Source organism: Streptomyces sp. NPDC043896 (assembly GCF_056435605.1).
The window spans coordinates 56,614-169,446 of the sequence record NZ_JBWKEE010000009.1 but is presented as its reverse complement, the minus strand read 5'-3'; the positions used below and the strand labels follow the sequence as shown (position 1 = coordinate 169,446).

The window sequence follows — 112,833 nt, the reverse complement described above, 5'->3', positions numbered from 1 at the left end:
CCGCTCCACCCACCAGGCCTTTCGGCCCCCGCCCCCGGACTTTCTCCCGGGGCGCCCTATCCACTGACGGAGGTATTGTCAAGAGGTCAAGCCAGGCCAATCGGATCGATCAGATCTTCACTGCATGGGACGGAGAGCACGCGTGACGCGCAGCGTGTACGTGACCGGTATCGAGCGTGGAGACGGCCGGCAGGTCGTCGAACTGGGGATCATGGAGCTCCTGACCCGGCAGACCGGCCGGGTCGGGGTCTACCGGCCCCTGCTGCACGACGGGCCGGACCGGCTCTTCGAGCTCCTCAGGGCCCGCTACCGGATCGAGCAGGACGCCGCCTCGGCGTACGGCATGGAGTACCACGAGGCCTCCGTCGTCCTGGCCGAGAAGGGCACGGACGAGCTGGTCTCCCGGCTGGTCGACCGCTACCACCGGGTGGCCCGCGACTACGAGGTCATGCTGGTGCTCGGCACCGACTACGCCGACACCAACCTCCCCGACGAGCTGGCGCTGAACGCCCGCCTCGCCAACGAGCTCGGCGCGGTCGTCGTCCCCGTCGTCGGCGGCACCAAGCACCCCGCCGACGCCGTCCGGGCCGAGGCCCGCAACGCCCACCGGGCCTACGAGAGCCTGGGCTGCCACGTGGTGGCGATGGTCGTCAACCGGGTGGCCCCCGAGGACCGCGACCTCATAGCCGAGCGGCTCGCCGCCCGCCTCCCCGTGCCCTGCTACGTCCTGCCCGACGACAAGAACCTGTCCGCCCCGACCGTCGCCCAGATCACCCGGGCGCTCGACGGCGAGGTGCTGCTGGGCGACGACGCCGGGCTCGCCCGCGACGCCGTGGACTTCGTGTTCGGCGGGGCCATGCTGCCGAACTTCCTGAACGCCCTGACCCCCGGCTGCCTGGTCGTCACCCCCGGGGACCGCGCCGACCTGGTCGTGGGAGCGCTCGCCGCGCACGCCTCGGGCACCCCGCCGATCGCGGGTGTGCTGCTGACCCTGAACGAGCGCCCGTCCGCGGACGTCCTCACCCTGGCCTCGAAGCTCGCCCCCGGCACCCCGGTGGTCTCGGTGGCCGGCAACAGCTTCCCGACGGCCGCCGAACTCTTCTCGCTGCAGAGCCGGCTGAACTCCGCGACCCCGCGCAAGCTGGAGACCGCGCTCGGCCTCTTCGAGCGGCACGTGGACACCGCCGAGCTGCGCGGGCTGCTGTCCGTCGCCCGCTCGGAGCGCGTCACGCCGATGATGTTCGAGCACGAGCTGCTGGAGCGGGCCCGCTCCGAGCGGCGCCGCGTGGTGCTCCCGGAGGGCACCGAGGAGCGCGTGCTGCGCGCCGCGGACGTGGTGCTGCGCCGGGGAGTGTGCGACCTGACGCTGCTCGGCGAGGAGCAGGCGATCCTGAAGAAGGCCGGCGACCTGGGCGTCGACATCTCGGGCGCGCAGCTGATCGACCCGGCGGCCTCCCCCCTGCGGGAACGTTTCGCCGAGTACTACGCCAAGGTCCGCGCGCACAAGGGCATGACCGTCGAGCTGGCCCACGACGTGGTGACCGACGTCAACTACTTCGGCACCCTGATGGTCCAGGAGGGCCTGGCCGACGGCATGGTGTCGGGCTCGGTGCACTCCACGGCCGCCACCATCCGCCCCGCCTTCGAGATCATCAAGACCAAGCCCGAGGCCTCGATCGTCTCCTCGGTCTTCTTCATGTGCCTGGCCGACCAGGTCCTCGTGTACGGCGACTGCGCGGTCAACCCGGACCCGGACGCCGAGCAGCTCGCGGACATCGCCGTCCAGTCGGCCGCCACCGCCGCCGCCTTCGGGGTCGAGCCGCGGATCGCGATGCTCTCGTACTCGACGGGCACCTCGGGCTCGGGGGCGGACGTGGAGAAGGTCCGCAAGGCGACCGAGACCGTCCGCCAGCAGCGCCCCGACCTGCTCATCGAGGGGCCGATCCAGTACGACGCCGCCGTGGAGCCCTCGGTCGCCGCGACCAAGCTGCCCGGCTCCGAGGTGGCCGGCCGGGCGAGCGTGCTGATCTTCCCGGACCTGAACACGGGCAACAACACGTACAAGGCGGTGCAGCGTTCGGCCGGTGCCGTCGCGGTCGGCCCGGTGCTCCAGGGCCTGCGCAAGCCGGTCAACGACCTCTCGCGCGGGGCACTGGTCCAGGACATCGTCACCACCGTGGCGATCACCGCGATCCAGGCGCAGTCCCAGCCCCTGCCCGGCAGCACCCCCTAGTCCCGGCACCCCCTCACCCCACGCCCCCACCCGAAGGAAAGACCCCTCACCGTGACCGCAACGCGCGTACTCGTCCTCAACTCCGGCTCCTCGTCGGTGAAGTACCAGCTGCTCGACATGGCCGACCGCTCCCGCCTCGCCGCCGGCCTGGTGGAGCGCATCGGCGAGGAGACCTCCCGCCTCGCGCACGAGCCGCTCACCGGAGCGGGCGCGGGGGGCGGCACGCGCGAGCGGCTCGGCCCGATCGCGGACCACGGCGCCGCCCTGCGGGCGGTCGCGGCGGAGCTGGCGGCCGACGGCCTGGGCCTGGACTCCCCCGAGCTCGCGGCGGTGGGCCACCGGGTGGTGCACGGCGGGACCCGGTTCACCCGGCCGACGGTCGTCGACGACGAGGTGCTGGCGGAGATCCGCAGCCTGATCCCGCTGGCCCCGCTGCACAACCCGGCGAACGTGACCGGCATCGAGGTGGCGCGCGAGCTGCGCCCGGACCTGCCGCAGGTGGCCGTCTTCGACACCGCGTTCCACTCGACGATGCCGGAGCACGTGGCCCGGTACGCGATCGACGCGGCGACCGCCGACAAGTACGCCATCCGGCGGTACGGCTTCCACGGCACCTCCCACGCCTACGTCTCGCGCACGGCGGCCGCACTGCTGGGCCGGGCGGTGGAGGACGTGAACGTGATCGTGCTGCACCTGGGCAACGGTGCCTCGGCCTCGGCCGTGCGGGGCGGGGTCTGCGTGGAGACGTCCATGGGCCTGACCCCGCTGGAGGGCCTGGTCATGGGGACCCGTTCGGGAGACCTCGACCCGGCGGTCGTCTTCCACCTGGCGCGGGTGGGCGGGCTGTCCGTCGACGAGATCGACTCGCTGCTCAACAAGAAGAGCGGTCTGCTGGGTCTGTGCGGCGACAACGACATGCGCGAGGTGACGCGGCGCGCGGGCGAGGGCGACGAGGCGGCGGGCCTCGCGCTGGCGTCCTACGTCCACCGGCTGAAGAAGTACATCGGCGCGTACACGGCGGTCCTGGGGCGCGTGGACGCGGTGGTGTTCACGGCGGGCGTCGGCGAGAACGCCTCGGCCGTGCGGGAGGCCGCGATCGCCGGGCTGGAGGAGCTGGGCCTCGCGCTGGACCTGGAGGCGAACGCCGTGCGCTCCCCGGAGCCCCGGCTGATCTCCCCGGACTACGCGCGGGTGGCGGTGGCCGTGGTCCCGACCGATGAGGAGCTGGAGATCGCCTCCCAGGCGTACGCGCTGGTTACCCGGTAGTCACTTGGACTTTCCGCCAGACGGAATATTCCGCTACGAAACAAACGGATAGGATCCGCTTCATGCGCCGTTCCAAAATCGTCTGCACGCTGGGCCCCGCCGTCGACTCGTATGAGCAGCTGAAAGCACTCATCGAGGCAGGTATGAACGTGGCCCGATTCAACTTCAGCCACGGATCCCAGGCAGAACACCAGGAGCGGTACGACCGCGTCCGGAAGGTCTCCGAGGACACCGGGCGCGCGGTCGGCGTCCTCGCCGACCTCCAGGGCCCCAAGATCCGTCTCGAGACCTTCGCCGAGGGTCCCGTCGAGCTGGTGCGCGGTGACGAGTTCACCATCACCACCGAGGACGTCCCGGGCGACAAGTCCATCTGCGGCACCACCTACAAGGGCCTCCCGGGCGACGTCGCCAAGGGTGACCAGGTCCTGATCAACGACGGCAACGTCGAGCTCCGGGTGACCGAGGTCGACGGCCCCCGGGTCAAGACCATCGTCATCGAGGGCGGTGTCATCTCCGACCACAAGGGCATCAACCTGCCCGGCGCGGCCGTGAACGTCCCCGCCCTGTCGGAGAAGGACGTCGACGACCTGCGCTTCGCCCTGCGGATGGGCTGCGACATGGTCGCGCTGTCCTTCGTCCGCGACGCCAACGACGTCAAGGACGTCCACCGCGTCATGGACGAGGAGGGCCGCCGGGTCCCCGTCATCGCCAAGGTGGAGAAGCCCCAGGCCGTCGAGAACATGGAGGCCGTCGTCGCGGCCTTCGACGCGGTCATGGTGGCCCGCGGCGACCTGGCCGTCGAGTACCCGCTCGAAAAGGTCCCGATGGTCCAGAAGCGGCTCATCGAGATGTGCCGCCGCAACGCCAAGCCGGTGATCGTCGCGACCCAGATGATGGAGTCGATGATCACCAACTCCCGCCCGACCCGCGCCGAGGCGTCCGACGTCGCCAACGCCATCCTCGACGGCGCCGACGCGGTCATGCTGTCCGCCGAGTCCTCGGTGGGCGCCTACCCGATCGAGACCGTCAAGACGATGTCGAAGATCGTCACGGCGGCCGAGGAGGAGCTCCTCTCCAAGGGCCTCCAGCCGCTGGTCCAGGGCAAGAAGCCGCGCACCCAGGGCGGCTCCGTCGCCCGCGCGGCCTGCGAGATCGCGGACTTCCTCGACGGGAAGGCCCTGGTCGCCTTCACCCAGTCCGGCGACACGGCCCGCCGCCTGTCGCGCTACCGCGCCACGCAGCCGATCCTGGCGTTCACGACGGACGTGAACACCCGCAACCAGCTCACGCTGAGCTGGGGCGTCGAGTCCGCCATCGTCCCGCACGCCGACAGCACGGACGCGATGGTCGACCTGGTGGACGCGGAGGTGCTGAAGCTCCAGCGCTTCAACCCCGGCGACACCATGATCATCACGGCCGGCTCGCCCCCCGGCGTCCCGGGCACGACCAACATGGTCCGCGTCCACCACCTGGGCGGCGGCACCCCCGCCTGACGGCCCGACCGCCCGACCGCTTGACCGCTTGACCGCTTGACTCTGCCGCACAGAGACCGAGGGCGGCGCCCCGATCCCCCGACAGGGACCGGGGTGCCGCCCTCGGTGCTTTCCCGTGGTGAGAGGTGCTACTCCGCCGGGCCGACGTAGTTCTTCAGGCCCGGGACCGTGAGGTTGCCGCCGAACTGGGCGGCCTGGACGACCTTGACGTTCGTGAAGAACGCGAAGGGGACGTTCAGGGGCGGCGGGGTGTTCGGGGTGAACTCGACCGGGATGAGCCCGAAGAGGTTGCCCTTGAGGCTTTCCGTGTACATCGTCACCTTCGCGTCCCGGATCGTGGACGTCGAGCCCGGACGCGACTTCAGGTGGGCGACGTTGGAGCCCTTGCCGACGGTCTGGTACAGGTCCTTGATGTCCAGGGAGTCCGCCGTGAACTTCAGGACCTTCTTGACCTTGCCGCCCGCCGTCTTCACCTCCACGATGCCCTCGTAGTCGAGGCCGTAGAGGGTCAGCAGCGAGCTGTCCAGGTACCAGGGCTCGTCCGGGAGCAGCGGGATCCCCGGCTCCGGCTTGGCGTTGGCGAAGGCCTCCGCGTCGAAGGTCGGGCAGGGGAAGGGCTGCTTCCCGTCCGGGTCCGTCGTCGCCGACGCCGAGGGGGACGGGCTGGGCGATGCCCCGTCCTTCTCCGCGTCCTCGGGCGTCTTGCCCGTCTCGTCCTTCGGCTTGGCGACCGTGTCCTTGACGCTCTGCGGGAGTTCCTCGACCTTCGCCCCGGCCTTCTTCGCGGCGTCGCGGATCGCGTCCGCAGCCGGGTCGGCGGTCCTGGTGGTGCTCGGTGTGGGCGCGGGCGCCGGGGTGGCCGGCTTCTTCGCGTCCTGGAGGGGCTTGCCGAGGCCGTCCACGAGGTCCTTGAGCGCGTCGCCGACGCCCAGCGGGTCCAGCGGGTTCGCCGGCCTGGCGGACGGGGCCGACGCCGAGGGGGACGGCGAGGTGCTCGGCTTCGGGGTCTGGGGCTGCTTGGCGGACGGGGAGGCCGAGGGGCTGGCCGCCGGCTTCGGGGCCTTGCTCGCGCCGGGGGACGGGCTCGCACCGGGTGAGGCGGAGGCCGAGGGGGACGGCGAGGTGGACGCGGACGTCGACGGCGTCGGCGAGGGCGACTTCGTGGGCTCGTCCGAGCGGGTCACGCACGGGCCGGGCGCGAAGGGGATGTCCTTGTCGTCGGCCAGCGCCATCTTCGGGGCGATGCCCATCCCGACGAGGACGGCCGTCGGCATCGCCGCGAGCGCCATCGTCTTGCCGACGGGTATCTGGATCTTGTTCAGCAGCGACTTCCTGGGCGCCGCGTGGCGCGGGCCCCTTCTCACGCGGGGCTCGGCACCGGAGGCCACGCCCCGCTGCGTCTCGTCACCCGGCACTGTTCCTCCCGCCATCGGCGTGGGCAGTCGTCTCGGTCGCGTACGCCGTCTCCGTGTCACGGGGGCCCGGAATGCCGTGGAACGGGTCCGCGGGCTGTGCTTCGGCGGCCTCGGCCGGCTTCTCCTCCGCCGGGACGCCCGGAGCCCAGGCCAGCGCGAGGCAGCCGCCGATCAGCGAGGCGAGGAAGCCGATGAAGAAGCCTCCGAGATTGGACACCGGGATGGACACCAGGGCGAGCAGGATCGCGGCGACCCCGGCGAAGACGCGGATGCCCTGCTGGAACCAGAGGGCGATGCCCAGGGTGATCAACAGCACGCCGATGATGAGCGAGCCGGACCCGGCCGTCGTCGCCATCGCGAGGGTGATGTTGCCCAGCCGGACGTCCGCGTACGGAAAGTAGGCGATCGGCACACCACCGAGGGCCGTGAACAGACCGGCCCAGAAGGGGCGACTGCCTCGCCAGTCACGGAACTGGTGGTACACGACGGTGAACCAGTGGTCGTCTGCGGCGCGAACCTGGGACTCGGGGTTCATGGACAACAGCTCCCTGGAAACGGTGGTACGGAGAACTCTGTGGAGCCGGGCGGGCGCACGACGGCCGCTGCCGCCACCCGCCCGCCCGGTCACGTCACAGCGCTGAAGCGGCTTACTTCTCGTCCTGGTAGCACGGCTCGTTGCCGCTGATCAGGCGCAGCTTGAGGTCGGGCAGCGTGAAGGTACCCGCCGTCGTCGCCCAGGCCTTCTGGCGCACCTTCGTCAGCGTGGCCGTCTTGGCGCGCTGCGAGAAGAGCGCGCCGTCCGCCACCGTGCCGGGAACGGGCTTGGTGGTGTGGCTGGGGTCGCCCACCGCGACACCGATGTCGAGCTGGTCGAACTTGGCGTCGGCGTCCAGCTCGGCCACGTCGAGGTAGAGGTTCGTCGCCTCGGCCGGCCTGCCCTTGTTGCCCGTGCGCAGCTGCATGGTGATGGCACCGAGACCGGGCACCGGGGTGACCAGCGACTGGCACATGTTGGTGATCTTGGCCGAGCTGAAGCCGGAGATCGTGACCGGGTGCTTGCTGACCTTCTCCTCGTCGCCGATCGTCTTGCCTTCGGCGACGCTGCCGTACTGGATCAGGTCATGGCCGACGAGTTCGTCGGCCGACACCTTGAAGTCCTGGCCCGAGACGCTGAAGGACGCCGCGAGGGCACCCTGCGCCAGACCCACACCGACTGCGGCGGTGGCCGCGATGCTCGGGACCATGACGAGCGCGAAGCGCTTCCATCTGGTTCCGCCACGAACCTGAGAACTCATCTTGTTCCTCCTTCTCGGACGTACATCTCCGGTCCGGGCCGGGGGGCCCGTCCCGGGATGGGAGAAGTGCTACGTCCTCGGGAAGGAGCGCAGGCGGCCGAGCCGCGGCGCAGCCGCGTCCGATACACCGGCGTTCACCCCCGAGCGACAACCACTGGGCCACGCGTTCGCGCAACCTGGAGGACAGGCCCTGCCGGTGTGGCAGAGACCCCCCTGTCCACGGCCGGTGCCACTGTCACCGGCCGGCCCGGTGGGGACCCTCCGCCGCGGTTCCGGATATGCGGCTCTGCGGGAAGGACCGAGCGTCGCCGATCGTGGTCCATTCACGGCCGGGGCACAAGAGGGTTCGTTACCGGTGGGTAACGGGTGGGTAACCGGAGTCTCGCCCGGCGCCGTCAGGCGGCCACACAGGGTGTCACCCTGGGCCACGACAGAAGGGATGAAGAGTGAACCAACCGGACAGTTCACGGGGTTCGATTTACTGCGAGTAACAGCAGCCGCGACTGCCAAGTTTTGGCAAAACGCGGCTGCTGTTTATCTTCGTGTCAACAGATCGCCGACAGCGGCACACGCCACCGGAGTACGGCTAGAACAGCACCCGCGCCAGCGCCGTACGCGCCGCCGTGACCCTCGGGTCGTCCGCGCCGATCACCTCGAACAGCTCCAGCAGCCGCACCCGTACGGCGTCCCGGTCGTCACCGAACGTCACCCGTACGGTGTCCACCAGGCGCCCGAAGGCGTCCGCCACGTGTCCGCCCGCCAGGTCCAGGTCGGCCGCGGCCATCTGCGCGGCCGGGTCCTTCGGGTTGGCGGCGGCCTCGGCGCGCACCGTCTGCGGGTCCATGTGCTGCACCCGGGACAGCAGCTCGGCCTGGGCCAGGCCCAGCTTCGCCTCGGTGTTGGCCGGGTCGTCGGACAGTACGTTCTTGTACGCCTGCACGGCGCCGCCCAGGTCACCCGCGTCCAGCGCGGCGACCGCCGCCTCCAGCAGCGCGTCGTACGGACCGGCCGGCACCTCGGCGGGGGCCGCCGGGGCGCCCTCGGCGCCGGGGTCGACCTGGAGGCCGATGAGGCCGAAGCGCTCCTCGGCGACCTGCACCAGCTGGGCGAGGGTCTCGCGGATCTGCTGCTCGGGCGCCACGCCCTGGAACAGCGGCAGCACCTGGCCCGCGACCACGGCGAAGACGGCCGGGATGCCCTGGATGCCGAATTGCTGCATCAGCATCTGGTTGGCGTCGACGTCGATCTTCGCGAGGACGAAGCGGCCGTTCGCCTCGACGGCGAGGCGCTCCAGCAGCGGGCCGAGCTGCTTGCAGGGCTCGCACCATTCGGCCCAGAAGTCGAGGACGACCGGGACCTCGTTGGACAGCTGGAGTACGTCACGCTCGAAGCCGGCCTCGGCTACGTCGATGACGAGGGCGGACGGCGGTACGGCGCCGCCGGGCGCGCTGCCCGCGCCGCCGCCGGCCTGCCGGGCCGCGTCCTTGCGCGCCTGCTCGGCCTTGGCCTTGGCCTCGCCGGCCGCCTTCACAGCGGCGAGGTCGACGACGCCGCTCATGGACATGTTTCTGGGCTGCATGCGTACATCCTCCCCCCTGTGCGCGCGCCGGCGAAAAGGATCCCGAAAGATCGTCCTGCGTTGTGCGTTGTCCGGCGCCGGGTCCCCACCTGGCGCCAGTAGCTCGGCGTGGTTGTCGCTCTTACGCTACGAGCCGTAGCGTAACTCCCCCGGAGCCCGCGCGCCCCGTGATCTGAACCACAGCGGAGGGCCTCCCGCCGGTTCCGCTACCGGCGGGTATGGTCTCGGCCATGCGCAACCCGAGCCCCGGCGCCAGCTCTCGCCACGGCCGCACCGGCCGCCCCCGCAGCGCGGCCGCGGACGCCGCGATCCTGGCGGCGACCCGGGACGCGCTGGTGGAGCTGGGCTGGTCGAAGCTGACCATGGGGGACGTCTCGGCACGCGCCGGGGTCGCGAAGACCACCCTCTACCGGCGCTGGGCGGGCAAGAACGAGCTGGTCGTGGACGCCGTCGCGGAGCTGTTCGACGAGCTGGAGCTCCCGGACCGCGGTTCGCTGGAGGCCGACGTCGAGGACGTGGTGCTCCAGTTCGCCCGGCTGCTGCGGCGCCCGGAGGCCCATACGGCCCTGATGGCGGTGGTCGCGGAGTCCACCCGGGACGAGGCGCTGCGGGAGCGGATCCGGTCGGCGATCGTGGACCGGCAGAAACGTCTCGTCGTACTGGGCCGCGAACGGGCCCAGGCCCGGGGCGAACTCCCGGCCGAGGAGGACGTGTCCCAGGCCGCCCGCACCACGGACCTGATCTTCGACGTGATCGCCGGCACCGTGGTGCACCGGGCACTGGTGAGCTGCGAGCCGGTGGACGAGCTGTGGGCGGCGTCCTTCACCGCCCTCCTGATGCACGGCCTCCAGGGCGCGGCCCGCCCCTGAGCCGGCCCCGCGGACGGGAACGGGACGGCCGGCCGCGCCGCCGCGAGGGCGGCGCGGCCGGCCGTTCCACGTGCGCGCGCCCGGGTCAGAAGCCGGCCGGCTCCGTGTAGACGCCCCACTCGTCGCGCAGGACGTTGCAGATCTCGCCGAGCGTGGCCTCGGCGCGCACCGCGTCCAGCATGGCGGGGATCATGTTCGAGCCGTCGCGGGCGGCGTCCAGCATCGCCTTGAGCGAGGCCGTCACCTTGGCGTCGTCGCGGCGCTCCTTGCGCGCGGCGAGGACGCGGACCTGCTCGCGCTCCACCTCGTGGCTGACCCGGAGGATCTCCAGGTCGCCGGTGACGGAGCCGTGGTGGACGTTGACGCCGACGACCCGCTTGTCGCCCTTCTCCAGGGAGCGCTGGTACTGGAAGGCCGACTCGGCGATCTCGCCGGTGAACCAGCCGTCCTCGATGCCGCGCAGGATGCCGGAGGTGATCGGGCCGATGGGGTGGCGGCCGTCCGGGTGGGCGCGCAGGCCGCGCTCCTTGATCTGCTCGAAGATCTTCTCGGCGTCGGCCTCGATGCGGTCGGTGAGCTGCTCGACGTACCAGGAGCCGCCCAGCGGGTCGGCCACGTTGGCGACGCCGGTCTCCTCCATCAGCACCTGCTGCGTGCGCAGCGCGATCTCCGCGGCCTGCTCGCTGGGCAGGGCGAGGGTCTCGTCGAGGGCGTTGGTGTGCAGGGAGTTGGTGCCGCCGAGGACGGCCGCGAGGGCCTCGACGGCGGTGCGCACGACGTTGTTGTACGGCTGCTGCGCGGTGAGGGAGACGCCGGCGGTCTGGGTGTGGAAGCGCAGCCACATGGCCTTGTCGGACTTCGCCCCGTAGACCTCCTTCATCCAGCGGGCCCAGATGCGGCGGGCGGCGCGGAACTTGGCGATCTCCTCGAAGAAGTCGAGGTGCGCGTCGAAGAAGAAGGAGAGGCCGGAGGCGAAGTGGTCGACGTCCAGGCCGCGGGAGAGGCCGAGTTCCACGTAGCCGAAGCCGTCGGCCAGGGTGTAGGCGAGCTCCTGCGCGGCCGTCGCCCCGGCCTCGCGGATGTGGTAGCCGGAGACGGAGAGCGGCTTGTAGGCGGGGATGCCGTTCGCGCAGTACTCCATGAGGTCGCCGATGAGGCGCAGGTGCGGCTCGGGTTCGAAGAGCCACTCCTTCTGGGCGATGTACTCCTTGAAGATGTCGGTCTGGAGCGTGCCGTTGAGCACGGCCGGGTCGACGCCCTGGCGCTCGGCGGCGACCAGGTACATGCAGAAGGCGGGGACGGCGGGGCCGCTGATGGTCATCGACGTGGTGACGTCGCCGAGCGGGATGTCCTTGAAGAGGACCTCCATGTCGGCGGCGGAGTCGATGGCGACGCCGCAGTGGCCGACCTCGCCGAGCGAGCGCGGGTCGTCGGAGTCGCGGCCCATCAGGGTCGGCATGTCGAAGGCGACGGAGAGCCCGCCGCCGCCGGCGGCCAGGATCATCTTGTAGCGCTCGTTGGTCTGCTCGGCGTTGCCGAAGCCGGCGAACTGGCGGATGGTCCAGGTGCGGCCCCGGTAGCCGGTGGCGTGCAGGCCGCGGGTGAAGGGGTACTCCCCCGGCCAGCCGATGCGCTCGAACCCCTCGTAGGCGTCGCCGGGGCGGGGCCCGTAGACGGGGTCGACGTCATCTCCGGAGAGCGTCGTGAAATCGGCCTCGCGCTTGCGGGCCTTGTCATACCGGGCCTGCCAGCGGCGGCGGCCCTCCTCGATGGCGTCAGCGTCCATACCCACGAATTTACTAGGACGTCCTAGTAAATGTCGATGGCAAACCCCCGGGGAGTCTCCCGGGGGTGTCCGGCTCCGGCCGGGCGCGAGGCCCGCTCAGGCCTTCGCGGTCGCCAGACCGTCGCTGATCAGCGGCTCGACCTCGGCGCGGATGCCGCGCTCGACGAAGAAGGCGGCCAGCGGGATGGTCCCCGACACCAGCACCCACAGCAGTTTGCCGAAGGACCACTTGGCCTTGGAGCCCAGGTCGAAGGCGAAGACCAGGTAGATCATGAAGAGCACGCCGTGGGCCTGCGAGACCGCGAAGGTCAGGCCGGCGCCGGTGTCGAAGCCGTACTTCGCCACCATGCAGGCGCAGAGGATCAGGAGCATGACCGCGGTCACGTAGGCCATGACGCGGTAGCGGGTCAGCACGCTTCGTTTCATGCCGACGAGCCTAACCGTCCGTTTTGCTCGATCTTGACGCGGCCCCGGCTCCGGGGCCGCCGTCAGTTCTCCTCGAAGTCGGCGGCGGCCACGCGCAGCGGGCGGAGCAGCGCGAAGATCTCCCCGCACTCCTCGGCGTCGTACACGCCGAGGCCGAAGTCGACCGCCATCAGGTCCTTCGTCGCCGCCTCGACGACCTCGCGGCCCTTCGCCGTGATCGAGGCGAGGGTGCCTCGGCCGTCCTGCGGGTTGGGGCGCTTGTCGACCAGCCCGGACTTCACCAGCCGGTCGACGGTGTTCGTCACCGAGGTCGGGTGGACCATCAGGCGCTCGCCGATCTTCGACATCGGCAGTTCGCCGGCCTGGGAGAAGGTGAGCAGCACGAGCGCCTCGTACCGCGCGAAGGTCAGCCCGTACGGCTTCACCACCGCGTCGACCTCGGCGAGCAGGATCTGGTGCGCGCGCATGATCGAGGTGATCGCCGCCATGGACGGCACGGGCCCCCAGCGCTGCCGCCAGAGCTCGTCGGCGCGGGCGATGGGGTCGAAGGGAAGGCTGAGCGGCTTGGGCATCCACCAGACCCTACCGGGCGGTCATTTGACGGCGAGCCCCGTCTCATTCCTCGACCGCCGGACCTCGGCGAGGAGCAGCAGGACCACCATCGTGCCGAGCACTCCGGCGCCGGTGACCACGACGTGCGCCGGGAGGAACTCGGCGGCCGCTCCGGCGAGGGCCATGCCGATGCCCTGGAAGGTCATCAGACCGGTACTGAGCAGGGTCATCGCCCGTCCGCGCAGCTCCTCGGGGAGGGCGTCGAGGTACATCCGGTCGAGCCCGAGCGTGTAGGCGTGCGCCAGCCCGGCCGCGAGCAGCGCCGCCAGGGCCACGGCCGGCCCGGGCCGGAACGCGAACAGCAGCAGCGGAAGCAGGGCGGCGGCGGCGAGCGGGGCCGTGATCCGCGAACGCGTTCGGGCGGTGAGCGCGGACCCGGCCCAGAGTTCCCCCGCCACGGTGCCGACGGGCAGCGCGCACATCAGCACCCCGAGGGTGACGGTCCCGGCGCCGATCCCCTCCGTGTACGGGGCCAGCAGTGCCTCCGGCACGACGGCGAAGGCCGGCGGCAGCCAGCACAGCAGGGTCAGCGCCCGCAGCCGGCGCCCGCCGAGTACGGCGCGCAGCCCGCCGAGCGGGGACGCCCGTACGGCGGAGGCGCCCCCGGCGGGCCGGGCCCGGGTGCCCAGGCGCAGCAGCAGCGCGGAGGAGAGGAACCCGGCGGCGGTCAGCGCGAGCGCCGCGCGCGGGGAGACGGCGGCCAGCAGCAGGCCGCCGAGGCCGAAGCCGGTGAGCTGCGCGCTCTGCGCGACCATGCGCAGCAGCGACCGGCCGAGCACGAAGGCCTCCCCGGTGCCGAGGAGGTCGGCGAGGGAGGCGCTGCGGGCACCCTGGAAGAGGGGGGCGACGAAGGCCATGGCGCAGCGCAGTACGAGGATCCCGGCGACGGGCGTCCCCGGCCAGACCATGGCGGCGGCGCAGCCGGCGCAGAGCAGGTCGCACCCGACGAGCACCCGGCGGGCGGGGTACCGGTCGGCGAGCGGGGCGAGGAGGGTGCCGCCGAGGGCGTACGGGAGGAAGCCGAGGGCGAAGGTGAGGGCGCTCATCAGCGGGGAGCCGGTGGCGCGGTAGACGAGGACGGTGAGGGAGATCTCGGCGACGACGACACCGAGCAGGGACAGCAGGTGCGCGGCGAAGACGGCGCGGAACTCGCGCACGCGGAACACGGGGCGGTAGCCGGTCCGGGGGGTGGTGGTCGTTTCTTCATCGGTGGACACGGCCCGAACCCTGGCGTGACTAGGCTGGCGGCCCCAGGGATTCGTCCCTGTCCGAATCTTCCGGGGAACGGGGGCCGCGTGGGGTTCCACTACCGGTTCGGGCCGGCCGACCTGCTCCGGTGCCGGTTCGCGATCTCCCCGCTCTGGGAGACCCAGGAGGCCGTACGGGTCCTGCTGCGCCCGCACCGGCAGGCGTACCACCTGCCCTGGCTGACCCGGGTCCGGTCCGCCGCGGCCGGCCTGGACCTGCGCCCGCTGTGGCTGCTGATGCCGAGGAAGGGGCACAACCCGGACCTGCTGAGCCCGCCGCCGGCCGGCCCGGACGTCACCTTCGGGGAGGAGCTGGCCCGGGTGCGGGCGGCGGCCGGTGACCCGGAGGCCGCGCGCGCGGACCTGCGACGGGCGCTGGTCTGCACCCCGGGGGCGGTGGACGGCGACATCGGGCGGCGGATGCTGGCGGACCCCGCGCGGGCGGTCGGGGAGCTGGCCGATCTGTACGAGCGGGCCTGGGAGCTGCTGATCGCCCCGCACTGGACCCGGCTGCGGGCCCTGCTGGAGGCGGACGTGCTGTTCCACTCCCGCCGGCTGGCGGCGGGCGGGCTCCAGGCGCTCCTCGACGGGCTCCACCCGGACCTGCGCTGGTACGGGGAGGAGCAGACCCTGACCATCGAGCGCCCGGCCCACCACGACCGCGAACTCGGCGGGCAGGGGCTGCTGCTGATGCCGAGCGCGTTCGTCTGGCCTGAGGTGGTGGGCGGCTTCGACCCGCCGTGGCAGCCGGCGCTGGTGTACCCGGCCCGGGGCGTCGGCGCGCTGTGGACGGCCGCGGCCGGGCCGGCACCGCGGGCGCTGGCGGGGCTGCTGGGGCGGGCCCGGGCGGAGGTGCTGTGCGCGCTGCACGAGCCCGCCTCGACGACGGCGCTCGCGCACCGGCTGGGCCTGGCGCCCTCTACGGTGTCCGCGCACCTGAAGGCCCTGCGGGCGGCGGGACTCCTGCTCCCCTTCCGCCGGGGCCACCAGGTCCTGTACGAACGCACCCCGCTGGGCATCGCCCTGGCCTCGGGCTCCGCCGGCTGATCCCCGGGGCCGGGGTGCGGGCGCGGCAGCACCGTGTCGCCGGCCCGGCCGGCACGGGAAGGCGGGACGGGGAGCGGCTCCGCGCAGCGGCCCCCGCCCCGCCGGGCGGCCGTCAGCCCCGCGTGCCCCGCCGGAGGCCGTGGCGGACGGCCCGCTGCGTGAGCGGCCCGAGCCCCTCCAGGACTCCGGCCAGCGCGGCCAGCTGCTCCAGGGCGTCGAGCGCCCGCCCGGCGCCCTGCGGGTCCACCCCCTCGTACAGCTCGATGCCGACGAACGACGCGGCCGTGGCCCGCGCCAGCCCCGCCGGGTCGGCGAAGCCGGCCAGCGGGGTCGCCGCCAGCAGCCGCGTCAGCACCGCCTCCAGCTCCTCGATCCACAGGCCGAGCCCGGCCGCCGTCGCCTCCGCCAGCGCCGGTGAGCTCTGACCTGCCGCCAGCAGCTGCCCGAGCATGGCCACGTACCCGGCGGCCCGCTCCTCGGCGTGCATCTCGCGGGCGAACTCCAGCAGCTCGGTGAGGCTGGCGACCCCGCCGAGCCGGTCGCGGTGGCGTTCGACCCGCTGTGCGGCGCCGTACCGGCAGGCGGCGGCGAGCAGTTCGTCCACGGAGCCGAAGTGGTAGAAGATCAGCCCCTGCCCCACCCCGGCGGTGGCCGCGATCGTCCGGGCGGAGGCCTTGGCGATGCCCTGCTCGACGAGGGTGCGCAGGGCCCCTTCGAGGAGCTTCTGCTTCGTCGCCGCGCTCACGCCCGGACCTCCTCGCGGACGGGCCGCAGGTCGCCGCGGACCCCGTACGTGCCGGCGTCGACGTACTCGGCGGTGAAGGAGCCCTCGTACCCGAAGAGGGGCCCGAAGCGTCGGTTGACCACCCGCACCCGGATCCGGAACCGCCCGGTGGCGTCGTCGAAGGACTCGCGCACCTCGGCGTCACCGCCGATCAGTCCGGGCACCCGGACGTCGACGGGGCCCTCGCGGAAGCGGTGCTCGCCGGAGCGGATGAGCAGGGAGCCGTCGGGCTCGGCGCTCATGTGCAGGTCGCTGGCGAGGTGCTGGTGGGTGCCCAGGTAGTCGAGGACGCAGTCGCGTTCGGGGCTGTGGACCATCGTGGCGTCGAAGCGGCGCGGCCCGTCGGGCAGCCGGAAGGTGCGGACGAAGGTGACGGTCTCCCGGCCGAAGGAGTCGAGGTAGGGGAGGTTCTCGATGACGAAGGGGACGTCGCGCCCCTCGCGCGGCACCAGGATGTTGCGGGTTCCGCCGAGCCGGAGGAAGGGCTTCACGAAGCTGCGCCCGTGCCATATCCGGTCCATGGTGCCCCGGCCGACGCAGCCCTCCCCGCTCGCCAGTCCGACGGAGAAGCGGCGCTGGATCTGCGGGTGCAGCCGGTCGAACTCGGCGCCCATGTGGGCGCGGAAGATGGAGGTCACGACGGCTCCAGGGTGGTCAGCAGGCGGGGGGCGGGGGCGGCGGTGCGGCCGGGCGGGGTGCGCAGGCAGCGGCGGGCGGCCGGGGTGCCGGGCAGCGGCGGCAGCAGCAGCGCGGCGGCGAGGACGGGCAGGGCGGCGGCGAGCGGCGCGTACGCGAGGACGGCCGCGCAGAGCAGGGCCCGCAGGGCGGTCTCCCCGAGGGCCCGGGCGAGCGCGCGGCCGGGCGGGGTCCCGCGTTCGCACCACAGGCGCAGCCGGTCGAAGGACCAGGCGGTGCCCCAGCCCATGAGCGGACGGAACACCAGCCGGTCGGCGAGGGCTCCGAAGCGGCCCCAGCGCGGCCGGTAGTCGTAGCCGGTGAGGAAGCGGATCCCGTCGGGGCCGGGGACGTAGCGCCAGTAGCCGCTGCCCTCGGCCAGCAGGGACAGCGGGTGGTCCGAGGCGAAGCGCAGGGCCGAGACCCGGGTGCCGTCGGGCCGGTGGCGTTCGCCGGCGGAGATCCCGGTGCCGGCGACGGAGAGGAAGGGCAGGACGCGGGTCGCGTAGCGGAAGCGCTGGGGCTCGCCCTCGGCGCGCGGCAGGTGGTCGATGGAGGTGAACCGCAGGTCCCAGCGCTGGTGCTGGGCCGGGTCCTGGCTGCGCTCCCAGAGCTCGTCCATGCCGGTGCGGATCACCGTCTCGACGTACAGGCCCACGTCCCACCCCGTTCCTCTTTTTGAGCGGTCGCTCAAACGGGACGGTAGCCCGTTTTGAGCGACCGCTCAACGGTGAGACGGGTCACACGGAGTGCGTCGCGGCACGCGAAAGCGCCCCCTGCCGGAGGGCGGGGGGCGCTTTCGGGAAAGACCGCGGCGGGCGGGTCAGCTCTCGGCGAGGTGCCGTTCCACCGTCTCGACCTTGGAGGTGATGCCGTCGGTGACGCCGGGCCGGATGTCGGCCTTGAGGATGAAGGAGACGCGGGGTGCCCGCTCCTCGACGGCGGCCACGGCGCGGCGCACCACGTCCATGACCTCGTCCCACTCACCCTCGACGGTGGTGAACATGGCGTCCGTGCGGTTCGGCAGCCCGGACTCGCGTACGACGCGGACCGCGTCGGCCACGTACTCGCCGACCTCTTCGCCGACCCCCAGCGGGGTCACCGAGAACGCGACGATCACGCCTGGGCCGCCTGGCGCGCGCGGGCCGCGACGACGCTGTCGGCCTCGTCGCGCTTGAGGAGCTTGTCGCCGTAGAGGCCGCCGAAGGGCAGCAGCGCGAGGACGAAGAACAGGGCGACCTTCTTGACCGGCCACTTCGCCTTGTTCCAGACGTCCAGCAGGAAGATCGCGTAGATGACGAAGAGGATCCCGTGCAGGATGCCCAGCGGCATCATGAGGAAGTCGATGTCCGATACCCGGCTCAGCAGCGAGCCGAAGATCAGCAGGGCCGGGAACGACAGCGCCTCCGGGACGGAGATGAGGCGCAGCCGGTGCAGGGCGGAAGCGGTCTTGATGTCCACGTGGAACCTTCGGGGCCGGGTACCTGGGGTCGCCCCGGACGGGGTCCGGGGCGAAAGGGTCCGTTCCAGTGTCTCAGCCGCCCTCCGCGATCTTCCCTCGGGGCCCCGGATCCCCCGAAGCCCGGCGATTGTGGCGGATATCGTCCTGCGGGCCCTGTTCGCCCCCGCCCGCTGCCGATACCTTCATCCCCGTGGCTCAGTTCAGACTGCAAGGCAGCAAGGTGCTCGCCGTCGACCTGACCGGTGACGCCGTGAAAGCGAAGAACGGCGCGATGGTCGCGTACGACGGCCAGATGGCCTTCAAGAAGATGACCGGCGGAGGCGAAGGCCTCCGCGGAATGGTGACCCGCCGGCTGACCGGCGAACAGATGACGGTGATGGAGGTCCAGGGGCACGGCACGTGCTACTTCGCCGACCGGGCGAGCGAGATCAACCTCGTGAACCTGCGCGGCGAGAAGCTCTACGTCGAGTCCAGCAACCTGCTGTGCACCGACGCCGGGCTGCGCACCGGCACGACCTTCACCGGTCTGCGCGGCGCCACGACGGGCAACGGGCTCTTCACGACGACCGTCGAGGGGTCCGGCCAGGCGGCGATCATGTCCGACGGCCCGGCGGTGGTGCTGCGCGTCAGCGCGCAGTACCCGCTCTCGGTCGACCCGGGCGCCTACATCGCGCACACCGGCAACCTCCAGCAGTCCTTCCAGTCGGGGGTCAACTTCCGCACCCTGATCGGCGAGGGTTCGGGCGAGGCGTTCCAGATCCGCTTCGAGGGCGAGGGCCTGGTGTACGTCCAGCCCAGCGAGCGCAACACCGTGGGGGGTGACGTCTGATGCCGTTCCGCGAGATCAACTCGAAGATGGTCGAGGCCCAGGTGGTCCCCGGCCAGAAGATGTACAGCCAGCGCGGGGCGATGCTCGCCTACCGGGGCGAGGTCTCCTTCACCCCGAGCATCACCGGCGGCCAGGGCGGCGTCATGGGCATGATCGGGCGCCGGGTGGCGAACGAGCAGACCCCGCTGATGACGGTCGAGGGCAGCGGCACCGTGATGTTCGGCCACGGCGGCCACCACATCCAGGTGATCAGCCTCCAGGGCGAGACCCTGTACGTCGAGGCCGACCGGCTGCTCGCCTTCGACGGCACCCTCCAGCAGGGCACGATGTTCATGGGCTCGCAGGGCGGGGTCATGGGCATGGTGCGCGGCCAGGTGACCGGACAGGGCCTGTTCACCACCACCCTCAAGGGCCACGGCGCGGTCGCCGTGATGGCCCACGGCGGAGTCATCGAGCTCCCCATCACCCCGAACCGGCCGGTCCACGTCGACCCGCAGGCGTACGTGGCCCACCACGGGGACGTCAGGAACAAGCTCTCCACCGCGCTCGGCTGGCGGGACATGGTGGGGCGCGGCTCGGGCGAGGCGTTCCAGCTGGAGCTCTCCGGCCAGGGCGCCGTCTACGTACAGGCCTCCGAGGAGAAGCTGTGAACTTTGGCCCCGTGAACCCGGGCCCCGGCGGCCCGACGGTGTTCGACCCGCACAGCCTGCCCTCCGACGACAACGTGAACGCGTACACCTTCTGCGTGGAGCTCAAGGGGAGCCAGTGGTTCCTGCAGAAGGGCAAGATGATCGCCTACTACGGGCGCATCGAGTTCAACGGGATCGGCAACGGCCGCTTCGAGCGGCTGCTGCGCACCAGCTTCCACTCGCCGCTGCACGCCAGTGACTGGGTGGTGGCCGAGGGCCAGGGCAAGATGCTGCTGGCCGACCGCGCCTTCGACGTGAACTCGTACGACCTGGAGGACGGCAACCTGACCATCCGGTCGGGGAACCTGCTGGCGTACCAGCCCTCGCTGGCCCTGAAGCAGTCGATCGTCCCGGGATTCCTGACCCTGATCGGAACCGGGAAGTTCGTGGCGGCGTCCAACGGACCGGTGGTCTTCATGGAGCCGCCGCTGCGCGTGGACCCGCAGGCGCTGGTGGGGTGGGCGGACTGCCCCTCCCCCTGCCACCACTACGACCACGGCTACATGTCGGGCGTGATGGGCGGACTGCGCTCGCTGACCGGCATCGGCGGCACCTCGGGCGAGGAGCACCAGTTCGAGTTCGTCGGCGCGGGTACGGTCCTGCTGCAGTCGACCGAGCTGCTGATGGCGGAGCACTCGGTGGGCGCGGTGGGCGCCGGGGCGGCCACGGGCAACGCCCAGGGCGTTCCGGGGGCCGGCCAGGGTCCGCTGGGGCAGCTCGGCGTACCCCGGATGCCGGGGCAGCTGGGCGACCTCCAGCGGCGCTTCGGGCTGTGAGGCCCGCGGCCCGGGCCGGCAGAATCCGATCTTCCTATTTTTGTACGTAATTCAACTTCTTAGGTAGAGTTCTTTCATGGAGACGATGGAGACCGAGACGGCCACCCGCTGGCTGACCGACGCCGAACAGTGCGCCTGGCGCACCCACCTGGACGTCAGCAGACTGCTGATGCACCAGCTGGAAAAGGATCTCCAGCCCTTCGGACTCACCAACAACGACTACGAGATCCTGGTGAACCTCTCGGAGTCGGAAGGCCTGCGCATGCGCATGAGCGACCTGGCCACCGCCACGCTGCAGTCCAAGAGCCGGCTCTCCCACCAGATCACCCGCATGGAGACCGCGGGCCTGGTCCGCCGGGTGAACTGCGAGTCCGACCGCCGCGGCCTGTACGCGGTCCTCACCGACGAGGGCATGGAGACCATGCGCAAGGTCGCCCCGCACCACGTGGCGTCCGTCCGCGAGCACTTCATCGACCTGCTCCCGCCGGAGGCCCTCCAGGCGCTGCGCGAGTCGCTGCGGCCCGTCGCGGAGCACCTGCGCGGCAACCGCGGCAAGATCTGACGGACCCGCGCGGCACGGCACGGGAAAGGGCGGGGAGCCTCGGCTCCCCGCCCTTCCCTCCGTCCGCCCGCCTCAGCCCTCGGTCAGGCTGTCCAGCAGCGCGTCCGCGGCCGCGTACGGGTCCAGCTCGCCGGCCGCCACCCGGGCCGCCAGCGCGCCCAGGTGCGCGTCCCCGCGGAGGTCCGCCAGCCGCCCCCGCAGCGCGGTGATCGCGATGGTCTCCACCTCACGGGCGGCCCGCGCCGCCCGGCGCTCGGCCAGCACCCCGCGCTCGTCCATCCACGCCCGGTGCTTCTCCAGCGCCTCGACCAGCTCGTCGATGCCCTGCCCGCGCGCGGCGACCGTCTTGACGATCGGCGGCCGCCAGTCGCCCGGGCCCCGGGTCTCGCCCAGGCCCAGCATGTGGTTCAGCTCCCGGGCGGTGGCGTCCGCCCCGTCCCGGTCGGCCTTGTTCACCACGTACACGTCGCCGATCTCCAGGATGCCCGCCTTCGCGGCCTGGATCCCGTCGCCCATGCCCGGCGCCAGCAGCACCACCGAGGTGTCGGCCTGCGAGGCGATCTCCACCTCGGACTGCCCCACCCCGACCGTCTCGACGAGGACCACGTCGCAGCCGGCCGCGTCCAGCACCCGGATCGCCTGCGGAGCCGCCCAGGCGAGACCGCCCAGGTGCCCGCGCGTGGCCATGGAGCGGATGTAGACCCCCGGGTCGGACGCGTGGTCCGACATCCGCACCCGGTCGCCGAGCAGCGCCCCGCCCGAGAAGGGCGAGGACGGGTCGACCGCGAGCACGCCGACCCGCTTGCCGGCCGCGCGGTAGGCCGATACCAGCGCCGAGGTCGAGGTCGACTTCCCGACACCCGGGGAGCCGGTCAGCCCGACCACGTACGCGCCGCCGGTCAGCGGGGCCAGGGCGGCCATCACCTCGCGCAGTTGCGGGGACGCCCCCTCGACCAGTGAGATCAGCCGGGCCACGGCCCGCGGCCGGCCCTCACGGGCCTGCGCCACCAGCGTGGGGACGTCCACCGTCGCCATGCGCTCGCCCCTACGCCTTCGGGACGCGGATCACGAGGGCGTCGCCCTGGCCGCCACCGCCGCAGAGGGCGGCCGCGCCGGTCCCGCCGCCGCGGCGCTTGAGCTCCAGCGCCAGGTGCAGCACGACACGGGCACCGGACATGCCGATCGGGTGGCCCAGGGCAATGGCGCCGCCGTTGACGTTCACCTTTTCCGGGGTCACGCCGAGGTCCTTCATTGACTGCACGGCGACCGCCGCGAAGGCCTCGTTGATCTCGATGAGGTCCAGGTCGGAGACCGTGAGGCCGTCCTTCTTCAGGGCGTGCAGGATCGCGTTCGAGGGCTGCGACTGGAGCGAGTTGTCCGGACCGGCCACGTTGCCGTGGGCGCCGATCTCGGCGAGCCACTCCAGGCCCAGCTCCTCCGCCTTCGCCTTGCTCATCACGACCACGGCGGCGGCGCCGTCGGAGATCTGCGAGGAGGTGCCGGCGGTGATCGTGCCGTCCTTGGCGAACGCCGGACGCAGCTTGCCCAGGGACTCCACCGTGGTCTCGGGACGGATGCCCTCGTCCGCGGCGAAGATCACCGGCTCGCCCTTGCGCTGCGGGATCTCGACCGGGGTGATCTCGGCCTCGAAGACGCCGTTCTTCTGCGCGGCGGCGGCCCGCTGGTGGGAGGCGGCGGCGAACTCGTCCTGCGGGGCGCGCTCGATGCCCAGGCGGGTGTTGTGCTTCTCCGTGGACTCGCCCATCGCGATGCCCTCGAAGGCGTCGGTGAGGCCGTCGTAGGCCATCGCGTCGAGCATCTCGACGGCGCCGTACTTGTAGCCCTCGCGGGTCTTCGGCAGCAGGTGCGGGGCGTTGGTCATCGACTCCTGGCCGCCCGCGACCACGATGTCGAACTCCCCGGCGCGGATGAGCTGGTCGGCCAGCGCGATGGCGTCGAGACCCGACAGGCACACCTTGTTGACGGTGAGCGCCGGGACGTTCATGGGGATGCCGGCCTTGACGGCGGCCTGACGGGCGGGGATCTGGCCCGCGCCCGCCTGGAGCACCTGGCCCATGATCACGTACTGGACCTGGTCACCGGAGATCCCGGCCCGCTCCAGCGCGGACTTGATGGCGAAGCCGCCGAGGTCGGCGCCCGAGAAGGACTTCAGCGAGCCGAGCAGCCGCCCCATGGGCGTGCGGGCCCCGGCGACGATCACTGAGGTGGTGTTGTTCGTTCCGGACATGAGGCACAGCCCCTTGAGGATGAGGAGTGAACGAGGGTTTACCCGAATGTACTGAGCGGTACCCGCGCAGTCACCGGGCATTCGGTGTGATCGCTGGCACGTTGCGTGACGCCCCTCCTCAGCGGTGCACTGGTCCCATGCTGACAAGAATCGACCACATCGGAATCGCCTGCTTCGACCTGGACAAGACCGTCGAGTTCTACCGTGCCACGTACGGGTTCGAGGTGTTCCACACCGAGGTCAACGAGGAGCAGGGCGTCCGCGAGGCCATGCTCAAGATCAACGAGACCTCCGACGGCGGGGCCTCCTACCTCCAGCTCCTGGAACCCACCCGCGAGGACTCCACGGTGGCCAAGTGGCTGGCCAAGAACGGCGAGGGCGTCCACCACATCGCCTTCGGCACGGCCGACGTCGACGGCGAGGCGGAGGCCATCCGCGGCAAGGGCGTCCGCGTCCTCTACGACGAGCCCCGCACCGGCTCCATGGGCTCCCGGATCACCTTCCTGCACCCCAAGGACTGCCACGGAGTCCTCACCGAACTGGTCACCTCCAACCCTGAGCACTGATGTCCCCATTCCCCGGCCGGTAGAGTGGCCATGGCTCGGCCGGGGTTCGGTGCGGAACGGGGTCGGGGCCTGCAAGCCCTGCCCCGACATCTGACACCATTTCCCCGGGGGCGTCGTTCAGCGGGCGAGCGATGCTCAATTGGGAGTGAGCTTGCGACCAGGGGACGGATGGGACCGCGCTGTGCGGGGCTACGAAAGCCAGGAGAGCCATCAGGCCGAAGCCGACCATCTCTCGCGCTTCGAAGCCGAGATGGAGCGGCTGAAGAAGGAGCGCGGGAAGGCCGTCCAGCACGCCGAGGACCTCGGGTACCAGGTCGAGGTGCTGCGCGCCAAGCTGCATGAGGTGCGTCGCGCGCTCGCGTCCCGCCCTGCCTACGACGGCGCGGACATGGGCTACCAGGCGGAGCAGCTGCTGCGCAACGCCCAGGTGCAGGCCGACCAGATGCGTTCGGACGCCGAGCGCGAACTGCGCGACGCCCGGGCGCAGACCCAGCGGATCCTTCAGGAGCACGCCGAGCACCAGGCGCGCCTCCAGGCCGAGCTGCACGCCGAGGCCGTCAACCGGCGCCAGCGCCTGGACCAGGAGCTCAACGAGCGCCGCCAGACCGTCGAGGCGCACGTCAACGAGAACGTCGCCTGGGCCGAGCAGCTGCGCGCCCGTACGGAGGCCCAGGCCCGCCGGCTCATGGAGGAGTCCCGCGCCGAGGCCGAGCAGGCGCTGAACGCCGCCCGCGCCGAGGCCGCCCGGACCGCCGAGGAGGCCCGCCGTCGGCTCGCCGCCGACGCGGAGGCCGCGCGCACCGAGGCCGAGCAGGCGCTGCTGCGCGCCCGCAAGGAGGCCGAGCGGCTGCTGGCCGCCGCCTCCGCGCAGGCCCAGGAGGCCACCGAGCACGCGGAGCGGCTGCGCACCACCACCACCGCCGAGGCCGAGCAGACCCGGCAGCAGACCATGGACCTGGGCCGGGTCGCCGAGGCCCGCGTCCAGGAGGCCGACGGGGCGCTGCGCGCGGCCCGGGCCGAGGCGGAGAAGCTCCTCGCGGAGGCCAAGGAGAGCGCCGCCCGGCAGCTCGCCTCGGCGGAGTCCGTCAACGACCAGCGCACCCGCACCGCGAAGGAGCAGGTCGCCCGGCTGGTCGGCGAGGCCACCAAGGAGGCCGAGGCCCTCAAGGCCGAGGCCGAGCACGCGCTGGCGGACGCCCGCGCGGAGGCGGAGCGGCTGCGCACCGAGGCCGGCGAGCAGGCCCGTACGGCCGCCGCCGAGGACACGGCGGCACAGCTGGCGAAGGCGGCCCGCACCGCCGAGGACGTACTGAACAAGGCCTCGGAGGACGCGCGGGCGACGACCCGCGCCGCCTCCGAGGAGGCCGAGCGGATCCGCCGCGAGGCGGAGGCCGAGGCGGAGCGGCTGCGCGCCCAGGCGGCGGCCACGGCCGACGAGCTCAAGGGCGCCGCGAAGGACGACACCGAGGAGTACCGGGCCCGCACCGTCGAACTCCAGGAGGAGGCGCGGCGGCTGCGCGGCGAGGCCGAGCAGCTGCGCGCGGAGGCCGTCGCCGAGGGCGAGCGCATCCGCGGCGAGGCACGCCGCGAGGCGGTGCAGCAGATCGAGGAGGCGGCCCGGACCGCCGAGGAGCTGCTCGGCAAGGCCAAGTCCGACGCGGACGAGCTGCGCGGCGGGGCCGCCGCCGAGAGCGAGCGGGTCCGCGCCGAGGCCGTGGAGCGGGCCACCACCCTGCGCCGGCAGGCGGAGGAGACCCTGGAGCGCACCCGCGCGGAGGCCGAGCGGCTGCGCGCGGAGGCCGAGGAGCGGGCCGAGGCCCTGGCCGCAGAGACGGACGCCGCGGTACGGGCGCGCCGCGAGGAGACCGAGCAGGCCCTGGCGGCGAAGCGGGCGGAGGCCGACGCGGAGCTGGCCCGGCTGCAGACGGACGCCGAGGCACGGCTGACGTCGGCCGAGCAGACGCTGCGCGAGTCCCGGCTGGCGGCGGAGAACATCCGCAGGGAGACCACCGAGGAGAACGACCGGCTGCGCGCCGAGGCGGCGGAGCGGATCCGTACGCTCCAGGCCCAGGCGGAGGCCGAGACCGAGCAGCTGCGTTCCGAGGCGGCGCAGGACGCCGGCCGGGTCCGCGCGGAGGCCGAGCTGGTCTCCGTACGGCTGCGCGCCGAGGCGGAGGCCGAGTCGGAGCGGGTGCGCACCGAGGCGCAGGAGACCGCGGACCGGCTGCGCGCCGAGGCGAAGGCGGCGGCCGAGCGGGTCGCCGAGGAGGCCGCGGAGGCACTGGCCGCCGCCCAGGAGGAGGCCGCGCGGCGCCGCCGGGAGGCCGAGGAGACCCTGTCGGCGGCCCGTACGGACGCGGGGAACGAGCGGGCGCAGGCCCGTGAGCAGAACGAGGAGCTGCTGGCGCAGGCCCGCAAGCGCTCGGAGGAGGCGCAGGCCGAGGCGGCCCGCCTGACCGAGGAGGCGGAGCGCCGCGCGGCGGAGCTGGTCGCGGCGGCCGAGGCCACCGCCCAGCAGGTACGGGACTCCGTGGCCGGGCTGCACGAGCAGGCCGAGGAGGAGATCGCCGGGCTGCGCAGCGCGGCCGAGCACGCGGCGGAGCGTACGCGCACCGAGGCGGAGGAGGAGGCGGACCGGGTCCGCGCCGACGCCCACGCGGAGCGCGAGCGCGCGGGCGAGGACGCGGCGCGGGTGCGCAGCGAGGCCCGGATCGAGACGGACGCGGCGAAGGAGCTGGCGGCGCGGACGGTCGGCGACGCGATCGCCGAGGCCGAGCAGCTGCGGGCGGACACGGCGGAGTACGCGCAGCGGGTGCGTACGGAGGCGACGGACGCCCTTGCGGCGTCCGAGCGGGACGCGGCGCGTACCCGGGCGGACGCCCGTGACGACGCGAACCGGATCCGCGGCGAGGCGGCGGAGTCCCTGGAGGCCTCGCGCACCGAGGGTGCCCGGCTCGTGGCCGAGGCCGAGGCGGAGGCGGAGCGCCTCACCGAGGAGACCCTCGCGGCGAACGCGGCGACCGTGGCCGACGCCCGGGCGGAGGCCGAGCGGCTCACGGCCGAGGCGGCGGAGGCGGCGGACGCCACCCGCACCGAGGCCGCGGGGACCCTGGACGAGGCGCGCGCGGAGGCGAACCGGCTGCGCAGCGAGGCCGCGGAGCAGGCGGACCGGCTCATCACCGAGGCGGCGTCCGAGGCGGAGCGCCTCACCGAGGAGACGCGTGCGGCGAACGCCGCCACGGTCGGCGAGGCGGCGGCCGAGGCCGAGCGCCTGACGGCCCGGGCCGCGCGGGTCCTGGAGGAGGGCGAGGCGCGGGCGGAGGCCCTGAAGACGCAGGCGGCCGACACGCTGGCCGCCGCCGAGCGGGACTCGGCGCGGATCCTGGTGGAGTCGCGCGCGGAGGGCGACCGGCTCGTCGAGGAAACCCGCGCGGCCAACGAGCGCACGGTCGCCGAGGCCGCGGCCGAGGCCGGCCGGCTCGTCGCGGAGGCGGCGCGCACCCTGGAGGAGGCCCGTACCGAGGGCGGCCGGATCATCGGCGAGGCGACCGCGGAGGCGGAGCGCGTCACGGCCGCGGCCGAGGAGACCCGGGCGGCCGCGGAGCGGGACGCCGAGCAGACGCTGGACGAGGCTCGCGCCGAGGGCAACCGGCTGCGCAGCGACGCCGCGGAGCAGGCGGACCGGCTCATCACCGAGGCGGCGTCGGAGGCGGACAAGCTCACGGAGCAGACCCGCAAGGACAACGAGCGCACGGTGGGCGAGGCGGCCGCGGAGGCGGAGCGGCTGCGTGCGGAGGCGGCGGAGGCGCTGGCCTCGGCGCAGGAGCACGCGACGCGCACCCGGTCCGAGGCGGAGCGGGTGAAGGCGGAGGCGGCGACCGACGCGGAGCGCACCCGTACGGAGGCCCGCGAGGAGTCCGAGCGGCTGCTCGACGAGGCCCGCGAGGAGGCCAACAAGCGGCGTACCGAGGCCGCGGAGCAGGTGGACCGGCTCATCACGGAGGCGGTGGCGGAGGCCGACAAGCTGACGGCGGACGCGGGCCGGCAGGCGCTGGCCGCCACCACGGCGGCCGAGGAGCAGGCCGACGCGATGGTCGACGCCGCCCGCAAGGAGGCGGCGCGCATCACGTCGGAGGCGACCGTCGAGGGCAACTCCACGGTGGAGAAGGCCCGGACGGACGCGGACGAGCTGCTGGTGGGGGCGCGTACGGACGCGGCCGCCATAAGGGAGCGGGCGGAGGAGCTGCGTTCGCGCGTGGAGTCCGAGGTCGAGGAGCTGCACGAGCGTGCCCGCCGGGAGTCGGCGGAGCAGATGAAGTCGGCCGGCGAGCGCGTGGACAAGCTGGTCCGCGCGGCGACCGAGCAGAGCGCCGAGGCGGAGGCGAAGGCCAAGGAGCTGGTGTCGGACGCGAGCAGCGAGGCGAGCAAGGTCCGCATCGCGGCCGTGCGCAAGGCCGAGGCGCTGCTCAAGGAGGCCGAGACGAAGAAGGCGGAGCTGTCGCGGCAGGCCGAGAAGGTGCTCGCGGAGGCGACGGCGGAGGCGGAGCGGCTGGTCGACGAGGGCCGTCGCGAGCTGGAGGTCCTGGTGCGCAGGCGCGAGGACATTCAGGCGGAGATCTCCCGTGTCCAGGACGTTCTTGAGGCGTTGGAATCATTCGAGGCACCTTCGGGTGGCGGAAAGCCCGCATTGGGCGGTCAGGGCGCGGGGGGCGTGAAGGCCGGCGCATCAGCGGGTTCCACTCGTTCGAGTGGCAAGGCGTCAGAGGGGTAGTCAGAAGACAGGATGTGTGCTTCTGAGGGAGGTTCAGTCGAAGGAGTGACAATCATTCCGTCGCCTTGCCACTCAAAAGGGGTGTCATTGTCCAGGGCAAACCCGGATTGACTCGATGACACGCCGCCCTGGCGCCTAGGATTCCCCTTAACACCTCACGTAGCACCTCATCGGTCTCATTCGACAGGAACCCCATGAGCGACACTTCCTCCCCCTTCGGCTTCGAGCTCGTGCGGCGTGGTTACGACCGCGGTCAGGTGGACGACCGCATTACCAAGCTGGTCTCCGACCGCGACAGCGCCCTAGGACGTATCAACTCTCTGGAAAAGCGGATCGAGGAGCTGCACCTCGAGACGCAGAACGCCCAGGCCCAGGTGAGCGACGCCGAGCCGTCGTACGCCGGTCTCGGCGCCCGGGTCGAGAAGATCCTGCGCCTGGCCGAGGAGGAGGCGAAGGACCTGCGCGAGGAGGCCCGTCGCGCGGCCGAGCAGCACCGTGAGCTGGCCGAGTCGGCGGCCCAGCAGGTGCGCAACGACGCCGAGTCGTTCGCGGCGGACCGGAAGTCGAAGGCGGAGGACGAGGGCGTCCGCATCGTCGAGAAGGCCAAGGGGGACGCGGCCACCCTGCGCGCCGAGGCCCAGAAGGACGCGGCCTCCAAGCGCGAGGAGGCCGACGCGCTGTTCGAGGAGACGCGCGCCAAGGCCGCCCAGGCCGCCGCGGACTTCGAGACCAACCTGGCCAAGCGCCGCGAGCAGTCGGAGCGCGACCTGGCCTCGCGTCAGCAGAAGGCCGAAAAGCGCCTTGCGGAGATCGAGCACCGCGCCGAGCAGCTGCGCCTGGAGGCCGAGAAGCTGCGTACGGACGCCGAGCGCCGGGCCCGCCAGACGGTGGAGACCGCGCAGCGCCAGGCCGAGGACATCGTGGCCGACGCCAACGCCAAGGCCGACCGCATCCGCAGCGAGTCCGAGCGCGAGCTGGCGGCGCTGACCAACCGCCGCGACTCCATCAACGCCCAGCTGACGAACGTCCGCGAGATGCTGGCGACGCTGACGGGCGCGGCCGTGGCCGCCGCCGGCTCCCCGATCGACGACGAGCCGGTCACGCGCGGCGTTCCGGCGCAGCAGAGCCGCTAGCGGACCGCCGTGTACGCCCCGCGCGTACACCGGCCGTCTACTCGCCGGTAGCCAAACCGGCACATCAGGGGCCGTATGTCACCTTCTTGAGGTGGCGTACGGCCCCTGGCCGTTCTAGCGTGGCCGCATGATCGAGCTTGAGGGCCTTACGAAACGATTCGGCGCGAAGACCGCCGTGGACAACCTCAGCTTCCAGGTCAGACCGGGGGTGGTGACCGGCTTCCTCGGCCCCAACGGGGCGGGCAAGTCCACGACCATGCGCATGATGCTCGACCTCGACCGCCCGACCGGCGGTACGGTCCGGATCGACGGGAAGCACTACCGGGACCTGCCGGAACCGCTGAAGCACATCGGGGCACTGCTGGACGCGAAGGCCATGCACGGCGGCCGCAGCGCGTACAACAACCTCCTGTGCCTGGCCCAGGCGAACCGGATCCCGGAGCGCCGGGTGGCCGAAGTGCTGGACCTGGTCGGCCTGACGGCCGTGGCCAAGAAGAAGTCGAAAGGATTTTCGCTCGGAATGGGCCAACGGCTGGGAATCGCCGCCGCCCTGCTGGGAGATCCGGAGATCTTGATGTTCGACGAGCCCGTCAACGGGCTTGACCCCGAGGGAATTCTCTGGATCCGCAATCTTATGAAGGGGCTGGCTTCGGAAGGAAGGACGATCTTCGTCTCCTCCCACTTGATGAGTGAAATGGCCCTGACCGCAGATCATTTGATCGTCATCGGACAGGGAAAGCTCCTCGCCGACTTGCCGATGTCCGATTTCATCCAGCAGAACTCCCGCAGTTACGTACGCGTGCGCTCACCTCAGCAGGAACGGCTCAAGGACGTCCTGCACGAGGCCGGCGTCAGCGCGGTCAGCGTGCCCGCCACCGGCACCCTGGAGATCGACGGCGTCACGTCCGAGCGGCTCGGCGAACTGGCCGCCCAGCACCAGATCGTGCTGCACGAACTCAGCCCGCAACGGGCTTCACTTGAGGAAGCGTTCATGCGCATGACGGCGGATTCCGTCGAATACCACGCCCACGCGCCGGGCGCCCCCGTACCCGCGCCCGCCGGCCCCGCGTGGGGCACCGGCTTCGAGACCGCCCGCAAGGGCGGTGAGTGACCGTGGCCTACTCCGCCGTCCTCCGGTCCGAGTGGACCAAGATCCGTACCGTCGCCTCCACCAGCTGGACCCTGGCCACCACACTGCTGGTCACCGTCGCCGTCGGCGCCGGACTGTGCGCCGTGTTCAACGCGACCCTCGACGACATGCCCAAGAGCACGCAGGCCGCCTTCGACCCCACGCAGACGAGCTTCTCCGGGATGCTCCTCGGCCAGGTGGCGATGCTGGTCTTCGGCGCGATGGTGGTCGGCAGCGAGTACGGGACGGGCATGATCCGCACCTCCCTCGCGGCCGTGCCCCGGCGCAGCACCCTGCTGCTGGGCAAGGTCACCGTGGCGACCGGCCTGGCCCTGGTCGTCGGCCTCGCCACCGGTTTCCTGTCCTTCTTCCTCGGACAGGCCATCCTCGGCGACCGCGGCACCGGGCTGGGCGGGGAGAACGTCCTGCGCGCCGTGATCGGCGTCGGCCTGTACCTGGCGCTGCTCGCCGCGTTCGCGATCGGCGTGTCCATGATCCTGCGGAACTCCGCCGCCTCGATCTCGGTCCTGATCATGTTCGTCCTGATCCTGCCCATCGTCCTCGCGGTGGCCGACACCACCCGCAAGGTCGCCGACTACCTGCCCAGCCCGGCCGGGACCGCGATCATGGAGACCGCCTCCGCCACCGCCCCGGACGCGCCCTACGGCCCCTGGGGCGGGCTCGGGATCATGGCGCTGTGGGCGCTGGCCGCCGTGATCGGCGGGTACCTCACCCTCGCGAAGCGGGACGCCTGACCGGTACGCGGTGACGCGGGGTGTCCGTCTCACGACGGACGTCCCGCGTACTACGGGACATCCCCGGGTCTGATCTCAGGGAGAGCTCAGGGGGAGCTCAGGGATCCGGCCCGGGCGGGAACCACGGGCGCCCCGATATCCTCTTAAGGCGTACGCGGACGAAAGCCGTCCCGGCCGGCAAGGGGCAGAAGGATGATCGAGGCAGTCGGGCTGACCAAGCGCTTCGGCGCGAAGACGGCCGTCGACGAGTTGTCCTTCCAGGTCAGGCCGGGGCACGTGACCGGCTTCCTGGGGCCCAACGGCTCCGGCAAGTCCACCACCATGCGCATGGTCCTCGGGCTGGACCGGCCCACCTCGGGCCGCGTCACCATCAACGGCCTCCCATTCAGGGAGCTGCCGAACGCCCAGCGGCACGTCGGCGCCCTGCTCGACGCCAAGGCCATGCACGGCGGCCGCCGGGCCCGCACGCACCTGCTGGCCATCGCCCAGCTCTCCGGGATCCCCGAGAAGCGGGTGGACGAGGTCCTCGGCGTCGTCGGCCTCAAGGACGCGGCCCGCCAGCGCACCAAGGGCTTCTCCCTCGGCATGGGCCAGCGCCTCGGCATCGCGGCCGCCCTGCTCGGCGACCCCCAGGTGCTGCTCTTCGACGAGCCGGTCAACGGCCTCGACCCCGAGGGCATCCTCTGGGTCCGCAACCTGATGCGGCAGCTGGCCGCCGAGGGGCGGACGGTCTTCGTCTCCTCCCACCTGATGAGCGAGATGGCCCTGACCGCCGACCACCTGATCGTGATCGGCCGGGGCCGGCTGCTGGCCGACATGAGCACCCAGGACTTCATCACGCACAACTCGGCCGGATTCGCGCGGGTCCGTGCCGCCGCCGGCTCCACGGCCGGCGGCACCGACGGCCGGACGGCCCTGGGCACCGCGCTGACGAAGGCGGGCGGCCGGGTCCTCCAGGAGCCCGACGGGGCCCTGCGGGTCACCGGGCTGGAGCTGCCCCGCATCAGCGACCTCGCGCACGAGGCCGGCGTACGGCTGTGGGAGCTGTCCCCGCACCGGGCCTCGCTGGAGGAGGCCTACATGCGGATGACCCAGTCCTCCGTCGAGTACACCTCCACCGACGACCCCCGGGCCGAGCTGTGGGAGCCCGAGCCGCTGACCGTCCCGGAGTGGGAGGAGGAGGCGGCCGTCCCGGCCGAGACCGCGGCGAGCTTCTTCGCTCCCCCGCCGCCCGGATCCGGGCGCCCCTTCCTGATGCCGGGCAGCGCCGCCGATCTCGCCGGCTCCGCCAAGAACACCTCCGAGGACCCCCGATGACCACCACCCCCGCCGGCGGGCCCGCGGCGAGCGCGGAGCAGCCGGGGACGTACAGCTCGCCCCTGCCCACGCCGCGGCCGCACCTGGGGCACGCCGTGGCCTCGGAGTGGACCAAGCTGACCTCCGTGCGCTCCACCCTCTGGACGCTCGGCTCCCTCGTGGCGCTGGTCGTCGGCGTCGGCATGGTCGCCGTGCTCCAGACCTCGCCCGCCGACTACGAGTACCTGCCCTTCACCGGCCCCGCCCTCTTCGGGCTGATGGCCGGGCAGGTGTCGGTGATCGTGCTCGGCGTGCTGACGATCTCCTCGGAGTACGGCACCGGCCTGATCCGGACCACCTTCACGGCCGCCCCCGAGCGGCTGCGGGTGCTCACCGCGAAGTACCTGGTGTTCGGCTCCGTCGCGTTCGCCGTCACGCTGGCCTCGGTGCTGTTCGTCGGCCTCTGGGCCGCGATCCTGCACAACGGCCCCGGCGCCGGGGTGCACGGCCTCAGCGACTGGACGGGCGCCGTGGCCGGTTCCTTCTACGTGACCCTGCTGGGTGTCCTCGCACTCGCGATCGGGGCACTCGTACGGCACTCCGCGGGCGGGATCGCGGTCATGCTCGGGGTGGTCACCATGCCCCCGGTGCTCGGCGCGATACTGACGTCCTGGCCCGCCACCTCGGGGCTCGGGGGGCTGGTGCTCCGCTACAACGCCCCGGTGGGCCTGGTCCAGCTGTTCGGGCTCCAGGGCGTCGACATGGAGGGCCGCTCCGCCCCCAGCGACGTGGTCCAGCTGATGCTGCTGGTCGTGGTGACGGCGAGCGCCGTCGCCGCCTCGTACGCGGTGGTCGGCCGCCGCGACGTCTGACGGCCGCCGGCACCCCTCAGTAGCGCGGCGCGTTGCGGGACCGCTGCACCTTCGAGGTGCGGCGGTCCTTCGCGTTCCAGCAGGCCTTGTGCCAGTGCCGCCGGTCGTCGACGCCGCCGTACTCGGGCCAGGCCACCAGGTGCGGGGTGCCCGAGGGGATCTCCTGGTCGCAGCCCGGGCAGCGGTAGCGCTTGCCGGCCGCGCCGGCCCCCGCGACGTGCCGGACCTTCCACTCCTCGCCCAGGTACTCCTCGGTGCTCTCCAGCCCGAACCGGTCGAGGCCGGCGCCGGGTCGTTCGTCCGGAGTCTGGCCGCCGCGGGGGCGGTTGTGGCGCGGTGACACGTATACCTCACGAAGGGGCGGCCGGCAGTGACTTTCTCCCAGACTACGCGCAGCGAGCCGGGGTACCCGCAGGGTGGCTGGTGGAGGCAGGGCTTCCGGAGGGAGCTGGCCCGACAATCTCAATAACTTTCCTGTCAGGCCGTGCCTTTGGCACGTGTCAGACGTTGTTGCCAGTAGACGTTGATGCCGTCAACGAGTCGGTCCGCCTGGGGGAGGCCGCGTCAGCCGCGAGGAGGCTAAGGGCGATGATGCGCGTAGGAGCGTTTGTACTGGCGGCCCAGTTCCCGGGCCAGGGACAGGGCGAGGCACTGCACCGGGCGGTGCGGACCGCCGAGGTCGCGGAGGAGTCCGGGCTTGACTCGGTGTGGCTCGCCGAGCACCACTTCGTGCCGTACGGGGTCTGCCCGTCGGCGGTGACCCTGGCCGCGCTGCTGCTGGGCCGGACCCGGCGGCTGCGGGTGGGCACCGCCGTCACCGTACTGCCGAACACCCACCCGGTGGCCCTCGGGGAGCAGGCGGCCCTGCTGCACGTCACCTCGGGCGGCCGGTTCGTCCTCGGGGTGGGGCGCGGTGGGCCGTGGGTGGACCTGGAGGTGTTCGGGGCCGGTCTGGAGGCGTACGAGTCGGGCTTCCCGGAGGACCTGGACCTGCTGCGGCGCTGGCTGTCGGAGTCCCGGGTGGGGGCGGCCGGCGAGCGGCACGCCTTCCGCGAGGTGGCGGTGGTGCCGCGGCCGGCCGACGCGCTGGACGGCGACGGGACGGGTCCGGAAGTGATCGTCGCCTGCACCTCCCCGGCGTCGGTACGGCTGGCCGCGGAGCGCGGTCTGCCGATGCTGCTGGGCATGCACTGCGGGGACGAGGAGAAGGCCGAGCAGGTCGCGCTGTGGCGGCGTACCGCGCTGGCGCACGGCCACGCGCCGGAGGCCGTACGGGCGGCCGGGCACGTGTCGGCCGGGGTCTGTCAGCTGGCCGACCGCACGGCCGACGCCCGCGAGACGCTGATGAAGGCGATGCCGGGGTGGTTCCGGCAGGGACTGGACGCCCATGTGACGGTGGACGCCCGGCAGCGTGCGATGCGGGACCCGCACGCGTACACGGAACTGCTGTGCTCGCTGCACCCCGTCGGCAGCCCCACCCTGGCGGCGGACCGGCTGGCGCAGACCTCCGAGCGGACGGGCATCACCCGCTTCGCCCTGCTGACGGAGGGCTCGGGCGATCTCGCCGCGACGGAGGACAACGTCCGGCGCCTCGGCTCGGAGGTCCTCCCCCTGCTGGTGTGACCCCGTACGGAGCCTGGGGCTGCCGCTCCTGTGCCAGTCGCACCTCCCGCGACACGGAGCGGCAGCGGAGTACCGGTCCTGCTAGCAGTCCCGAAGCTCCGGAGACTGGTTGAGCAGCTGGCCGCGGATCGAGGTGAACTTGGCCAGCCGGTCGTCCACCGAGGAATCCAGCGGGAACACCGCGACCCGGTGGCAGTTCTGGAATGCCAGGCGCACCCCGAAGTGCCGCTGCAGCGCACCCCGTATCGCGTCACTCGCGAGCGCGCGCAGCAGCTGCCCGCGCGCCTGCTCGTCCGGCGGCGGCGTCTGGTTGTCGGCGAACTCTCCGCCCTCAACCTCCAGCTGGGCCACCAACGAGCTGATCATCTCCCATGCGTAAGGCAGGGAGGTCCGGACGCAGTCGACGAAGGCGGCTTCGTCGACCTCGCCTCGCTCGGCCTGTTCGAGTAGGGCCGGTGAGACGTCGAGCGACATGGGTTCTCCTCTCGTGACCCAGGCAGTCTGGGCTGCCGGAGTCCTACGGGCAGGGAAGGAGGCCGCGACCGCGACGCAGTGTGCACGCGCGACAACCTCCCGCTCACCACGGTAGGCGCCCACCGGGTGCCGCACCAGGAGAATGCGCATACAACGCGCCATCGGCGAACGGGGCTTTCAGGGGCGAATCGCGTGGAGGCCCGTCGGTCGAGTAGCGTTGCCGACCATGCGTCTCGTCATTGCCCGCTGCTCCGTCGACTACGCGGGCCGGCTCACCGCCCATCTGCCCTCGGCACCCCGTCTGATCCTCGTGAAGGCCGACGGCAGTGTCTCGATCCACGCGGACGACCGGGCGTACAAACCGCTCAACTGGATGTCGCCTCCGTGCACCCTCAAGGAGGGGAGCGGGGACGAGGCGAACGTCTGGACCGTCGTCAACAAGGCGGGCGAGAAGCTCATCATCACCATGGAGGAAGTCCTCCACGACTCCTCCCACGAACTGGGCACCGACCCGGGCCTCATCAAGGACGGCGTCGAGGCGCACCTCCAGGAGCTGCTCGCCGACCGCATCGACACGCTGGGCGAGGGCTACTCGCTGATCCGGCGCGAGTACATGACGGCGATCGGCCCGGTGGACATCCTGTGCCGGGACGCGTCGGGCGCGACCGTGGCGGTGGAGATCAAGCGGCGCGGGGAGATCGACGGCGTCGAGCAGCTGACCCGGTACCTGGAGCTGCTGAACCGCGACCCGCACCTGGCGCCGGTGCGTGGCGTGTTCGCGGCGCAGGAGATCAAGCCGCAGGCGCGGGTTCTGGCCAATGACCGGGGGATGGATTGCGTCGTCCTCGACTACGACGCCCTCCGCGGCATCGAGGACGACAAGCTCCGCCTGTTCTGACCTTCCCGGCGCGCCGCCCCCTTCCCGACGTGTGAGCCGTCGTTCCCCTCGGCCCTCCGAGCCCCTCCGGCTCGGGGGGCCGTTGTCGTGCGGGGCCGCTGCGCGGGGGCCCGGCCCGGCCCGGCTCGGTCAGATGGTCGTCGTCGGGGACTCCGACGCCGTCGGGGACTGCGCCTCCGTCGAGGTCGTGGGCGGCGTCGGCGGGGTCGGGGCCGTCGGCGTGGCGGGCGGCGGGGGCGTCGTCGGCGGCGGCGTGGTGGCCGGCGGCGGGGTGGTCGCCGGGGGCGGCGTCGTCGCCGGCGGGGGCGTCGTGGCCGGCGGGGCCGGGTCGGGCTGCTGCGGCCCCGGGGTGTGGGCCGGCGGCGGGGCCGTCGCCCCGGTGGTGCCCCCGCCCCGGGTCGGGTCGGCGGCAGTGCCCGGCTCCGGCGGCGAATCGTTCCCGCTGTTCCCCGGCACCTGCGGCGGGGCCACCGCCGGGGCGTCCGGGGTCGAGGAGACGACCGGCTCGGCCGGCTGTTCCGTCTCGTCCCCCGCCGTCAGCGCCAGGCCGACGACCGTGCCGAGCGCCGCCACCGTGAGCGCCCCGGCGGCGGCCAGCAGCACCGCCTTGTGCCGCTGGAGCGGCCCGGGCGCGGGTCGGCGTACGAACGGGGCCGGCGCGGGTGCCGGACCCCCGGGAGCCGGGGCGAACGCGTCCGCGTAGACCTGGGACAGGGTCGCGGGGGCACCGCCCGGCGGGCCGATCACCCGCGTCACCTGGGTGACCGCCTCGGCCCCGGCCGGCTTCGGCCCGCCCGCCGGGCCCGCCGGAGCCGCCGGGCCCGGCGGCAGCGCGGGCAGCAGCGGCGGGGCCTCCAGCCGCAGCGGCGGCGAGGCCTTGTCCTTCAGCGCCTCCCGGTCGGTGACCAGCGCCAGCGCCCGCCGCCCGGAGACGGTCCCCCGCTTGTCCGCGAGCGCCCCGCGCAGCCCGATCGAGGCCTCCAGCTCCGCCCGCGCCCGGTCCAGCCGTCCCTCGCACAGCGCGAGCACGCCCAGCTCGTGGTGGAAGTACGCCTGCTCGGCGACCTCCCCCGCCTTCCGCGCGGCCTCCGCGCCCGAGCGCAGCACCCGCTCCCAGGCCTCCCAGTACGGCGCCGCCGCGAGGGCCGGGGCCGCCGTGCGGGCCAGCAGTACGGCGGCCACCACGTCGGCCCCGGCCAGCGCGGCCAGGACCGCCCCGGCTTCCGCCGCGACCCGCTCCGGCGTCACCGAGGCGTGCCCGGTCCACCAGGCGTAGTGCCGGGCGGCGGTACGCGCCTCCTCGGCGGCGGTCTCCCCGTACCCGGCCTCCTCCAGCTGCCGAGCGACCCCCTCCGCGAGCCGGTGGCGCGGGCCGACGGGGGTGATCAGCCCGCAGGCCAGCAGCTCCGCGACGGCGGCGTCGGCGTGCGTGTCCCCGACCAGCGCGGGCAGGTGGGCGTGGTGCGGGAGCTCCCCGCCCAGCGCGCAGGCGATGCGCAGGGCGGCCCGGGCCGATTCGCTGACCCGGGAGGCCAGCAGTTCGGCGGGGGCCGCGGCCTGCGCCAGGGTGGGCAGCGGCACGTGGCCGTGGTCGCGGGGGCGCTTCTCGAAGACCCCGGGTTCCTCGTCCTCGTCGTCGGGGGCGGTGCGGTTGAGCTCGTCGCGCCGGCGCAGCAGCGCGGCGGCCTGGACGAAGCGCAGCGGCAGGCCTTCGGAGGCGAAGCGCAGGTCCTCCGCCCAGGCCGTCTCCTCGTCGGTGAGCGTCCTGCCGGTGGCGGCCTCCAGCAGGAGTGCGCAGTCGGTGCGGCCGAGGCCGCCGAGGACGACCTCCTCCAGGTGCGAGTCGTCGGAGGGGGCTTTGGTGTCGGGGGTGGCGGCCAGCAGGTAGGCGCATTCGGGGGTGGCGCGCAGCAGCTCGTCGAGGGCGGCGCCGCCCAGCTCCAGGTCGTCGAGGAGGACGATCGCGCCGATCTCGGCCACTCCTTCGAGGAGCCGGGCGCGGTCGGGGCGCTCGCCCCGGGTGTCGTACACGGTGGCGTAGAGGGTGTGGAGCAGTTCGCCGGGCTGCTGCTGGCCGTGGCCGCTGAGCCGGACGACCCCGTCGGGCGCGAGGTCGGCGCAGTCGTCGGCGACGGCGTCGAGCAGGACGGAACGGCCGGATCCGGCGGGTCCGGTCAGCCGTACGGAGCGGCCGCGCCCGAGGAGCCGTACCAGGCGTTCCCGTTCCTCGGAGCGGTCCAGGAGCGGCAGGGCGGGCGGGGGCGGCCCGGGCAGTACGGGCGGGCGCGCGGCGGCGTCGCGGTCGGCGCGGGCCGCGGCGCCGCGCTTGGCGGGGCGGCGTGCCGCCGCCTCGCGGGCTCCGGGCCGCAGGGGTTCGATCTCGCTGCCGTCGACGGGGTTGACGGTGAGGGTGAACTCGCCGGTGGTCAGGGTGACGACCCGGGCGGGTGCCAGGGTCTGCGGCGCGGGGGCCGCGGGCTGGGCCGCCGGGGCGCCGGCCGGCCGGGCCGGGGTCTTCTCGTCCTGGCCGGGCTGCCCCTGTGTTCGGTCCATGCCCCAGTCCCCCGATCGCGTCGCGCGCCGCGCCGTCTCGCCGTCTTCGTCGTGCCCGGCGCCCGCTCACGTCTTGTCGCCACCGGTCCGGTTTTCGCCCGACCCTAGACCGTGGCCGGGGCGGCCGTCACCGCAGGGGTGCCTTCACCACCGGACCGTTACGATTCCTGCGGATCCCCCGCCCGACCCTAATCCTTGCGGCCGGTCACGGCCACGGTGACGCCGAGGCCGATCATCGCGAGCCCGCCGGCCCCGCCGATCGCGGACAGGCGGCGCGGTGATCCGGCGAACCAGTCGCGGGTGGTGGCGGCGGCGAGTCCCCAGAGGCTGTCGAAGACGATCGCGATCAGGTTGAAGACCAGGCCGAGCAGGAGCATCTGGAGCATGACGTGGCCCTGCTCGCGGTCGACGAACTGGGGCAGCACGGCGGCGAAGAAGACGATGGTCTTGGGGTTGGCCACGCCGACCGCGAAGCCCTCGCCGAGGGTCCGCAGGGTGCCGGCCCGGGCGGGCGGGGCCGCCTCGGCGACGGCGTCGCTCAGGGAGCCGCGGCTGCGGATCGCCTTGACGCCGAGGTGGACGAGGTAGGCGGCGCCGGCCAGCTTCAGGAGGGTGAAGACGAGGACGGAGCGCTCGACGACGGCTCCGACGCCGAGCGCCACGGCCACGACGAGCACGTACGCGCCGAGCGTGTTCCCGGCCACCGTGGTCAGCGCGGCCCGGCGGCCCTGGGCGAGCGCCCGTCCGACGACGAAGAGCACGCTGGGGCCGGGGATCACGATCAGCACGAGGGACATGGCCACGAAGGCCAGCAGTCGGTCGGTGGACACCATGGGCCCATGTAAGCGGAGGCCGCCCCGGGGCCGCAGCCCCTTTTTCCGGCCCGGAGGGCCCGCCCCGCGCGCGCCCGGCCCGGCCCCGCCCGCCCCGGTCAGACCCGGGGCAGGCTCTCCGCTTCCAGCCCGCCCTCGATCGCGAGGATGCGGTGCAGCCGGGTCGCGACGAGCAGCCGCTGCATCCGGTCGGGGACGCCGCGCAGGACCAGGCGCCGCCCGGTCCGGCCGGCCCGCCGGTGCGCACCCATGATGACGCCGAGTCCGGTCGCGTCCCAGGAGTCGAGTCCGGTCAGGTCGAGCACGAGGTCGCCGTGGCCGTCGTCGAGGGCGGTGTGGAGGACCGTACGGGCGTCAGCCGCGCTGCGCACGTCGAGGCGGCCCCCGACTGCGAGTTCGGCGTGGTCGCCCCTGATGTGCATGTGTGCTCCCCGGCTTTACTGCGTACGTGTGGTCCGACGGGTCCGTGGTCGGCAACTCTCACTGCAACTGACTGCCGTGCGGGCGGTGAAGTTGCCGACCGTGAGCGAACCGATACCTAATTCACCCCGTAGGGTGCGGGGACTCGAACGCCCGTGCTCAGTGCTTGTAGAAGCCCTGGCCGCTCTTGCGGCCGATGTCGCCCGCGTCGACCATGCGGCGCATCAGCTCCGGCGGGGCGAACTTCTCGTCCTGGCACTCGGTGTAGATGTTGCTGGTGGCGTGCAGCAGGATGTCGACGCCGGTGAGGTCGGCGGTGGCGAGCGGGCCCATGGCGTGCCCGAAGCCCAGCTTGCAGGCGATGTCGATGTCCTCGGCGGTGGCGACGCCCGATTCGTAGAGCTTCGCGGCCTCGACGACCAGCGCGGAGATCAGACGGGTGGTCACGAAGCCGGCGACGTCGCGGTTGACGACGATGCAGGTCTTGCCGACCGACTCGGCGAACGCGCGGGTGGTGGCGAGGGTTTCGTCGCTCGTCTTGTAGCCGCGGACCAGCTCGCAGAGCTGCATCATCGGGACGGGCGAGAAGAAGTGCGCGCCGACGACCCGCTCCGGGCGCTCCGTGACGGCCGCGATCTTGGTGATCGGGATGGCGGAGGTGTTGGAGGCCAGGACGGCGTCCTCGCGCACGATCTTGTCGAGGGTGCGGAAGATGTCGTGCTTGACCTCGAGCTTCTCGAAGACGGCCTCGACGACGATGTCCACGTCGGCGACCGCGTCGAGGTCGGTGGTCGTGGTGATCCGGGCCAGGGCCGCCTCGGCGTCCTCGGCGGTCATCTTGCCCTTGGAGACGAACTTGTCGTACGAGGCCTTGATGCCGTCGGTGCCCCGGGTCAGCGCGGCGTCGGTGACGTCCCGCAGGACGACGTCCCAACCCGCCTGAGCGGAGACCTGAGCGATCCCGGAACCCATCAGTCCCGCGCCGATGACGGCGAGCTTCCCAGCCACTGCACACCCCTCGTTGTTCTCAGTACGACCCGGCCTCGTAGCCTCTCCGGCGGAGACTAGCGCCCGTGAGGGGCCCAGTGACCGTGAAGTAACACGCGTCACGTCTCAGATGACGGACATCACACCGGGACGGCCCACCAGGCGTGCGCCGCCTCACAGTTCAGATTTCGCCACCGCCGCAGCGGGCCACCAGCTCATCGATGCGGCCCAGTTCCCACCGGGCGGCCGGGAGGTGGCCGAGGTCCAGGGCCATCGCGGCGCGGCCGGCGAGGTACTGGGCGTCCTCGCGCGTGTGCGCGTCCGCTCCGGGGTGGTCGTCGAGCCGCCGGACGGCCCGCGCCACCCGGTCCCGGAGCGTGCCGGCCTCGTGGAGCAGCGGCTTCCCCGGGGCGCGCTCGGTGCGCGCCAGGTCCTTGGCGTAGTCCCAGGCCCGGGCGTCCCGCTCGGCGGGGCGGACCGCGTCGGGGTGGTGGGGGTGGCCGGTCCAGGGGTGGGCCAGGCCGCGCAGGTCGAGGCAGCGGTCGAGGGCGAGGCCGAGGTCCCCGGCGGCGACGGCCGCGCGGCCCGATTCGGCGCGGCGGGCGGCTTCGTCCCGGTCGGGGTGGCCCCACCCGTCGCCGGGCCGGCGCGAGGCGAGGAAGCCCGCCAGGGCATCGATCTCCAGGGCCGCGTCGGCCCGCCGCCAGATGTCGTACGTGTCGTCCAAGGCGCCGCTCCCCCGCTCCCAGGGCCACCGCGGCCCCGGCACGACGGTACGCGGCCTGCGGCCCCGTCTACGCTGGCGCCATGGTGAACCTGACGCGCATCTACACCCGTACCGGCGACAAGGGCACGACCGCCCTGGGGGACATGAGCCGGACCCGGAAGACGGACCTGCGGATCTCCGCGTACGCCGACGCCAACGAGGCCAACGCGGCGATCGGGACGGCGATCGCGCTGGGCGGGCTGCCGGAGGAGCTCGTGAAGGTCCTGGTCCGGGTGCAGAACGACCTGTTCGACGTCGGTGCCGACCTGTGCACCCCGGTTGTCGAGGACCCCGAGTACCCGCCGCTGCGGGTGGAGCAGTTCTACGTGGACCGGCTGGAGGCGGACTGCGACGTCTTCAACGAGCGGCTGGAGAAGCTGCGCAGCTTCATCCTCCCCGGCGGCACCCCCGGCGCGGCCCTGCTGCACCAGGCGTGCACGGTGGTGCGGCGGGCGGAGCGCTCGACGTGGGCGGCGCTGGAGGAGTACGGCGAGGTGATGAACCCGCTGACGGCCACCTACCTGAACCGCCTCTCCGACCTCCTGTTCATCCTGGCGAGGACGGCGAACAAGGAGGTCGGCGACGTGCTCTGGGTCCCGGGCGGGGAGCGCTAGGGGGTGTCGTCACAGCGGGCCCTGGCGCTTGGTTCCGGCCAGTTCGGGGTCCCGGCCCGCGTCGGCGTCCGCGCCCGCCGGGGCCTTCCGGGGCCAGATCGTGTAGCTCGCGGCGATCACGGCCTGGATGCCGACGATCTTCAGCGCGCCGCCCTGGCACGCCTGGAGGATGCCGGTGTCGGCGGCGTCGCCGACGTACCAGATGCCTGCCTGGAGCAGTCCGTACGCGACGGCGGCGCCGGCCAGGGTCCGCGCCCACAGCTGCCACTCGTGGACCGCGCGGGCCTTGCCGTACTTGGTCCCCGGCGGCTTCGGGCCCCCGGCGAACCGGTGGGCGGCGTGCCCGTCGATCCACTTCACGGTGTAGTGGCCGTAGCCGACGGTGTAGCCGATGTAGAGGGCCGCGACCCCGTGGCGCAGGCTCGGCTCGCCGCCGTTCTTCAGGTCGATGAAGGAGGCCACCAGCAGCACCAGCTCCAGCAGCGGCTCGCACAGCAGCAGCGCGGCCCCCAGCCGCGGCATTCCGGCCAGGTAGCGGAGCGCCAGTCCGCCCGCCAGCAGCACCCAGAAGCCGACCTCACAGGCGATGATCAGCCCGACGAGCATGACGGCTCTCCTCTCCTCGCTCGGATCTCCCGGGTCCCCGGGTCCCGGGGTTCCCCGTTCTCCTCCAAGGGTTCCGGCCGCCGTGCCCCGGCGCGTCGTCGCCAGTGACGAAAGCCCGCTGCACCTTTCGATGTAGCGGCTTCTCAGCCCGGGTACCGAGGCCGCGCCGGACGGGACCGTGTTGGATGGGGGCGTGCTCCCGAAGATCCCCCGCCCGCACCGCGACGACGTCCTCCTCGCGGCCGTCAGCGTGTCCGCCGGCCTGCTGCTGTGGGCGCTCGGCGTGCACAGCACTCCCAGCCGGCACCTCCTGCCCGACTGGGCGGTGCTCGTCCCCCTGGCGGCGCTCGGGGCCATGGAGCTGCTGCGCCGCTCCGCGCCGCAGGTCACCCTGACGGTCGGCACCGTCGCCCTGGTGGCGGACCAGTTCACGCTGGGCAACATCGCCAGCGTCATCATCTTCACCGACCTGATGTACGCGGCCGTGGTGTACGGCAAGCCGGCGATGGCCCGCCGGCTCCCGGTCAGCACCGGCCTGATCACCGTCGCCGTCACGATCGGCTCCCTGGTCTGGCTGCGCACCCCGCAGGCCCTGCTGATCGGCGTGATCACCGGCATCGTCAGCTTCGCCCCGGCCCTCACGGGCGCCACGCTGCGCAACCACCGCGAGGCGGCGGAGGCCGCCCGGCTGCGCGCCGAGCAGACGGCGCTGCTGGCCGAGATGGACCGTACGCAGGCCGTGGTCGCCGAGCGGGCGAGGATGGCGCGGGAGCTGCACGACATGGTGGCCAACCACCTCTCGGCGATCGCGATCCACTCCACCGCCGCGCTGTCCATCGACTCCCCCGCCACCAGCCGCGAGGCCCTCGGGGTGATCCGGGAGAACAGCGTGCAGGGGCTGTCGGAGATGCGCCGGCTGATCGGGCTGCTGCGGGACGCCGGGGCGGAGCAGGAAGCCGTCGCGGTGCCCTCCCTGGACGGGCTGGACGCCCTGCTGGGGCAGGCCCGTACCAATGGGTCGGCGAGCGGCCTGGACTTCGTCCTGGCGGACGAGCGGCCCGCGGGGCCGCCGCTGCCGGCGCCCGTGGAGCTGGCGGCGTACCGGATCGTCCAGGAGTCGCTGACGAACGCCATCAAGCACGCGGTCCCCGGCACGGTCCGGGTCCGCGTGGCGCACGGCGCGGGGCTGCTGACGGTGGCGGTCGACTCGCCGTACGGGGAGCGTCCGCAGCCGCGCGCCCCGGGTTCCGGGGCCGGGCTGATCGGCATGCGGGAGCGCACGGAGCTGCTGGGCGGGACGTTCACGGCGGGTGCGTCGGGCAGGGTGTGGCAGGTGCGGGCGGCGCTGCCCGCGGAGGAAGGGGCGGTGCGGTCATGACCATCAGGGTCGTCGTGGCGGAGGACCAGCGGGCGGTACGGGCCGGCCTGGTGCTGATCCTGGGCAGTGCGGGTGACGTCGAGGTGGTGGGCGAGGCCGCCGACGGCGAGGAGGCGGTGCGGCTGGCCGAGGAGCTGCGGCCGGACCTGGTCCTCATGGACGTGCAGATGCCGAGGCTCGACGGGGTGTCGGCCACCCGGCAGGTGGTGGAGCGGGGACTGGCGGACGTCCTGGTGCTGACCACCTTCGACCTGGACGAGTACGTCTTCGGGGCGCTGCGGGCGGGCGCGTCGGGTTTCCTGCTGAAGGACGCGGACGCCTCGGAGCTGATCGAGGCGGTGCGTACGGTGGCGCGCGGCGAGGGGCTGATCGCCCCGGCGGTGACGCGTCGGCTGATCGCGGAGTTCGCGGCTCCGAAGGCGGTACGGGCGGCCGTGCGGCCGGGGGCGGCAGCGGCGGTGGAGTCGCTGACGCGGCGCGAGCGGGAGGTGCTGGGGGCGCTGGGCGAGGGGCTGTCGAACGCCGAGATCGCCGTACGGCTGGACATGGCGGAGGCCACGGTGAAGACGCACGTCAGCAGGCTGCTGGGGAAGCTGGAGCTGCGGAGCCGGGTCCAAGCGGCCGTATTGGCACAGGAGTTGGGGATCTAGACGGCCTCTGGAGCTGAGGTCTGGACCTCTTGACGCTTGGTCCAGACCTTTCTAGTCTCACCGCATCACTGTGGTGAGCGTGCCATGACAAAGAGCGACATCGGGCGTGCTCACGGGCGGCGCAGGTCCCACCCCCATGTACCGGTCGGCCCCACGACCGGTACGGACCTACCGAGGAGCACCCTTGAGCACAGCACCCCCACGACCCAATCGTCTGTTCAGGAGACTGGCCGCCGTCGTGGCGGCCCTCGCCCTGCCCGTCGCCGGCCTCGTCGGCCTGGCCGGCCCGGCGCAGGCGGCCGCGTCCGCGACCGCGACCTACACCAAGGTCTCCGACTGGGGCTCCGGCTTCGAGGGCAAGTGGACGGTGAAGAACACCGGCACCACCACCCTCAGCAGCTGGACCGTGGAGTGGGACTACCCGGCCGGCACCCGGGTGACCTCCGCCTGGGACGCCACCGTCACCAGCTCGGGCAACCACTGGACCGCCAAGAACGTCGGCTGGAACGGCACCCTGGCCCCGGGCGCCACCGTCACCTTCGGCTTCAACGGCACCGGCACCGGCGCCCCCGGCGGCTGCAAGATCAACGGCAGCTCCTGCGACGGCGGCACCGACCCCGCCGACAACCCGCCCTCGGCCCCCGGCACTCCCACCGCCTCCGCCGTCACCGAGACCGGCCTGACCCTGTCCTGGACGGCGGCCACCGACGACAAGGGCGTCAAGAACTACGACGTCTACCGCAACGGCTCCCGCCTCACCACCGTCACCGGCACCACCTTCGGCGACAGCGGCCTGACCAAGGGCACCACGTACACGTACGCGGTCACCGCGCGTGACACCGCCGGCCAGACCGGCCCCTCTTCCGGCGAGCTCTCGGTGACCACCCCGGGCGGCGGCACCGAGCCCCCGGACCCGGGCGCCAAGGTCAAGCTCGGCTACTTCACGAACTGGGGCGTCTACGGCCGCAACTACCACGTGAAGAACCTGGTGACCTCCGGCAGCGCCTCGAAGATCACCCACATCAACTACGCCTTCGGAAACGTCCAGGGCGGCAAGTGCACCATCGGCGACGGCTACGCCGACTACGACAAGGCCTACACCGCCGACCAGAGCGTCGACGGCGTCGCCGACACCTGGGACCAGCCCCTGCGCGGCAACTTCAACCAGCTGCGCAAGCTGAAGGCCAAGTACCCGCACATCAAGATCCTCTACTCCTTCGGCGGCTGGACCTGGTCCGGCGGCTTCGGCCAGGCCGCCCAGAACCCGGCCGCCTTCGCCGACTCCTGCCACGCCCTGGTCGAGGACCCCCGCTGGGCGGACGTCTTCGACGGCATCGACATCGACTGGGAGTACCCCAACGCCTGCGGTCTGACGTGCGACACCAGCGGCGCCGCCTCCTTCAAGAACCTGATGTCGGCCCTGCGCGCCAAGTTCGGCTCGAACTACCTGGTCACCGCCGCGATCTCCGCCGACGGCTCCAACGGCGGCAAGCTCGACCTCGCCGACTACGCGGGGGCGGCCCAGCACGTCGACTTCTACAACGTCATGACGTACGACTTCTTCGGCGCGTGGGACGCCAAGGGCCCGACCGCCCCGCACTCCCCGCTGACCTCCTACGCCGGCATCCCGATCGCCGGCTTCAACTCCGAGGCCGCCATCACCAAGCTCAAGGGCAAGGGCATCCCCGGATCCAAGCTCAACCTCGGCATCGGCTTCTACGGCCGCGGCTGGACCGGCGTCACCCAGGACGCCCCCGGCGGCACCGCCACCGGGCCCGCCCCGGGCACCTACGAGCAGGGCATCGAGGACTACAAGGTCCTCAAGAGCAGCTGCCCGGCGACCGGCACCGTCGCCGGCACCGCCTACGCCAAGTGCGGCAGCAACTGGTGGAGCTACGACACCCCCGCCACCATCGCCGGGAAGATGACCTGGCTGAAGAACCAGGGCCTCAAGGGCGCCTTCTTCTGGGAATTCAGCGGCGACACCGCGAACGGCGAACTGGCCGGCGCGATCCACACCGGGCTGCAGTAACCCCCACGCACTGCACGTCCCCGGTGACACGACGAAGCCGGGGAGGCGGGACCGTCCCCCGCCTCCCCGGCTTCCTCACGTGCGTACCACCGGCCCGCATCAGGCCACGTTCACCCTCCCCCGGACTTCGTCCGGGGGGGGACCCCCATCCAGCGGGCAAGGAAGTCAGGCCACATTCACCCGCTGGCCGGGCGGCGCGGCCTCCAGCCAGGCCAGGAACCCGGTCAGCGCGTCCTCGCTCATCGCCAGCTCCAGGCGCGTCCCCTGGTGGGAACAGCCGAGCACGACGGCGTCGGACAGCAGGGCCAGCTCCTCCTCGCCCTGCGGCGCGCGCCGGGCGAGCACCTCGATGGAGGAACGCTCCAGCAGCCGGCGCGGGCGCGGGGAGTACGAGAACACCCGGAACCACTCGATGCGGTCACCGCTGTAGCGGGCGACCCCGTAGACCCACCCCTTGCCGGAGAGGTCGGGCTCCTCGGCCACGCCCCAGCGCAGGCTGCAGTCGAAGGTCCCGCCGGAACGCTGGATGAGTCTGCGGCGCAGCCCGAACACGAACAGCCCGATCACCACCAGGGCTACGACCAGGCCGCTCACAAGCAGAGCGAGGAGCATCTTCACCGACCTCCTCGCTCATCGAAAACCGCACAAACAAAAAGTACGTACATCGCCTCAGCCGCGACCCGGTCCGGAAAATTCCAGACCTGACCGCGGCTGAGGTATCAAACTGTTCGGTACGGGGCTCAGTGCCCCGCGACCGCGCGCAGCCGGACATCGGCGCGACGTTCGGCGGCCGCGTCGGCCTCCGACTTCGCGCGCTCCAGTGCCCGCTCCGCACGCTGGACGTCAATCTCGTCCGCGAGCTCGGCGATCTCGGCCAGCAGGGACAGCTTGTTGTCCGCGAACGAGATGAATCCGCCGTGCACCGCGGCGACGACAGTGCCGCCCTCGCTGGTACGGATGGTCACCGGGCCCGATTCCAGCACACCGAGAAGCGGCTGGTGACCGGGCATGACGCCGATGTCGCCGGACGTGGTGCGGGCGACGACCAGGGTGGCCTCGCCGGACCAGACATTGCGGTCCGCCGCGACCAGCTCGACGTGCAGCTCAGCAGCCAAGGTGGCTCCTCGGGTCACCACCCGGCGGGTCAGCCGGGTGTTGGGTCAAATTCTAATGGGCGTGGGGAGAGGGACGGGACGCACCCGCCCCTCTCCTTGACGTGAAACCTGCGAACCGGATGCGCTCCTCGCGGAGCGCGCCGGATCAGGAGACGCCCAGCTCCTTGGCGTTGGCCTTCAGGTCCTCGATGCCACCGCACATGAAGAACGCCTGCTCGGGGAAGTGGTCGTACTCACCGTCGCAGATCGCGTTGAACGCGGCGATCGACTCGTCGAGCGGAACGTCCGAACCGTCCACGCCGGTGAACTGCTTGGCGACGTGGGTGTTCTGCGACAGGAAGCGCTCGACACGGCGGGCACGGTGGACAACGAGCTTGTCCTCCTCGCCCAGCTCGTCGATACCGAGAATCGCGATGATGTCCTGGAGGTCCTTGTACTTCTGAAGGATCCCCTTGACGCGCATGGCGGCCGCGTAGTGGTCCGCCGCGATGTAGCGGGGGTCCAGGATGCGGGACGTGGAGTCCAGCGGGTCCACGGCCGGGTAGATGCCCTTCTCGGAGATCGGACGGGAGAGAACCGTCGTCGCGTCGAGGTGGGCGAAGGTGGTCGCCGGCGCCGGGTCGGTGAGGTCGTCGGCGGGGACGTAGATCGCCTGCATGGAGGTGATCGAGTGACCACGGGTCGAGGTGATGCGCTCCTGGAGGAGACCCATCTCGTCGGCCAGGTTCGGCTGGTAACCCACCGCGGAGGGCATACGGCCGAGCAGGGTCGACACCTCGGAACCGGCCTGGGTGTACCGGAAGATGTTGTCGATGAAGAACAGGACGTCCTGCTTCTGAACATCGCGGAAGTACTCCGCCATGGTCAGACCGGCCAGGGCGACGCGCAGACGGGTGCCCGGGGGCTCGTCCATCTGGCCGAAGACCAGCGCGGTCTTGTCCAGAACGCCGGAGTCCGACATCTCCTCGATGAGGTCGTTGCCCTCACGGGTACGCTCACCGACGCCCGCGAACACCGACACACCGTCGTGGTTGTTGGCGACGCGGTAGATCATTTCCTGGATCAGAACGGTCTTGCCGACACCGGCACCACCGAACAGACCGATCTTTCCACCCTTGACGTACGGGGTGAGGAGGTCGATGACCTTGACGCCGGTCTCGAACATCTCGGTCTTCGACTCGAGCTCGTCGAAGTTCGGGGCCTTGCGGTGGATCGCCCAGCGCTCGGTGACCTCGGCGTTCGCCTCGGGGTAGTTCAGCACCTCACCGAGGGTGTTGAACACCTTGCCCTTGGTGAAGTCACCGACGGGAACGGTGATGCCCGAACCCGTGTCGGTCACCGGGGCCTGGCGGACCAGACCGTCGGTGGGCTGCATCGAGATGGTGCGGACCATGCCGTCACCCAGGTGCTGCGCGACCTCGAGGGTCAGCGTCTTGAGCGCGCCCTCCTCGGCCGGGTCGGCGACCTGGACGGTCAGCGCGTTGTAGATGTCGGGCATCGCGTCGACGGGGAACTCCACGTCGACGACCGGGCCGATGACCCGGGCGATGCGGCCCGTGGCAGCGGCCGTCTCAACAGAGGTCGTCATTACTTGTCACTCCCCGCGGTCGCGTCGGCCATGGCGCTCGCGCCACCGACGATCTCGCTGATTTCCTGGGTGATTTCGGCCTGGCGGGCCGCGTTGGCAAGCCGGGAGAGGCTCTTGATGAGCTCACCGGCGTTGTCGGTCGCCGACTTCATCGCACGGCGGCGGGCTGCGTGCTCGGAAGCAGCGGCCTGCAGCAGCGCGTTGTAGACGCGGCTCTCGACGTAGCGCGGCAGAAGGGCGTCGAGGACGTCCTCCGCCGACGGCTCGAACTCGAACAGCGGAAGGATCTCGCCCTTCGCACCGTCCTCCTCCGCAGCCTTCTCGAGGCTGAGCGGCAGCATCCGGTCGTCCACCGGGCTCTGCGTCATCATCGACACGAATTCCGTGAAGACGATGTGCAGCTCGTCGACGCCGCCCTCGGCCGTCTCCTTCTGGATGGCCTCGATCAGCGGACCCGCGACGCGCTTGGCGTCGGCGTACTCCGGGCTGTCGGTGAAGCCGGTCCACGAGTCCGTGACCTTGCGCTCACGGAAGCCGTAGTACGCGACACCCTTGCGGCCGACGATGTAGCTGTCGACCTCCTTGCCCTCCGCGCGGAGCCGCTCGGTGAGCCGGTCGGCCTGCTTGATGGCGTTCGAGGAGTAGCCGCCGGCCAGACCGCGGTCGCTCGTGATGAGCAGGACCGCGGCGCGGGTCGGCGCCTCGACCTCGGTGGTCAGGGCGTGCTTGTTGTTCGAGCCGGTCGCCACCGCGGTCACCGCACGGGTGAGCTCGGTCGCGTACGGCATCGACGCCGCCACCTTGCGCTGCGCCTTGACGATGCGCGAGGCGGCGATCATCTCCATCGCCTTGGTGATCTTCTTGGTCGCCGTGATGGCACGGATGCGACGCTTGTAGACCCGGAGCTGCGCTCCCATGAGTCAGGTCCCTTCCGTCGTCACTTGGAGACGTTGACGGCCGGCACGTCCTCGCCCAGGAGCTTGCCGTCCGAGGTCTCGAACTGGCGCTTGAAGGCCGCGATGGCGTCCGCGATGGAGGACAGGGTGTCGTCCGACATCTTGCCGCCGTCCGCGATGGAGGTCAGGAGGTCCTTGCGCTCGCGGCGCAGGTGCTCCAGCAGCTCCGACTCGAAGCGACGGATGTCGACGACCGGGACGTCGTCCATCTTGCCGGTGGTGCCGGCCCAGACGGAGACGACCTGCTCCTCGACGGGCATCGGCTGGTACTGGCCCTGCTTCAGCAGCTCGACCATGCGCTTGCCGCGCTCCAGCGAGGACTTCGACGCGGCGTCCAGGTCGGAACCGAAGGCGGCGAACGCCTCCAGCTCGCGGTACTGGGCCAGGTCGACGCGCAGACGGCCGGAAACCTGCTTCATGGCCTTGTGCTGGGCGGAGCCACCGACGCGGGAGACCGAGATACCGACGTTCAGCGCCGGGCGCTGGCCCGCGTTGAACAGGTCGGACTCCAGGAAGCACTGGCCGTCGGTGATGGAGATGACGTTGGTCGGGATGAACGCCGAGACGTCGTTGGCCTTGGTCTCGACGATCGGCAGACCGGTCATCGAGCCGGCACCCATGTCGTCGGAGAGCTTCGCGCAGCGCTCCAGCAGACGGGAGTGCAGGTAGAAGACGTCACCCGGGTAGGCCTCGCGGCCCGGCGGGCGGCGCAGCAGCAGCGACACGGCGCGGTAGGCGTCGGCCTGCTTCGACAGGTCGTCGAAGATGATCAGGACGTGCTTGCCGGCGTACATCCAGTGCTGGCCGATGGCGGAACCGGTGTACGGCGCCAGGTACTTGAAGCCGGCCGGGTCGGACGCCGGGGCGGCGACGATCGTCGTGTACTCGAGCGCGCCGGCCTCTTCCAGGGCGCCGCGAACGGACGCGATGGTCGAGCCCTTCTGGCCGATGGCGACGTAGATGCAGCGGACCTGCTTGTTCACGTCGCCGGAGCGCCAGTTGTCACGCTGGTTGATGATCGTGTCGACGGCCAGAGCGGTCTTGCCGGTCTGACGGTCGCCGATGATCAGCTGACGCTGGCCACGGCCGATCGGCACCATCGCGTCGACGGCCTTGTAGCCGGTCTGCATGGGCTCGTGCACCGACTTACGGACCATGACGCCCGGGGCCTGCAGCTCGAGGGCGCGACGGCCTTCGGTCGCGATCTCGCCGAGGCCGTCGATCGGGTTGCCGAGCGGGTCGACAACGCGGCCGAGGTAGCCCTCGCCGACGCCTACGGAGAGGACCTCACCGGTGCGCTGCACCGGCTGACCCTCCTCGATACCGCTGAACTCGCCGAGGACGATCGCACCGATCTCGCGCTCCTCGAGGTTGAGGGCGAGACCGAGGGTGCCGTCCTCGAACTTCAGCAGCTCGTTCGCCATGGCGGAGGGCAGGCCCTCCACCTTCGCGATGCCGTCGCCGGCAACGCTGACCGTTCCGACCTCCTCGCGCGAGGCCGCGTCCGGCTGGTACGACTGGACAAAGGTCTCCAGTGCGTCCCGGATCTCCTCCGGCCGGATCGTGAGCTCCGCCATCTGGGTTCCCTGCTCTCCTTGTTGGGCCTGAAGCTTCTTAGGGGTCTGGGGGTGACCCCCAGGAATCTTCTGCAAGTTCTGCACGGCCCAACCGGGCCGCTAGGAATGCTTTGTATCTGTTGGTGGCGGCTGGTCAGCCGGCCATGCGGCGCGACGCCTCGGCGAGGCGGTCCGCGATGGTGCCGTCGATGACCTCGTCGCCGACCCGCACCGAGATCCCGCCGAGGACCGTGGGGTCCACGTCGAGGTTCAGGTGCATCTGGCGGCCGTACAGCTTGGCCAGCACCGCGCCGAGACGCTGCTTCTGCACGTCGCTGAGCGGGATCGCGCTGGTCACGGTGGCGACCATGCGGTCCCGGCGCTCGGCGGCGAGCTTGGAGAGGGACTCGAGTCCCGCTTCCAGGCTACGTCCACGCGGGTGCGTGACGAGACGGATGACCAGACGCTCGGTGACGGCGTTCACCTTGCCGCCGAGCAGGCTGCGGAGCAGCTCGCTCTTGGCGGAGCCGGTGGCGGCGCGGTCGGTCAGCGCGGAGCGCAGCTCGGTGTTCGAGGCGACGATCCGGCCGAAGCGGAAGACCTCGTCCTCGACGTTGTCGAGCGCGCCGCCCTGCTGGGCCGCCGTGAGGTCGGCGGTGGCCGCCAGCTCCTCCAGCGCGTCCACCAGGTCGCGGGACTGCGACCAGCGGGAGCGCGCCATGCCGGACACCAGGTCGAGGGTCTCCCCGCCCACCTGGCCGGACAGCAGCCGGCCGACCAGCTCGGCCTTGGCCTCGCCGGACTGCGCCGGGTCCGTGATGACCCGACGCAGCGAGACCTCACGGTCGAGCAGCGCGGTGACGGCTGCCAGCTCACCGGCGAGCTTCGCCGCGTCGACGGACGTGTTGTCCGTCAGTGCGTCGAGGCGCTCGCGCGCGGAGGCCAGCGCCTCGCGGCTCGCTCCGTTCATCGGGCCGCCTCGGCCTTCTCCTCAAGCTCGCTGAGGAAGCGGTCGATGGTGCGGCTCTGACGGGCGACGTCCTCGAGGGACTCGCCGACGAGCTTGCCGGCCAGGTCGGTGGCGAGCTTGCCCACGTCCTGACGCAGCGCCTGAGCGGCGGCCTTGCGGTCTGCCGCGATCTGGGCGTGACCGGCAGCGATGATCTCCTCACGCTGCCGCTGGCCCTCTGCGCGCAGTTCTTCCTTGAGCGCAGTGCCCTGCTCCAGCGCGTCCTGGCGCAGGCGCGCGGCCTCGTGCCGGGCCTCGGCGAGCTGGGCCTTGTACTGCTCCAGCACGCTCTGGGCCTCGGTCTGAGCGGCCTCGGCCTTCTCGATACCGCCCTCGATCTGCTCGCGGCGCTCGTCCAGAACCTTGTTGATGTTCGGGAGGAGCTTCTTCGCGAGGAAGCCGAAGACGATGACGAAGGCGATCAGACCGATGACGAGCTCGGGGATCGGCGGGATGAGAGGGTTTTCCATCTCAGCCGCGAGAACCATGAGGTTCACATCAGTGCCTTTCGTCTAGTGGGCTGTTCGTCGAGACCGAGGATCAGGAGCTCGGGTAGACGAACGGCATGACCAGACCGATCAGGGCGAGCGCCTCACAGAAGGCGAAGCCGAGGATCTGGTTGGCGCGGATCAGGCCGGCAGCCTCGGGCTGACGGGCGAGGGCCTGGGTGCCGTTACCGAAGATGATGCCGACGCCGACGCCGGGGCCGATGGCCGCGAGACCGTAACCAACGGAGCTGAGGGAGCCGGTGACGGCGGCAAGGGTCTGGGACATGCCAGTTCTTCCTTCTCTTTCACGGATCCGGTGGGGGTTGGCCACCGGACGAATACGGGGGGCTGAGCGGGGCGGGCCTGGCTCAGTGGTGCTCGGCGAGCGCGCCCTGGATGAAGCTGCAGGCCAGGAGGACGAAGACGTACGCCTGGACAGCCTGGATGAAGAGCTCGAAGGCGGTCATCACGATCACCATCACGAACGACACGCCGGCGTAGGCGATGCCGATGCCGTTCAGCAGGTACCAGCTGGCGATCGTGAAGAGCAGCAGCAGGGTGTGACCGGCGAACATGTTCGCGAAGAGTCGGACCGCGTGGGTGAACGGGCGCACCAGGACGTTCGAGAAGAACTCGATGATCATGATGAGCGGCAGGACGCCGCCGAGGCTCTTGTCGTAACCGGTGAGGTTCTTCAGGCCGCCGACGAAGCCGTGGCGCTTGAAGGTGACCGACATCCAGATGACGTACACGATCAGGGCGAGGACCGCCGGGTACGCGATGATCGAGGTCACGGGGAACTGCGCCACCGGGACGATCGACCAGACGTTCAGGATCCAGACGAAGAAGAACAGCGAGACCATGAAGGGGACGTACTTCTCGCCCTCCTTCTTGCCCAGCGTCTCGTAGACGATGCCGCGGCGCACGAAGTCGTAACCGGCCTCGCCGATCATCTGGAGCTTGCCGGGGATGATCTTCGCCTTGCCGAAGGCGGCCCAGAAGAAGGCCACGATGCTGACGGAGCCCAGGAGGGCCAGCAGCATCGGCTTGTTGAAGTAGGCATTGCTGCCGACTTCGCCCCAGAGCGGCTCGAAGAGGAACGAGTGCAGGCCCGGGCCGGGGAAGCCACATCCGTCGAAGATGTGACAGTCGGTCTCGAAGGCGAGGACCTGCGTCGGGTCAGCACTCACCGCGGGCTCCTTCAGCGTGGCGCATAGGTACGGCAACCTCGTTGTGTCGGCGCGGCGAGCAGCCGCGGTTCGGCACTGGACTGGTGTAACGGGTGTGGGGGCGGCAGTCAGGCATCGAGCCTCGCGATGGAACAGGCGTCAGCTCAGATGCCCGCGCCCGCAGAGCCGCAGTTGGAACCGGACGATAGCAGCATCTCGAACGCACACTTATCCCGGCCCTACCCCTCACGACTTGGACCCCGGGTTTTCGGGCTTTTCACCCTTGGTCGAGTCCGGCTCGACGTAGAGGATCTTCGCCTTCATGTGAGCACGCGTCTGCGCGCCGATCCACACGAGGGTGGCGGCGACGAGCGTGATGGCGAACGCCCGGGGGTTGAACAGTGTCGTGTTCTTGAACACGGCGAGAAAGACGAAGAGCAGCAGGATCTGGGCGGCGTAGAGCATGAGGCCCATGGCCTGGAACAGATGCGGCAGTGATTTGGCCGTGCGCTGCAGAACGATGAAGCCGAGGCCCATGAAAAGGATCACGACCACGGTCGCGACGACTGACCCGACGGCACCCTTGCTCCCGACGACCAGACCGCTGATCAGGGCCGCGATGGCGCCGGCGACAACGGTGGGTACGGCGGTTTGCAGGAGGGATCGGACGTCATCTGACCGCATGGCGGTTTGCTCCGCGTGGTGGTGGGGGCACGGACTCGTACGGGAACTCGTACGGGGACGAGCGTAAGCCCGGTCCGAGTGAGAGCCTCGGGCCAATGGACCGTCGCACTACGGTCCTTCGGCTCTGTCGCCGGGTCTAGTGAACGGTATCACAAACTATTTGATGAGAGCTTTACCTGTCGGGTGTGCTGACTGTCACACATGAGGGCTAACGCGCCCGTGTGTGCAGGACAAGCCACCCCATTGTCTGCTAAAGGGCACCCATGTCCGACATGCGCGCGCGCCGTCAGCGTGCCGATCCGGCCTTACGCCGGTCGGGGAGGCGCGAACGGGGGCCTACGGCGGTCGCCCCGTTGACGCCCGACACGCCCGCCGCGATCGGCCGCGCGGGCTCCGGCTCCGTGCCCGCGTCGTCCCGTACGGCCGCCTCCGCGGCCCGCTCGGCGTGCCGGTAGCGCGGCGGGACCAGCCCCTCGGCCCAGCGCGGCGCCCGCGGGGTGAAACGCGGCATGAGGAGCAGTACGAGGCCCAGCGCGCTCAGCGCGGCGATGGCGAGGACGATCCACATCGAGGCCGAATGGACGGAATAGGCCACCGTGCCGAATGCGATCAGGCCCGACCAGAAATACATGATGAGTACGGCGCGGCTGTGGGAATGTCCGAGCTCCAGGAGCCGGTGGTGCAGGTGGCCGCGGTCCGCCGCGAAGGGCGACTGGCCGTTCCAGGTGCGCCGCACGATCGCGAGGACCAGATCGGCCATCGGAATGGCGATGATCGTCAGGGGCAGCAGCAGCGGAATGAAGACCGGGAGCATCGCGTGCGTCGCGTTGCGCTCACCGCCGACGAAAATGGCCATCGTGTCGGGGTCGACCTGCCCCGTGATCGAGATGGCCGAGGCGGCCAGCACCAGGCCGATCAGCATCGACCCGGAATCCCCCATGAAGATCCGGGCGGGGTGCATGTTGTGCGGCAGGAAGCCCAGGCACATGCCCATGAGGATCGCGGCGAAAAGGGTGGCGGGAGCCGCGGACTCGATGCCGTAGCCGAACCAGATCCGGTAGGCGTAGAGGAAGAACGCGCACGTGGCGATGCACACCATGCCCGCCGCCAGGCCGTCGAGCCCGTCGACGAAATTCACCGCGTTGATGGTGATCACCACGAGCGCCACGGTCAGCAGGGTGCCCTGCCACTGGGTCAGCGACACCGTCCCGATACCGGGAACCGGAATCCACAGGATGGTCAGGCCCTGCATGACCATCACGCCGGCGGCGATCATCTGGGCGCCCAGTTTGATCAGCGCGTCGAGCTCGAACTTGTCGTCCAGGACACCGACCAGCCAGATCAGGGCGGCTCCCGAGAGCAGTGCTCTGGGCTCGTTGGACCGCTCGAAGACCCCGTTGAGGTTCTGCAGGTGGTCGGCGATCAGCAGCCCCGCGCACATGCCGCCGAACATGGCGATGCCCCCGAGCCGCGGTGTCGGCTCGCGGTGCACGTCGCGCGCGCGGATCTCCGGCATGGCGCCGGCCGCGATCGCGAACTTCCGCACGGGTCCGGTCAGCAGGTAGGTCACCGCGACCGTGACGCAAAGCGTCAGCAGATATTCACGCACGGGCTGCCCCAGATGTATCGCCGGCCATCTCAGCCCCACACATTAGCCGCGATGTCACCAGGGACGAGGACGCGCGGAGGCCCCGTTCCGGTTGCACTACGCCATGCTCGTCCCGGTTACGCCCCGTACAGGGGAAATCCACCGGTCAGTTCGGCCACCCGGGTCCGGGTCCGGGCCGCTTCCCCGCCCAGCGCGGCGGCGAACAGCTCCGCGATCCGGGCCATCTCCGCCTCCCCCATCCCCTGCGTGGTCACCGCCGCGGTGCCCAGGCGGATCCCGCGCTGGTCCCCGTACGGCAGCGCGCAGGTGTCGAGGACGATCCCGGCGGCCGCCAGCCGGCCGCGCGCCGTCGGCCCGTCCACACCGAGCCCCGCCGGATCGGCGGTGATCAGGTGGGTGTCCGTCCCGCCGGTCGTCACCGCGAACCCGCGCTGCTCCAGGGCGGCGGCCAGGGCGCGGGCGTTGGCGACGACCCGGTGGGCGTACCTGCTGAACGCCGGGCCGGCCGCCTCCCCGAACGCCACCGCCTTCGCGGCGATGGTGTGCATCTGGGCGCCGCCCTGCGTGAACGGGAACACCGCCCGGTCGACGCGCTCGGCGAACTCGGAGCCGCACAGGACCATCCCGCCACGCGGCCCGCGCAGCACCTTGTGGGTGGTCGCGCAGACCAGGTCCGCGTACGGCACCGGACTCGGCGCGGCCCCTCCGGCGACCAGCCCGATGGGATGGCCGACGTCGGCGATGAGATGGGCCCCGACCTCGTCGGCGATCTCCCGGAACGCCGAGTACTCCAGGTGCCGCGGGTAGGAGATGGAGCCGCACACGATGGCCTTGGGGCGGTGCGTCCGGGCCAGCCGCTGCACCTGCCCGTAGTCGACGAGCCCGGTCTCCGCGTCGACCCCGTACCCCACGAAGTCGAACCAGCGGCCGGAGAAGTTGGCGGGCGAGCCGTGCGTGAGGTGCCCGCCGTGCGCCAGCCCCATCGCCAGGACCGTGTCCCCGGGCCGCAGCAGGGCCGCGTAGGCGGCCAGTACGGCGGCGGAACCGGAATGCGGCTGCACATTGGCGTGCTCCACCCCGAAGAGGGCCCTGGCGCGCTCCACGGCGGTCCGCTCGGCGAGGTCCGCGTACTCGCACCCGCCGTGGTACCGGGCGCCGGGATAGCCCTCCGCGTACTTGTTGGACAGCGCGGAGCCCAGCGCCGCGAGCACGGCGGGAGAGGTGAAGTTCTCGGCGGCGCTCATCTGCAGCGTGGTCGCCTGCCGCTGCCGCTCCCCTTCGAGGATGTCGGCCATCTGCGGGTCCTGCTGCCGCAGGACGTCCGTGGGCTGGGTCATGACGCTCATGGCGCGACTCCCGCACAGTGGGGTACCGGTACCAGCCACTGTAGGCCCGGCCCGCCCTCCGCGCCCCCGCCCGCTTCCGGGACGGCCGCCGGCGCGCCCCGGGGGAAGGTCAGCGCTGCGCGTGGACGCCCGTCAGGGCCGTGACCACCGGGTCCAGCGCCTGGTTGATCTCGTCGCCGATCGACCGGAAGAAGGTGATCGGCGCCCCGTACGGGTCGTACACCTCGTCCGCGTCGACGGACGGCGCCAGCAGCCACCCGCGCAGCGCCGCGGCGGCCCGTACCAGCGCCCGCGCCCGCTCGGCCATGCCGTCGTCCAGCGGCGGCAGCGTGGCCGGGTCTATCGCCCGTACGAGCCGGGTGAACTCCTTCAGGGTGAAGGTGCGCAGCCCCGCCGAGTGGCCCATGGAGATGACCTGCGCCCGGTGGTCCCGGGTGGCGGTGAGCACCAGATCGGCGCGTATGACGTGCTCGTCCAGCAGTTCCCGCCCGGTGAACCCGGACGCGTCGGCGCCGAAGTCGGCGAGGACGGCGGCGGCGTTGGCCTCCATCGGGGCGCCCTCGTGGCCCCAGGTGCCGGCGCTCTCGACGATCAGGTCCCCGGCCGGCAGGCCCAGCGCGCCGAGGCGGTGGGCCAGCGCGTGCCGCGTCAGCCGCTCGGTGATGGGCGAGCGGCACACATTGCCGGTGCTGACGTGGAGTATGCGGAACGACTGACTCGCTATGCCACGCCCCTCAGGGCTCACGGAGCCACCTCGAGGTCGGGTACGACCTCCCGCAGCTGCGCGGCGGTCAGCGCCCCCTCACGCAGCAGTACGGGGACCTTCCCGGTGACGTCGACGATCGAGGACGGCTCGGTGCTCGGCGTGGGGCCGCCGTCCAGGTAGACGGAGACGGAGTCGCCCAGCATCTCGCGCGCCACGTCGCAGTCCGCCGGCGCCGGGTGGCCGGACAGGTTCGCCGAGGACACGGCCATCGGGCCGACCTCGGTCAGCAGCTCGATCGCGACGGGGTGCAGCGGCATCCGCACGGCCACGGTCCCGCGGGTCTCCCCCAGGTCCCAGGCCAGCGACGGCTGGTGCTTGGCGACGAGCGTCAGCCCGCCCGGCCAGAAGGCGTCCACGAGCTCCCACGCCTGCTCGGAGAAGTCCGTGACGAGGCCGTGGAGGGTGTTCGGGGAACCGATGAGGACCGGGGTGGGCATGTTGCGGCCGCGTCCCTTGGCGGCGAGCAGGTCGCCGACGGCCTCCGGGCTGAAGGCGTCCGCGCCGATCCCGTACAGGGTGTCGGTGGGCAGCACGACGAGCTCTCCGCGGCGCACGGCGGAAGCCGCTTCGCGCAGACCCGTCTTGCGGTCCGTCGCGTCGTTGCAGTCGTATCGCCGGGCCATCAGCGGGTCTCCTCGTGCAGCGTGGGGGTGGCGGGGGAAGCGGTCGCGACGGTCACGGCATGGCCTTGCGGGCGGTCGCGAAGCGTGGGCGGTTGTTCAGGTCGGGGTGGTCGGCGGCGTCGGCCCATCCCCGCTCGTCGGCGAAGATCCACGGCACCTGGCCGCCCTGGGTGTCCGCGTGCTCGATCACGACGATGCCGCCGGGCCGCAGCAGCCGGTGGGCGGTGCGCTCGATGCCCCGGATGGTGTCGAGGCCGTCCTCGCCGGAGAAGAGGGCCATCTCGGGGTCGTGGTCGCGGGCCTCGGGGGCGACGTACTCCCACTCGGTGAGCGGGATGTACGGCGGGTTGGAGATGACCAGGTCGACCTGTCCGTCGAGCTCGGGCAGCGCGGTGAGCGCGTCGCCCTGGTGGACGGTGACCCGGGAGCCCTCGGCGTTCTTGCGGGTCCACCGCAGCGCGTCCTCGGACAGCTCCACCGCGTGCACGCGCGAGCGCGGCACCTCCTGGGCCATGGCGAGCGCGATGGCGCCGGACCCGGTGCACAGGTCCACGATCAGCGGCTCGACCACGTCCATGGCCCGGACGGCGTGTATGGCCCAGTCCACGACCGACTCGGTCTCGGGCCGGGGCACGAACACCCCGGGGCCGACCTGGAGCTCCAGGTACCGGAAGAAGGCGCGGCCGGTGATGTGCTGGAGCGGCTCGCGCGCCTCGCGGCGGGCGACGGCCTCCCAGTAGCGGGCGTCGAAGTCCGCGTCCTTGACGTGGTGCAGTTCCCCCCGCTTGACGCCGTGCACGAAGGCCGCGAGCTCCTCGGCGTCGAAACGCGGTGAGGGCACGCCGGCGGCGGCCAGCCGCTGGGTGGCCTGGGCCACCTCGGCAAGCAGCAAGTTCACGCTGGTCCTCCGGGCTGCTGTCGTACGGGGGGGTGGTGCGAAGGTCAGTGCGCGGCCGCGAGCTTCGCCGCGGAGTCGGTGTCCACGCAGGCCTGGATGACCGAGTCCAGGTCGCCGTCGAGCACCTGGTCCAAGTTGTACGCCTTGAAACCGGTCCGGTGGTCCGAGATCCGGTTTTCCGGGAAGTTGTACGTACGGATCTTCTCGGAGCGGTCCACGCTGCGCACCTGGCTGCGGCGCTGGTCGGAGGCCTCCTGCTCGGCGGCTTCCTGGGCGGCGGCCAGCAGGCGCGAACGCAGGATGCGCATGGCCTGCTCCTTGTTCTGGAGCTGGCTCTTCTCGTTCTGGCAGGAGGCGACCACACCGGTCGGGATGTGCGTGATGCGCACGGCCGAGTCGGTGGTGTTGACGGACTGGCCGCCGGGGCCCGAGGAGCGGTACACGTCGATGCGGAGGTCGTTCATGTTGATCTCGACCTCGACCTCCTCGGCCTCCGGGGTGACGAGCACGCCGGCGGCGGAGGTGTGGATGCGGCCCTGGGACTCGGTGGCCGGCACGCGCTGGACGCGGTGCACGCCGCCCTCGTACTTCATCCGGGCCCACACGCCCTGGCCGGGCTCGGTGGCGCCGTTGCCGCCCTTGGTGCGGACGGAGACCTGGACGTCCTTGTAGCCGCCGAGCTCGGACTCGGTGGAGTCGATGATCTCGGTCTTCCAGCCCACGCGCTCGGCGTAGCGCAGGTACATGCGCAGCAGGTCGCCTGCGAACAGGGCGGACTCGTCACCGCCGGCGCCCGCCTTGATCTCCAGGAGCACGTCCTTGTCGTCGCTGGGGTCGCGCGGGACGAGCAGCAGGCGGAGCTTCTCGGTGAGCTCTTCGCGCTGGGCGCTCAGTTCCTTGACCTCGGCGGCGAAGTCGGGGTCGTCGGCCGCCAGCTCCTTGGCCGTCTCGATGTCCTCGGCCGACTGCTTCCAGGCACGGAAGGTCGCGACGATCGGGGTGAGCTCCGCGTAGCGCTTGTTCAGCTTGCGGGCGTTCGCCTGATCGGAGTGGACCGAAGGGTCGGCGAGCTTCGTCTCAAGGTCGGCGTGCTCGCCGACCAGTTCCTCGACCGCTTCGAACATCGGATGCTCCTGGGGTGAAAAAGTCAAAAGTGGGCTGGGCTGGCTGAACGACGACAAAGGCGCCGGTCCGGCCGCCCCCGCGTGGTCAGGGGGCGGCCGGTGACCGGCGCCTGGGTCGCGCTACTTCTTGGCCGCACCCTTGCCGAAGCGGGCCTCGAAGCGGGCCACGCGGCCACCGGTGTCGAGGATCTTCTGCTTGCCCGTGTAGAACGGGTGGCACTCGGAGCAGACCTCGGCACGGATGGTGCCCTCGGTCAGGGTGCTGCGGGTGGTGAACGACGCGCCACAGGTGCAGCTGACCTGGGTCTCGACGTACTCGGGGTGAACATCGCGCTTCAAGGTGTCTCCTAGATTCGGGAGGGCGCCGGGTCGCAGGAGCCGAATTGCGCACTGCGTGAACCGGGGCCGACAGACCAGTCTGCCAGGACCGGGCCGCCTGTCAAAATTCCGGGAACGCTCCCCTCAACGGGCGGGGGCCGCCGTCTATTCCTCCCCCGTCCTGCCGGGTCCCGGCAGGGGCGCCTACTGGACGATCGAGCCCGCGCTGCTCTTGTCGCCGGCGGACTTCTCGGTGGCCTGTGCGGGGATCGGCCGGTCGGCCAGCAGGGAGTCCCAGACCATCTTGGACTCCTTGGTGAGCGGGACCACGCGGTCGCGGTCGGCCGGGTCCGGGCCCACGGGCAGGGTGATCATGTGCATGTTTTCGGCGCCGATGCTCTGGAGCCCCTGGGCGAAGCTCGCGAGGGACTTCACGTCGCCGAGCGCCTTGTCCGTGGTGATCGCCTTGGTGGCGGAGTCGGCGAGGCCGAACAGCTTCTTGGGGTTGTCGAACACCCCGATGCCCTTGACCTGCTTGATCAGTGCCTTGATGAAGGCCTGCTGGAGCTGTATTCGGCCCAGGTCGCCGCCGTCGCCGACGCTCTTGCGCGTGCGGACGAGGCCCAGGGACTGCTCGCCGTTCAGCTTGTGCGGGCCGGGCGGCAGGTCCAGGTGGCTGTAGTCGTCCTTGATCGGCTTGGTGGTCGTGAGCTCGACCCCGCCGAGGTTGTCGATGATCTTCTTGAAGCCGGTGAAGTCGACCTCGATGTAGTGGTCCATGCGGATCCCCGACATCGCCTCGACGGTCTTGACCGCGCAGGCGGCCCCGCCGATGGTGAAGGCCTCGTTGAACTGCGCGCGCTGCCTGGGCGCGCTGGTCTTGCCCTTGCCGGTGGGGCAGGCGGGCCGCGGGAGCATCGTGTCGCGCGGAATGGACACGACGCTGGCCTGCTTGTGGCCCTCGTAGAGGTGCACGATCATCGCGGTGTCCGAGCGGGCCGAGCCGCCGTCGTCCGCGCCGTACTCGCTGTTCGCCCCGTCGCGGGAGTCGGAGCCGAGGACGAGGATGTCCATCGAGCCGTTGTCGACGTTCGGCGGACGGTCCTTGCCGAGGGCCTGGTCGATGTCGACGCTGTGCAGGTTGCCGTTGAGCTTGAAGTAGAACCAGCCGAGGGACCCCCCGCCCAGCAGGACCACCCCGGCGGCGGTCCAGGCGGCGATTCTGAGGCCCTTGCGGCGGCGCGGCTGCGCCCGGCGCCCGCGCACCCGTGCCCTGCGACCGCTGCCCCTGCTGTCCTCGCTCATGCTCTCCTCGGTCCTGGCTCCGTTGCCCGCTGCTCACTCACACAGACGGACTAGCGCATTCCAGGGTTCCACGGCGTGCGGATCACTCCGCACGCCCCCTCCCGTACGAGCACACCCCGTGACCGGACCGGACCGGACGCTTACGTAGGGTTGCGATCCGGGGGGTTCAAGGGTCTCTTACAGGGCCTCGCGGGCGCAGGCGTGTGGCGAAGGTCGCACAAACGGAACCGCCCCCGCCGCGGGTGCGGCGGGGGCGGTTCGCGCTCTGACGGCCCGGTCAGTCGTCGTTCTTGCCGGCCGGGGTCGTCTTGGCGATCTGCATCAGGAACTCGGCGTTCGACTTCGTCTGCTTCATCTTGTCGAGCAGCAGCTCGATCGCCTGCTGCGAGTCGAGCGCGTGCAGCACCCGGCGCAGCTTCCAGACGATGGCGAGCTCCTCGCTGTTGAGGAGGATCTCCTCCTTGCGGGTGCCCGACGGGTCGACGTCGACGGCCGGGAAGATGCGCTTGTCGGCGAGCTTGCGGTCGAGCTTGAGCTCCATGTTGCCGGTGCCCTTGAACTCCTCGAAGATCACCTCGTCCATGCGCGAGCCGGTGTCGACCAGCGCGGTGGCCAGGATGGTCAGCGAGCCGCCGTCCTCGATGTTGCGCGCGGCACCGAAGAAGCGCTTCGGCGGGTACAGCGCGGTCGAGTCGACACCACCGGACAGGATGCGGCCGGAGGCGGGCGCCGCGAGGTTGTACGCGCGGCCCAGACGGGTGATGGAGTCCAGCAGGACGACCACGTCGTGACCCAGCTCGACGAGGCGCTTGGCGCGCTCGATGGCCAGCTCGGCGACGGTGGTGTGGTCCTCGGCCGGGCGGTCGAAGGTCGAGGAGATGACCTCGCCCTTGACCGACCGCTGCATGTCGGTGACCTCTTCCGGACGCTCGTCGACCAGGACGACCATCAGGTGGCACTCGGGGTTGTTGGTGGTGATCGCGTTGGCGATCGCCTGCATGATCATGGTCTTGCCGGTCTTCGGCGGAGCCACGATCAGACCGCGCTGGCCCTTGCCGATCGGCGACACGAGGTCGATGATGCGGGTGGTCAGCACGCCCGGATCGGTCTCCAGGCGGAGCCGGTCCTGCGGGTAGAGCGGGGTCAGCTTCTGGAACTCCGGTCGGCCGCGGCCCGATTCGGGCGACATGCCGTTGACGGAGTCCAGACGCACGAGCGCGTTGAACTTCTCGCGGCGCTCGCCGTCCTTGGGCTGGCGGACCGCACCGGTGGTGTGGTCGCCCTTGCGCAGGCCGGCCTTGCGGACCTGGGCGAGGGAGACGTACACGTCGTTCGGGCCCGGCAGGTAGCCGGAGGTCCGGATGAACGCGTAGTTGTCGAGGATGTCGAGGATGCCCGCGACGGGGATCAGCACGTCGTCGTCGGCGACCTGCGGCTCGTTCGGCGCGAACTCGTCACGGCCACGACGGCCGCGGCGGTCGCGGTAGCGGCCGCGACGGCCACGACGGCCGTCCTCGCCGTCGAAGTCGTCCTGCGGGCCGTTGTCCTGACGGTCCTGCCGGCCCTGGCCGCGGCCGCCCTGCTGCTGGCGGTCGGCGCGGTCCTGACGGCCGCCGCCCTGCTGCTGGCCCTGGCCGCCCTGGCCACCCTGGCCGCCCTGCTGCTGGCCCTGCTCGTCGGCCTTGGCACCGCGCTCGCGGCGGCCCTGCTGACGCTCACCGCGCTCGCCACGCTCGCCGCGCTCGCCGCGCTCGCCGCGGTCACGGCGGTCGCGGCGGGTACGGGCCTCGCCGGCCTCCTGTACCTGGCCCTGGGGCTGGGCGGCGACGGCGGTCGCGGGTTCGGCCTTGGCCTCGGGCTGCGCGGCCGGAGCCGTCTCGGTCTTCTGCTCGACCTGCACGACGGCGGGGGCCGAGGACTCGGGGCTGCCGGAGGGAGCGGTGGCCCGGCGGCGGCGGCGCTCGCCGATGGGGGCGTCCTCGCTGGCCGGCTGGCCCGGGATCTCGATCTGCGCCTGTGCGGCGGGCTTCTCGGCGGGGGCCGCGGCGGCGGCCTCGCCCGTGCGGGCCTTGCTGGTGGCACGGCGCTTCGGCTTGGCCTCGGCGGCGTCGGCGGCGGGGGCCGCGGCGGCGGCCTTGGGGGCGCTGCCGCCCTGCGCCTCCTTGATGACCTCGATCAGCTGGCTCTTGCGCATCCGCGCGGTGCCCCTGATACCGAGGCCCGACGCGACCTGCTGCAGCTCGGCCAGGACCATGCCCTCGAGGCCGGTGCCGGAGCGGCGGCGCTTGGGGGCGGCGCCCGCGGCGGGGGCGCTGGTGTCGACGTTGGTGTCGGCAGCGCCCATCAGATCGGTGGTGTCGCTCACGAAGGGTCCTTCCCTGGAGCGGACGTCGGCCTGTCTGGCTCGGCGACCGGTTGTGCTGTCCGACAACAGTCCTAGGTGTGTGGACCGTGCCGGGGCGGTGGTCCGCCGGTAAGAGTTACGGCGGAGAGAAACGTGCATGGTGGTTCCGGCGAGAAGCCCCCGAGCTGGAAGCGTGGGAATGTCACGCCGATTCCGGAGCGTGCTCGAAACTGCTGGCAGCGATCAAAGCAGTCGGGGAGGCTCCCGGAAGAAATGTGGTCCCGGATGGGGACACTGAGCACCGAGCCATGGCGGCTTCGGATGCGCACTTGAGGTTAACACTACCGGATCCAACAGACATTCCCCCTCTCAATCACCGGCAATCGCCCTGCCCGGGGCGGACGGCCTGCCCGGCCGCCCGCCCCGCGGGCCCAGCCCGAAGGCTCGTGCTACGACCCGGGCTGACCGCCCGGGGCGCCCAGCGGAAGGACGCTCGCGCCCGCGGCGTCGAGGGCGAGCCGGTTGGCCGCCCACCCCTCGCCCGCGAGCTGCGCGACCTTGTCGGCCGCGCCGTTGTCGACCAGCGCGAGGACCGTGGGGCCCGCGCCGGAGATGACCGCGGGGATGCCGTCCGCCCGCAGCCGGTTGACGAGTGCCACGCTCTCCGGCATCGCCGGGGCCCGGTACTCCTGGTGCAGCCGGTCCTCGGTGGCGGGCAGCAGGAACTCGGGACGCCTGGTCATGGCCTCCACGAGCAGGCCCGCGCGGCCGGCGTTGGCGGCCGCGTCCCCGTGCGGGACGGTACGCGGCAGCAGTCCCCGGGCGGTCTCGGTCAGGACCGGCTTCGAGGGGACGAAGACCACCGGAACGATGGAATCCGCAGGGTCCATCCGGATCGCCTTGGCGCTGCCCCCGTCCATCCACGCCAGGGTGAAGCCGCCGAGCAGACAGGCGGCGACGTTGTCGGGGTGGCCCTCGATCTCGGTGGCCAGCTCCAGCAGCGCCGCGTCGTCGAGCTTGGCCTCTCCGCCTATGGTCACGGCGCGGGCGGCGACGATGCCGGCGCAGATCGCCGCGGAGGAGGAGCCGAGGCCCCGGCCGTGCGGGATGCGGTTGGCGCAGACGACCTCCAGGCCGCGCGGCTGGCCGCCCAGCAGGTCGAAGGCGGTGCGCATGGAGCGTACGAGGAGGTGGCTCTCGTCCCGGGGGAGGGTGTCGGCGCCCTCACCCGCGATGTCGATGTCCAGGCCGGAGTCGGCTACGCGGACGACGACGTCGTCGTAGAGCCCCAGGGCCAGGCCGAGGGCGTCGAAGCCGGGGCCGAGGTTGGCGCTGCTGGCGGGGACGCGCACCCGTACGGCGGCGGCGCGGAACGCTGGACCTGCCATCGGTCGATGACACTCCTTGTGACTGTGCGGGATCCGGCTGCTGTGCGGGATCTTCGCTGCGAATGTACTGGAGAACGTACGACACCCGAAGGCCCTTGGGGCAGCACCGCGGTCATATGCGCGGTGGCGGATGTAAGTACAGCGTATCGAAGGAAGGTTCTCCCGCGACATAGGGCGCACAGGAGGCGCACGATGCGTGTCGGCGGCTTCCGCCGGATACCGCTGGACCGGCCTCGGGATCCGGTGCCGTACGGCCCGGGTCGCCGGATTCCGGAGGCTTCCGGAATCCGGCAACGGGGCGGGGCCCCCGGAACGGGGGCCGGGGGGTCAGACCAGGCCGAGACGGACGGCCGCGGCCTCGGCGTCCACCGGGACGGTGACCGGCTGCGGAGCGCCGGCGACGGCCCAGTCGGGGTCCTTCAGGCCGTTGCCGGTGACGGTGCACACGATCTTCTGGCCCGGGTCGACCAGGCCGGCCTCGGCGGCCTTCAGCAGACCGGCGACCGACGCGGCCGAGGCGGGCTCGACGAAGACGCCCTCCTGGGAGGCCAACAGGCGGTAGGCGGCCAGGATCTGGCGGTCCGTCACCTCGTCGATGAAGCCGCCCGACTCCTCCTTCGCGGCGAGCGCGTAGTCCCAGGAGGCCGGGTTGCCGATGCGGATCGCCGTGGCGATGGTGTGCGGCTCCTTGACGACCTCGCCGCGCACGATCGGCGCGGAACCGGAGGCCTGGAAGCCCCACACGCGGGGCGTGAGGGAGGCCAGGCCGTCGGCCTTGTACTCCTTGAAGCCCTTCCAGTACGCGGTGATGTTGCCGGCGTTGCCGACGGGCAGCACGTGGATGTCGGGGGCGTCGCCGAGCGCGTCGACGATCTCGAACGCGGCCGTCTTCTGGCCCTCGATGCGCACCGGGTTGACGGAATTGACCAGCGCCACCGGGTAGTTGTCGGACAGCGCGCGGGCCAGGTCCAGGCAGTCGTCGAAGTTGCCGTCAACCTGCAGGATCTTCGCGCCGTGCACGAGCGCCTGACCCATCTTGCCGAGGGCGATCTTGCCCCGGGGCACGAGCACCGCGGACACCATGCCGGCGCGCACCGCGTAGGCGGCGGCGGAGGCCGAGGTGTTGCCCGTGGAGGCGCAGATGACGGCCTTGGCGCCGTCCTCCTTGGCCTTGGTGATGGCCATGGTCATGCCGCGGTCCTTGAAGGACCCGGTGGGGTTCGCGCCCTCGACCTTGAGGTGCACCTCACAGCCGGTGCGCTCGGACAGCACCTGGGCGGGGACCAGGGGAGTGCCGCCCTCGCGGAGGGTGACGACGGGCGTCGTGTCCGTCACCGGCAGCCGGTCACGGTACTCCTCGATGATGCCGCGCCACTGGTGGGTGCGATTGCTGCTCATGGGTCCTTACTCCCCTTCAACACGCATGATGCTGGCCACACCGCGCACGGTGTCCAGCTTCCGCAGTGCCTCGACGGTCCCGGAGAGGGCGGCGTCGGGCGCGCGGTGGGTGACGACGACGAGGGAGGCCTCGCCGTCCTTGCCCTGCTGCCGGACGGTGTCGATGGAGACACCGTGCTCCGCGAAGGTGGTCGCCACCTGGGCGAGGACACCCGGCTTGTCCGCCACATCGAGGCTGATGTGGTAGCGGGTGACGACTTCCCCCATGGGGCTGACCGGCAGCTGGGTGTACGCCGACTCGCCGGGCCCCGTTGCCTCGGCGAGCTTGTTGCGGCAGACGGCGACGAGGTCGCCGAGGACCGCGGAGGCGGTCGGAGAGCCGCCCGCGCCGGGCCCGTAGAACATCAGCCGTCCGGCGGCCTCGGCCTCGACGAAGACGGCGTTGTAGGCCTCGCGGACGGAGGCGAGCGGGTGGCTGAGCGGGATCATCGCCGGGTGTACGCGGGCGGTGACGGACTCGCCGTCGGCGGCGCGCTCCAGGATGGCGAGGAGCTTGATGGTGCAGCCCATCCGCTTGGCGGAGGCGAAGTCCGCGGCGCTGACCTCGGTCATGCCCTCGCGGTAGACGTCGTCGAGGCGGACGCGGGTGTGGAAGGCGATGCCGGCCAGGATCGCGGCCTTGGCGGCGGCGTCGTAGCCCTCGACGTCGGCGGTGGGGTCGGCCTCGGCGTAGCCGAGGGCGGTGGCCTCGTCGAGCGCCTCCTGGTAGCCGGCACCGGTCGAGTCCATCTTGTCGAGGATGAAGTTCGTGGTGCCGTTGACGATGCCCATCACCCGGTTGATCTTGTCGCCGGCGAGGGACTCGCGCATCGGGCGGACCAGCGGGATGGCGCCGGCGACGGCGGCCTCGTAGTAGAGGTCGAGCCCGGCCCGGTCGGCGGCGGCGTGCAGGGCCGCGCCGTCCTGGGCGAGGAGCGCCTTGTTCGCCGAGACGACGGAGATGCCGTGGTCGAAGGCGGTGGTGATCAGGGTGCGGGCGGGCTCGATCCCGCCGATGACCTCGATGGCCACGTCGATGTCGCCCCGTTTGAGGAGGGCGGTCGCGTCGGTGGTGACCAGCGAGGGGTCGATGCCCTCGCGCACCTTGGAGGGACGGCGCACAGCCACGCCGGCGAGTTCGACGGGCGCGCCGATCCTGGCTGTCAGATCGTCGGCGTGCGTCGTCATGATGCGCGCCACCTCTGAGCCGACTACTCCACAGCCCAGCAGCGCCACCTTCAGCGGACGCGTACGCATCATTGACCTACGCCTTTCGATCTTTCTTCGCTCCCGGCGCGCGGTTTTGCGCGCCAGGTAGGAACCAGTCTCACTCAATGGACAGGAGTTTCCATCTCCGGTCCATTGAGTGAGACGTGTACGGGATGTACCTGGACGTCTATTTTGGGGGTCAGGACCCTTCCCCCCGGAACATGGGGGTCATCCGAGGTCGAGGGACAGGAGATCTTCTTCCGTCTCGCGGCGGACGATCACCCGCGCCTGCCCGTCGCGCACGGCGACGACGGGCGGGCGCAGCGCGTGGTTGTAGTTGCTGGCCATGGAGCGGCAGTACGCCCCGGTGGCGGGCACGGCGAGCAGGTCGCCGGGCGCCAGGTCGGCCGGCAGGAAGGCGTCCTTCACGACGATGTCACCGCTCTCGCAGTGCTTGCCGACGACGCGGACGAGCATCGGCTCGGCGTCGGAGACGCGGGAGACGAGCGTGACGGCGTACTCGGCGTCGTACAGGGCCGTTCGGATGTTGTCGGACATGCCGCCGTCGACGGACACGTACGTGCGCAGGCCCTCCAGCGGCTTGATGGTGCCGACCTCGTAGAGGGTGAAGGCGGTGGGGCCGACGATGGCGCGACCGGGCTCGACGGAGATCCGGGGTGCCTTGAGCCCGGCGCTCTCGCACTCCCGCGCGACGATCTCGGTGAGCGCCTTGGCGATCTCGTGCGGCTCGCGCGGGTCGTCGGCCGAGGTGTAGGCGATGCCCAGGCCGCCGCCGAGGTCGATCTCGGGGAGCTCGACGCCGTGCTCGTCGCGTACGGCGGCCAGCAGGCGGACCACCCGCTTGGCGGACACCTCGAAGCCGGCCATGTCGAAGATCTGGGAGCCGATGTGGGAGTGGACGCCGAGCAGCTCCAGGGAGTCGTGCCCGAGCGCCCGGCGCACGGCCTCGGCGGCGGAGCCGTCGGCGACCGCGATCCCGAACTTCTGGTCCTCGTGGGCGGTGGCGATGAACTCGTGGGTGTGCGCCTCGACGCCGACGGTGACGCGGATCTGCACGGGCTGGCGTACGCCCAGCTCGCGGGCGATGTGCGCGACGCGGGCGATCTCCTGGAAGGAGTCGAGCACGATCCGCCCGACGCCGGCGCCGATGGCCCGCCGGATCTCGGACTCGGACTTGTTGTTGCCGTGGAAGGCGATCCGCTCGGCGGGCATCTCGGCGGCGAGGGCGGTGGCCAGCTCCCCGCCGGAGCACACATCAAGATTGAGCCCCTCCTCCTTCAGCCACTTCACGACGGCCTTGGAGAGGAACGCCTTCCCGGCGTAGAACACGTCGGCGTCCTTGCCGAAGGCGTGCGCCCAGGCGCGGCAGCGGGCCCGGAAGTCCTCTTCGTCGAGGAAGTAGGCGGGGGTGCCGAACTCCTCGGCGAGCCGCGTCACTTCGATGCCGCCGACGGTCACGACGCCGTCGTCGTTCCTCGTCACGGTCCGGGACCACACCTTCTCGTCGAGGGCGTTCAGGTCGGCCGGCGGGGGGGCGTAGTGGCCCTCGGGCAGGACGTCGGCGTGGCGGGGCCCGGCGGGGTGCGCGGAACGGCTCATCGGAATCTCTCTTCGCGGGTCACAGGAAGTCGGGGGCGTCTATGCCGAGGAGGGCGAGGCCGCCTGCCAGCACCGTCCCGGCGGCTTCGGCGAGTGCCAGCCGGGCGCGGTGGGCGGCCGAGGGTTTCTCGTCCCCCTGGGGCAGGACCTGGTGCTGGAAGTCGAGGAGCGCGTCGGCGACGGCGACGAGGTGCCGGGTGAGCCGCTCGGGGGCCTGGTGGTGCGCGGCGGCCTCCAGCACGAGCGGGTACTCGCCGAGCAGCCGCAGCAGCTCGCGGCCGTGCGCGTCGTCGCCGGGCTCACCGCGGAACCCGAGAGCGCCGGCGTTGGCACCGAGCGCCTTCGCCCGCGCATGGGCGTACCGCACGCGGAAGAACTCGCTGGACTCGTCCTGGACGAGCAGCGCGGGGGTGAAGGCGGGGGTCTCGCGGGCCGGTACGCAGAGCATGGCCCAGGCGGCGGCGTCCGCCCCGTAGGCGGCGACGACGTCCCCGTCGCGGCGGGCTACGGGCGCGACGCGCGGCACGGGCCCGTCGGGGACGCCCTGGCTCTCCTGGATCCGCCGCACGGCGGCCCGTACGACGCTCCCCCGCGGCTCCGCGCCGGGCAGGTGGCCGTACCGGGTCCCCCGCGACCGCACCTCGCGCACGAGCACGGCGGCGGAAAGGGGCGCCAGGCTGAAGTTCAGGAACCCCGGCCCGGTGATCTCCACACCCTGGATCCCGGGCTCGTCGGCGAGGAGCCGCCCCGCGAGCACCCGGGCGACCTCACGGGGGTCGAGCCGGGCGCTCTTCGCCACCTGGAGGGCGACGGGGGAGGCGTACTCCCCCACTCCCCCGGGGCGGGTCCGTTCGACGACGACCCGCGCGGGCACGCTCCCGGCGGCGATCTCCCCGCCCTCGACGGCGCGGCGTACGGCCTGTACGACGGCACGAGAGAGGTCGGCGGGGATCACGGAACCCAGCCTAGGCGAGAAGCCGACCAGCCATGCATCGGGTTTCGCCATGTGAACAGGAGGGCGGGCTCAGGCCCCTTCAGGCACCTCGCCCGGCCTTCCCGGCGGGGGCACCCTTCCGCTCGACGAGCCGGCGCACGACCCGGACCAGCTCGGCGGGCTCGAACGGCTTGGCGACGAACGCGTCCACCCCGGCGGCGATCCCGGCCTCGACCTCGTGCTGCGTGCAGGCGCTGACGATGGCGACGGGCAGGTGCCGGGTCCGCGGATCGGCCCGCAGCTGCGCGGCGGTCCCGAACCCGTCGAGGCGGGGCATGACCACATCAAGGGTGATCGCGTCCGGACACACCCGGTGCACCACGTCCAGGCACTCGGCACCATCGTTCGCGGTCACGACCTCGAAGCCCTCCAGCTCGAGATTGACCTTGATCAGCTGCCGGATGACCTTGTTGTCGTCGACAACAAGCACCCGGCCCGAGGCGCCTGGCACAACTTGAGGGTAGGTCGCCCTAAGCCCCCGCGTCCGGGTTTTTGCCACTTCCACCCCCTCCGGGCGACCGACCTCCTCCTCCCGCTCAAATCGGTTCCTGATCACCCCGTGGAAGCTGGTAGTGTTCAACCCGTCGCCGCAACGCGAACGACACGCCCCCGTAGCTCAGGGGATAGAGCAACGGCCTCCGGAGCCGTGTGCGCAGGTTCGAATCCTGCCGGGGGCACTTCGCAGGAAGTGCCCAAAGACCCCGCCATCAGCGGTAACGCTGAAGCCGGGGTCTTCGCGTATGTGCGGCCAAGTGCCGCCGGATGCACGCGTATGTCAGCGGCCGCGGACTGTTCACGGACAGGATCTCGGTCCATCGGCCCAGGCCGGCCCCGGCCAGTCGGGAAGGTCAGGCGTGATCTCGGCACAGGACTGGTCAGACACTCGGCGCTTGTGGGACGACCACCGGATGGGCCACGCGCCCGGGCCGTGCTCGGTCGCCATCGGGTGGGGCAGCCACGACCTGGGGGTGGCCGGCACCGCGGTCGGTCTGTACCGCCGAGGCCTGGCTCCGCTCCTCCTGTTCACCGGCGCCACCAGCCCGACGACGCGCGAGCGAATGCCCCGCGGTGAGGCCGTCCACTACCAGGAGCGGGCGCTGTGAACGGCTGTGCCGACGCGGCTTCACGAGCAGGCTGGTGCAGGGCCACTGACGGGTGGGGCGGCAGCAGACGCAGGGGTCCAGGCCGAGCAATCCACGCCTCCCATTGCGGCCCTGGGTGACCTCGTAGTGACCGGATCGGCCGCCACCGGCCGGTCCGAGTTGTCTGGAGGGTCTCTTCGCGTTCCCCGCCGGGCCCCGGCGGGGGTGCCTATGCTGGGCGGGCCCCGCCCGACCGCCCCTCGGAGTCCGCCCCATGTCGACCCGTCAGGCCCGCACCACTCCCCGTACCCGCCGGTCCATGGAGATCCTGGCCGAGCAGGACGCGGAGATGCATCTCGCGGAGCTGTGGAAGCGGGTGAAGGACGAACTGCCGCTGGCGCCCGAGGACGCGGAGACGTACGCCAACGGACAGGAGAAGGGCGAGAACGCCTGGCGGTGGCAGACCTCCGACCTCGTCATGGCGGGCTGGCTGCGCAAGAACAACGGACTGTGGCAGATCACCAACCTGGGGCGGGAGGCTCTGCGCGAGCATCCCGAGCCGGCCGGCTTCTACGACACCGCCCGGGCGACGCTCACCTACTGGACCCGCAACAAGCACGGCTTCGAGTACGCGCTCCGGCTGGTCGGCGTGATTCCCTCCGGGCGGTGGCTGGCGCTGGACGACCTGTCCGCCGCCACGGGTCTCGGCCGCGACGCGCTCAGCCGCTGGCTCTGGGGGGTCCGTCCGTCCGGTGCCCACCGGGTGCTGGACTCCGACGGCCGGCCCGCCCCCGAGGTCCGGGCCGATCCGGCCGAGACCGAGGCGGCGCTGGCGGCCGTCGCGGAGGAGCGGGGCGGTGCACCCGGGCAGGAGCCGCGTATCGGCGTGGACGGTCTCCAGCCCCACCTCGTCTCCGAGGACGCCCGCGGACCGCATTCCGCCAGCGCCTGGCTGGTGCACGGCTCCAGCGCCCAGGGCAGGGACCTCGTGGCGCAGTGGCGGGCGGAGGGTTTCTGCTCCCTTCCCGCCTCCCGGCTCGGCTCCGTGACCACGCCGATCAGCCGGGAGGAACTGCGGCTGCGCGTCGAGGACCGCTACGCCCACCTCTCCTACAACAAGCGCGGGGAACTCGCCGCCGAGTTAGACCTGTTCCTGAACCGGATGCACGCCGACGACCTCGTGTGCGCGACCGGCGGCGGGGCGTTCTTCCTCGGGCGGATCACCGGTGGGCCGCAGTGGGTGGCGAGTCCGGACGACCGGTCCAATCTGCGCCGCGAGGTCGAGTGGAGCGGACTGGAGATCGCCCTCGACGAGCTGCCGGAGGAGCTGCGCGGTCGGCTGTCGAGCCAGCGCGACGTCGTGGACCTGACCGGGGTGATCGACCTGCTCCGGGAGCTTTCCGGCACGCGCCGCACCCCCGGGGTCCCCGAGGACGAGTCCGCCCTGATCCCTTCGGTCACGGGAGCCGAGGCCGCCCGCCCGGGCACCGACCTGCGCGTGCCGGCTCCCGAGCTGGCGGCCAGGCTGCTGGTCGACCACGAGTGGCTGGGCGAGGTGCGGGATCTGCTTCAGGACCGGAAGCAGTTGATCTTCTACGGGCCTCCCGGTACCGGAAAGACCTACCTGGCCCAGCACATCGCCGAGCACCTCGCCGGTGATCCGCGCGCGGTCAAGCTGGTGCAGTTCCATCCCTCCTACGCCTACGAGGACTTCTTCGAGGGGTTCCGGCCCACCGTGCAGGAGGGCGGCGGCTCCGGCGCCCTGACGTTCGCGCTGCGGCCGGGCCCGTTCCGCCAGCTCGTCGACCTCGCGGACGAGGATCCGGACACGCCGTACTTCCTGATCATCGACGAGATCAACCGGGCCAATCTCGCCAAGGTCTTCGGTGAGCTGTACTTCGTCCTGGAGTACCGCGACCGGACCGTCAGCCTCCAGTACTCCGGAGAGTTCCGGCTGCCGCAGAACGTCTTCGTCATCGGCACCATGAACACCGCCGACCGCTCCATCGCACTGGTCGACGCGGCCATGCGCCGGCGCTTCGCCTTCCTGTCCCTGCATCCCGACCACGAGCCCACGCGCGACCTGCTCTCCCGCTGGGTCGAGAAGAAGGAGGAAGCCGGAGAGATCAGCCCGGGCGAGGACGTACCGGCGCTGCACCGCGAGCTGAACCGGCGGATCGAGGACAAGGACTTCAAGATCGGCCCCTCGTACCTGATGCGTCCTTCCGCCTACGCCGACGGGGGTCTGGAGCGGGTCTGGAAGACCGCCGTGCTGCCCCTGCTCGAAGAGCACCACTACGGCGACGACCGGGTGGACGTCCAGGCCCGGTACGGGCTCCCGGCCCTCCGCCGGGCGGTCCTGGACGGCACCGGGTCCGCATGACGGGCGCCCGGGCCGCGCTCCGGATCGACGTGGCGGAGCACGGCCCCTGGACCGACGTGCGCCTTGAACCCGAGGCGGGCCGGGCCCTGGCCGTGTCCGGAGTGGTGGACGCCCGGCCGGACCCGTACGCCGGCCGCACCGGAACGGCGTGGCAGGTGCGCGGCCTGGGGAAGGTCGGCGTGGTGCGGCTGGGCGGGGTGGAGGTGCACATCGCCCCCAAGCTCCCCGTACGGCGGCTGTTCTTCCTCCTCGGCTACGCGGCGGACCCGGCGAAGCACTGGCACGACGACCCCGACCTGGTGGAGGTGGGTGACGAGCACGAGCTGCTCCCCGCGCTCGCCGGCGCCTTCGTGCGGCTGGCGGAGGGGGCCCTGCGCCAGGGGCTGCTCCAGGGCTACCGGACCACCGACAGCGCGCTGACCGTCGTACGCGGGCGGATCCGGGAAGGCGATCAGATACGGCGCCGCTTCGGTGTGCCCCTGCCGGTGGAGGTCACCTACGACGAGTACACGGCGGACATCGCCGAGAACCGGCTGCTGCTCGCGGCGGCGGACCGGCTGCTCCGGCTGCCCGGTGTGCCGCGGACGGTCCGCCTCGGCCTGACCCGGATCCGAGGCCGGCTGGCCGCGGAGGTCTCGCCCCTGCCGCCCGGACACCGGCTGCCGGTGTGGCGGGCGTCCCGGCTGAACACGCGCCACCAGCCCGCGCTGCGGCTGGCGGAACTGGTCCTGGCGGACCGCTCGGCCGAGCAGGGCGGCACGGGCACCCGGCTGGACGGCTTCGTCCTCGATCCGGCCAAGGTGTTCGAGGACTTCGTCTGCGCGGCGCTGTCACGGGCCCTGCTCCCCCACGGCGGCCGCTCGGTCGCCCAGGCACGCCACCACCTGGACGAGGCCGCCGGGATCGTCATGAGACCCGATCTCGTCTGGTACGACGACCGGGAACGGCCCCTGGCGGTCGCGGACGCCAAGTACAAGGCGGAGAAACGGGAAGGGTTTCCCGGCTCGGACCTCTACCAGATGCTGGCCTACTGCACCGTGCTCGGACTCGCCCACGGTCACCTCGTCTATGCCAAGGGCAGCGAGCTCCGGCGCCGGCACGTCGTCCGCGGGGCCGGGACGGTCCTGACCCAGCACGCCCTGGACCTGGACCGGGAGCCGCGCGCGGTGCTGCGGGGCGTGTCCGCGATCGCCTCGGCCATCGCGCGGGACCGGGTCCGCTACGCGCCCGCCGGAACCGGCCGGGCCTGAGCGCGGGCAAGTGGTCTGTCAGGTGCGGGAGTTGTCCAGGGTTCGGGCGGGTTCGGGGGCGGCCGGGGTCAGGGCCAGGGTCGCCGCCGTCGCCGTCAGGGAGATGAGGCCGCCTGCCGAGAGGGACCAGCGGGGGCCCCAGTGGTCGGCCAGCCAGCCCGTCAGGAGGGCGCCCACCGGGGTCGTACCCAGGAAGATCAGGGTGAAGAGGGCCATCACGCGGCCGCGGTAGGCCGGGTCCGAGCCGAGCTGGATGCGGTGATTCGCCGCCTGGGCGAAGTACATCATCGCGAAGCCCGTCAGGGCCAGGAGGAGGCAGGCCGTCGCCAACGTCGGGGCCAGGCCCGTGAGGGCTTCCGTGGCGCCGAAGGCCAGGGCCCAGCCGGTGACCACCGCGGCCGCCGGGCGGGCGCGGCGGGCGGAGGCGGCGAAGGCGGCCAGCAGGGAGCCCACCGCCAGGGAGCTGCTCAGCAGTCCGAACGCGGCCGAGCCCGTGCGGAACTCGGTCTTGGCCAGCAGGGGCAGCGTCAGCTGGAAGTTGAAGCCGGCCAGGCCCAGGACCCCGGTCAGGGCCAGCGGGAGGACCAGGTCGGGGCGCCGGGCCACGTAGCGGAGGCCGTCCGCGATCCGGGGGTCGGACGCGGGGGCGGGCGGGCCGTGCAGTTCCGACGGGCGCATCAGCGCGAGCCCCGCCACCGCCCCCAGGTAGCTGCACGCGTTGATCAGGACCACCGGCCCGACGCCGAGGTGCGCGATGAGCAGGCCGGCTGCCGCGGGCCCCGCCACCCGGGCGGCGTTGAAGTACGCGCCGCTCAGCGCCGAGGCGTTGGGCAGCAGTTCGCCGCCCACCATCTCCCCCGTGAAGGCGATCCGGGTGGGCACCTCCACCGCGCCGACCGTCCCGAGGGCGAGCGCGAAGAGCCAGATGTGCCACAGCCGGACCTCGCCCAGCAGGATCCACGCGCCCAGGAGCAGCGACAGGGCTCCGGACGCCAGGTTGGCGAGGATCAGGATGCGGCGTTTGCTGTGGCGGTCGGCGAGCCGGCCCCCGTACAGGGTCAGCAGGAGTACGGGCGTGAACTGGAGGGCGGTCACCACGCCCAGGGCCGTGCCCGAGTTCCCCGACAGGTCCAGTACCAGCCAGTCCTGCGCGATCACCATCATCCAGGTGCAGGTCACCGAGAGGAGCTGGCCGAGGAAGAAGAGCCGGAAGTTGCGGATGGAGAGGGAGTCGAAGGCGCGTTTCAGGGTGTGCACGGTCGGTCGTTTCCCTTCACCCCGTTCCCTCGATTCTCCGTGGTGACGGGGGACCGGCCACTCGGCGAGGCTTCCGGTGGTCCGTACGAGGGCGACGGGCCGGGGTTGGTGGGTTTGGGGGGTGGGTGGCGGCCGGGGGCGTGCGTAGGGTGGGTCGCGAGGCCGCTTTGTGCCCGTTGACCAGGTGCTTTGCGGCGAGGGAGCGCACAGAGGATGGGGCGACGAGGATGCGTGAGCTTGCGGAGACGGCTCGGCAGTGGGCGGCCGAGGGGCGGGTGGCCTTCCTGGCCCGTCCCGTGACCGAGCAGGGCTTCGGGCCCCGGGATCCCGCGGGGGCCGTGCTCGTGGACGCCCGCGGGGAGTGCGTCGGGGCCCTGTACCGCGGGGTGTTCGACGCCGAACTCGTCGCGGAGGCCGGGGCCATGGGGGAGGGTGCCGGGAACTCCGCACGGGTGTGCGAGGTGTCGGTGGGGACCGGTGAGGCCACGGAGGCGAAGCTGACCTGCGGCGGGCAGGCCGAGGTGCTGCTGCAGCCGCTGTCCGCGATCCCCGCCGAGTGGTGGGAGCTGCTCGGCACCGGGGCCGGGGTCGCGCTGGTGACCCGGCTCAGCGAGGGCGCGGACCGGGCCGTCAGCGAGGTCGTACGGGCCGGCGACGCGCCCGCCGACGACGCCGGGCGGCGTGCCGGAGAGCTGCTGGGCACCCGGCGCCCCGGCCGGGACGCCCTGTACGGGGGCTCCGGGCTGGTGCTGGTGGAGGCGTACCCGTCGGCCCCGTACCTGGTGATCGGCGGGGCCGGGGAGCTGGCCGAGGTCATCGGGGCGCAGGCGGCGCTGCTGGGCTGGGAGTCGGTCACCGTGGAGAACGCGCCGGACGCGGAGAAGGTGCTGACGGCGCACCGGGACTCCGCCTGCCTGGTGCTGCTCAGCCACGATCCGGACTTCGACGTGCCGGCCCTGCTCAGTGCCCTGTCCCTGGAGATCCCGTACGTCGGCGCGCTCGGCTCCCGGCGGACGACCGCCCGGCGCCAGGACGGGCTGGTGGCCGCCGGTATGGGGGCTTCCGGCCTGGCGCGGGTGCACGGGCCGATCGGCCTGGACCTGGGCGCCAAGACCCCGGCGGAGACGGCGCTGGCCATCTGCGCGGAGATCCTCGGCGTGCTCGGGGGCCGGGACACGCGCGGGCTGCGGGACTCTGACGGCCCGCTGCGCTGACGCGTCGCCGTTTCCGGACCGTCCGTCGCTCATGAGGCGCGGCCCCGTCATCCATTCGGCGTAGGGGGCGGTGCGCGCCGTGCGGCCGTCGGCCCCGCACCCGAGGCGGGGCCGACGGCCGTTTTCCGGGGATTCTTTGCGGTACCCCCACGTGCAAACAGGGCGAAAACGGGAAAATGGGCTCTATGGACACGATCCTCAGCGTGGACAAGATCCTGACCGACATCGCGTGGTTCTTCGTCGTCGGCATCGTCATCGCCGGCGTCATCCTCGCGGGCTTCAAGCTGGGCCAGCGGGTCCGGGCGAAGGAACCGCCGCCGCCCGCCCCCGAGAGCCAGCCGCGCCTGCCCGAGGGCGGGGCGGTCCACGAGGTCCGCGAGGAGCGGGACCCGGTGGAGATCCCCGAGGGCGGCCTGCGGCCGCACGAGATGCAGGGGTACGGGAACTTCGGGTCCACCACCTCCAGCCATGCCGACGAGGTACGGGCCGAACGCGAGTCCGGCTACAAGAAGCCCGAGGGGCCCGGTCCGCACCCGCAGCCCGGGGCACCGCCCGACGCGGGACGGGGCGCGCACGCCTGACCCCCGCCGCAGCGCACGCCCAACACCCGCCGCCGCGCGCGCCTGACCGCCGCAGCGCACGCCTGGCCGGCGCCACCGCCGCATCGCGCCCGGCCGCCACCGCCGTGCCGCCGGCCCACGCCGCCACGCCACCCGGAACGCAACCGGCCTCCGGCCCCGCCTCCCGCGCGGGCCGGAGGCCGGTTACGTACGCGTCCCCGCCCCCGGTCCGGCTACAGGTCCGTCCGCAGTCGCAGCACCTCCGGCGGCGGGTGCCGGGCCGAGCTGTGCCGGACCTCGGCGGCCAGCGGCGGGTCCAGCGGGCGGTACGGCACCTCTCCGAACCCGATCGCGGTGACCGTGGCCCCGCCCGGGGCGGCCCGCCCGCGCTCGGCGACGGCCGCCGCCAGCTCGGTGCGCAGCGCCGCCGAGAGCGGGCTCGACACCAGCGGCGCCTCGTCCTCCTCCCCCGGCAGGAGCAGCACCAGCGCGAGCGGGCGGCGCGGGGTGCCGGTGTAGCCGATCACCGCCGCGTCCCGCACGTTCGTGTGCCGGAGCTTGCGCCAGGCGCGCCGCCCGGCCGGGTAGGGCTGGTCCAGCCGCTTCACGACCAGGCCCTCGATACCGCTGGCCGGCAGGGTCTCGTACCAGGTCTCGGCCAGCTCCGGGTCCGTCGTCATCGGCACCGGCTGGAGCGGCGGGCCGAGCGGCAGCAGCAGGTCGACCAGCAGGGCCCGGCGCCGTTCGTACGGGCGGCCGCGCACGTCCACCCCGGCCAGTTCCAGCACGTCGAAGGCCGCGTACGAGGCCGGCAGGCTCTGCGCGAGCACGGCGGCCCGGGCAGCGGTGGCGGCCGCACGGCGCTGGACCAGCGCGAAGTCCGTACGGCCGGCGTGCCAGACGACGACCTCCCCGTCCAGGACGGTCCCGGCGGGCAACTGCCTGGCCGCGGCCGCGAGATCGGGGAAGGCGCTGGTGACGATCCGCCCGGAGCGGGCCTGGAGCACCACGTCCTCCCCGGTGCGCAGCACGACCAGCCGGTGCCCGTCGAACTTCGGCTCGTACGCCAGGCCTGCGGCGCGCGGCAGGGTCCGTACGGCGGTGGCCAGGGCGACCTGGACGCGCGCGGTCACGGCAGTCTCCCGGCGCGCGCGGGGTCGGTGAGCGGGGCGAGGAGGTCGCCGTCGCGTTCGAGCCGGGGCGGGATGTCGTCGGCGAGGAACTCCAGGTCGAAGGGGTCCGCGCAGGCCTCGACCTCCTCCCAGGTGACGGGTGCGGAGACGGTCGGCAGGGGCCGGGCGCGCAGGGTGTAGGGGGCGGCGGTGGTCTTGGCCGCGGCGTTCTGGCTGTGGTCGACGAAGACCTTGCCGGGGCGCAGGGCCTTGGCCATCCGGTGCACGACGAGGTCGGGGAGCTCGGTCTCGGCCTCCTGGGCGAGGGCCTTCGCGTACGCGGAGACGTGCGCGGAGGGGACGGGTTCGAGCGCCACGGCGAGGTGGAGGCCCTTGGAGCCGGAGGTCTTGGCGTAGGCGGTCAGGCCGTCGGCGGCGAGCCGCTCGCGCAGCCACAGGGCGGCGGCGCAGCACTCGACGACGGTGGCGGGCGGGCCGGGGTCGAGGTCGAGGACGAGCCGGTCGGCGACGGCGGGGGCGCCGGCCCGCCACTGGGGGGTGTGGAACTCGACGACCAGGTTGGCCGCCCACATCAGGGACGCCAGGCCGGATACGACCACTTGTTCGGCCCGTTCGTCCTCCGAACGGGGCACGGGGGTGGTCTTCACCCATGCGGGCGTGCCGGGCGGCGGGTTCTTGGTGAAGAACAGCTGCCCGTCCGGGCCGTCGGGGTAGCGCAGGAAGGAGAGGGGGCGGTCCTTGATGTGCGCGAGGAGGGCGTCCGCGACGGTGGCGTAGTAGTGCAGCACCTCGCCCTTGGTGAAGCCGTTCCTCGGGTAGAGGACCTTCTCCAGGTTGCTGAGCGCGATGCGACGCCCCTCCACCATCGTGATCGGCGTCATACGATGAGATTGCCACGAATCAGGAGGAACCGTGCGATCCATTTGGAACGGGGCGATCTCCTTCGGCCTGGTCAGCATCCCGATCAAGCTCGTGAACGCCACCGAGAGCCACTCGATCTCCTTCCGTCAGATCCACGTGACCGACGGTGGCCGCGTCCGCTACCGCAAGGTGTGCGAGCTCGACGGGGAGGAGGTGTCCTCCGACGAGATCGGCAAGGGGTACGAGGAGGCGGACGGGTCGATCATCCCGATCACGGAGGAGGACCTGGCGCGGCTGCCGATCGCCACGGCGAAGACGATCGAGATCGTGTCGTTCGTGCCCGCCGACGAGATCGATCCGCTCCAGATGGACGCCGCGTACTACCTCGCGGCGAACGGGGCCACGGCCGCCAAGCCGTACACGCTGCTGCGGGAGGCGCTCAAGCGCAGCCGCCGGGTCGCGATCGCCAAGTACGCGCTGCGGGGGCGGGAGCGGCTGGGCATGCTGCGGGTCGTCGACGACGTGATCGCCATGCACGGGCTGCTGTGGCCGGACGAGATCCGGGTGCCGGAGGGGGTGGCCCCGGAGGCCTCGGTGTCCGTGCGGGAGGCCGAACTCGACCTGGCCGACGCGCTGATGGCCACGCTCGGGGAGGTGGAGATGTCCTCCCTGCACGACGACTACCGCGAGGCCGTGGAGGCGATGATCGCGGCGAAGGCGGGCGGCGCGTTCGAACCGGCGGAGGCGGTGGTGGAGCCGGCCGGCGGGCAGGTGATCGACCTGATGGCCGCGCTGGAGAGCAGCGTCCGGGCCGCCAAGGCCTCACGGGGCGGCGGCGCGGGCCCGGAGGAGGGCGAGGGCAGGGACGCGGAGGTGACCCCGATCCGGCGCGGGGCGGCGTCGGCCGCGCCGAAGGCGGTGGGCGGGAAGAAGTCGACGGCGTCGGGCGCCCGCAAGACGGCCGCGGCGGGCAAGGGGCGCACCACCAAGTCCACTTCGACGGCGGCCTCCGCCAAGCCGGACGGCAAGAAGTCGACTTCGGCGACGGCGAAGTCGGCTTCGAGCGCGGCGCGGGCCGCGAAGTCCACCTCGTCCGCCGCCAAGCCGGCGTCGTCCGCCTCGAAGGCCTCCGCCGCCAAGTCGGGCTCCGGCACAGCCAAGTCGGCTTCCGGCACCGCGAAGAAGACGGCCGCGGCGAAGAAGGCGGCGCCGCGCAAACGGAGTTCGGCCTGAGCGCGCGGCTCAGGCCCACGCCGGGCGGGCGCGGGCCAGGGCGAACAGGGCGTCGATCTCCGGGAGCTTGAGGGTCGTGGGGTTCGCCCGCAGGACCGCGGTCAGCGTCGGCGGCTGGAGGACGAGGACGTCCCGCTGCGTCGGAGCCACCTCCACCCGGGAGGCGTCCGCCAGGGCCAGCGCCGGAGTGACCGGCGCGGCCAGCACCCGCGCGGCACGGGCCGCCGCGCGGCGGATCCAGCGGGGGTCGGGACGCGGCTCGGACCGGCCCACCGTCAGCAGCAGGTCCCCGACCTGGGCGCGCTGGCGGCGGCCCGGGACCGTACGGACGGCGAGCACGCCCGGTGGGCCGATCAGCAGGTGGTCCAGCAGCCCCAGCCCCGGCAGGGGGACGTCGTGCAGGGCCCGCCAGTCCGTGGCCTCCAGCAGGTCCAGCTCCGCGCCCGTGCGCTGCCGCGCGTGGAGCTCCTGCCGCATCCGGTGCCGGGCCCGGCTGCCCGGCGAGCCGTACGCCAGCTCGCCCAGCAGGCTCTCCCCCGGCCGGTTCGGGGCCAGGTCCCGGTCGGGCGGCAGGCTCAGGCCGCGCAGCTCGGCCGCGGTGGGCACGGGCGGCGGGCCGATCGTCCAGTCGCGGGTCAGGTACGGGCGCAGGGCCTCCAGTACGGCCTCGCGCTGGTCGTCCGCCAGGACGCTGATCCGGTTGCTGTGCCGGTCGTACCAGGCCACCGCCCGGCCGTCGGGCCGGTTGACGTAGAGCCGGCCGCGGCCGGGCCGGCCGCTCGGAAGGACCTTGAGTCCGCGCATCGGCCTCACCCCCGCCGTCCATGGGAGCAGGCGGCGGGGCGGCGGGCAATCCCTCGGTTGTGTAACAGCTCCGTCGGGTCCCTGCTGCCTTCCTGTTACAAGGTCATCGCTCTACCGCAACGGCCGGGGCCTACTTTTGTGCCGTCTGGAAGCACCAGGCCCTGACCAGTACCGAGGGAATCCCGTGGACACCGCCCGCCGCCGCACCATCGTTCGCGCCACCGCCGTGACCGCATGCGCCGGCGCACTGCTGGCCCTGCCGACCGCCGCCGCGCTCGCCGACGAGGCGCCGGCCGCCTCCGGAACCCAGCGGACCCTCGTCAGCAGCATCTCCCTCGCCGACGGCCGGTCGACCGCGAAGGTGTACCGGATCGCGAAGGACGCGTACCAGGCCGAGATCCTGCGCGCCGGCGCCAAGGTGGCCACGCTGACCAGCCGCGACGGCTCCACCGGGGTCGGCGCCGCCGGCGAGCTGCACGCCGCGCTGCGGCCCGACGGGCGGCTGTCCTCCTGGGTCGGCGAGACCGTCCCCGGCGACGGCTCCCACGCGGTGGCCGGCGACGGGCACAAGACCGGGACGCGGCACGGCGGGGGCGGCGGCCAGGTCGTGCCCGCGTCGGTGGACACCCCGGCGGTGGACTCCGGCGCCCCGGGGACCGCCGAGGCGCTGCGGCTGAACACCCTGGCCGACGGGCCGGGCGAGGGCGTGCTGCTGCTCGCCGCGGGCGGCGGGATCGCGGCGATCGGCGCCGCCGGGCTGGGCTTCGCGATGCTGCGCCGCGGACGTACGGACGGCTGAGCCCCCGGGGCTGCGTCCGGGGCCGGGGAGCCGCCCGGGGAGGACGGGGCGGCAAATGGGGTGGAACTACGCATAAGGTTGGCTGGATGTCGACCGTCGCCGACCGCCCGCACGACGAGGAGGGCCCCTTACGTGCGAACGCCCTCCCCCGCGCTGCTGCTGGCGGCCGCCCTGCTGCCGCTCACCGCCGCCTGCGGGAACACCGGCGGTCTCGCGTCCGCCGGGCCGACCCCGACGGCGAGCGGCCCCGTCCACCTGTGGCCCGAGCGCCGGAGGGCCGAGGTGCCGCCCGCGGATCCGGGGGGCGCGCCGCCGGAGTACGTACAGGGCCTGCCGAAGGTCACCGGCCAGAACGTGCACGAAGTGGACCCGGTGGCCCTGGTGCAGGCGGAGCTGCGCACGCATCCCGACATCAGCGTCGGCCCGGACGGCATGCCGGAGGAGACCGCCGCCGCGATCCGCGCCTGCGGGAAGCCGGGACAGGACCCGGCGGCCTGCCCGGTGCGCAAGCCGTACTACCGGGACCTCACCGGGAACGGCAAGGACGACCTGGTGATCGGCATCGAACTCCCCGACCGGATGATGTCCGTACGGGTGTACACGGTGGACCAGGACGGGCGGCTCAACCGGATCATGGCCACCACCGAGACGGTGATCAGCGTGGAACTGGCGGAGCAGGACGTCATCCTGCGCGTCCCGAGCGGCAACCCCGGCTACGAGCTGATCACCGCCTGGTCCTGGGACGGCCGGCAGCGCACGATGCTGCCGACGCGCGAGCAGATCGTACGGGTGCCCCCGCGCCCGTCCCCGCGGGGCGCCTCGCCGTCGGGTACGCCGTGAGGGCCCGGCTGCCCGCGTGGACGGCGACGCTGACCTGGAAGTCCGCCTGTTTCATCGTGGTGATGTGCTGCTCGCTCGCGGCGGTGCTGGGCGTGCTCGTGCACGTGGAGGTGACCCGGCAGACCGTGGCGGCGGCCCGGGAGAAGGCGCTGGCCAAGCTCACCGAGGCCTCGTACGCGTACGAGGCGGGCGAGGCGATGCCGCCGCAGTCGGGACTCGACCCGGCGGGGCTGCCGGCGGAGCTGCGGGCGCTCGCGCTGAGCGGCCGGCGAGGGACGGTCGTCGGCGACCTCGGCGGGCGGCCAGTGATGTGGGCGGCCGCACCGGCGGACGGGCGGGTGCTGGCCACCCTCATCGACTACGGACAGAGCGCGGGCACCATCCGGGGGCTCGACAACGCGATCATCGGCTCCTCGGTGCTGGCCCTCGGCGGCACCCTGCTGCTCGGGGCCTTCGCGGTGACCCGGGTGACGCGCCGGCTGCACCAGACGGCGGCGGTGGCCCGGCGGATCACGCAGGGCGACCTGGACGCGCGGGTCGGCGACCCGCGCACGAAGGACCCCTCACGGCACCAGGACGAGGTGTCGACGGTGGCGGGCGCCCTGGACACGATGGCGGGGACGCTCCAGCGGAAGCTGCAGAGCGAGCAGCGGTTCACGGCGGACGTGGCGCACGAACTGCGGACGCCGCTGACGGGCCTCCAGGCGGCGTCGGAGCTGCTGCCGGAGGGACGGCCGACGGAACTGGTCCGGGAACGGGTCCGCACGATGCGGCAGCTGACGGAGGACCTGCTGGAGATCTCCCGGCTGGACTCGGGGAACGAGCGGGTGGACACCGACCTCCACCAGCTGGAACGGCTGGCCCGGCGGGTGGTGCGGGCGTCGGGGCTGGAGACGGAGGTGGTCGTCGTCCGGGACGCGCACGTGGAGACGGACCGGCGCCGGCTGGAGCGGGTGCTGGGGAACCTGGTCGTGAACGCCCACAAGCACGGGCGGGGGCCGGTGGTGGTCACGGTGGACGGGCCGGTGGTGTCGGTGCGGGACCACGGGGACGGGTACCCGGAGTACCTCCTGACGGACGGCCCGCAGCGGTTCCGCAGCGGGGGCAGGGGACACGGGCTGGGCCTGACGATCGCGGTGGGCCAGGCGGAGGCGATCGGCGCCCGCCTGGAGTTCCGCCGCGCGGCGGGCGGCGGCGCGGAGGCGGTCCTGACGCTGCCGCCCCGGTAGGGGGCGGGGCGGCGGTGGCAGCCCCCGGGGCGGTCTCGGGGAGGTACGGGCTCCCCTGGCAGGCTCCGGAGCGGCTTGGAGGAGGCGACGAAGCCCCCTGGGAGCCCCCGCGGCGGCCTCAGGGAGGCCGCGGGCTCCCCCTTGGCGCCGCCCGGGCGGACCCCGCTCGCCCGCCCGCTCACCCCCGGCCGGGCTCATACCCCGCCGGGCTCGGTTCCCCCGCGCGGCTTCGTCCACGGCCAGCGGAGCTTCGGCTTCTCGCCCGTCGGGGAGAAGGTGTACTTCCACCCCTTCTGGAGCCCCAGCCGCTTCGTGTACCCCGACGGAACGCGCTCGTACAGCAGGACCGTCGGGGGGCCGCCGTCCGCCGACGGGACCGGGATCTCGTACCACTTCGGCGGGTGTCCCGTCGGGCCCACGAGGATCGGGAGGACGCGGCCGTCCATCGGCCCGCCCTCGAAGGGGGTCGGTTCGCTTCTCACCCCTCCAGTGTCACAGCAGGTGGGCAGCCCCGGAGACCACCGGCATCACGCGCCGGGCGAGGAGCCCCACCGGCCCGTCCGCCGGCTCCAGCGCGAGCGCCGCGCGGGCGGCGGAGGCCGTCTCCGGGTCCGTGGCCGCCGTCGCCGTGAGGAGGGCGATGAACTGGTCCACCAGCCAGTCCCGGAGCGCGCCCACCTCCGGCTGCTTGCCCTCGTCGATCCAGATCAGCGAGGCCGCCTCCACGGCGGTGATCCAGGTGCGCACCATCATCCGCAGCCGCGGCCCCGGGGCGGGGACGCCGAGGTGGAGGAGGATCTGCTCGGCGGCGGCGCGGCGGATGCCGTCCACCGTGGCCGTCGTGCGGGAGGTCTCCACGACGCTGCCGCCCTGGAGCAGGGCGGCGAAGCCTGCGTCGTGTTCGTCGACGAAGGCCAGGTAGCGGTCCAGTACCCGGGACAGCCGCCTGGTCAGCGGCCCGGCCTGGGGTTCGGCGAAGCAGAGTTCGAGGAGGTCGGCCGCCGAGCGCAGCGCGGCTTCGTACAGCTGCTGTTTGCCGCCCGGGAAGTAGCGGTAGACCAGCGGGCGCGAGACGCCCGCGGCCTCCGCGACGTCGTCGAGGGAGATCTCCTCCGGGGCACGGTGCGCGAAGAGCGACAGCGCGGCGTCGAGGAGCTGGGCTCGCCGCTCCTCGACACTCAGTCTGCGGTAGGCCCGTACGGTCATGCCCGCAGAGTAGACGACGCCCCTACGCGAGGAGGCCCGAGCTGCGCCAGAGCCTGCGGCCGACGCCGCTCAGGACGCCGATGTCGTCGAGGAAGTCCGTGAGGCGCTTGGCGCCGGTCTGCATCACCTCGCGGCGGTGGCCGCTGGCCTTGACCTGGGCGACGGCCTCGCGCCGGTCGAGGCCGACGTTGTCGTAGACGGCGGGGTTCACGAAGGCCAGGGAGAAGACGCGGGCGGCCTCGCCGCAGCTGATCCGGGTGAGTTCCCGCTCCCAGCGCGGGGCGGTCAGCATCTGGCGGCGCAGTTCCTCGCGGGCGTAGCGAACGTGCCGGGCCTCCTCGATGACGTGGATCCGGGTGACCCCGCGGACGAGGGGCTGGATGCGCTCGTCCGGGAAGGTCAGGCGCTGCATCCAGTCGAGGATCTCCTCGCCGAGGAGGGTGCAGGCGAAGGAGCCGGGGGTGGTGGAGACGGTCTTCAGGACGCGGGCGAGGTTGTGGTTGAGGCGGGAGACCGGGTACGCGGGCGCTCCGCCCGTCCGGATCATGCGGGCGAACATCATCGAGTGCCGGCACTCGTCGGCGATCTCGGTGAGGGCGTAGCGGACGTGGTTGCTGGTCAGCGACTTGTCGTAGATGTGCCGGACGAGGAGCTGCATGAGGATGATCTCGAACCAGATGCCGAGGGAGGCGAGGGAGGCGGCCTCGTGGCGGGAGAGGTCGATGCGCTGCTCCTCGCCCATCTTCTTCCACATCGGGGTGTCGTAGAGGGAGAGCAGCTCGGGCGGCCAGTAGTACTTGCCGTCGATCGGCGGGGCGTCCCAGTCGAGTTCCCGGTCGGGGTCGAAGGAGTGCCTGGCGGAGGATTCGAGGAGCCGTTCGGCGATCTGCTCGCGGTCCTTGAGGAGGCCGAGGGCGTCCCTCAGCGCGGCTCGTTCCGTCACTGTCGTCATGGCTTCGGGCACCTCGCGGTCGGGTTACCAGCGGTCACCTCTTATGAGACTGCCTGTCAGCAAGGGCGTCAATCCCTCGCGCACGACTTGTTGACCCCGTGTCTACCAACGTGTGACGCTGCCAACTGTCCACTCCCGCACGGCAGTACGCGAGACGCAGTACGCGAGACGAGGAGGCGTCAGTGTCGACGCACGAGCTCTACACCCGGGCCCCGGACCAGACCGTGTGGCCGGTCCCCGCCTCCGGCGCGGCCCGCTTCAGCTGGGAGTACGACGGGGGCCGCGACCGCCTCCTCGCCCTGTACCAGAAGGGCAAGGACAAGCAGTGGGACGGCGCCAAGCGCATCGACTGGGACATCGAGGTGGACCCGTACGACCCCCTCGGCACCCCCGACGAGATGCTGACCCTCCACGGCACCCGCCACTGGGACCGGATGACCGAACGGGACAAGGGCGAGCTGCGCCGGCACTACAGCGCCTGGAACTTCAGCCAGTTCCTCCACGGCGAGCAGGGCGCGATGGTGTGCGCGGCACGCATCGTGGAGTCCGTACCCGACCTGGACGCCAAGTTCTACTCCGCCACCCAGACCATGGACGAGGCCCGGCACGCCGAGATCTTCGGGCGCTTCCTGCACGAGAAGGTCGGGATGCTCTACCCGATCAACGACAGCCTCCAGGGGCTGCTCGGCGACACCCTGCGCGACTCCCGCTGGGACATGCCCTACCTCGGCATGCAGGTGCTGATCGAGGGGCTGGCGCTGGCGGCGTTCGGGATGATCCGCGACACCACCGACAAGCCTCTCCCCAAGCAGATCCTCGCGTACGTGATGCAGGACGAGGCCCGGCACGTGGCCTTCGGGCGGATGGCCCTGCGGGACTACTACAAGCAGCTGACGGACGCCGAACTGCGCGAGCGCGAGGAGTTCGTCATCGAGGGCTGCCACCTCATGCGCGACCGGCTGCGCGGAGTCGAGGTGCTGGAGAACTTCGGCGTCTCGAAGCGGGAGGCGGAGGAGTACACCGAGCAGTCGGAGTTCCTGCACCTGTTCCGGAAGCTGCTCTTCAGCCGGATCGTGCCGTGCGTCAAGGACATCGGGCTCTGGGGCGACCGGCTGCAGAAGGCGTACCTGGAGATGGGCGTCTTCGACATGGGTGACTCCAACCTCGACCTGCTGATGACCCAGGACGAGGAGATCGCCGAATCCCTGGACCGCGAGCGCTTCGCGGCGGAGGAGCGGGAGCGTGTCGCGGAGGTCGAGGCCGCCATCCAGGAGGGCGCGCAGGCGTAGCGGGACGCCCGCCGGCCGGGCGCGCGGGCCTCAGCTCCCCGTCAGGGCCGCCTCCATCACCGCCCGGGCGATCGGGGCCGCCGCGCCGTTGCCGCTGATGTCACCGCGCACCGCCGAGGCGTCCTCGACCACCACCGCGACCGCCACCGCCGGCTGCGGCGCGTCCTGCGCGCGGGCCCAGCCGATGAACCAGGCGTACGGGGTGCCCGCGTTGCCGACGCCGTGCTGGGCGGTGCCGGTCTTGCCGCCGACCCGCGCGCCCGGGATCGCCGCGTTGCGCCCGGTGCCGTCCTCGACCACCTTCACCATCAGCTCCTGCACGCGCAGCGCCGTGCCCGGGCTCATCGCCCGGCCCAGGGTGCGCTGGTCGGTGCGCCGCAGGAGGGTGCCGCCGTCCCGGGTGGTGCGGTCCACCAGGTAGGGGGTGCGCAGGTCGCCGCCGTTGGCGACGGCCGCCGCGACCATCGCCATCTGGAGCGGGGTGGCCTTGGTGTTGAACTGCCCGATCGAGGAGAGGGCCAGCTGGTCGGGGCTCATGTCCGTGTCGAAGTTCGACCGCGACACCCACGACGGCACCCGCAGCCCCTCGTCGTTGAACCCGAACCGGGCCGCCGCCTCCGCCATCCCGCGCAGCCCGACCCGCACCCCGATGTCGGCCATCACCGTGTTGCAGGACCACTGCACCGCCTCCGCCATCGAGGCCTCCGCGCAGCCCGTGGCCGCGTTCGGCAGCAGGGTGCTGGTGCCGGGCAGGGCGTACGGGTCCGGGGTGCGGGTGGGCGCGTCGACGTCGGTGACGACGCCCGCGTCGAGGGCGGCCGCCGCCGTCACGATCTTGAAGGTGGAGCCCGGCGGGTACGTCTCGCGCAGCGCCCGGTTGAGCATGGGCTTGGCGGGGTCCCGGTTCAGCCGCTCCCAGGCGGCCTTGACCCGCGTACCGGTGCCGGAGAGCACGCCCGGGTCGTACGAGGGGCTGCTGACGAGGGCGAGGATCCTGCCGGTCGCCGGTTCGAGCGCGGCCACGGCGCCGCGCTTGCCGCCGAGCCCCCGGTACGCGGCCCGCTGCACGGCGGCGCGCAGGGTGGTGGCGGCGTCGCCCCCGCCGGGGCGGCCGCGCGAGAGGTCGTACCAGAGCGGGAAGGCGGACAGCCCCGGGTCGGCACCCGAGAGGACGGCGTCCTCGGCGCGCTCCACGAAGCTGGTGCCGTACGTCTGGGAGGAGAAGCCGGTGACGGGCGCGTAGAGGGGGCCGTCGGTGTAGGTGCGCTCGTAGCGCAGCAGCTGGCGGCTGTCGCGGGAGCCGGTGACGGGCCGGCCGTCGACCAGGATGTCCCCGCGCGGTTCGGCGTAGCGCTCGATGGCGGGGCGCTTGTTGGCCGGGTTCGCGCCGTAGGCGGCGGACTCCCACACCTGCACCCGGGCCACGTTGGCCAGCAGGGCGGCGAGCAGCAGGGCGCAGAAGTACGCGCACCAGCGGATGTAGCGGATCACGGGGCGGCCTCCCCGGGCGTGGGGGTGGGGGCGCCGGGGGCGGGGCCGGGGGCGGGGCCGGGTCTCGGTCTGCGGGCGCTGTCGCTGAGCCGGACCAGCAGGGCCACGATGATCCAGTTGGTGACGACGGAGGAGCCGCCCTGCGCCAGGAAGGGCATGGCCATGCCGGTGAGCGGGATCAGTCCGGTGACACCGCCCGCGATGACGAAGACCTGGAGGGCGACGATCGAGGCGAGCCCGGTGGCGAGCAGCCGCCCGAAGGGGTCGCGCAGGGCGAGTCCGGCGCGGAAGCCCCGGGACACGAGGAGCCCGTAGAGGAGCAGGATGGCGGTGAGGCCGACGAGGCCGAGTTCCTCGCCGGCCGTGGCGAGGACGAAGTCCGACTTGGCGGCGAAGCCGATGAGGAACGACTGCCCGTGCCCGAGGCCCGCGCCGAGCAGGCCGCCCGCGGCGAAGGCGAAGAGGGACTGGGCGAGCTGGCCGGGGCCGTCGCCGCGCTCGATGGAGGCGAAAGGATTCAGCCAGTCCTGGACACGGCTGTGGACGTGCGGTTCGAGGGTCCCGACGGCGTACGCGCCGAGGGCGGCGAGCAGCAGCCCGATGGCGATCCAGCCGATCCGCCCGGTCGCGGTGAACAGCATGATCACGAAGAGGCCGAAGAAGAGCAGCGAGGTCCCGAGGTCCCGCTCCAGGACGAGGACCCCGACGCTGAGCAGCCAGATGGCGAGGATCGGCCCGAGCACCCGGCCCGGCAGGAGGCGGAGCTTCCAGAAGAGCCGGCGGCCGGTGAGGGCGAGGGCGGTGCGGTTCGCGGCGAGGTAGGAGGCGAAGAAGAGGGCCAGCAGGATCTTCGCGAACTCCCCGGGCTGGAAGGAGAACCCGGCGAAGCGGATCCAGATGTGGGCGCCGTTGACGGCCGGGAAGAAGACGGGGACGAGCATGAGCGTCAGAGCCGCGGCGACGGAGAGGTAGGCGTACCGCTGGAGGACCCGGTGGTCGCGCAGGAACGCGAGGACGACGACGAAGAGCACCACCCCGAGCGCCGACCACCGCAACTGGTCCTCCGCCCCGGGCTCCCCGGGGGTGGCGAGGTCGAGCCGCTGGATGAGGACCAGGCCGAGCCCGTTGAGCAGGACGGCGATGGGCAGGAGGAGGGGATCGGCGTACGGGGCCCTGAGCCGCACGGCGAGGTGCGCGAGCAGCGCGGCACCCCCGAGCCCGGCCGCGTAGGGGGCCGCGGGGGTCCGGGTGCCGCTCCCGCCGTCCGCGGCGGGGCCGACGGCGGGAGCGGCGGCGAGGCCGGCGGCGAAGCCGACGTAGAGGTGGCCCAGTACGGAGATCAGGACCGCCCCCACGAGGAGCGTCAGCTCGATGCCGCGACGCTTGGGGGCGCGGGCGTCGGGAGGCGGGGGCGGAACGGGCTCCGTCACCTTCGCCGTCAGAGCGGTCATACGGGAAACGTAGCAAGGCGGCGGCTGGTATGTCCGCTTATGTCATAGAGTGCCGAAGAGTCGTCAGAAACGGTCAGGAGTGAGGAGCCCCGGCTCATGGGACCTGTGGAATTCATCGTCCTCGCCTTCCCCGAGGAACAGCTGCGGGTCCCGGCGGTCGAGGCCGTGATGGGCCTGCGCAAGACCGGGGTGGTCCGGCTGATCGACGGGCTCGTCACGACGAAGACGGCCTCGGGGGAGGTACTGGCGGCGGAGTTCGACGAGTTCGTGGAGCTACGGGGCATCCTGGCCGGCCGTGACGTGGCCCGCCTGATCGGCCCGGAGGACGTCCGCGAGGCGGCGGAGCTCCTGGACCGGGGCAGCTGCGCGCTGCTGCTCGTGGTCGAGCACGTCTGGGCGCAGGACGCGGCCGTCGCCGTACGGGCCGCGGGCGGGAGGATCGTCGGCTCGGTCCGGATCCCGGCGGACCGGGTGGGGGTGGCGTGATGTTCATCAGGCCGGTGGGCGTGACGGTCAGAGCGGCGGACCGCCCCGAGGGCCGCCCCCTCCTGCGGGGCCTCCTGCGCCGCGCGGCGGGCGCGGCGGAGTGGGCGGAGGCGGAGGGGAGCGGGGAGGCGGTGGTGGAGGGGTTCGGGGATGAGTTCGGGGATGAGTTCGGGGATCGGGTGGGGGACGGCGTGGGGGATGGCGTGGGGGACGGGTTCGGGGATCGGGTAGGGGGCGGGGATCGGGTGCGGGGTGGGGATCGAGTGCGGGGTGGGGGTGGCGACGGTGGGGCACCCTGGGCGGAGGCGCCCGGGGTGGGCCTTGCCGATGCGGAGGCCGAAGGGCAGCCTGCCCCTGCGGAGGCCCCCACACCGCCCGGGCCAGGCACCCCGGCCGTTCCACCGCCGCCCGGCAGCCTGGTGGCAGAGCTGACCCAACTGGCCGACCTCACCCGGGAGGGCCTCCTGACCCGGGAGGAGTTCACCCGGGCGAAGGCCCGCTTGCTGGGCAACGGGACTCCAGGGGCGGAGTCCTAGCGGGCCGGGTCGGGGAGGGGCTGGGGGTTTCCCGTCAGTCCCATCGTCCTTCCGTGTCGTGCCGGCCTGTCAAGGGCGCTCCCTTCGGTCGCGTCGCTACGCGATGGCCTTCGGCCACCCTTGACAGGCCGACCCGCCCCGGAAAGCCGAAAGACTGCCGGGAAACCCCCAAAAGAACGGTCACGGGGCAAGAGGGGGAGGGACGGGTCCGTCAGAGACCAGGCGAGGGGCCGGGCGCCGGCCCGCCGGGCATCCGGGCGGCCTTGAGCACTGATTCAGGGCCGGGGCCCGGCTACCTGCAGAAAAGGTTGATCAGAGCGACCTGCGGACCACCCAAGCGCGACGGATCGCTACGCGCTCCTCCCGGATTGGCGTCTGACAGCCGTCTGGGGCTGATACCTGCACCAGAGGTTGATCGGAGCAGTCCACGTTGCGGGTGGGCGCGACAGATCGCTACGCGCTCCTCATGGTGGGCGACTGACGGGCGCCGTGGGCCGGTAGGCCGGGCGGCCTAGGGCGGATCGCCGGAGGGTGGCGGGCGACCTAGATTCGGGGAGGTTGGTGGTGTTTGGGCCGATTTAACCGAGAGGGGCGTTGGGATGACACGCCGTTGGATCGCATCCGTACTGTGCGCGCTCGCGCTGCTCGCGCCTGGGTCGGCGGCCTCGGCCGCCAATCCCCCGGCCGAGTTGCGGGTGCTGACCCGGAATCTGTATCTGGGGGCCGATGTCGCGCCCGTGCTCGCGGCGACCAGCAGGCAAGGCCTCGTCGCGGCGGTCACGGCGGCCTATGCGAACGTGCAGGCGACGAACTTCCCCGAGCGGGCCCAGGCGCTGGCCGACGAGATCGCCGACAACGACCCGCACCTCGTGGGGTTGCAGGAAGCGGTGCTGTGGCGGAGCCAGACGCCCGCCGGGCCGGGGAGTGCCACCCATGTCGAGTACGACTTCCTGCAGATCCTCCTCGATGCACTGGAGGAGCGGGGCAAGCACTACAAGGCCGTGGCGACGGTGACCGTCGGCAGCGACTTCGAGGCTCCCAGGTCCACGCCGGACGGACTCCAGGACATCCGCCTCACGGACCGCGACGTGCTGCTCGCCCGCACCGACCTCTCCGTCGCCAACGCGCAGACCGGCCGCTTCCAGAACTTCGTGCCGATCTGCCGGCCCGTGCTGGGATGCCCGCCCAATCCGCCCCTGCGGATCGAGCGCGGCTGGGTGGCGGCCGACGCCACCCTGAAGGGCCGCACCGCCCGGGTCGTCACGACGCACCTCGAACCCCTCTCGGCCGCCGTCCAGGAGGCACAGGCGGGCGAACTGATCGCCGGCCCCCTGAACACCACACTGCCCACCGTGCTCCTCGGCGACCTCAACTCGGCCTCCGACGGGAGCGGCACCCAGAGCTACGGCCGCCTCCTCGCCGCCGGGTTCAAGGACGCCTGGACCGCCACCTGGCACCGCAACCTCGGTCTGACCTGCTGCCAGGCCCCGGACCTGCGGAACCCCGTCTCCACCCTCACCCGGCGCATCGACTACGTCCTCTTCCGGGGATCCATCACCGCCCGGAAGGCCCACACCGTGGGAGACACCCAGGCCGACCGCACCCCTTCGGGCCTGTGGCCCTCCGACCACGCCGGCGTCAAGAGCGTGCTCAAGCTTGCATAGCCCTCTGGTACCAGGACACGTCCCAGAGGCGCCCGAACTTCCGCCCCACCCGCTCCAGGCGGCCGACGTGCCGGAAGCCGAGGCGTTCGTGGAGCCTCTGGGACGGCTCGTTGGGCAGGGCGATCCCGGCGAGTGCCATGTGCACGTCCTCCTGCGCCAGCACCTCGAAGAGCGAGGTGTAGAGGAGGCCGCCGACGCCACGTCCGACGTGCTCCGGCGCCAGGTAGACGCTGGTCTCCACGGAGGTGGAGTACGCGGGCTTGGGGCGGAAGGGACTGCTCGTCGCGTAGCCGAGCAGCTTTCCGCCCTCCTCGGCCACGAGGAGCCGGTGCGGCCCGGACGCGGGATGGGCCAGCAGCCACGGCCGCCGCTCCTCGACCGTGAACGGTTCGACGTCGAAGGTGATCGGCGTCTCGATGACGTAGTGGTTGTAGATGCGGGTCAGCTCTCCGAGGTCGTCCTCGACCCCGGCCCGGACCTCGATTCCGCTCTTCGTGATCATCCGGACGACGGTACGCGGTTCACATCGCCGATTCGACGTTGTTCGCGGCGGTGGTGAACTCACGCCCGGAGGCGCCACGGATGTAGGCGAGCTCCATCCAGCGCTCGACACCGGTGTCCGAGACGTTCTCGTTGATCACCGCCATCAGCACCCCCTCGGCACCCGAAGCGATGTCGCGCACGCGCTGCCGGAGGAGGCGGTGCGGGACGTACTCGTAGCACTCACTCATCGGACGCCGCCTCGAAGGTCCCGAGGAAGCGCTCCCAGCCGGCCAGCGCCCGGTCGAGCAGTTCCGTACTGGGTTCCGCCACCACAAGGGTGTGCGGGGTCTCGTCGCAGGCACAGCTGCACATGTTGCGGCCACTCCCTACCGTCGTCATGGAGTACGACGGTAAGGACGGATTCCGGGAAGAAGGGGCCCGGTTCGGGCCCCTTCCGTCTACGCGGCCAGCAGGCCGATGTCCACGGCCAACCGGCTGGCCCGCTGCCGCCTCTCGGGCAGCCGCGATGCCGTTTCCTCCAGCACGATGGCCCGGGCGTAGCCGTTGTACCGGGTCGTCTCGGGGGCCACCGCGTGTGCCTGTTCCAGGGTCGCGAGCGCTACGTCCGGCTGTCCGTCCAAGTGGTAGGCGCGGGCCTGTTCGATCCGGTGCCGGGCCCTGCGCGGCAGGGAGGGGATGACCACCGTCTCCGAACCGGCCGCCTGCCGCACCGCCTCACCGCCGGTCCGCAGTTCCACCGCGACGGTGACCCCGTGCGCTCCCATCACCGGCCGCCCGAAGCTCGTCACCCGGTGGAAGTAGCCGCTGGGAAGCTCCTTGGCCACGCGTTCCGCGCGCTCCCACCACCCCCACGCGGCGCCCGTCTCACGGCGCTTCGCGGCAGTCAGGCCGGCCTCCGCCCGCAACGCGCCGACGACCGCCCGCACTTCGTCCGCAGCCTCCGCCAACCCCGGCTCCAGCACGCGCAATGCCTGCTGGACCACGTCATCGGCCTCGTCGTACTGCCCGGAATCCCGGTGCGCCTGGGCGGACAGCCAGGCGGCGACGCCGACGGCATGCGGGTCCTCGGACTCCTGCGCGGCGTTCATGCCCCGATCGGCGACCCGCCAGAGCAGCGCCGGGTCCGGCTGGTAGGCGACGAAGAACTGGGCGAGGAAGTAGGTCTCGGCCTTCAGGCGCAGAGCATCCCGCCGTTCGGCTGCGGTCTCCGCCTGCCTGACCCCGAGCTGTGTGTCCCGGATCAGCCCCGGCAGCAAGGCTCCGATGACGGCCCGGTGGTTCGGCGCCTTGTGCCGCGCGGCCCATGCGGCGTCCAAGGCCGCACGCAGGAACGCCTGCGAGGGGGCCTGGACGTCCCCCACGTCCGGGAAGCCGGTGAGCGCGGCCCGCACGGCCGGCAACTGATCGTGCCCGGGCCCGAGGAACAGGTCGGTGCTCTGTGCCGTGCCGATGTCTCCCACCAGATCATTCAGCCGACGGACACGGAGGGCTTGGGCAATGGCGAGGATTTCCGGCAGTCTCGGCATTCTCATGGCGCCGGTCTCCACTTTCTTGACCCACGAAGGGTGATGGCCGAGAAGTCCGGCCAACTGCTCTCGGGTCATGCCTCGGCGGGTGCGGTAGATCTGAACACGTTGCCCGAAAGCGACAGGGTTGTCGTACGGGTCGGGGGGTGTATCGGAAGACACGGCCTTGCCCCTTCTCTGTGCAGCTCGACACCGAACAGCCTATGGGCCAGGGTCATTTGCAGGTGTGCGCACGGGTCAGCCAGACGCCAACCATGAGGAGCGCGTAGCGATCTGTCGCGTCCGACCGCGCCCTACGCTGCCCATTTCGTCCTCGCGTGCAGGTATCGGCCACAGACTGCCGCCGGACGCCGAGATCCGAGGAGCGCGTAGCGATCTGTCGCGCCCATCCGCTCCCCGCGCCGCTCTGATCAACCTTTGGTGCAGGTATCAGCCCCGGACGGCCGGCGGACGCTTGGCCGGGAGGAGCGCGTAGCGATCTCGTGCGCCTGGGTGGTCCGCAGGCCGATCCTGTCGTCCTTCCGTGCAGGTAGAGCCCCTACGGCCCCGGATCTCGGCTCCTGAGGGCCCGGATGCCCGGCAGCCCGGCCCCCGGCGCCTCGCCTGGTCTCTGAGGGACCCGCCCCTCCCCCTCTTGCCCCGTGACCGTTCTTCTGGGGGCTTCCCGGCAGTCTTTCGGCTTTCCGGGGCGGGTCGGCCTGTCAAGGGTGGCCGAAGGCCATCGCGTAGCGACGCGACGAAGGAGCGCCCTTGACAGGCCGGCACGAACCGGAACGACGATGGGACTGACGGGAAACCCCCAGCCCCTCCCCGACCCCGCCCAAGGGGCTACCGCCCCCCCGGCCACCCACCCGCACCCAGGGGGCGGGTGGGCAACCACCGCCCCGCCCCGGGGGGTCGAGGGGGAGATAGCGGGCCCGCACCACACCCCCCACCCCCCAACCGGGTGACGCCCCCCGACCCGCCACCCGCGCTCGCCTCCCCTCCCCCCTCCCCGTGGCAGCATCGGGCGGCGGAGGTTATTACATGACAAAACGACTGCTGCGGATCGCCTGCCTCGCCGCCGTCTTCGTCACCGCGGGGCCCCCGACGCCTGTCCACGCCGAGCCCGTCCCGCGCCCCGAGCCCGCCGCCGAAGCCCCCCTCCCCGAACCCCGCGCCGCCCCCGCCCCCGCCCCCGCAGCCGCCCCCGCCCTCCCCCACCGCCCGGTCGGGGAGCTGCTCACCCGGCTCCAGGGGCTCTACCAGCAGGCCGAAGAGGCCACCGAGGCCTACAACGCCGCCGACGTCGCCCTCCGCGCCCGCCAGGCGGAGGAGGAACGCCTCACCACCGAACTCGGCAGGGCCCGCTCCGCCCTCGACGCCGAGCGGGCCACCGCCGGGCGGCTCGCCCGGGAGCAGTACCAGGGGGCCCGCGGCGGCACCCTCTCCCCGTACCTCCGGTTGCTGCTCTCGGGCGACCCCCAGCAGGCCGTCGACCAGCGCCGGCTCGCCGCCCGTGAGGGCGCCCGGCGGGCCGGGGTGGTGGCGCGGCTGGAGCGGGAGCGGAAGGCGGCGGGGACGCTCGCCGGCGCGGCGCGCAAGGCCCTCGACGACCAGGTGGCGCTGGCCGCACGCCAGAAGGAGGCCCAGCGGGAGGTCACGGGCCGCCTCAAGGAGGTCGAGCGGCTGCTGGCGGCGCTCACCCCGGAGGAGCTGGCGGGGCTCGGGGCGCGCGAGGCGGCCGTGACCGCCGGGGCGCAGCGCACGCTCGTGGACTCGGGCCGGCTGCCCGCCCGTACGACCACGCCGACGGCGGCGGGCGGGGCCGCCCTGCGCTACGCGGCGGCGCAGATCGGCAAGCCGTACGTGTGGGGCGCGGAGGGCCCGGCCTCCTTCGACTGTTCCGGGCTGACCTCGCGGGCGTGGGAGCACGCCGGGCGGTCCATCCCCCGGACCAGCCAGGAGCAGTGGGCGCAGCTGACCCGGGTGCCGCTGGACCGGCTGCGCCCGGGCGATCTGGTGGTCTACTTCCCGAAGGCCACCCACGTCGCCCTGTACATCGGGGACGGCAAGGTGATCCAGGCCCCCCGCCCGGGGGCCAGGGTGAAGGTGTCGCCGATCGCGGCGAACCCGCTGCTCGGGGCGGTCCGCCCGGATCCGGAGGGGACGCCGCTGGCGGAGTTCACCCCGCCGCCGCTGCCCGGGGCCGCGGCGGCGGGGGACGACGCGGGCTACTCGTCGGAGGAGGCACCCGAAGGCGAGGCCGAAGACGGGGCCGAAGACGAGTCCGAAGACGGGGCCGCCGACGCGGCCACCTCCGCCAGGTAGTCCGCCGCGTCCTCGGGGTCGTAGAAGTACGCGTCGAAGTCGGCCGGGTTGTCGAAGCCGTTGGCGAATCGATCCGCCACCGGCTGGAGCTGCCCGGCCGCGCCGATCAGGTTCAGCACGTGCTCCGGCGGGACGCCCAGCATGGCGTTGGTCCACTGCGTCACCGGCTTGCCGGTGGTGAACCAGTACTTGTCGAAGGTGGCCTTCATCCACGCCTCGTCGAACGGCTTGTCGCCGTGCATGAGGATCGAGGAGAGGTACGAGGCCGCGCACTTGGCCGCCGAGTTCGAGCCCTGCCCGGTGATCGGGTCGTTCGCCACGACCACGTCCGCGACGCCCAGCACCGCTCCCCCGCCGGGCAGGCGGCCGATGGGGTTGCGGACGACCGGCGCGTAGCGGCCGGCGAGGGTGCCGCCCGCGTCCGTCAGCTCGACCTTGGTGGCCCGCGCGTACTCCCACGGGGTGTACTTCTCCATGAGCTCCAGCGTGAGCGCCAGGTGCTCGGAGGGGTCGTTGACGCCCTTGAAGACGTCCAGCGGCCCGCCCGGGATCCCCTCCCAGAACAGGATGTCGGCGCGTCCCGAGGTGGTCAGGGTCGGCATGACGAACAGCTCGCCGACGCCCGGGACGAGGTTGCAGCGCACGGCCTCGGTGTCCGGGTGCTCGCGGCGCGGTCCGAGGCCGTGGACGTACGAGACGGCCAGGGCGCGCTGCGGGGCGTCGTAGGGGGAGCGCGCCGCGTCCCGGCCGAACATCGAGACGAGCTCGCCCTTGCCGGCGGCGACGAGCACGAGGTCGTACGTACGGGAGAAGAAGTCCAGGTCGGCGACGGACGCGCCGTGGATGACCAGCTGGCCGCCGCGCTGGGTGAAGGTGTCGAGCCAGCCGGCCATCTTGACGCGCTGGTCGACGGACTGCGCGTGCGCCTTGAGGCGGCCGAGCCAGTCGACGGGGCGGGAGCCGTCGGGGCCGGCGACGGAGACGCCCAGGCCGCGGATCTTCGGGGCCTGCCGCTCCCAGAAGTTCAGGTGGAGGTCCCGCTCGTGCTGGAGCGCGGTGTCGAACATGCACTGCGTGGACATGACCCGTCCGGTGCGGATCTCGTCCGCCGTCCGGTTGGACATGAGGGTGATCTCGTACCCCTTCGCCTGGAGGCCGAGGGCGAGCTGGAGACCGGACTGGCCGGCCCCGACGACGAGTATCTTGCGCATCTCACGTTCTCGATTCGGGGATTCGGTGGGGGAAGAGCGCGGACGTGCGTACCGAGCGGGCGCCTGGACACGAACACCGGACACGGACGCCTATGCGGGGGTGGCGTCCAGGGCGTGGCCGACCAGGGTCAGCAGGGAGTCCACGACCGTGTCCCGGCGGCGCGCATCCATGATCACGACGGGCACGTGCGGCGGGATGGTGAGCGCCTCCCGGACGTCCTCCACGTCGTAGGAGCGCGAGCCCTCGAAGTGGTTGACGGCGACCGCGTAGGGCAGCCCGCAGCTCTCGAAGTAGTCGAGCGCGGGGAAGCAGTCGCGCAGCCGGCGGGTGTCGGCGAGCACCAGGCCGCCGATGGCTCCGCGCACGAGGTCGTCCCACATGAACCAGAACCGTTCCTGGCCGGGGGTTCCGTACACGTAGAGCACGAGGTCGTCGTCGAGGGTGATGCGCCCGAAGTCCATCGCGACGGTGGTCGTGTTCTTGTCCGGGGTCCCGCTCAGGTCGTCGGTGGGGACGCTGGCCTGGGTCATCACCGCTTCGGTGCGCAGCGGGGTGATCTCGGACACGGAGGACACGAAGGTGGTCTTGCCGACGCCGAAGCCGCCGGCGACGAGCACCTTGACGGCGACGGGCGCGCGGGAGCGGTCGTACTGCCAGGGCTGGACGGGTTCGTCGTCCACGAGCCCGGGGACGCCGGCGGCGAGGTCGGCGGCGAAGTCAGAGACGGCGGAGGCCACTGAGCACCCTTTCCAGCAGCGCGCGGTCGGGACGGCCGCTGCCGTGCCCCGTGCCGTAGACGCGTATCCGGCCCTGGTCGGCGAGGTCGCTGACGAGGACCCGGACCACGCCGAGCGGCAGCTTCAGCAGTGCGGATATCTCGGCGATGGTGCGCATCCTGCGGCACACCTCGACGATGGCCCGCATCTCGGGCATGCGGTCGGGCGTCTTGGCCGGGCCGCTGTCGAGGGTGGCGACGAAGGTCTCCACGAGCAGCACCTGCGGGAAGCGGGTGCGGCCGCCCGTCAGGGAGTACGGGCGGACGCGGGCGGGGCGGCGGTCGGCTCCGCGTATCGGCAGCCGGTCGGAGGCCGTACTCCTCACGGGTTTTTCTCCATCGACTGGCGCAGCTCGCTGCGGACTTCGGGGGTCAGGACGTGGCCGGCGCGGCCGACGAAGAGCGCCATGTGGTAGGCGACGACGCTCATGTCGCAGTCGGGCGTGGCGTGCACGCCGAGCAGGGAGCCGTCGCTGATGGACATGACGAAGACGGAGCCGTTCTCCATGGCGACCATCGTCTGCTTGACCGCGCCGAACTCCATGAGGGCGGCGGCACCGGTGGTGAGGCTGCCGAGTCCCGAGACGATGGTGGCGAGGTCGGCCGAGGCGCCGCGGGGGCCCTTGGGGCGGCCCTCCTGCGCGGTTTCCGCCGTGGGTTCGGAGGAGAGCAGCAGCAGCCCGTCCGAGGACACGACGGCCACGGAGTTGACCCCGGGCACCTCCTCGACCAGGTCGGTCAGCAGCCACTGCAGGTTGCGGGCCTGGGTGCTCAGTCCGTACGTACTGGGCGCGGTCATGTGCGTGCCTCCTGTGCGGTGTCCCCCTGGTCGGTGTGCCCCTGCCCCCGGTCCTGCGCGAGTTCCTCGGCGACGACCCGGCGCCCGTCCTGGGCGCCCTGGTAGAACCCGCCGAGGCGGCGGCGCAGTTCCTCGGCGTCGACCCGGCGCGGCTCGGGGCGGGCCGCGGTGGGGTTGCCGATGCCGGGGGCCGCCACGGAGCGCGGGGTCCGCTTGGGGAGGCCCTTGGCGGTGACGGTTCCGGTGGCGGGCTCGGCCATGGGCTCGGGGTGGCTGCCCTGGCGGGGGACGAAGCCGTCCTCCGCGTCGGCGGCCCGCCGGTGGCTGGACTGTTCGGCGTCGGGCGCCGGGGCGGCGTGCCCGTCGTTCTGTACGGGTGCACCGTGCGCGGTCCCCGGTCCCCCGGCGGCGTCTCCCCGGGCGGGGTCGGCCACCGTGAAGGCGTCCGCGTCCGCTTCGGCGACGACGCGCGCGAGGAGCTCCTGGTCGGGGGCGGCCCCGGCCGGCGTCCCGGCCGCGGGGGCCGTGTCGGGGGCGTCCGCGGCCGGGGCGGCCGCGGTGAAGACCTGGTCGGCGGGCGGCGGCGGCGCGTCGTCGAAGGCCTCGGCGAGGGTGACGACCTTGGCGGGCTCGGGCTCGGCGTCGGCCGCCGCGGGGTCGGCCGGCGCGTCCTGCCGGGCTTCGGCGGCGGCCTGGGCATCCGCGTGGCCGGGGGCTTCGCCGGCGCGGGCGAAGGCCCCGGCTCCGAAGGCCTCGGCGACCAGGGATCCGGCGTCGAAGGTGTCGGACTCGTAGACCTCGGCCTCGTCGGACCCGGCCGCATCGGACGCGGCCCCATCGGACCCGGCCGCGGCGGCTGCGTCCTCGGCAGACTCCGGCCGGGCGGCGGACTCCGGCCGGGCGTCGGACTCCGGCCCGGCGGCGGCGTCCGCCTCCGCGTCGAAGGCCTCGGCGAGCGTGACGACCTTGGCGGGCTCGGGCTCCGCCGGTTCGGCCTCCGCCGGCTCCGCCTCCGCGGCGGCCGGCTCGGCAGCCTGCGCCGCCTGCTCCGCCACGGGCGTGCGCAGCCGCGGCGGCAGGGTGTTCTCGTTGGCCTCGGCGATCACACCGGGCAGCTGGAACGCGGGGGCGCCCGGCGTGCCCAGGGTGTGCACCGGGGAGACCGGCGGGGCGTCCGGCAGCAGCGCCGACGGGACGACGACCAGGGCTTCCAGCCCGCCGTGGCGGCCGGTGCGCAGCTCGGCGGTGACGCCGTGGCGCGCCGCGAGGCGTCCGGCGACGTACAGGCCGAGTCCCAGGCCGTGCTCGGCCTCGGGTTCCTCGTCGTAGGCGTCGGGGGTGGCCAGGCGGGTGTTGAGGGAGGCCAGGCGGTCCTCGGTGACGCCGATGCCCTCGTCCACGACGGACAGGACCACGTCGCCGGCGTCGTTCAGCCAGCCGGAGACCTTCACCTTGGCCTCGGGCGGGGAGAAGGTGGTGGCGTTCTCCAGGAGTTCCGCGAGGACGTGCGAGATGTCGTCGGCGGCGTGTCCGGCGACCTGGGTGTAGGAGGGCATGGTCGTGAGGTCGACGCGCTCGTAGCGCTCGATCTCGCTGACGGCGGCCCGCATGACGTCGACCAGGGGCACGGGCAGGCTCTGGCCGTGGCCGTGTTCCTGTCCGGCGAGGACCAGCAGGTTCTCGTTGTGGCGGCGCATGACCGTCGCCAGGTGGTCCAGCTTGAAGAGGGTGGCGAGCCGGTCCGGGTCGCCTTCCTTGGATTCGAGTTCCTCGATGACCGCGAGCTGGCGTTCGACGAGACCGAGGGTGCGCAGGGAGAGCGAGACGGAGGTCGTCGACATGATGCGGCGGTGCTCTTCGAGGCCCGCGCGCAGCTGTGCCAGTTCCTGTTCCAGGGCCTCGCGGCCGCCGGCGAGGGCTTCGTTGCGGCCGATGAGGCGGCGGCGGTCGGCGTCGAGCCCGGCGATCTTGGTGTGGAGGTCGACGGTCTGTTCGCGGACCGCGTTGAGGTGGCGTACGACCTCGGCGAACTCGTCGTTGCGGCCGGTGAAGCGGACCGGTTCCTGCGAGCCCTCGGGGGTGGCGAGGCGTTCGGCGCCGCGGCGCAGCACCGACAGGGGTCTGGTGAGGGAGCGGGCGACGGCGGTGGAGAAGCCGATGACGAAGAGGAAGAGGACGCCGAGTCCGGCGACCATCAGCTCCAGCCGGGTGACGTCGTCGTCGCGCAGGGTGGTGAAGGCGGTGGCCCGGTCGCCGGCGAGGGTGGACTCCACGGAGCGCATGCGGTCGATGCGGGCGGTGAGGGCGGCGGCGAGGGCACCGGCGTCGGTGGCCCTGCGTTCGGCCGGGGTGAGGGTGGGCCGCTCGGTGAGCCGCTTGAGCTGGTCTTCGGCGGCCTTGACCTCGGGGCCGGTGACGGTGGCGGCGAGGGTCTGGCGTACGGCGGGCCGGGCGGCGCGCGTGAAGTCGTCGAGGGCGGCCTGTTCCCGTACGCGGGAGCGCTGGGCGGCGCCGGTGAGCTCGTCGGCGAGGGCGGAGTTCGGGGGCTGCTCGCCGCGGGGGACGGCCAGGGCGGCGAGCAGCAGTCCGCGGGTGGCGGAGGCCTGGTCCACGGCCTGGCCGAGGGGGGCCATGGGCCGGGTGACGGCCAGGGCGGCCTCGGCGCGGGGCGGGGTGAGCTCGGCGAGGCGGTCGCCGGGTGCGAGGAGTTCGGTGAGGAGCCCGGCGTAGGCCTGGTGGGCGGCGAGGGCGGTGCCCTTGCCGTCGACGGCTTCGGCGCGGACGGCCTTGACCTTGCCGAGGGCGCGGGCGAGTTCCTCGTCGGCGTCCGGCTGGAGTTCGGTGAGCTGCCGGTCGGTGCGCGCGGTGCGCTCGTCGACGGGTGCCTTGGCGTTGCCGGGCCGGCCCTTGGCCACGTACTCGACGACGGCGTCGCGCTCGTCGCCGAGGAGGTGGGCGAGGGTGAGGGCGTGCTGCGTCTGTTCCGCGAGGGTGACCAGGCGCTGGGAGTCGTTCAGTTCCCTCGTGGCGGAAACGACGGCGGGGGTGCCTGCCGCGAGGACGGTGAGTCCGGCGACTGCCACTCCGACCACCAGCCTGCTGCGGACGCGCTTGCGCCGTCCGGCGTTGGCGGGTCCGTCGGCGCCGGCGGTGCCGTTCTTCCGAGACCGCTTCTTGGACACCGGTGCTCGCAATCCTGTACGTGTGCTCGTGCTCGTCTACTCGTGTGGCCGAGGTAACGGCCGGTCAACAAGTAAACGCCCCCTGCCCCCTCGTACCGCCTCAGACCTTCGCAGTGTGTTGGGAGGAGAGCCGCACATCGCCCACCCGGCCACTCGAAGGAGTGAACATCACGGAGGAGTGGCCGACCAACTCGGGATCCGCGCGTCAGGGGTCCCGCGTGGACGGCTGGTTGAAAGAACGCGGCGGGCTTTGGCAGTATGCCCGCCCACATTTCGCGGGAGCGGGCGGGCGGGGCGGTCGGGGGGTGCACCCCACCGCTCCCGGCATTGGTACGGACCTTCAGGCCCCGGGAGGGCCCCGGCGGGCAGAATGTCCGCATGCGCATCGACCTGGCCTCCGAACCCGGCAACGCGGAACACCCCAACCAGGACTGGGTGTCGGCGGCGGCACCTGCGTCGGGAGGCGGCGTCGTGATCGTCCTGGACGGCGTCACCCCGCCGCGGGGGGACGACGGATGCGCGCACGGAGTGCCCTGGTTCGCCGCCCGGCTCGGCGGCCGATTGACCGAACTGTCCGGATCGCGGCGGGACATGCCCCTGGCGGGGGTCCTGGCCCGGGCGATCGCCGACACCGCCGACGCCCACCGCGACACCTGTGACCTTTCTCACGTCCGGACTCCGCAGGCGACGGTGGTCATGGTGCGGTGGGACGAGGCGTACGTGGAGCACCTCGTGCTCTCGGATTCCGTGCTGCTGCTCCGCGGACCCGGAGGCGTGGTCACCCCGGTGCTGGACGACCGGCTGGACCGGGTGCCGCGCGAGGTCCTCGGCTCGGTGGCGGCGACCGACGCGCTGCGCAACGCCGAGGGGGGCTTCTTCACGGCGGCCGCCGACCCCGCGGTCGCGGCCCGGGCCGTCACCGGACGCACGCCGCGCTCGGAGGTGCGGGCGGTGGCGGCGCTGACGGACGGGGCGAGCCGCTGGACGGACACCTTCGGGGAGGGCGACTGGGCGGCCTGCCTGGACGTGCTGCGCAAGGAGGGCGCCCAGGGGCTGATCGGCCGGGTCCGGGCCGTGGAGTCGGACCCGCTGCGCCCGCCGGCCCGGCACAAGCGGCACGACGACGCCTCGGCGGTGTACGCGGAACTGTGAGCCCGCGGGCGGGGGGCCGGGCCGGCCGGCGGGAAGCGCCCACGCCGACCGCTCCCCGCCGGAGCCCACGCCGGCCGCTCCCCGCCGGCTACTCCTCGCCGGAGTTCAGCTGGTTGAGGAGTCTGGCCAGTTCCGCCACCTCGCCCCGGTCCCAGTCGGCCAGCTTGCGCATGTACTGCTCGCGCCGGGCTCCCCGTACGCGCAGGAAGCGCTCCCGGCCCTCGTCCGTGAGGCCGACGAGGAAGGCGCGGCCGTCGGCGGGGTCGGGCTCGCGGGCCACCAGGCCGAGGACCTCCAGGGCCCGCAGCTGGCGGCTCATGGTGGCCTTGCCGACGCCGAAGTAGGCGGCCAGCTCGGTGGCGCGCTGGCGGCCGGCGGCCTCCAGCCGGACCAGCAGCCCGTACGCGGCCGGCTCCAGCTCGGGGTGGAGGGCGCGGGCCATCTCCCCGGAGGAGGCGCGGGCCCGCCGCAGGAAGACGGACAGCTCCCGCTCCAGGGCGAGGAACTCCTGGTCTTCGCTGCCGTGCACGTGCCGCTCCCATCGGTGGCGGGGCACGCCGTGGCACCCCTGTTCGGGACCAGTATTTCGCAGCGGGTGCGCCGCGGGCCCGGGGCCCCGCCGATGGGGGTCCCGGGCCCGCGCGGGAGCGTGCGCGCCTTCCGGTTCAGGCGGCCTTGGTGAAGGACGCCACCGCCGGCGAGAGGGCGAGCTCCAGCACCTGGCGCACGTCCGTGACCGGGTGCACCTCCAGCCCCTCCAGTACCTCGCTGGGGACGTCGTCCAGGTCGGCCTCGTTCCGCTTGGGGATGATGACGGTGGTGAGTCCGGCCCGGTGCGCGGCGAGCAGCTTCTGCTTCACGCCGCCGATCGGGAGCACCCGGCCGGTGAGCGAGACCTCACCGGTCATGGCCACGTCGGTGCGCACCTGGCGGCCGGAGAGCAGCGAGGCCAGCGCCGTGGTCATGGTGATGCCCGCGCTCGGGCCGTCCTTGGGGACGGCGCCCGCCGGGAAGTGGATGTGCACGCCCCGGTCCTTCAGGTCGGCGACGGGCAGCTCCAGCTCCGCTCCGTGCGAGCGCAGGAAGCTGAGGGCGATCTGTGCCGATTCCTTCATGACGTCGCCCAGCTGGCCCGTCAGGGTCAGTCCGGCGGCGCCCGTCTCGGGGTCGGCGAGGGAGGCCTCGACGAACAGGACGTCGCCCCCGGCTCCGGTCACGGCGAGGCCGGTGGCCACGCCGGGGACGGCCGTGCGCCGCTCCGCCGGGTCCTGCGCGGACTCCGGGACGTGGTGCGGCCGGCCGATCAGGCCGCGCAGCTCGCCCGCGCCGATACTGAAGGGGAATTCCCGTTCGCCCAGTTCGTGCTGGGAGGCGACCTTGCGCAGGAGCCGGGCGATGGACCGCTCCAGGGTGCGCACGCCGGCCTCGCGGGTGTACTCGCCGGCGAGCTTGCGCAGCGCCTCCTCCTCCAGGACGACCTCCTCGCCGGTCAGCCCGGCGCGCTCCAGCTGGCGGGGCAGGAGGTGGTCACGGGCGATGACGACCTTCTCGTCCTCGGTGTAGCCGTCGAGGCGGACGAGCTCCATGCGGTCGGCGAGGGCCTCGGGAATGGCCTCCAGGACGTTGGCCGTCGCGAGGAAGACGACGTCGCTCAGGTCCAGCTCCACCTCCAGGTAGTGGTCCCGGAAGGTGTGGTTCTGCGCGGGGTCGAGGACCTCCAGGAGGGCGGCCGCGGGGTCGCCGCGGAAGTCGGAGCCGACCTTGTCGATCTCGTCGAGGAGCACCACCGGGTTCATCGACCCGGCCTCCTTGATCGCCCGGACGATGCGGCCGGGCAGGGCGCCGACGTACGTGCGCCGGTGGCCGCGGATCTCGGCCTCGTCCCGTACGCCGCCGAGGGCGACGCGTACGAACTTGCGTCCCATGGCGTGGGCCACGCTCTCCCCGAGCGAGGTCTTGCCGACGCCGGGCGGCCCGACCAGGGCGAGCACCGCGCCGCCGCGACGGCCGCCGATGACGCCCATCCCGCGCTCCCCGCGCCGCTTGCGCACGGCGAGGTACTCGGTGATGCGGTCCTTGACGTCGCCGAGGCCCGCGTGCTCGGCGTCCAGGACGGCCCGCGCGCCCTGGATGTCGTACTCGTCCTCGGTGCGCTCGTTCCAGGGCAGTTCGAGGACGGTGTCCAGCCAGGTGCGGATCCAGGAGCCCTCGGGGCTCTGGTCGCTGGCCCGCTCCAGCTTGTCGACCTCCTTGAGCGCGGCCTCCCGTACCTTCTCGGGGAGGTCGGCGGCCTCGACGCGGGTGCGGTAGTCGTCGGACTCCTCGCCCTCCTTCTCCCCGCCCAGTTCGCGCAGTTCCTTGCGCACGGCCTCCAGCTGGCGGCGCAGGAGGAACTCGCGCTGCTGCTTCTCGACGCCGTCCTGGACGTCCTTGGCGATGGACTCGGCGACGTCCTGCTCGGCGAGGTGTTCGCTGAGCGCCTTGACGGCGAGCCGGAGGCGGGCGACGGGGTCGACGGTCTCCAGGAGCTCGACCTTCTGGGCGACGGTCAGGAAGGGCGAGTAGCCGGAGTTGTCGGCGAGGGCCGACACCCCCTCGATCTGCTGGACCCGGTCCACGACCTGCCAGGCGCCGCGCTTCTTCAGCCAGCTGGTGGCGAGGGCCTTGTACTCCTTGACGAGCTCGGCGACGGCCCCGGGCAGCGGGTCCGGCACCTTCTCGTCGACGGTCTCCCCCTCGACCCAGAGCGCCGCCCCGGGTCCGGTGGTCCCCGCGCCGATGCGGACGCGGCCCCGGCCGCGGATCAGCGCTCCGGGGTCCCCGTCGGAGAGCCGTCCGACCTGCTCGACGGTCCCGAGCACGCCGATCCCGGCGTACGTGCCGTCGACCCGGGGCACGAGCAGTACCCGGGGCTTCCCGCTGCCCGCCGCCGCCTGCGCGGCCTCGACGGCGCCGCGCACCTCGGCGTCGGACAGGTCCAGGGGAACGACCATCCCGGGCAGCACGACCTCGTCGTCGAGCGGCAGTACGGGCAGGGTGAGCGTTACGGACGTCGAAGCCATGATCTTCCCTCCGGCAGTGAAGTTGAGCTATGCCGACTCAATGCTTCTGCGCCCGCCGATGTTCCCCAACGCCCGTTCGCCGGGGGCGAACACCCCCGGCGGGCCCCTCGTAGCACCATGACGGCATGACGGACACACGACGGACCGTCAGCTCCGGACCCCCTCTGGAACCCCGCACCGGCTTCTCCCGCGCGGCGCGCAGGGGGCACTGCGTGGCGGTCGCGGGCACCCCGGCGTGGCTGGTGGAGGCGGAGGTCGACGCGGTCACCGGCTAGGCGGCCGCGAGGCGGATGTCGCCGGACTCGGTGCGGACCTCGATGCCGGAGGGGGCGCCCGGGGTGTCCCCGAGGGTGACCTCGCGGCCGCCGGAGGCCGTCGTGACCGACAGCCGGTACGGGGCCTGCGGCGCCCTCAGGTTCACGTCGCCCGAGCCGGTGGTCACCGACACCGAGGCCGGGGCGCTCGCGAAGCCGACCGCGGCGCCCCCCGAGGCCGACCGGAACTCGAATTCCGGGCCCGCCAGGGCCTTGGCCGTGAGGTCCCCGGAGGAGGTGCGCACCTTCAGCGGGCCGGTGATCCGCTCGGCCCGGACGTCGCCGGAGGAGGAGTCCAGATCGGCGGCCGCCACGCCCGTCACCGTGAGGTCGCCGCTGCTGCTGCCCGCCTTGACCTTCGCCGAAGCCGGCACCTCCAGGCGGTAGTCGACCCAGCAGGCGTCCCCGTCGCCCCGGCAGCCGTCGGTGAAGCTCAGGACCCCGCCCGAGACCCGCTGCCCGGGCACGGGCGCGGTGTCGCCCCGGTAGTGCAGGACGCGGCGGACGGTGACCCCCGGTCCGGTACCGGGGGTGATCTCCACCGAGCCGCGCCGAAGGCCCGTCAGCTCCACGGCCGTGACCGCCTCGGTGACCGCCGTATCGGCGTGGGCGGTGTTCAGCCTCGCCTCTTCCACGAGCGAGCAGCCCGACAGGAGCAGGGCCGCTGCGGTCGCCACGAGGACGGTACGGGTCAAGGTGTTGGATGCCATGCCGACGAGTCTGCCGAGCGCGGCACCCGCCCGCGCTGGTGCGGGCCTCCGAAGCGGGGGTGGTGCTGTCCCCACCCCCCTCAGGGTCCGGTCACCACCGGCCGCAGCTCCGAGGGCAGGCCCCACTCGCTCCACGAGCCGTCGTACACGGCCAGGTCCGCGTACCCGGCGAGGGTGGCGCCGAGCGCCAGCACGCAGGCCGTCACGCCCGAACCGCAGCTGAACCGGAACCGCTCCCGGTCCCCGGCCAACGCCGCGAAGACCTCGCGGAGTTCACCGGCGGGACGCATCAGCCCGTCCGGCCCCCGGAGTTCGCCGAACGGCAGGTTCAGCGCGCCCGGCATGTGCCCGCCGCGCAGCCCCGGCCGGGGC

The 112,833-nt window shown here is 72.4% G+C and carries 107 protein-coding genes, 1 tRNA gene and 1 pseudogene (1 of these 109 only partly in view); 39 read left to right on the top strand and 70 right to left on the bottom strand.

Translation table 11 applies throughout. The features are described from left to right. The first annotated feature begins 142 nt into the window (after nt 1-142). The 3 genes from pta to pyk all read left to right on the top strand — a co-directional run bounded on the left by pta (nt 143) and on the right by pyk (nt 4,992). A complete protein-coding gene (gene pta / locus AC069X_RS15890) occupies nt 143-2,233 on the top strand; it encodes a phosphate acetyltransferase (protein WP_478729039.1) in 2,091 nt (696 codons plus the stop codon). A 51-nt stretch (nt 2,234-2,284) separates the two neighbouring features. Next, nucleotides 2,285-3,499 carry an acetate kinase gene (locus AC069X_RS15885; RefSeq protein ID WP_478729037.1) on the top strand — a complete coding sequence of 405 codons (1,215 nt, stop codon included), beginning with the start codon at nt 2,285-2,287 and terminating at the stop codon, nt 3,497-3,499. 62 nt (nt 3,500-3,561) lie between these two features. Continuing rightward, nucleotides 3,562-4,992: a pyruvate kinase gene (gene pyk, locus AC069X_RS15880; RefSeq protein ID WP_478729035.1), complete on the top strand. Its 1,431-nt coding sequence runs from the start codon at nt 3,562-3,564 to the stop codon at nt 4,990-4,992. Between the two features lie 128 nt (nt 4,993-5,120). On the opposite strand, the gene AC069X_RS15875 is transcribed toward pyk, so the two are convergent. The 4 genes from AC069X_RS15875 to AC069X_RS15860 form a co-directional block, all read right to left on the bottom strand. Further along, nucleotides 5,121-6,407 carry a hypothetical protein gene (locus tag AC069X_RS15875; protein ID WP_478729034.1) on the bottom strand — a complete coding sequence of 429 codons (1,287 nt, stop codon included), beginning with the start codon at nt 6,405-6,407 and terminating at the stop codon, nt 5,121-5,123. Next, the gene (locus AC069X_RS15870; RefSeq protein WP_478729032.1) at nt 6,397-6,942 is read right to left on the bottom strand and encodes a DUF6114 domain-containing protein; all 546 of its coding nucleotides are present in this window, start codon (nt 6,940-6,942) and stop codon (nt 6,397-6,399) included. The genes AC069X_RS15875 and AC069X_RS15870 overlap by 11 nt, the downstream gene beginning before the upstream one ends. Before the next feature lie 112 nt (nt 6,943-7,054). Beyond that, nucleotides 7,055-7,702 carry a DUF6230 family protein gene (locus AC069X_RS15865; RefSeq protein WP_478729030.1) on the bottom strand — a complete coding sequence of 216 codons (648 nt, stop codon included), beginning with the start codon at nt 7,700-7,702 and terminating at the stop codon, nt 7,055-7,057. Nucleotides 7,703-8,288: 586 nt separating this feature from the next. Next, nucleotides 8,289-9,281, bottom strand: a complete 993-nt coding sequence (locus AC069X_RS15860; protein WP_478729028.1) for a tetratricopeptide repeat protein — start codon at nt 9,279-9,281, stop codon at nt 8,289-8,291. 230 nt (nt 9,282-9,511) lie between these two features. On the opposite strand from AC069X_RS15860, the gene AC069X_RS15855 reads away from it, so the two are divergent. Further along, the gene (locus AC069X_RS15855) at nt 9,512-10,150 is read left to right on the top strand and encodes a TetR/AcrR family transcriptional regulator (protein WP_478729026.1); all 639 of its coding nucleotides are present in this window, start codon (nt 9,512-9,514) and stop codon (nt 10,148-10,150) included. A gap of 85 nt (nt 10,151-10,235) precedes the next feature. Here the strand turns inward: AC069X_RS15855 and AC069X_RS15850 are convergent, their stop codons facing one another. The 4 genes from AC069X_RS15850 to AC069X_RS15835 form a co-directional block, all read right to left on the bottom strand. Next, complete coding sequence (locus tag AC069X_RS15850) at nt 10,236-11,936, bottom strand: acyl-CoA mutase large subunit family protein (protein WP_478729024.1); 1,701 nt, start codon at nt 11,934-11,936, stop codon at nt 10,236-10,238. Nucleotides 11,937-12,032: 96 nt separating this feature from the next. Next, a complete protein-coding gene (locus tag AC069X_RS15845; RefSeq protein WP_478729022.1) occupies nt 12,033-12,362 on the bottom strand; it encodes a DUF3817 domain-containing protein in 330 nt (109 codons plus the stop codon). 62 nt (nt 12,363-12,424) lie between these two features. Continuing rightward, the gene (locus tag AC069X_RS15840; protein ID WP_478729020.1) at nt 12,425-12,934 is read right to left on the bottom strand and encodes a MarR family winged helix-turn-helix transcriptional regulator; all 510 of its coding nucleotides are present in this window, start codon (nt 12,932-12,934) and stop codon (nt 12,425-12,427) included. 21 nt (nt 12,935-12,955) lie between these two features. Continuing rightward, on the bottom strand, nt 12,956-14,347 hold the full coding sequence (locus AC069X_RS15835) for an MFS transporter (RefSeq protein ID WP_478729256.1): 1,392 nt from the start codon (nt 14,345-14,347) through the stop codon (nt 12,956-12,958). On the opposite strand from AC069X_RS15835, the gene AC069X_RS15830 reads away from it, so the two are divergent. Then, nucleotides 14,270-15,268: an ArsR/SmtB family transcription factor gene (locus tag AC069X_RS15830; protein WP_478729018.1), complete on the top strand. Its 999-nt coding sequence runs from the start codon at nt 14,270-14,272 to the stop codon at nt 15,266-15,268. The two genes, AC069X_RS15835 and AC069X_RS15830, sit on opposite strands and share 78 nt — an antisense overlap. A 112-nt stretch (nt 15,269-15,380) precedes the next feature. On the opposite strand, the gene AC069X_RS15825 is transcribed toward AC069X_RS15830, so the two are convergent. The 5 genes from AC069X_RS15825 to AC069X_RS15805 all read right to left on the bottom strand — a co-directional run bounded on the left by AC069X_RS15825 (nt 15,381) and on the right by AC069X_RS15805 (nt 18,188). Further along, nucleotides 15,381-16,013: a TetR/AcrR family transcriptional regulator gene (locus tag AC069X_RS15825; protein ID WP_478729016.1), complete on the bottom strand. Its 633-nt coding sequence runs from the start codon at nt 16,011-16,013 to the stop codon at nt 15,381-15,383. Next, nucleotides 16,010-16,690 carry a DUF4166 domain-containing protein gene (locus AC069X_RS15820; protein ID WP_478729014.1) on the bottom strand — a complete coding sequence of 227 codons (681 nt, stop codon included), beginning with the start codon at nt 16,688-16,690 and terminating at the stop codon, nt 16,010-16,012. The genes AC069X_RS15825 and AC069X_RS15820 overlap by 4 nt, the downstream gene beginning before the upstream one ends. Then, nucleotides 16,687-17,385 carry a hypothetical protein gene (locus AC069X_RS15815; RefSeq protein WP_478729012.1) on the bottom strand — a complete coding sequence of 233 codons (699 nt, stop codon included), beginning with the start codon at nt 17,383-17,385 and terminating at the stop codon, nt 16,687-16,689. The genes AC069X_RS15820 and AC069X_RS15815 overlap by 4 nt, the downstream gene beginning before the upstream one ends. Nucleotides 17,386-17,550: 165 nt before the next feature. Further along, nucleotides 17,551-17,847: an MTH1187 family thiamine-binding protein gene (locus AC069X_RS15810; protein WP_478729010.1), complete on the bottom strand. Its 297-nt coding sequence runs from the start codon at nt 17,845-17,847 to the stop codon at nt 17,551-17,553. Then, nucleotides 17,844-18,188 (bottom strand): DUF3817 domain-containing protein, encoded by a 345-nt coding sequence (locus AC069X_RS15805; RefSeq protein ID WP_478729008.1) that lies wholly within the window; start codon nt 18,186-18,188, stop codon nt 17,844-17,846. The genes AC069X_RS15810 and AC069X_RS15805 overlap by 4 nt, the downstream gene beginning before the upstream one ends. A 191-nt stretch (nt 18,189-18,379) precedes the next feature. On the opposite strand from AC069X_RS15805, the gene AC069X_RS15800 reads away from it, so the two are divergent. The 4 genes from AC069X_RS15800 (at nt 18,380) to AC069X_RS15785 (ending at nt 21,045) form a co-directional block, all read left to right on the top strand. Continuing rightward, nucleotides 18,380-19,018 carry an AIM24 family protein gene (locus AC069X_RS15800; RefSeq protein WP_478729007.1) on the top strand — a complete coding sequence of 213 codons (639 nt, stop codon included), beginning with the start codon at nt 18,380-18,382 and terminating at the stop codon, nt 19,016-19,018. Continuing rightward, nucleotides 19,018-19,668: an AIM24 family protein gene (locus AC069X_RS15795; RefSeq protein WP_478729005.1), complete on the top strand. Its 651-nt coding sequence runs from the start codon at nt 19,018-19,020 to the stop codon at nt 19,666-19,668. Before AC069X_RS15800 ends, AC069X_RS15795 begins: the two co-directional genes overlap by 1 nt. Next, entirely contained in the window at nt 19,665-20,483 is an 819-nt protein-coding gene (locus AC069X_RS15790; RefSeq protein ID WP_478729003.1) for an AIM24 family protein, read from the top strand. The genes AC069X_RS15795 and AC069X_RS15790 overlap by 4 nt, the downstream gene beginning before the upstream one ends. 85 nt (nt 20,484-20,568) lie before the next feature. After that, entirely contained in the window at nt 20,569-21,045 is a 477-nt protein-coding gene (locus AC069X_RS15785) for a MarR family winged helix-turn-helix transcriptional regulator (RefSeq protein ID WP_405983000.1), read from the top strand. A gap of 72 nt (nt 21,046-21,117) precedes the next feature. Here AC069X_RS15785 and meaB read toward each other — a convergent pair whose 3' ends face one another. Then, nucleotides 21,118-22,080 carry a methylmalonyl Co-A mutase-associated GTPase MeaB gene (gene meaB, locus AC069X_RS15780; protein WP_478729001.1) on the bottom strand — a complete coding sequence of 321 codons (963 nt, stop codon included), beginning with the start codon at nt 22,078-22,080 and terminating at the stop codon, nt 21,118-21,120. A gap of 10 nt (nt 22,081-22,090) precedes the next feature. Then, on the bottom strand, nt 22,091-23,293 hold the full coding sequence (locus AC069X_RS15775; protein WP_478728999.1) for an acetyl-CoA C-acetyltransferase: 1,203 nt from the start codon (nt 23,291-23,293) through the stop codon (nt 22,091-22,093). A gap of 137 nt (nt 23,294-23,430) precedes the next feature. On the opposite strand from AC069X_RS15775, the gene mce reads away from it, so the two are divergent. The 7 genes from mce (at nt 23,431) to AC069X_RS15740 (ending at nt 33,815) form a co-directional block, all read left to right on the top strand. Next, nucleotides 23,431-23,859 carry a methylmalonyl-CoA epimerase gene (gene mce / locus AC069X_RS15770; protein ID WP_478728997.1) on the top strand — a complete coding sequence of 143 codons (429 nt, stop codon included), beginning with the start codon at nt 23,431-23,433 and terminating at the stop codon, nt 23,857-23,859. Nucleotides 23,860-24,040: 181 nt separating this feature from the next. Next, nucleotides 24,041-28,630 carry a polarized growth protein Scy gene (gene scy / locus AC069X_RS15765; RefSeq protein WP_478728995.1) on the top strand — a complete coding sequence of 1,530 codons (4,590 nt, stop codon included), beginning with the start codon at nt 24,041-24,043 and terminating at the stop codon, nt 28,628-28,630. A gap of 194 nt (nt 28,631-28,824) precedes the next feature. Continuing rightward, nucleotides 28,825-29,763, top strand: a complete 939-nt coding sequence (locus AC069X_RS15760) for a coiled-coil domain-containing protein (RefSeq protein WP_042811317.1) — start codon at nt 28,825-28,827, stop codon at nt 29,761-29,763. Nucleotides 29,764-29,890: 127 nt separating this feature from the next. Beyond that, on the top strand, nt 29,891-30,874 hold the full coding sequence (locus AC069X_RS15755; RefSeq protein ID WP_478728993.1) for an ABC transporter ATP-binding protein: 984 nt from the start codon (nt 29,891-29,893) through the stop codon (nt 30,872-30,874). Next, nucleotides 30,871-31,647: an ABC transporter permease gene (locus tag AC069X_RS15750; protein ID WP_478728991.1), complete on the top strand. Its 777-nt coding sequence runs from the start codon at nt 30,871-30,873 to the stop codon at nt 31,645-31,647. Before AC069X_RS15755 ends, AC069X_RS15750 begins: the two co-directional genes overlap by 4 nt. 192 nt (nt 31,648-31,839) lie before the next feature. After that, on the top strand, nt 31,840-32,964 hold the full coding sequence (locus AC069X_RS15745) for an ABC transporter ATP-binding protein (RefSeq protein WP_478728989.1): 1,125 nt from the start codon (nt 31,840-31,842) through the stop codon (nt 32,962-32,964). Then, a complete protein-coding gene (locus AC069X_RS15740; protein ID WP_478728987.1) occupies nt 32,961-33,815 on the top strand; it encodes an ABC transporter permease in 855 nt (284 codons plus the stop codon). The genes AC069X_RS15745 and AC069X_RS15740 overlap by 4 nt, the downstream gene beginning before the upstream one ends. Nucleotides 33,816-33,831: 16 nt before the next feature. Here AC069X_RS15740 and AC069X_RS15735 read toward each other — a convergent pair whose 3' ends face one another. Next, nucleotides 33,832-34,158, bottom strand: coding sequence for an ATP/GTP-binding protein (locus AC069X_RS15735; protein WP_478728985.1), 327 nt, complete (start codon nt 34,156-34,158; stop codon nt 33,832-33,834). 248 nt (nt 34,159-34,406) lie between these two features. On the opposite strand from AC069X_RS15735, the gene AC069X_RS15730 reads away from it, so the two are divergent. Next, nucleotides 34,407-35,438, top strand: coding sequence for an LLM class flavin-dependent oxidoreductase (locus AC069X_RS15730; RefSeq protein ID WP_478729254.1), 1,032 nt, complete (start codon nt 34,407-34,409; stop codon nt 35,436-35,438). A gap of 81 nt (nt 35,439-35,519) precedes the next feature. Here the strand turns inward: AC069X_RS15730 and AC069X_RS15725 are convergent, their stop codons facing one another. Then, nucleotides 35,520-35,912, bottom strand: coding sequence for an SCO5389 family protein (locus AC069X_RS15725; RefSeq protein WP_007266607.1), 393 nt, complete (start codon nt 35,910-35,912; stop codon nt 35,520-35,522). Between the two features lie 226 nt (nt 35,913-36,138). Here AC069X_RS15725 and nucS point away from each other — a divergent pair, with 226 nt between their 5' ends. Then, the gene (gene nucS, locus AC069X_RS15720) at nt 36,139-36,810 is read left to right on the top strand and encodes an endonuclease NucS (RefSeq protein WP_478728982.1); all 672 of its coding nucleotides are present in this window, start codon (nt 36,139-36,141) and stop codon (nt 36,808-36,810) included. A gap of 129 nt (nt 36,811-36,939) precedes the next feature. Here the strand turns inward: nucS and AC069X_RS15715 are convergent, their stop codons facing one another. From AC069X_RS15715 to AC069X_RS15695, 5 genes are all read right to left on the bottom strand, one after another. Next, nucleotides 36,940-39,363 (bottom strand): P-loop NTPase family protein, encoded by a 2,424-nt coding sequence (locus tag AC069X_RS15715; RefSeq protein ID WP_478728980.1) that lies wholly within the window; start codon nt 39,361-39,363, stop codon nt 36,940-36,942. Between the two features lie 188 nt (nt 39,364-39,551). Then, nucleotides 39,552-40,196: a LysE family translocator gene (locus AC069X_RS15710; protein ID WP_478728979.1), complete on the bottom strand. Its 645-nt coding sequence runs from the start codon at nt 40,194-40,196 to the stop codon at nt 39,552-39,554. Between the two features lie 98 nt (nt 40,197-40,294). Beyond that, entirely contained in the window at nt 40,295-40,618 is a 324-nt protein-coding gene (locus AC069X_RS15705) for an STAS domain-containing protein (protein WP_125603340.1), read from the bottom strand. 157 nt (nt 40,619-40,775) lie between these two features. Further along, entirely contained in the window at nt 40,776-41,624 is an 849-nt protein-coding gene (locus AC069X_RS15700; protein WP_125816344.1) for a 3-hydroxyacyl-CoA dehydrogenase family protein, read from the bottom strand. A 160-nt stretch (nt 41,625-41,784) separates the two neighbouring features. Next, a complete protein-coding gene (locus AC069X_RS15695; protein WP_478728976.1) occupies nt 41,785-42,330 on the bottom strand; it encodes a hypothetical protein in 546 nt (181 codons plus the stop codon). A gap of 80 nt (nt 42,331-42,410) precedes the next feature. On the opposite strand from AC069X_RS15695, the gene AC069X_RS15690 reads away from it, so the two are divergent. Further along, nucleotides 42,411-42,983, top strand: a complete 573-nt coding sequence (locus tag AC069X_RS15690; protein ID WP_478728974.1) for a cob(I)yrinic acid a,c-diamide adenosyltransferase — start codon at nt 42,411-42,413, stop codon at nt 42,981-42,983. 9 nt (nt 42,984-42,992) lie between these two features. Here the strand turns inward: AC069X_RS15690 and AC069X_RS15685 are convergent, their stop codons facing one another. Continuing rightward, nucleotides 42,993-43,589: a hypothetical protein gene (locus tag AC069X_RS15685; RefSeq protein WP_478728972.1), complete on the bottom strand. Its 597-nt coding sequence runs from the start codon at nt 43,587-43,589 to the stop codon at nt 42,993-42,995. A gap of 193 nt (nt 43,590-43,782) precedes the next feature. Between AC069X_RS15685 and AC069X_RS15680 the strand changes: the two genes are divergently transcribed. The 3 genes from AC069X_RS15680 (at nt 43,783) to AC069X_RS15670 (ending at nt 47,649) form a co-directional block, all read left to right on the top strand. Then, entirely contained in the window at nt 43,783-44,967 is a 1,185-nt protein-coding gene (locus AC069X_RS15680; protein WP_478728970.1) for a sensor histidine kinase, read from the top strand. After that, entirely contained in the window at nt 44,964-45,617 is a 654-nt protein-coding gene (locus AC069X_RS15675) for a response regulator (RefSeq protein WP_478728968.1), read from the top strand. Before AC069X_RS15680 ends, AC069X_RS15675 begins: the two co-directional genes overlap by 4 nt. Nucleotides 45,618-45,753: 136 nt before the next feature. Then, a complete protein-coding gene (locus tag AC069X_RS15670; RefSeq protein ID WP_478728967.1) occupies nt 45,754-47,649 on the top strand; it encodes a glycosyl hydrolase family 18 protein in 1,896 nt (631 codons plus the stop codon). 165 nt (nt 47,650-47,814) lie between these two features. Here AC069X_RS15670 and AC069X_RS15665 read toward each other — a convergent pair whose 3' ends face one another. From AC069X_RS15665 to AC069X_RS15545, 25 genes are all read right to left on the bottom strand, one after another. After that, on the bottom strand, nt 47,815-48,261 hold the full coding sequence (locus tag AC069X_RS15665) for a DUF2550 domain-containing protein (RefSeq protein WP_478728965.1): 447 nt from the start codon (nt 48,259-48,261) through the stop codon (nt 47,815-47,817). A 128-nt stretch (nt 48,262-48,389) separates the two neighbouring features. Next, on the bottom strand, nt 48,390-48,764 hold the full coding sequence (locus AC069X_RS15660) for a F0F1 ATP synthase subunit epsilon (protein ID WP_007266595.1): 375 nt from the start codon (nt 48,762-48,764) through the stop codon (nt 48,390-48,392). Between the two features lie 145 nt (nt 48,765-48,909). After that, the gene (atpD, locus tag AC069X_RS15655) at nt 48,910-50,352 is read right to left on the bottom strand and encodes a F0F1 ATP synthase subunit beta (RefSeq protein ID WP_478728962.1); all 1,443 of its coding nucleotides are present in this window, start codon (nt 50,350-50,352) and stop codon (nt 48,910-48,912) included. Continuing rightward, nucleotides 50,352-51,269: a F0F1 ATP synthase subunit gamma gene (locus tag AC069X_RS15650; RefSeq protein WP_478728960.1), complete on the bottom strand. Its 918-nt coding sequence runs from the start codon at nt 51,267-51,269 to the stop codon at nt 50,352-50,354. Before AC069X_RS15650 ends, atpD begins: the two co-directional genes overlap by 1 nt. A gap of 20 nt (nt 51,270-51,289) precedes the next feature. Next, nucleotides 51,290-52,885, bottom strand: coding sequence for a F0F1 ATP synthase subunit alpha (gene atpA / locus AC069X_RS15645; protein WP_478728959.1), 1,596 nt, complete (start codon nt 52,883-52,885; stop codon nt 51,290-51,292). 133 nt (nt 52,886-53,018) lie between these two features. Beyond that, nucleotides 53,019-53,834 carry a F0F1 ATP synthase subunit delta gene (locus tag AC069X_RS15640; RefSeq protein ID WP_478728957.1) on the bottom strand — a complete coding sequence of 272 codons (816 nt, stop codon included), beginning with the start codon at nt 53,832-53,834 and terminating at the stop codon, nt 53,019-53,021. Next, the gene (locus AC069X_RS15635; RefSeq protein WP_361598899.1) at nt 53,831-54,361 is read right to left on the bottom strand and encodes a F0F1 ATP synthase subunit B; all 531 of its coding nucleotides are present in this window, start codon (nt 54,359-54,361) and stop codon (nt 53,831-53,833) included. The genes AC069X_RS15640 and AC069X_RS15635 overlap by 4 nt, the downstream gene beginning before the upstream one ends. Nucleotides 54,362-54,413: 52 nt before the next feature. Then, complete coding sequence (gene atpE / locus AC069X_RS15630; protein WP_007266589.1) at nt 54,414-54,647, bottom strand: ATP synthase F0 subunit C; 234 nt, start codon at nt 54,645-54,647, stop codon at nt 54,414-54,416. Nucleotides 54,648-54,729: 82 nt separating this feature from the next. Beyond that, on the bottom strand, nt 54,730-55,566 hold the full coding sequence (gene atpB, locus AC069X_RS15625; protein ID WP_478729252.1) for a F0F1 ATP synthase subunit A: 837 nt from the start codon (nt 55,564-55,566) through the stop codon (nt 54,730-54,732). Between the two features lie 210 nt (nt 55,567-55,776). Further along, nucleotides 55,777-56,214 carry a hypothetical protein gene (locus tag AC069X_RS15620; RefSeq protein ID WP_478728955.1) on the bottom strand — a complete coding sequence of 146 codons (438 nt, stop codon included), beginning with the start codon at nt 56,212-56,214 and terminating at the stop codon, nt 55,777-55,779. A 286-nt stretch (nt 56,215-56,500) separates the two neighbouring features. Then, complete coding sequence (locus tag AC069X_RS15615) at nt 56,501-57,835, bottom strand: MraY family glycosyltransferase (protein ID WP_478729250.1); 1,335 nt, start codon at nt 57,833-57,835, stop codon at nt 56,501-56,503. A gap of 104 nt (nt 57,836-57,939) precedes the next feature. Then, on the bottom strand, nt 57,940-59,169 hold the full coding sequence (locus tag AC069X_RS15610) for a serine hydroxymethyltransferase (protein WP_478728953.1): 1,230 nt from the start codon (nt 59,167-59,169) through the stop codon (nt 57,940-57,942). 109 nt (nt 59,170-59,278) lie between these two features. After that, the gene (locus AC069X_RS15605) at nt 59,279-59,914 is read right to left on the bottom strand and encodes an arsenate reductase/protein-tyrosine-phosphatase family protein (protein WP_478728951.1); all 636 of its coding nucleotides are present in this window, start codon (nt 59,912-59,914) and stop codon (nt 59,279-59,281) included. Further along, entirely contained in the window at nt 59,911-60,558 is a 648-nt protein-coding gene (locus AC069X_RS15600) for an L-threonylcarbamoyladenylate synthase (protein WP_478728949.1), read from the bottom strand. The genes AC069X_RS15605 and AC069X_RS15600 overlap by 4 nt, the downstream gene beginning before the upstream one ends. A 52-nt stretch (nt 60,559-60,610) precedes the next feature. Next, nucleotides 60,611-61,456 (bottom strand): peptide chain release factor N(5)-glutamine methyltransferase, encoded by an 846-nt coding sequence (gene prmC / locus AC069X_RS15595; RefSeq protein WP_007266582.1) that lies wholly within the window; start codon nt 61,454-61,456, stop codon nt 60,611-60,613. Between the two features lie 44 nt (nt 61,457-61,500). After that, entirely contained in the window at nt 61,501-62,580 is a 1,080-nt protein-coding gene (prfA, locus tag AC069X_RS15590) for a peptide chain release factor 1 (protein WP_478728947.1), read from the bottom strand. A 120-nt stretch (nt 62,581-62,700) separates the two neighbouring features. Next, nucleotides 62,701-62,919, bottom strand: coding sequence for a 50S ribosomal protein L31 (gene rpmE, locus AC069X_RS15585; RefSeq protein ID WP_007266580.1), 219 nt, complete (start codon nt 62,917-62,919; stop codon nt 62,701-62,703). 183 nt (nt 62,920-63,102) lie between these two features. Next, nucleotides 63,103-64,203, bottom strand: a complete 1,101-nt coding sequence (locus tag AC069X_RS15580) for an LCP family protein (protein WP_478728944.1) — start codon at nt 64,201-64,203, stop codon at nt 63,103-63,105. Nucleotides 64,204-64,480: 277 nt separating this feature from the next. Then, nucleotides 64,481-66,568: a transcription termination factor Rho gene (rho, locus tag AC069X_RS15575; protein WP_478728942.1), complete on the bottom strand. Its 2,088-nt coding sequence runs from the start codon at nt 66,566-66,568 to the stop codon at nt 64,481-64,483. A 428-nt stretch (nt 66,569-66,996) separates the two neighbouring features. Next, nucleotides 66,997-67,935, bottom strand: a complete 939-nt coding sequence (gene thrB, locus AC069X_RS15570; protein WP_478728940.1) for a homoserine kinase — start codon at nt 67,933-67,935, stop codon at nt 66,997-66,999. A 327-nt stretch (nt 67,936-68,262) separates the two neighbouring features. After that, entirely contained in the window at nt 68,263-69,333 is a 1,071-nt protein-coding gene (gene thrC, locus AC069X_RS15565; RefSeq protein ID WP_478728939.1) for a threonine synthase, read from the bottom strand. A gap of 6 nt (nt 69,334-69,339) precedes the next feature. Further along, nucleotides 69,340-70,632, bottom strand: a complete 1,293-nt coding sequence (locus tag AC069X_RS15560; RefSeq protein WP_478728937.1) for a homoserine dehydrogenase — start codon at nt 70,630-70,632, stop codon at nt 69,340-69,342. A 177-nt stretch (nt 70,633-70,809) separates the two neighbouring features. Continuing rightward, the gene (gene lysA, locus AC069X_RS15555; RefSeq protein ID WP_478728935.1) at nt 70,810-72,201 is read right to left on the bottom strand and encodes a diaminopimelate decarboxylase; all 1,392 of its coding nucleotides are present in this window, start codon (nt 72,199-72,201) and stop codon (nt 70,810-70,812) included. A 19-nt stretch (nt 72,202-72,220) separates the two neighbouring features. After that, nucleotides 72,221-73,207 (bottom strand): ArgS-related anticodon-binding protein NrtL, encoded by a 987-nt coding sequence (gene nrtL / locus AC069X_RS15550; protein ID WP_478728933.1) that lies wholly within the window; start codon nt 73,205-73,207, stop codon nt 72,221-72,223. A 28-nt stretch (nt 73,208-73,235) separates the two neighbouring features. Further along, complete coding sequence (locus AC069X_RS15545) at nt 73,236-73,694, bottom strand: response regulator (protein ID WP_478729248.1); 459 nt, start codon at nt 73,692-73,694, stop codon at nt 73,236-73,238. A gap of 106 nt (nt 73,695-73,800) precedes the next feature. On the opposite strand from AC069X_RS15545, the gene AC069X_RS15540 reads away from it, so the two are divergent. The 4 genes and pseudogenes from AC069X_RS15540 to AC069X_RS15525 all read left to right on the top strand — a co-directional run bounded on the left by AC069X_RS15540 (nt 73,801) and on the right by AC069X_RS15525 (nt 77,910). Continuing rightward, nucleotides 73,801-73,872, top strand: a tRNA-Arg gene (locus AC069X_RS15540). Nucleotides 73,873-74,049: 177 nt separating this feature from the next. After that, nucleotides 74,050-74,295, top strand: a pseudogene (locus AC069X_RS15535) (YdcF family protein); the annotation flags it as partial. Nucleotides 74,296-74,551: 256 nt separating this feature from the next. Then, a complete protein-coding gene (locus AC069X_RS15530) occupies nt 74,552-76,660 on the top strand; it encodes an AAA family ATPase (RefSeq protein ID WP_478728931.1) in 2,109 nt (702 codons plus the stop codon). Continuing rightward, the gene (locus tag AC069X_RS15525; RefSeq protein WP_478728929.1) at nt 76,657-77,910 is read left to right on the top strand and encodes an McrC family protein; all 1,254 of its coding nucleotides are present in this window, start codon (nt 76,657-76,659) and stop codon (nt 77,908-77,910) included. Before AC069X_RS15530 ends, AC069X_RS15525 begins: the two co-directional genes overlap by 4 nt. 18 nt (nt 77,911-77,928) lie before the next feature. Here AC069X_RS15525 and AC069X_RS15520 read toward each other — a convergent pair whose 3' ends face one another. Next, a complete protein-coding gene (locus tag AC069X_RS15520) occupies nt 77,929-79,167 on the bottom strand; it encodes an MFS transporter (protein ID WP_478728927.1) in 1,239 nt (412 codons plus the stop codon). Nucleotides 79,168-79,394: 227 nt separating this feature from the next. Here AC069X_RS15520 and AC069X_RS15515 point away from each other — a divergent pair, with 227 nt between their 5' ends. Both AC069X_RS15515 and AC069X_RS15510 read left to right on the top strand, forming a co-directional pair. Then, on the top strand, nt 79,395-80,381 hold the full coding sequence (locus AC069X_RS15515) for an XdhC family protein (RefSeq protein WP_478728925.1): 987 nt from the start codon (nt 79,395-79,397) through the stop codon (nt 80,379-80,381). A 185-nt stretch (nt 80,382-80,566) separates the two neighbouring features. Then, complete coding sequence (locus AC069X_RS15510) at nt 80,567-80,962, top strand: DUF6479 family protein (protein WP_478728923.1); 396 nt, start codon at nt 80,567-80,569, stop codon at nt 80,960-80,962. A 212-nt stretch (nt 80,963-81,174) separates the two neighbouring features. On the opposite strand, the gene AC069X_RS15505 is transcribed toward AC069X_RS15510, so the two are convergent. Beyond that, nucleotides 81,175-82,074 (bottom strand): ATP-dependent DNA ligase, encoded by a 900-nt coding sequence (locus tag AC069X_RS15505; RefSeq protein WP_478728921.1) that lies wholly within the window; start codon nt 82,072-82,074, stop codon nt 81,175-81,177. Beyond that, nucleotides 82,071-82,955: a non-homologous end-joining DNA ligase gene (gene ligD, locus AC069X_RS15500; RefSeq protein ID WP_478728920.1), complete on the bottom strand. Its 885-nt coding sequence runs from the start codon at nt 82,953-82,955 to the stop codon at nt 82,071-82,073. Before ligD ends, AC069X_RS15505 begins: the two co-directional genes overlap by 4 nt. A 31-nt stretch (nt 82,956-82,986) precedes the next feature. On the opposite strand from ligD, the gene ku reads away from it, so the two are divergent. Further along, a complete protein-coding gene (ku, locus tag AC069X_RS15495; protein WP_478728918.1) occupies nt 82,987-84,168 on the top strand; it encodes a non-homologous end joining protein Ku in 1,182 nt (393 codons plus the stop codon). A 9-nt stretch (nt 84,169-84,177) separates the two neighbouring features. On the opposite strand, the gene AC069X_RS15490 is transcribed toward ku, so the two are convergent. Beyond that, nucleotides 84,178-84,972: a nuclease-related domain-containing protein gene (locus AC069X_RS15490; RefSeq protein ID WP_478728917.1), complete on the bottom strand. Its 795-nt coding sequence runs from the start codon at nt 84,970-84,972 to the stop codon at nt 84,178-84,180. A gap of 184 nt (nt 84,973-85,156) precedes the next feature. Here AC069X_RS15490 and AC069X_RS15485 point away from each other — a divergent pair, with 184 nt between their 5' ends. The 3 genes from AC069X_RS15485 to AC069X_RS15475 all read left to right on the top strand — a co-directional run bounded on the left by AC069X_RS15485 (nt 85,157) and on the right by AC069X_RS15475 (nt 87,840). After that, nucleotides 85,157-85,771 (top strand): hypothetical protein, encoded by a 615-nt coding sequence (locus tag AC069X_RS15485; protein ID WP_478728915.1) that lies wholly within the window; start codon nt 85,157-85,159, stop codon nt 85,769-85,771. Nucleotides 85,772-85,903: 132 nt separating this feature from the next. Next, nucleotides 85,904-86,611: a hypothetical protein gene (locus AC069X_RS15480; RefSeq protein ID WP_478728913.1), complete on the top strand. Its 708-nt coding sequence runs from the start codon at nt 85,904-85,906 to the stop codon at nt 86,609-86,611. Then, nucleotides 86,608-87,840: a histidine kinase dimerization/phospho-acceptor domain-containing protein gene (locus AC069X_RS15475; protein WP_478728911.1), complete on the top strand. Its 1,233-nt coding sequence runs from the start codon at nt 86,608-86,610 to the stop codon at nt 87,838-87,840. The genes AC069X_RS15480 and AC069X_RS15475 overlap by 4 nt, the downstream gene beginning before the upstream one ends. Nucleotides 87,841-88,034: 194 nt before the next feature. On the opposite strand, the gene AC069X_RS15470 is transcribed toward AC069X_RS15475, so the two are convergent. From AC069X_RS15470 to AC069X_RS15460, 3 genes are read right to left on the bottom strand one after another with little or no spacing between them, the layout of a single operon-like run. Then, on the bottom strand, nt 88,035-88,322 hold the full coding sequence (locus AC069X_RS15470; RefSeq protein WP_478728910.1) for a hypothetical protein: 288 nt from the start codon (nt 88,320-88,322) through the stop codon (nt 88,035-88,037). A gap of 10 nt (nt 88,323-88,332) precedes the next feature. After that, nucleotides 88,333-89,046 (bottom strand): TetR/AcrR family transcriptional regulator, encoded by a 714-nt coding sequence (locus tag AC069X_RS15465; protein WP_478728909.1) that lies wholly within the window; start codon nt 89,044-89,046, stop codon nt 88,333-88,335. Nucleotides 89,047-89,068: 22 nt separating this feature from the next. Continuing rightward, a complete protein-coding gene (locus AC069X_RS15460) occupies nt 89,069-89,998 on the bottom strand; it encodes an AurF N-oxygenase family protein (protein ID WP_478728907.1) in 930 nt (309 codons plus the stop codon). 182 nt (nt 89,999-90,180) lie between these two features. Between AC069X_RS15460 and AC069X_RS15455 the strand changes: the two genes are divergently transcribed. Beyond that, nucleotides 90,181-91,287, top strand: a complete 1,107-nt coding sequence (locus AC069X_RS15455; protein ID WP_478728905.1) for a ferritin-like domain-containing protein — start codon at nt 90,181-90,183, stop codon at nt 91,285-91,287. A gap of 30 nt (nt 91,288-91,317) precedes the next feature. Here AC069X_RS15455 and AC069X_RS15450 read toward each other — a convergent pair whose 3' ends face one another. After that, a complete protein-coding gene (locus tag AC069X_RS15450) occupies nt 91,318-92,778 on the bottom strand; it encodes a penicillin-binding transpeptidase domain-containing protein (RefSeq protein WP_478728904.1) in 1,461 nt (486 codons plus the stop codon). After that, nucleotides 92,775-94,229 carry an FtsW/RodA/SpoVE family cell cycle protein gene (locus AC069X_RS15445; protein ID WP_478728902.1) on the bottom strand — a complete coding sequence of 485 codons (1,455 nt, stop codon included), beginning with the start codon at nt 94,227-94,229 and terminating at the stop codon, nt 92,775-92,777. Before AC069X_RS15445 ends, AC069X_RS15450 begins: the two co-directional genes overlap by 4 nt. 96 nt (nt 94,230-94,325) lie before the next feature. On the opposite strand from AC069X_RS15445, the gene AC069X_RS15440 reads away from it, so the two are divergent. From AC069X_RS15440 to AC069X_RS15430, 3 genes are all read left to right on the top strand, one after another. Beyond that, a complete protein-coding gene (locus AC069X_RS15440; RefSeq protein WP_478728900.1) occupies nt 94,326-94,715 on the top strand; it encodes a DUF6325 family protein in 390 nt (129 codons plus the stop codon). A gap of 419 nt (nt 94,716-95,134) precedes the next feature. Next, nucleotides 95,135-95,251 (top strand): SHOCT domain-containing protein, encoded by a 117-nt coding sequence (locus tag AC069X_RS15435; protein ID WP_478728898.1) that lies wholly within the window; start codon nt 95,135-95,137, stop codon nt 95,249-95,251. Between the two features lie 599 nt (nt 95,252-95,850). Beyond that, nucleotides 95,851-96,915, top strand: a complete 1,065-nt coding sequence (locus AC069X_RS15430; RefSeq protein ID WP_478728896.1) for an endonuclease/exonuclease/phosphatase family protein — start codon at nt 95,851-95,853, stop codon at nt 96,913-96,915. Here the strand turns inward: AC069X_RS15430 and AC069X_RS15425 are convergent. Genes AC069X_RS15425 through AC069X_RS15410 form a run of 4 tightly spaced genes read right to left on the bottom strand, consistent with a single transcriptional unit; the run spans nt 96,902 to nt 99,107 of the window. Continuing rightward, nucleotides 96,902-97,417: an N-acetyltransferase family protein gene (locus AC069X_RS15425; RefSeq protein WP_478728895.1), complete on the bottom strand. Its 516-nt coding sequence runs from the start codon at nt 97,415-97,417 to the stop codon at nt 96,902-96,904. The two genes, AC069X_RS15430 and AC069X_RS15425, sit on opposite strands and share 14 nt — an antisense overlap. Nucleotides 97,418-97,436: 19 nt before the next feature. Beyond that, nucleotides 97,437-97,646 (bottom strand): hypothetical protein, encoded by a 210-nt coding sequence (locus AC069X_RS15420; RefSeq protein WP_478728893.1) that lies wholly within the window; start codon nt 97,644-97,646, stop codon nt 97,437-97,439. Next, complete coding sequence (locus tag AC069X_RS15415; RefSeq protein ID WP_478728891.1) at nt 97,639-97,797, bottom strand: hypothetical protein; 159 nt, start codon at nt 97,795-97,797, stop codon at nt 97,639-97,641. The genes AC069X_RS15420 and AC069X_RS15415 overlap by 8 nt, the downstream gene beginning before the upstream one ends. Before the next feature lie 59 nt (nt 97,798-97,856). Further along, entirely contained in the window at nt 97,857-99,107 is a 1,251-nt protein-coding gene (locus tag AC069X_RS15410) for a helix-turn-helix domain-containing protein (protein WP_478728890.1), read from the bottom strand. 864 nt (nt 99,108-99,971) lie between these two features. Between AC069X_RS15410 and AC069X_RS15405 the strand changes: the two genes are divergently transcribed. After that, a complete protein-coding gene (locus AC069X_RS15405; protein WP_478728888.1) occupies nt 99,972-101,255 on the top strand; it encodes a C40 family peptidase in 1,284 nt (427 codons plus the stop codon). Here the strand turns inward: AC069X_RS15405 and AC069X_RS15400 are convergent. The 5 genes from AC069X_RS15400 to AC069X_RS15380 form a co-directional block, all read right to left on the bottom strand. Beyond that, nucleotides 101,159-102,466, bottom strand: a complete 1,308-nt coding sequence (locus AC069X_RS15400) for a styrene monooxygenase/indole monooxygenase family protein (RefSeq protein ID WP_478728886.1) — start codon at nt 102,464-102,466, stop codon at nt 101,159-101,161. The two genes, AC069X_RS15405 and AC069X_RS15400, sit on opposite strands and share 97 nt — an antisense overlap. 90 nt (nt 102,467-102,556) lie before the next feature. Beyond that, entirely contained in the window at nt 102,557-103,204 is a 648-nt protein-coding gene (locus tag AC069X_RS15395; RefSeq protein ID WP_478728884.1) for a GTP-binding protein, read from the bottom strand. Further along, on the bottom strand, nt 103,185-103,568 hold the full coding sequence (locus AC069X_RS15390; RefSeq protein WP_478728882.1) for a DUF742 domain-containing protein: 384 nt from the start codon (nt 103,566-103,568) through the stop codon (nt 103,185-103,187). The genes AC069X_RS15395 and AC069X_RS15390 overlap by 20 nt, the downstream gene beginning before the upstream one ends. Further along, nucleotides 103,565-104,041 (bottom strand): roadblock/LC7 domain-containing protein, encoded by a 477-nt coding sequence (locus AC069X_RS15385; protein WP_478728880.1) that lies wholly within the window; start codon nt 104,039-104,041, stop codon nt 103,565-103,567. The genes AC069X_RS15390 and AC069X_RS15385 overlap by 4 nt, the downstream gene beginning before the upstream one ends. After that, nucleotides 104,038-107,223: a sensor histidine kinase gene (locus AC069X_RS15380; RefSeq protein WP_478728878.1), complete on the bottom strand. Its 3,186-nt coding sequence runs from the start codon at nt 107,221-107,223 to the stop codon at nt 104,038-104,040. The genes AC069X_RS15385 and AC069X_RS15380 overlap by 4 nt, the downstream gene beginning before the upstream one ends. 378 nt (nt 107,224-107,601) lie before the next feature. On the opposite strand from AC069X_RS15380, the gene AC069X_RS15375 reads away from it, so the two are divergent. After that, nucleotides 107,602-108,375 (top strand): protein phosphatase 2C domain-containing protein, encoded by a 774-nt coding sequence (locus AC069X_RS15375; protein WP_478728876.1) that lies wholly within the window; start codon nt 107,602-107,604, stop codon nt 108,373-108,375. Nucleotides 108,376-108,463: 88 nt separating this feature from the next. Here the strand turns inward: AC069X_RS15375 and AC069X_RS15370 are convergent, their stop codons facing one another. Beyond that, nucleotides 108,464-108,904, bottom strand: a complete 441-nt coding sequence (locus AC069X_RS15370) for a MarR family winged helix-turn-helix transcriptional regulator (protein ID WP_045950057.1) — start codon at nt 108,902-108,904, stop codon at nt 108,464-108,466. A gap of 136 nt (nt 108,905-109,040) precedes the next feature. Beyond that, nucleotides 109,041-111,437: an endopeptidase La gene (gene lon, locus AC069X_RS15365; RefSeq protein ID WP_478728874.1), complete on the bottom strand. Its 2,397-nt coding sequence runs from the start codon at nt 111,435-111,437 to the stop codon at nt 109,041-109,043. Between the two features lie 125 nt (nt 111,438-111,562). Here lon and AC069X_RS15360 point away from each other — a divergent pair, with 125 nt between their 5' ends. Then, nucleotides 111,563-111,712, top strand: a complete 150-nt coding sequence (locus AC069X_RS15360; RefSeq protein WP_478728872.1) for a hypothetical protein — start codon at nt 111,563-111,565, stop codon at nt 111,710-111,712. Here the strand turns inward: AC069X_RS15360 and AC069X_RS15355 are convergent. Beyond that, entirely contained in the window at nt 111,709-112,461 is a 753-nt protein-coding gene (locus tag AC069X_RS15355) for a DUF4097 family beta strand repeat-containing protein (RefSeq protein ID WP_478728870.1), read from the bottom strand. The genes AC069X_RS15360 and AC069X_RS15355 overlap by 4 nt on opposite strands. A gap of 80 nt (nt 112,462-112,541) precedes the next feature. After that, nucleotides 112,542-112,833, bottom strand: partial view of a sulfurtransferase gene (locus AC069X_RS15350; protein ID WP_478728868.1) — the 3' portion only. The gene runs 560 nt beyond the window's last position; 292 of the gene's 852 nt are visible here — the last part of the coding sequence; the start codon falls outside the window, past its right edge — the gene reads right to left on this strand; its stop codon occupies nt 112,542-112,544.

Coding starts and splice junctions, on each gene's coding strand:
- lon (WP_478728874.1), bottom strand. CDS start 111,437: ATGGCTTCGACGTCCGTAACGCTCACCCTGCCCGTACTGCCGCTCGAC.
- AC069X_RS15865 (WP_478729030.1), bottom strand. CDS start 7,702: ATGAGTTCTCAGGTTCGTGGCGGAACCAGATGGAAGCGCTTCGCGCTC.
- AC069X_RS15560 (WP_478728937.1), bottom strand. CDS start 70,632: ATGATGCGTACGCGTCCGCTGAAGGTGGCGCTGCTGGGCTGTGGAGTA.
- AC069X_RS15870 (WP_478729032.1), bottom strand. CDS start 6,942: ATGAACCCCGAGTCCCAGGTTCGCGCCGCAGACGACCACTGGTTCACC.
- AC069X_RS15515 (WP_478728925.1), top strand. CDS start 79,395: ATGCGTGAGCTTGCGGAGACGGCTCGGCAGTGGGCGGCCGAGGGGCGG.
- prfA (WP_478728947.1), bottom strand. CDS start 62,580: ATGTTCGAAGCGGTCGAGGAACTGGTCGGCGAGCACGCCGACCTTGAG.
- AC069X_RS15620 (WP_478728955.1), bottom strand. CDS start 56,214: ATGCGGTCAGATGACGTCCGATCCCTCCTGCAAACCGCCGTACCCACC.
- AC069X_RS15610 (WP_478728953.1), bottom strand. CDS start 59,169: ATGAGCGTCATGACCCAGCCCACGGACGTCCTGCGGCAGCAGGACCCG.
- AC069X_RS15465 (WP_478728909.1), bottom strand. CDS start 89,046: ATGACCGTACGGGCCTACCGCAGACTGAGTGTCGAGGAGCGGCGAGCC.
- AC069X_RS15745 (WP_478728989.1), top strand. CDS start 31,840: ATGATCGAGGCAGTCGGGCTGACCAAGCGCTTCGGCGCGAAGACGGCC.
- AC069X_RS15530 (WP_478728931.1), top strand. CDS start 74,552: ATGTCGACCCGTCAGGCCCGCACCACTCCCCGTACCCGCCGGTCCATG.
- nrtL (WP_478728933.1), bottom strand. CDS start 73,207: ATGGCGAAACCCGATGCATGGCTGGTCGGCTTCTCGCCTAGGCTGGGT.
- atpA (WP_478728959.1), bottom strand. CDS start 52,885: ATGGCGGAGCTCACGATCCGGCCGGAGGAGATCCGGGACGCACTGGAG.
- AC069X_RS15740 (WP_478728987.1), top strand. CDS start 32,961: ATGACCACCACCCCCGCCGGCGGGCCCGCGGCGAGCGCGGAGCAGCCG.
- AC069X_RS15490 (WP_478728917.1), bottom strand. CDS start 84,972: ATGCGCGGACTCAAGGTCCTTCCGAGCGGCCGGCCCGGCCGCGGCCGG.
- AC069X_RS15510 (WP_478728923.1), top strand. CDS start 80,567: ATGGACACGATCCTCAGCGTGGACAAGATCCTGACCGACATCGCGTGG.
- AC069X_RS15675 (WP_478728968.1), top strand. CDS start 44,964: ATGACCATCAGGGTCGTCGTGGCGGAGGACCAGCGGGCGGTACGGGCC.
- meaB (WP_478729001.1), bottom strand. CDS start 22,080: ATGGCGACGGTGGACGTCCCCACGCTGGTGGCGCAGGCCCGTGAGGGC.
- AC069X_RS15690 (WP_478728974.1), top strand. CDS start 42,411: ATGGTGAACCTGACGCGCATCTACACCCGTACCGGCGACAAGGGCACG.
- AC069X_RS15845 (WP_478729022.1), bottom strand. CDS start 12,362: ATGAAACGAAGCGTGCTGACCCGCTACCGCGTCATGGCCTACGTGACC.
- AC069X_RS15710 (WP_478728979.1), bottom strand. CDS start 40,196: ATGGTGTCCACCGACCGACTGCTGGCCTTCGTGGCCATGTCCCTCGTG.
- AC069X_RS15860 (WP_478729028.1), bottom strand. CDS start 9,281: ATGCAGCCCAGAAACATGTCCATGAGCGGCGTCGTCGACCTCGCCGCT.
- AC069X_RS15730 (WP_478729254.1), top strand. CDS start 34,407: ATGCGCGTAGGAGCGTTTGTACTGGCGGCCCAGTTCCCGGGCCAGGGA.
- pyk (WP_478729035.1), top strand. CDS start 3,562: ATGCGCCGTTCCAAAATCGTCTGCACGCTGGGCCCCGCCGTCGACTCG.
- AC069X_RS15405 (WP_478728888.1), top strand. CDS start 99,972: ATGACAAAACGACTGCTGCGGATCGCCTGCCTCGCCGCCGTCTTCGTC.
- AC069X_RS15705 (WP_125603340.1), bottom strand. CDS start 40,618: ATGCACATCAGGGGCGACCACGCCGAACTCGCAGTCGGGGGCCGCCTC.
- AC069X_RS15665 (WP_478728965.1), bottom strand. CDS start 48,261: ATGCTCCTCGCTCTGCTTGTGAGCGGCCTGGTCGTAGCCCTGGTGGTG.
- AC069X_RS15360 (WP_478728872.1), top strand. CDS start 111,563: ATGACGGACACACGACGGACCGTCAGCTCCGGACCCCCTCTGGAACCC.
- AC069X_RS15440 (WP_478728900.1), top strand. CDS start 94,326: ATGGGACCTGTGGAATTCATCGTCCTCGCCTTCCCCGAGGAACAGCTG.
- AC069X_RS15635 (WP_361598899.1), bottom strand. CDS start 54,361: ATGGTTCTCGCGGCTGAGATGGAAAACCCTCTCATCCCGCCGATCCCC.
- AC069X_RS15715 (WP_478728980.1), bottom strand. CDS start 39,363: ATGGACCGAACACAGGGGCAGCCCGGCCAGGACGAGAAGACCCCGGCC.
- AC069X_RS15460 (WP_478728907.1), bottom strand. CDS start 89,998: ATGACGACAGTGACGGAACGAGCCGCGCTGAGGGACGCCCTCGGCCTC.
- AC069X_RS15400 (WP_478728886.1), bottom strand. CDS start 102,466: ATGCGCAAGATACTCGTCGTCGGGGCCGGCCAGTCCGGTCTCCAGCTC.
- AC069X_RS15725 (WP_007266607.1), bottom strand. CDS start 35,912: ATGTCGCTCGACGTCTCACCGGCCCTACTCGAACAGGCCGAGCGAGGC.
- AC069X_RS15420 (WP_478728893.1), bottom strand. CDS start 97,646: ATGAGTGAGTGCTACGAGTACGTCCCGCACCGCCTCCTCCGGCAGCGC.
- AC069X_RS15760 (WP_042811317.1), top strand. CDS start 28,825: ATGAGCGACACTTCCTCCCCCTTCGGCTTCGAGCTCGTGCGGCGTGGT.
- AC069X_RS15670 (WP_478728967.1), top strand. CDS start 45,754: ATGTACCGGTCGGCCCCACGACCGGTACGGACCTACCGAGGAGCACCC.
- AC069X_RS15840 (WP_478729020.1), bottom strand. CDS start 12,934: ATGCCCAAGCCGCTCAGCCTTCCCTTCGACCCCATCGCCCGCGCCGAC.
- mce (WP_478728997.1), top strand. CDS start 23,431: ATGCTGACAAGAATCGACCACATCGGAATCGCCTGCTTCGACCTGGAC.
- atpE (WP_007266589.1), bottom strand. CDS start 54,647: ATGTCCCAGACCCTTGCCGCCGTCACCGGCTCCCTCAGCTCCGTTGGT.
- AC069X_RS15445 (WP_478728902.1), bottom strand. CDS start 94,229: ATGACCGCTCTGACGGCGAAGGTGACGGAGCCCGTTCCGCCCCCGCCT.
- AC069X_RS15850 (WP_478729024.1), bottom strand. CDS start 11,936: ATGGACGCTGACGCCATCGAGGAGGGCCGCCGCCGCTGGCAGGCCCGG.
- thrB (WP_478728940.1), bottom strand. CDS start 67,935: ATGGCAGGTCCAGCGTTCCGCGCCGCCGCCGTACGGGTGCGCGTCCCC.
- AC069X_RS15375 (WP_478728876.1), top strand. CDS start 107,602: ATGCGCATCGACCTGGCCTCCGAACCCGGCAACGCGGAACACCCCAAC.
- AC069X_RS15430 (WP_478728896.1), top strand. CDS start 95,851: ATGACACGCCGTTGGATCGCATCCGTACTGTGCGCGCTCGCGCTGCTC.
- AC069X_RS15755 (WP_478728993.1), top strand. CDS start 29,891: ATGATCGAGCTTGAGGGCCTTACGAAACGATTCGGCGCGAAGACCGCC.
- ligD (WP_478728920.1), bottom strand. CDS start 82,955: ATGACGCCGATCACGATGGTGGAGGGGCGTCGCATCGCGCTCAGCAAC.
- AC069X_RS15580 (WP_478728944.1), bottom strand. CDS start 64,203: ATGAGCGAGGACAGCAGGGGCAGCGGTCGCAGGGCACGGGTGCGCGGG.
- AC069X_RS15385 (WP_478728880.1), bottom strand. CDS start 104,041: ATGACCGCGCCCAGTACGTACGGACTGAGCACCCAGGCCCGCAACCTG.
- AC069X_RS15640 (WP_478728957.1), bottom strand. CDS start 53,834: ATGAACGGAGCGAGCCGCGAGGCGCTGGCCTCCGCGCGCGAGCGCCTC.
- AC069X_RS15600 (WP_478728949.1), bottom strand. CDS start 60,558: ATGGCCCGGCGATACGACTGCAACGACGCGACGGACCGCAAGACGGGT.
- AC069X_RS15855 (WP_478729026.1), top strand. CDS start 9,512: ATGCGCAACCCGAGCCCCGGCGCCAGCTCTCGCCACGGCCGCACCGGC.
- AC069X_RS15525 (WP_478728929.1), top strand. CDS start 76,657: ATGACGGGCGCCCGGGCCGCGCTCCGGATCGACGTGGCGGAGCACGGC.
- nucS (WP_478728982.1), top strand. CDS start 36,139: ATGCGTCTCGTCATTGCCCGCTGCTCCGTCGACTACGCGGGCCGGCTC.
- AC069X_RS15795 (WP_478729005.1), top strand. CDS start 19,018: ATGCCGTTCCGCGAGATCAACTCGAAGATGGTCGAGGCCCAGGTGGTC.
- AC069X_RS15785 (WP_405983000.1), top strand. CDS start 20,569: ATGGAGACCGAGACGGCCACCCGCTGGCTGACCGACGCCGAACAGTGC.
- AC069X_RS15685 (WP_478728972.1), bottom strand. CDS start 43,589: ATGCTCGTCGGGCTGATCATCGCCTGTGAGGTCGGCTTCTGGGTGCTG.
- AC069X_RS15415 (WP_478728891.1), bottom strand. CDS start 97,797: ATGACGACGGTAGGGAGTGGCCGCAACATGTGCAGCTGTGCCTGCGAC.
- AC069X_RS15425 (WP_478728895.1), bottom strand. CDS start 97,417: ATGATCACGAAGAGCGGAATCGAGGTCCGGGCCGGGGTCGAGGACGAC.
- atpD (WP_478728962.1), bottom strand. CDS start 50,352: ATGACGACCTCTGTTGAGACGGCCGCTGCCACGGGCCGCATCGCCCGG.
- lysA (WP_478728935.1), bottom strand. CDS start 72,201: ATGAGCCGTTCCGCGCACCCCGCCGGGCCCCGCCACGCCGACGTCCTG.
- AC069X_RS15775 (WP_478728999.1), bottom strand. CDS start 23,293: ATGTCCGGAACGAACAACACCACCTCAGTGATCGTCGCCGGGGCCCGC.
- AC069X_RS15355 (WP_478728870.1), bottom strand. CDS start 112,461: ATGGCATCCAACACCTTGACCCGTACCGTCCTCGTGGCGACCGCAGCG.
- thrC (WP_478728939.1), bottom strand. CDS start 69,333: ATGAGCAGCAATCGCACCCACCAGTGGCGCGGCATCATCGAGGAGTAC.
- AC069X_RS15650 (WP_478728960.1), bottom strand. CDS start 51,269: ATGGGAGCGCAGCTCCGGGTCTACAAGCGTCGCATCCGTGCCATCACG.